The organism is Rhodococcus sp. SG20037 (assembly GCF_031763325.1).
Lineage (GTDB): Bacteria > Actinomycetota > Actinomycetes > Mycobacteriales > Mycobacteriaceae > Rhodococcus_F > Rhodococcus_F qingshengii.
Window position 1 is genome coordinate 6,075,897 of record NZ_CP134497.1, and the last position, 115,343, is coordinate 6,191,239.

Annotated in this window: 106 protein-coding genes and 2 pseudogenes (2 of these 108 cut by a window edge); 60 read left to right on the top strand and 48 right to left on the bottom strand. The window is 62.2% G+C overall.

Annotated features, from left to right (window positions below; all coding sequences use genetic code 11):
- Positions 1 to 619: the 5' portion of an MFS transporter gene (locus RHP72_RS28090; RefSeq protein ID WP_372510007.1), read on the bottom strand. The gene continues 752 nt to the left of window position 1, outside the view; only the first 619 of its 1,371 coding nucleotides appear in the window; its start codon is at positions 617 to 619; its stop codon lies beyond the left edge, outside the window.
- Positions 620 to 1,368: 749 nt separating this feature from the next.
- Between RHP72_RS28090 and RHP72_RS28095 the strand changes: the two genes are divergently transcribed.
- From RHP72_RS28095 to RHP72_RS28145, 11 genes are all read left to right on the top strand, one after another.
- Positions 1,369 to 2,172, top strand: coding sequence for an SDR family NAD(P)-dependent oxidoreductase (locus RHP72_RS28095; RefSeq protein WP_209448100.1), 804 nt, complete (start codon positions 1,369 to 1,371; stop codon positions 2,170 to 2,172).
- 42 nt (positions 2,173 to 2,214) lie between these two features.
- Complete coding sequence (locus RHP72_RS28100) at positions 2,215 to 3,372, top strand: acyl-CoA dehydrogenase family protein (protein ID WP_003943151.1); 1,158 nt, start codon at positions 2,215 to 2,217, stop codon at positions 3,370 to 3,372.
- Between the two features lie 30 nt (positions 3,373 to 3,402).
- Positions 3,403 to 4,566, top strand: a complete 1,164-nt coding sequence (locus RHP72_RS28105; RefSeq protein ID WP_256082918.1) for an acetyl-CoA C-acyltransferase — start codon at positions 3,403 to 3,405, stop codon at positions 4,564 to 4,566.
- A gap of 65 nt (positions 4,567 to 4,631) precedes the next feature.
- Positions 4,632 to 5,822, top strand: coding sequence for a lipid-transfer protein (locus RHP72_RS28110; RefSeq protein WP_003943007.1), 1,191 nt, complete (start codon positions 4,632 to 4,634; stop codon positions 5,820 to 5,822).
- A 68-nt stretch (positions 5,823 to 5,890) separates the two neighbouring features.
- Positions 5,891 to 6,793 (top strand): SDR family NAD(P)-dependent oxidoreductase, encoded by a 903-nt coding sequence (locus RHP72_RS28115; protein ID WP_003943051.1) that lies wholly within the window; start codon positions 5,891 to 5,893, stop codon positions 6,791 to 6,793.
- Positions 6,790 to 7,212, top strand: coding sequence for a MaoC family dehydratase N-terminal domain-containing protein (locus RHP72_RS28120; protein ID WP_007735631.1), 423 nt, complete (start codon positions 6,790 to 6,792; stop codon positions 7,210 to 7,212). Before RHP72_RS28115 ends, RHP72_RS28120 begins: the two co-directional genes overlap by 4 nt.
- The gene (locus RHP72_RS28125; protein ID WP_003943245.1) at positions 7,209 to 7,625 is read left to right on the top strand and encodes a MaoC/PaaZ C-terminal domain-containing protein; all 417 of its coding nucleotides are present in this window, start codon (positions 7,209 to 7,211) and stop codon (positions 7,623 to 7,625) included. The genes RHP72_RS28120 and RHP72_RS28125 overlap by 4 nt, the downstream gene beginning before the upstream one ends.
- Positions 7,626 to 7,704: 79 nt before the next feature.
- Complete coding sequence (locus RHP72_RS28130) at positions 7,705 to 9,216, top strand: long-chain-fatty-acid--CoA ligase (RefSeq protein WP_003943142.1); 1,512 nt, start codon at positions 7,705 to 7,707, stop codon at positions 9,214 to 9,216.
- Between the two features lie 37 nt (positions 9,217 to 9,253).
- Positions 9,254 to 10,408: an acyl-CoA dehydrogenase family protein gene (locus RHP72_RS28135; RefSeq protein WP_165638491.1), complete on the top strand. Its 1,155-nt coding sequence runs from the start codon at positions 9,254 to 9,256 to the stop codon at positions 10,406 to 10,408.
- An 8-nt stretch (positions 10,409 to 10,416) separates the two neighbouring features.
- Positions 10,417 to 11,328 (top strand): acyl-CoA thioesterase II, encoded by a 912-nt coding sequence (locus tag RHP72_RS28140; RefSeq protein ID WP_003942886.1) that lies wholly within the window; start codon positions 10,417 to 10,419, stop codon positions 11,326 to 11,328.
- A 35-nt stretch (positions 11,329 to 11,363) separates the two neighbouring features.
- Positions 11,364 to 12,998, top strand: a complete 1,635-nt coding sequence (locus RHP72_RS28145) for an AMP-binding protein (protein ID WP_311094105.1) — start codon at positions 11,364 to 11,366, stop codon at positions 12,996 to 12,998.
- A gap of 25 nt (positions 12,999 to 13,023) precedes the next feature.
- On the opposite strand, the gene RHP72_RS28150 is transcribed toward RHP72_RS28145, so the two are convergent.
- Positions 13,024 to 13,920 (bottom strand): SDR family oxidoreductase, encoded by an 897-nt coding sequence (locus tag RHP72_RS28150; protein WP_007735622.1) that lies wholly within the window; start codon positions 13,918 to 13,920, stop codon positions 13,024 to 13,026.
- Between the two features lie 283 nt (positions 13,921 to 14,203).
- Between RHP72_RS28150 and RHP72_RS28155 the strand changes: the two genes are divergently transcribed.
- Positions 14,204 to 15,169, top strand: coding sequence for a hypothetical protein (locus RHP72_RS28155; protein WP_058038454.1), 966 nt, complete (start codon positions 14,204 to 14,206; stop codon positions 15,167 to 15,169).
- Between the two features lie 94 nt (positions 15,170 to 15,263).
- Here the strand turns inward: RHP72_RS28155 and RHP72_RS28160 are convergent, their stop codons facing one another.
- Complete coding sequence (locus tag RHP72_RS28160) at positions 15,264 to 15,872, bottom strand: TetR/AcrR family transcriptional regulator (protein WP_007735618.1); 609 nt, start codon at positions 15,870 to 15,872, stop codon at positions 15,264 to 15,266.
- Positions 15,873 to 15,949: 77 nt separating this feature from the next.
- On the opposite strand from RHP72_RS28160, the gene RHP72_RS28165 reads away from it, so the two are divergent.
- On the top strand, positions 15,950 to 16,633 hold the full coding sequence (locus RHP72_RS28165; RefSeq protein WP_007735616.1) for an SDR family oxidoreductase: 684 nt from the start codon (positions 15,950 to 15,952) through the stop codon (positions 16,631 to 16,633).
- 25 nt (positions 16,634 to 16,658) lie between these two features.
- Here RHP72_RS28165 and RHP72_RS28170 read toward each other — a convergent pair whose 3' ends face one another.
- Positions 16,659 to 17,063: a DUF4259 domain-containing protein gene (locus RHP72_RS28170; RefSeq protein WP_003942974.1), complete on the bottom strand. Its 405-nt coding sequence runs from the start codon at positions 17,061 to 17,063 to the stop codon at positions 16,659 to 16,661.
- Positions 17,064 to 17,172: 109 nt separating this feature from the next.
- Positions 17,173 to 18,258, bottom strand: coding sequence for a PQQ-dependent sugar dehydrogenase (locus RHP72_RS28175; RefSeq protein WP_311094106.1), 1,086 nt, complete (start codon positions 18,256 to 18,258; stop codon positions 17,173 to 17,175).
- A 178-nt stretch (positions 18,259 to 18,436) separates the two neighbouring features.
- On the opposite strand from RHP72_RS28175, the gene RHP72_RS28180 reads away from it, so the two are divergent.
- On the top strand, positions 18,437 to 19,645 hold the full coding sequence (locus tag RHP72_RS28180) for an MFS transporter (RefSeq protein WP_311094107.1): 1,209 nt from the start codon (positions 18,437 to 18,439) through the stop codon (positions 19,643 to 19,645).
- 27 nt (positions 19,646 to 19,672) lie between these two features.
- Here the strand turns inward: RHP72_RS28180 and RHP72_RS28185 are convergent, their stop codons facing one another.
- Positions 19,673 to 20,569, bottom strand: a complete 897-nt coding sequence (locus RHP72_RS28185; protein ID WP_311094108.1) for a helix-turn-helix transcriptional regulator — start codon at positions 20,567 to 20,569, stop codon at positions 19,673 to 19,675.
- Positions 20,570 to 20,703: 134 nt separating this feature from the next.
- Between RHP72_RS28185 and RHP72_RS28190 the strand changes: the two genes are divergently transcribed.
- Together RHP72_RS28190 and RHP72_RS28195 are read left to right on the top strand one after the other, a co-directional pair.
- Positions 20,704 to 21,726 carry a zinc-dependent alcohol dehydrogenase family protein gene (locus tag RHP72_RS28190; protein ID WP_311094109.1) on the top strand — a complete coding sequence of 341 codons (1,023 nt, stop codon included), beginning with the start codon at positions 20,704 to 20,706 and terminating at the stop codon, positions 21,724 to 21,726.
- A 398-nt stretch (positions 21,727 to 22,124) separates the two neighbouring features.
- Positions 22,125 to 23,960, top strand: coding sequence for an acyl-CoA dehydrogenase (locus tag RHP72_RS28195; protein WP_311094110.1), 1,836 nt, complete (start codon positions 22,125 to 22,127; stop codon positions 23,958 to 23,960).
- Positions 23,961 to 24,015: 55 nt separating this feature from the next.
- Here the strand turns inward: RHP72_RS28195 and RHP72_RS28200 are convergent, their stop codons facing one another.
- From RHP72_RS28200 to RHP72_RS28210, 3 genes are read right to left on the bottom strand one after another with little or no spacing between them, the layout of a single operon-like run.
- Positions 24,016 to 24,711 carry a hypothetical protein gene (locus tag RHP72_RS28200; RefSeq protein WP_311094111.1) on the bottom strand — a complete coding sequence of 232 codons (696 nt, stop codon included), beginning with the start codon at positions 24,709 to 24,711 and terminating at the stop codon, positions 24,016 to 24,018.
- Positions 24,708 to 25,736 (bottom strand): nitronate monooxygenase, encoded by a 1,029-nt coding sequence (locus RHP72_RS28205; protein ID WP_311094112.1) that lies wholly within the window; start codon positions 25,734 to 25,736, stop codon positions 24,708 to 24,710. Before RHP72_RS28205 ends, RHP72_RS28200 begins: the two co-directional genes overlap by 4 nt.
- A 45-nt stretch (positions 25,737 to 25,781) precedes the next feature.
- Positions 25,782 to 26,984: a YbfB/YjiJ family MFS transporter gene (locus RHP72_RS28210; RefSeq protein WP_311094113.1), complete on the bottom strand. Its 1,203-nt coding sequence runs from the start codon at positions 26,982 to 26,984 to the stop codon at positions 25,782 to 25,784.
- A gap of 95 nt (positions 26,985 to 27,079) precedes the next feature.
- Between RHP72_RS28210 and RHP72_RS28215 the strand changes: the two genes are divergently transcribed.
- From RHP72_RS28215 to RHP72_RS28225, 3 genes are all read left to right on the top strand, one after another.
- A complete protein-coding gene (locus tag RHP72_RS28215) occupies positions 27,080 to 28,000 on the top strand; it encodes a LysR family transcriptional regulator (protein WP_311094114.1) in 921 nt (306 codons plus the stop codon).
- Positions 27,997 to 28,683 (top strand): hypothetical protein, encoded by a 687-nt coding sequence (locus RHP72_RS28220; protein WP_311094115.1) that lies wholly within the window; start codon positions 27,997 to 27,999, stop codon positions 28,681 to 28,683. The genes RHP72_RS28215 and RHP72_RS28220 overlap by 4 nt, the downstream gene beginning before the upstream one ends.
- Positions 28,684 to 28,779: 96 nt before the next feature.
- Positions 28,780 to 29,217, top strand: a complete 438-nt coding sequence (locus RHP72_RS28225) for an SRPBCC family protein (RefSeq protein WP_007735601.1) — start codon at positions 28,780 to 28,782, stop codon at positions 29,215 to 29,217.
- A 19-nt stretch (positions 29,218 to 29,236) separates the two neighbouring features.
- On the opposite strand, the gene RHP72_RS28230 is transcribed toward RHP72_RS28225, so the two are convergent.
- Complete coding sequence (locus RHP72_RS28230) at positions 29,237 to 29,704, bottom strand: hypothetical protein (protein WP_065456480.1); 468 nt, start codon at positions 29,702 to 29,704, stop codon at positions 29,237 to 29,239.
- Between the two features lie 115 nt (positions 29,705 to 29,819).
- Entirely contained in the window at positions 29,820 to 30,446 is a 627-nt protein-coding gene (locus RHP72_RS28235; RefSeq protein WP_311094116.1) for a class I SAM-dependent methyltransferase, read from the bottom strand.
- Between the two features lie 108 nt (positions 30,447 to 30,554).
- Here RHP72_RS28235 and RHP72_RS28240 point away from each other — a divergent pair, with 108 nt between their 5' ends.
- The gene (locus tag RHP72_RS28240; protein ID WP_080712776.1) at positions 30,555 to 30,800 is read left to right on the top strand and encodes a DUF3253 domain-containing protein; all 246 of its coding nucleotides are present in this window, start codon (positions 30,555 to 30,557) and stop codon (positions 30,798 to 30,800) included.
- A gap of 42 nt (positions 30,801 to 30,842) precedes the next feature.
- Here RHP72_RS28240 and RHP72_RS28245 read toward each other — a convergent pair whose 3' ends face one another.
- From RHP72_RS28245 to RHP72_RS28280, 8 genes are all read right to left on the bottom strand, one after another.
- Complete coding sequence (locus RHP72_RS28245) at positions 30,843 to 31,754, bottom strand: NmrA family NAD(P)-binding protein (protein WP_257216725.1); 912 nt, start codon at positions 31,752 to 31,754, stop codon at positions 30,843 to 30,845.
- Between the two features lie 10 nt (positions 31,755 to 31,764).
- Positions 31,765 to 32,265, bottom strand: a complete 501-nt coding sequence (locus tag RHP72_RS28250; protein WP_054825308.1) for a hypothetical protein — start codon at positions 32,263 to 32,265, stop codon at positions 31,765 to 31,767.
- Positions 32,266 to 32,386: 121 nt separating this feature from the next.
- A complete protein-coding gene (locus tag RHP72_RS28255) occupies positions 32,387 to 32,905 on the bottom strand; it encodes a MarR family winged helix-turn-helix transcriptional regulator (RefSeq protein ID WP_075834868.1) in 519 nt (172 codons plus the stop codon).
- Positions 32,906 to 33,103: 198 nt separating this feature from the next.
- A complete protein-coding gene (locus RHP72_RS28260; protein ID WP_311094117.1) occupies positions 33,104 to 35,029 on the bottom strand; it encodes a hypothetical protein in 1,926 nt (641 codons plus the stop codon).
- Positions 35,026 to 36,243, bottom strand: a complete 1,218-nt coding sequence (locus tag RHP72_RS28265; protein ID WP_116057654.1) for a VWA domain-containing protein — start codon at positions 36,241 to 36,243, stop codon at positions 35,026 to 35,028. The genes RHP72_RS28260 and RHP72_RS28265 overlap by 4 nt, the downstream gene beginning before the upstream one ends.
- Entirely contained in the window at positions 36,240 to 38,492 is a 2,253-nt protein-coding gene (locus tag RHP72_RS28270) for a DUF5682 family protein (RefSeq protein ID WP_143542534.1), read from the bottom strand. The genes RHP72_RS28265 and RHP72_RS28270 overlap by 4 nt, the downstream gene beginning before the upstream one ends.
- Positions 38,447 to 39,535, bottom strand: a complete 1,089-nt coding sequence (locus RHP72_RS28275) for an AAA family ATPase (protein WP_003943024.1) — start codon at positions 39,533 to 39,535, stop codon at positions 38,447 to 38,449. Before RHP72_RS28275 ends, RHP72_RS28270 begins: the two co-directional genes overlap by 46 nt.
- The gene (locus RHP72_RS28280; protein ID WP_193604686.1) at positions 39,532 to 42,870 is read right to left on the bottom strand and encodes a DUF4132 domain-containing protein; all 3,339 of its coding nucleotides are present in this window, start codon (positions 42,868 to 42,870) and stop codon (positions 39,532 to 39,534) included. Before RHP72_RS28280 ends, RHP72_RS28275 begins: the two co-directional genes overlap by 4 nt.
- Before the next feature lie 323 nt (positions 42,871 to 43,193).
- Between RHP72_RS28280 and RHP72_RS28285 the strand changes: the two genes are divergently transcribed.
- On the top strand, positions 43,194 to 43,610 hold the full coding sequence (locus tag RHP72_RS28285; protein WP_116057652.1) for a VOC family protein: 417 nt from the start codon (positions 43,194 to 43,196) through the stop codon (positions 43,608 to 43,610).
- 1 nt (position 43,611) lies between these two features.
- Here the strand turns inward: RHP72_RS28285 and RHP72_RS28290 are convergent, their stop codons facing one another.
- Positions 43,612 to 45,075: an amidase gene (locus tag RHP72_RS28290; RefSeq protein WP_311094118.1), complete on the bottom strand. Its 1,464-nt coding sequence runs from the start codon at positions 45,073 to 45,075 to the stop codon at positions 43,612 to 43,614.
- A gap of 39 nt (positions 45,076 to 45,114) precedes the next feature.
- Complete coding sequence (locus RHP72_RS28295) at positions 45,115 to 46,341, bottom strand: MFS transporter (RefSeq protein ID WP_116057650.1); 1,227 nt, start codon at positions 46,339 to 46,341, stop codon at positions 45,115 to 45,117.
- A 119-nt stretch (positions 46,342 to 46,460) separates the two neighbouring features.
- Between RHP72_RS28295 and RHP72_RS28300 the strand changes: the two genes are divergently transcribed.
- Both RHP72_RS28300 and RHP72_RS28305 read left to right on the top strand, forming a co-directional pair.
- Complete coding sequence (locus tag RHP72_RS28300; protein ID WP_054188344.1) at positions 46,461 to 47,360, top strand: LysR family transcriptional regulator; 900 nt, start codon at positions 46,461 to 46,463, stop codon at positions 47,358 to 47,360.
- Between the two features lie 67 nt (positions 47,361 to 47,427).
- Positions 47,428 to 47,916, top strand: coding sequence for a hypothetical protein (locus RHP72_RS28305; RefSeq protein WP_311094119.1), 489 nt, complete (start codon positions 47,428 to 47,430; stop codon positions 47,914 to 47,916).
- A 63-nt stretch (positions 47,917 to 47,979) separates the two neighbouring features.
- Here RHP72_RS28305 and RHP72_RS28310 read toward each other — a convergent pair whose 3' ends face one another.
- The 3 genes from RHP72_RS28310 to RHP72_RS28320 form a co-directional block, all read right to left on the bottom strand.
- On the bottom strand, positions 47,980 to 48,840 hold the full coding sequence (locus tag RHP72_RS28310; protein ID WP_021346076.1) for a chlorophyllase/cutinase-like alpha/beta fold protein: 861 nt from the start codon (positions 48,838 to 48,840) through the stop codon (positions 47,980 to 47,982).
- 186 nt (positions 48,841 to 49,026) lie between these two features.
- The gene (locus RHP72_RS28315; RefSeq protein ID WP_054188345.1) at positions 49,027 to 49,953 is read right to left on the bottom strand and encodes a LysR family transcriptional regulator; all 927 of its coding nucleotides are present in this window, start codon (positions 49,951 to 49,953) and stop codon (positions 49,027 to 49,029) included.
- On the bottom strand, positions 49,950 to 50,840 hold the full coding sequence (locus RHP72_RS28320; RefSeq protein WP_311094120.1) for a LysR family transcriptional regulator: 891 nt from the start codon (positions 50,838 to 50,840) through the stop codon (positions 49,950 to 49,952). The genes RHP72_RS28315 and RHP72_RS28320 overlap by 4 nt, the downstream gene beginning before the upstream one ends.
- Positions 50,841 to 51,074: 234 nt before the next feature.
- On the opposite strand from RHP72_RS28320, the gene RHP72_RS28325 reads away from it, so the two are divergent.
- The 6 genes from RHP72_RS28325 (at position 51,075) to RHP72_RS28350 (ending at position 57,095) form a co-directional block, all read left to right on the top strand.
- Entirely contained in the window at positions 51,075 to 51,947 is an 873-nt protein-coding gene (locus RHP72_RS28325) for an ABC transporter permease (RefSeq protein ID WP_311094121.1), read from the top strand.
- Positions 51,948 to 51,958: 11 nt separating this feature from the next.
- Positions 51,959 to 52,732 carry an ABC transporter ATP-binding protein gene (locus tag RHP72_RS28330; RefSeq protein WP_244993200.1) on the top strand — a complete coding sequence of 258 codons (774 nt, stop codon included), beginning with the start codon at positions 51,959 to 51,961 and terminating at the stop codon, positions 52,730 to 52,732.
- Positions 52,733 to 52,792: 60 nt separating this feature from the next.
- Positions 52,793 to 53,749, top strand: a complete 957-nt coding sequence (locus tag RHP72_RS28335; RefSeq protein WP_311094122.1) for an ABC transporter substrate-binding protein — start codon at positions 52,793 to 52,795, stop codon at positions 53,747 to 53,749.
- A gap of 51 nt (positions 53,750 to 53,800) precedes the next feature.
- A complete protein-coding gene (locus RHP72_RS28340; RefSeq protein ID WP_064074388.1) occupies positions 53,801 to 54,898 on the top strand; it encodes a hypothetical protein in 1,098 nt (365 codons plus the stop codon).
- On the top strand, positions 54,895 to 56,031 hold the full coding sequence (locus RHP72_RS28345; protein WP_311094123.1) for a CoA transferase: 1,137 nt from the start codon (positions 54,895 to 54,897) through the stop codon (positions 56,029 to 56,031). Before RHP72_RS28340 ends, RHP72_RS28345 begins: the two co-directional genes overlap by 4 nt.
- An 80-nt stretch (positions 56,032 to 56,111) precedes the next feature.
- A complete protein-coding gene (locus RHP72_RS28350; RefSeq protein WP_311094124.1) occupies positions 56,112 to 57,095 on the top strand; it encodes a nitronate monooxygenase family protein in 984 nt (327 codons plus the stop codon).
- 1,003 nt (positions 57,096 to 58,098) lie between these two features.
- On the opposite strand, the gene RHP72_RS28355 is transcribed toward RHP72_RS28350, so the two are convergent.
- Positions 58,099 to 58,791 carry a type 1 glutamine amidotransferase domain-containing protein gene (locus RHP72_RS28355; RefSeq protein ID WP_081558664.1) on the bottom strand — a complete coding sequence of 231 codons (693 nt, stop codon included), beginning with the start codon at positions 58,789 to 58,791 and terminating at the stop codon, positions 58,099 to 58,101.
- Between the two features lie 35 nt (positions 58,792 to 58,826).
- Positions 58,827 to 59,402: a TetR/AcrR family transcriptional regulator gene (locus RHP72_RS28360; protein WP_058039359.1), complete on the bottom strand. Its 576-nt coding sequence runs from the start codon at positions 59,400 to 59,402 to the stop codon at positions 58,827 to 58,829.
- Between the two features lie 61 nt (positions 59,403 to 59,463).
- Between RHP72_RS28360 and RHP72_RS28365 the strand changes: the two genes are divergently transcribed.
- From RHP72_RS28365 to RHP72_RS28410, 10 genes and pseudogenes are all read left to right on the top strand, one after another.
- Positions 59,464 to 60,756, top strand: coding sequence for an NADH:flavin oxidoreductase/NADH oxidase family protein (locus tag RHP72_RS28365; protein WP_058039358.1), 1,293 nt, complete (start codon positions 59,464 to 59,466; stop codon positions 60,754 to 60,756).
- A 125-nt stretch (positions 60,757 to 60,881) separates the two neighbouring features.
- Positions 60,882 to 61,793, top strand: coding sequence for an acetoacetate decarboxylase family protein (locus tag RHP72_RS28370; protein ID WP_063316908.1), 912 nt, complete (start codon positions 60,882 to 60,884; stop codon positions 61,791 to 61,793).
- A gap of 38 nt (positions 61,794 to 61,831) precedes the next feature.
- Entirely contained in the window at positions 61,832 to 63,424 is a 1,593-nt protein-coding gene (locus tag RHP72_RS28375; RefSeq protein ID WP_063316909.1) for a succinic semialdehyde dehydrogenase, read from the top strand.
- Positions 63,425 to 63,494: 70 nt separating this feature from the next.
- Positions 63,495 to 64,466: an NAD(P)H-quinone oxidoreductase gene (locus tag RHP72_RS28380; RefSeq protein ID WP_311094909.1), complete on the top strand. Its 972-nt coding sequence runs from the start codon at positions 63,495 to 63,497 to the stop codon at positions 64,464 to 64,466.
- A 97-nt stretch (positions 64,467 to 64,563) separates the two neighbouring features.
- Entirely contained in the window at positions 64,564 to 65,001 is a 438-nt protein-coding gene (locus tag RHP72_RS28385; protein WP_165639734.1) for a nitroreductase/quinone reductase family protein, read from the top strand.
- Positions 64,998 to 65,849: an alpha/beta fold hydrolase gene (locus RHP72_RS28390; RefSeq protein ID WP_311094125.1), complete on the top strand. Its 852-nt coding sequence runs from the start codon at positions 64,998 to 65,000 to the stop codon at positions 65,847 to 65,849. Before RHP72_RS28385 ends, RHP72_RS28390 begins: the two co-directional genes overlap by 4 nt.
- Positions 65,819 to 65,923: pseudogene (locus RHP72_RS28395) on the top strand (thioredoxin reductase); the annotation flags it as partial. The gene RHP72_RS28390 and the pseudogene RHP72_RS28395, both read left to right, overlap by 31 nt.
- Before the next feature lie 13 nt (positions 65,924 to 65,936).
- Positions 65,937 to 66,377: a DUF1931 family protein gene (locus RHP72_RS28400; protein ID WP_024487875.1), complete on the top strand. Its 441-nt coding sequence runs from the start codon at positions 65,937 to 65,939 to the stop codon at positions 66,375 to 66,377.
- A gap of 1,254 nt (positions 66,378 to 67,631) precedes the next feature.
- Positions 67,632 to 68,093 (top strand): Hsp20/alpha crystallin family protein, encoded by a 462-nt coding sequence (locus tag RHP72_RS28405; protein ID WP_047272442.1) that lies wholly within the window; start codon positions 67,632 to 67,634, stop codon positions 68,091 to 68,093.
- A 164-nt stretch (positions 68,094 to 68,257) separates the two neighbouring features.
- On the top strand, positions 68,258 to 68,608 hold the full coding sequence (locus tag RHP72_RS28410; RefSeq protein WP_039973505.1) for a hypothetical protein: 351 nt from the start codon (positions 68,258 to 68,260) through the stop codon (positions 68,606 to 68,608).
- A gap of 98 nt (positions 68,609 to 68,706) precedes the next feature.
- Here RHP72_RS28410 and dnaB read toward each other — a convergent pair whose 3' ends face one another.
- The 5 genes from dnaB to rpsF form a co-directional block, all read right to left on the bottom strand.
- Positions 68,707 to 71,364 (bottom strand): replicative DNA helicase, encoded by a 2,658-nt coding sequence (dnaB, locus tag RHP72_RS28415; protein ID WP_311094126.1) that lies wholly within the window; start codon positions 71,362 to 71,364, stop codon positions 68,707 to 68,709.
- A 508-nt stretch (positions 71,365 to 71,872) separates the two neighbouring features.
- Entirely contained in the window at positions 71,873 to 72,328 is a 456-nt protein-coding gene (gene rplI / locus RHP72_RS28420) for a 50S ribosomal protein L9 (RefSeq protein WP_007735531.1), read from the bottom strand.
- Positions 72,329 to 72,346: 18 nt separating this feature from the next.
- Complete coding sequence (gene rpsR / locus RHP72_RS28425) at positions 72,347 to 72,589, bottom strand: 30S ribosomal protein S18 (RefSeq protein ID WP_003941245.1); 243 nt, start codon at positions 72,587 to 72,589, stop codon at positions 72,347 to 72,349.
- Between the two features lie 39 nt (positions 72,590 to 72,628).
- On the bottom strand, positions 72,629 to 73,153 hold the full coding sequence (locus RHP72_RS28430) for a single-stranded DNA-binding protein (protein ID WP_003941248.1): 525 nt from the start codon (positions 73,151 to 73,153) through the stop codon (positions 72,629 to 72,631).
- A 64-nt stretch (positions 73,154 to 73,217) separates the two neighbouring features.
- Positions 73,218 to 73,505, bottom strand: a complete 288-nt coding sequence (gene rpsF / locus RHP72_RS28435; RefSeq protein ID WP_003941237.1) for a 30S ribosomal protein S6 — start codon at positions 73,503 to 73,505, stop codon at positions 73,218 to 73,220.
- A gap of 210 nt (positions 73,506 to 73,715) precedes the next feature.
- On the opposite strand from rpsF, the gene RHP72_RS28440 reads away from it, so the two are divergent.
- The 3 genes from RHP72_RS28440 to RHP72_RS28450 are packed head-to-tail and all read left to right on the top strand — an operon-like array spanning position 73,716 to position 76,480.
- The gene (locus tag RHP72_RS28440; RefSeq protein WP_193594740.1) at positions 73,716 to 75,071 is read left to right on the top strand and encodes a glycosyltransferase family 87 protein; all 1,356 of its coding nucleotides are present in this window, start codon (positions 73,716 to 73,718) and stop codon (positions 75,069 to 75,071) included.
- Positions 75,071 to 75,655 carry a GNAT family protein gene (locus RHP72_RS28445; RefSeq protein WP_311094127.1) on the top strand — a complete coding sequence of 195 codons (585 nt, stop codon included), beginning with the start codon at positions 75,071 to 75,073 and terminating at the stop codon, positions 75,653 to 75,655. Before RHP72_RS28440 ends, RHP72_RS28445 begins: the two co-directional genes overlap by 1 nt.
- Positions 75,656 to 75,700: 45 nt before the next feature.
- On the top strand, positions 75,701 to 76,480 hold the full coding sequence (locus RHP72_RS28450) for a DUF4190 domain-containing protein (RefSeq protein WP_311094128.1): 780 nt from the start codon (positions 75,701 to 75,703) through the stop codon (positions 76,478 to 76,480).
- 6 nt (positions 76,481 to 76,486) lie between these two features.
- Here RHP72_RS28450 and RHP72_RS28455 read toward each other — a convergent pair whose 3' ends face one another.
- Positions 76,487 to 80,329 (bottom strand): helix-turn-helix domain-containing protein, encoded by a 3,843-nt coding sequence (locus RHP72_RS28455; RefSeq protein WP_311094129.1) that lies wholly within the window; start codon positions 80,327 to 80,329, stop codon positions 76,487 to 76,489.
- A 186-nt stretch (positions 80,330 to 80,515) separates the two neighbouring features.
- On the opposite strand from RHP72_RS28455, the gene RHP72_RS28460 reads away from it, so the two are divergent.
- Positions 80,516 to 80,815 (top strand): LuxR C-terminal-related transcriptional regulator, encoded by a 300-nt coding sequence (locus tag RHP72_RS28460; RefSeq protein WP_003941253.1) that lies wholly within the window; start codon positions 80,516 to 80,518, stop codon positions 80,813 to 80,815.
- A gap of 2 nt (positions 80,816 to 80,817) precedes the next feature.
- Here the strand turns inward: RHP72_RS28460 and RHP72_RS28465 are convergent, their stop codons facing one another.
- The 3 genes from RHP72_RS28465 to RHP72_RS28475 all read right to left on the bottom strand — a co-directional run bounded on the left by RHP72_RS28465 (position 80,818) and on the right by RHP72_RS28475 (position 85,564).
- Positions 80,818 to 82,395 (bottom strand): glycosyltransferase 87 family protein, encoded by a 1,578-nt coding sequence (locus RHP72_RS28465; RefSeq protein ID WP_311094130.1) that lies wholly within the window; start codon positions 82,393 to 82,395, stop codon positions 80,818 to 80,820.
- A 39-nt stretch (positions 82,396 to 82,434) separates the two neighbouring features.
- A complete protein-coding gene (locus RHP72_RS28470) occupies positions 82,435 to 84,582 on the bottom strand; it encodes a transglycosylase domain-containing protein (protein ID WP_007735524.1) in 2,148 nt (715 codons plus the stop codon).
- Between the two features lie 562 nt (positions 84,583 to 85,144).
- Entirely contained in the window at positions 85,145 to 85,564 is a 420-nt protein-coding gene (locus RHP72_RS28475; protein WP_042448217.1) for a DUF5318 family protein, read from the bottom strand.
- A 107-nt stretch (positions 85,565 to 85,671) separates the two neighbouring features.
- Here RHP72_RS28475 and RHP72_RS28480 point away from each other — a divergent pair, with 107 nt between their 5' ends.
- The 3 genes from RHP72_RS28480 to RHP72_RS28490 are packed head-to-tail and all read left to right on the top strand — an operon-like array spanning position 85,672 to position 88,090.
- A complete protein-coding gene (locus tag RHP72_RS28480; protein ID WP_073513422.1) occupies positions 85,672 to 86,436 on the top strand; it encodes a DUF1707 domain-containing protein in 765 nt (254 codons plus the stop codon).
- A 30-nt stretch (positions 86,437 to 86,466) separates the two neighbouring features.
- Positions 86,467 to 87,279, top strand: a complete 813-nt coding sequence (locus RHP72_RS28485; protein ID WP_073513423.1) for a DUF1707 domain-containing protein — start codon at positions 86,467 to 86,469, stop codon at positions 87,277 to 87,279.
- Positions 87,280 to 87,289: 10 nt separating this feature from the next.
- Positions 87,290 to 88,090: a DUF1707 domain-containing protein gene (locus tag RHP72_RS28490; RefSeq protein ID WP_020971371.1), complete on the top strand. Its 801-nt coding sequence runs from the start codon at positions 87,290 to 87,292 to the stop codon at positions 88,088 to 88,090.
- Here the strand turns inward: RHP72_RS28490 and RHP72_RS28495 are convergent.
- Both RHP72_RS28495 and RHP72_RS28500 read right to left on the bottom strand, forming a co-directional pair.
- The gene (locus RHP72_RS28495; protein ID WP_073513424.1) at positions 88,072 to 89,256 is read right to left on the bottom strand and encodes a M20 family metallopeptidase; all 1,185 of its coding nucleotides are present in this window, start codon (positions 89,254 to 89,256) and stop codon (positions 88,072 to 88,074) included. The genes RHP72_RS28490 and RHP72_RS28495 overlap by 19 nt on opposite strands.
- Positions 89,253 to 89,840 carry a VOC family protein gene (locus tag RHP72_RS28500; protein WP_073513425.1) on the bottom strand — a complete coding sequence of 196 codons (588 nt, stop codon included), beginning with the start codon at positions 89,838 to 89,840 and terminating at the stop codon, positions 89,253 to 89,255. Before RHP72_RS28500 ends, RHP72_RS28495 begins: the two co-directional genes overlap by 4 nt.
- A gap of 35 nt (positions 89,841 to 89,875) precedes the next feature.
- Here RHP72_RS28500 and RHP72_RS28505 point away from each other — a divergent pair, with 35 nt between their 5' ends.
- On the top strand, positions 89,876 to 90,730 hold the full coding sequence (locus tag RHP72_RS28505; protein ID WP_020971374.1) for a MerR family transcriptional regulator: 855 nt from the start codon (positions 89,876 to 89,878) through the stop codon (positions 90,728 to 90,730).
- Between the two features lie 21 nt (positions 90,731 to 90,751).
- Here RHP72_RS28505 and RHP72_RS28510 read toward each other — a convergent pair whose 3' ends face one another.
- From RHP72_RS28510 to RHP72_RS28530, 5 genes are read right to left on the bottom strand one after another with little or no spacing between them, the layout of a single operon-like run.
- Positions 90,752 to 91,561, bottom strand: coding sequence for a cyclase family protein (locus tag RHP72_RS28510; RefSeq protein WP_081377613.1), 810 nt, complete (start codon positions 91,559 to 91,561; stop codon positions 90,752 to 90,754).
- Complete coding sequence (locus RHP72_RS28515) at positions 91,558 to 92,139, bottom strand: flavin reductase family protein (RefSeq protein ID WP_020971376.1); 582 nt, start codon at positions 92,137 to 92,139, stop codon at positions 91,558 to 91,560. Before RHP72_RS28515 ends, RHP72_RS28510 begins: the two co-directional genes overlap by 4 nt.
- Positions 92,139 to 93,629 (bottom strand): 4-hydroxyphenylacetate 3-hydroxylase N-terminal domain-containing protein, encoded by a 1,491-nt coding sequence (locus tag RHP72_RS28520; protein WP_311094131.1) that lies wholly within the window; start codon positions 93,627 to 93,629, stop codon positions 92,139 to 92,141. The genes RHP72_RS28515 and RHP72_RS28520 overlap by 1 nt, the downstream gene beginning before the upstream one ends.
- Before the next feature lie 17 nt (positions 93,630 to 93,646).
- On the bottom strand, positions 93,647 to 94,099 hold the full coding sequence (locus RHP72_RS28525) for a RidA family protein (protein WP_020971378.1): 453 nt from the start codon (positions 94,097 to 94,099) through the stop codon (positions 93,647 to 93,649).
- A 25-nt stretch (positions 94,100 to 94,124) separates the two neighbouring features.
- Positions 94,125 to 95,519 (bottom strand): cytosine permease, encoded by a 1,395-nt coding sequence (locus RHP72_RS28530; RefSeq protein ID WP_020971379.1) that lies wholly within the window; start codon positions 95,517 to 95,519, stop codon positions 94,125 to 94,127.
- A 173-nt stretch (positions 95,520 to 95,692) separates the two neighbouring features.
- Between RHP72_RS28530 and RHP72_RS28535 the strand changes: the two genes are divergently transcribed.
- The 4 genes from RHP72_RS28535 (at position 95,693) to RHP72_RS28550 (ending at position 100,095) form a co-directional block, all read left to right on the top strand.
- On the top strand, positions 95,693 to 97,084 hold the full coding sequence (locus RHP72_RS28535; RefSeq protein WP_218604687.1) for an L-serine ammonia-lyase: 1,392 nt from the start codon (positions 95,693 to 95,695) through the stop codon (positions 97,082 to 97,084).
- A gap of 149 nt (positions 97,085 to 97,233) precedes the next feature.
- A complete protein-coding gene (locus tag RHP72_RS28540) occupies positions 97,234 to 97,797 on the top strand; it encodes a PadR family transcriptional regulator (RefSeq protein ID WP_311094132.1) in 564 nt (187 codons plus the stop codon).
- Positions 97,790 to 98,893 (top strand): inositol-3-phosphate synthase, encoded by a 1,104-nt coding sequence (locus RHP72_RS28545; protein ID WP_003945979.1) that lies wholly within the window; start codon positions 97,790 to 97,792, stop codon positions 98,891 to 98,893. The genes RHP72_RS28540 and RHP72_RS28545 overlap by 8 nt, the downstream gene beginning before the upstream one ends.
- A 143-nt stretch (positions 98,894 to 99,036) precedes the next feature.
- Positions 99,037 to 100,095 carry an isopenicillin N synthase family oxygenase gene (locus tag RHP72_RS28550; RefSeq protein ID WP_232329954.1) on the top strand — a complete coding sequence of 353 codons (1,059 nt, stop codon included), beginning with the start codon at positions 99,037 to 99,039 and terminating at the stop codon, positions 100,093 to 100,095.
- 7 nt (positions 100,096 to 100,102) lie between these two features.
- Here RHP72_RS28550 and RHP72_RS28555 read toward each other — a convergent pair whose 3' ends face one another.
- Together RHP72_RS28555 and RHP72_RS28560 are read right to left on the bottom strand one after the other, a co-directional pair.
- Positions 100,103 to 102,220 carry an FAD-dependent oxidoreductase gene (locus RHP72_RS28555; protein ID WP_058039348.1) on the bottom strand — a complete coding sequence of 706 codons (2,118 nt, stop codon included), beginning with the start codon at positions 102,218 to 102,220 and terminating at the stop codon, positions 100,103 to 100,105.
- A 59-nt stretch (positions 102,221 to 102,279) separates the two neighbouring features.
- Complete coding sequence (locus tag RHP72_RS28560) at positions 102,280 to 103,665, bottom strand: PLP-dependent aminotransferase family protein (RefSeq protein WP_007735514.1); 1,386 nt, start codon at positions 103,663 to 103,665, stop codon at positions 102,280 to 102,282.
- A gap of 97 nt (positions 103,666 to 103,762) precedes the next feature.
- Between RHP72_RS28560 and RHP72_RS28565 the strand changes: the two genes are divergently transcribed.
- A complete protein-coding gene (locus RHP72_RS28565; RefSeq protein ID WP_007735513.1) occupies positions 103,763 to 104,470 on the top strand; it encodes a pyridoxamine 5'-phosphate oxidase family protein in 708 nt (235 codons plus the stop codon).
- A 65-nt stretch (positions 104,471 to 104,535) separates the two neighbouring features.
- On the opposite strand, the pseudogene RHP72_RS28570 reads toward RHP72_RS28565, so the two are convergent.
- The 4 genes and pseudogenes from RHP72_RS28570 to RHP72_RS28585 form a co-directional block, all read right to left on the bottom strand.
- Positions 104,536 to 105,773: pseudogene (locus tag RHP72_RS28570) on the bottom strand (DUF222 domain-containing protein).
- Positions 105,774 to 105,831: 58 nt separating this feature from the next.
- Positions 105,832 to 106,647: a slipin family protein gene (locus tag RHP72_RS28575; RefSeq protein WP_003946040.1), complete on the bottom strand. Its 816-nt coding sequence runs from the start codon at positions 106,645 to 106,647 to the stop codon at positions 105,832 to 105,834.
- Entirely contained in the window at positions 106,644 to 107,114 is a 471-nt protein-coding gene (locus RHP72_RS28580) for an NfeD family protein (RefSeq protein WP_007735511.1), read from the bottom strand. The genes RHP72_RS28575 and RHP72_RS28580 overlap by 4 nt, the downstream gene beginning before the upstream one ends.
- A 118-nt stretch (positions 107,115 to 107,232) precedes the next feature.
- Positions 107,233 to 107,982, bottom strand: a complete 750-nt coding sequence (locus RHP72_RS28585; RefSeq protein WP_030537941.1) for an IclR family transcriptional regulator — start codon at positions 107,980 to 107,982, stop codon at positions 107,233 to 107,235.
- Positions 107,983 to 108,229: 247 nt separating this feature from the next.
- Between RHP72_RS28585 and RHP72_RS28590 the strand changes: the two genes are divergently transcribed.
- The 8 genes in view from RHP72_RS28590 to RHP72_RS28625 are tightly spaced (at most 41 nt apart) and all read left to right on the top strand, a layout consistent with a single transcriptional unit that may run on beyond the window.
- Positions 108,230 to 109,282: an NrtA/SsuA/CpmA family ABC transporter substrate-binding protein gene (locus RHP72_RS28590; protein ID WP_058039347.1), complete on the top strand. Its 1,053-nt coding sequence runs from the start codon at positions 108,230 to 108,232 to the stop codon at positions 109,280 to 109,282.
- Positions 109,283 to 109,286: 4 nt separating this feature from the next.
- Positions 109,287 to 110,144, top strand: a complete 858-nt coding sequence (locus tag RHP72_RS28595; protein WP_058039346.1) for an ABC transporter permease — start codon at positions 109,287 to 109,289, stop codon at positions 110,142 to 110,144.
- On the top strand, positions 110,141 to 110,983 hold the full coding sequence (locus RHP72_RS28600; RefSeq protein WP_081558895.1) for an ABC transporter ATP-binding protein: 843 nt from the start codon (positions 110,141 to 110,143) through the stop codon (positions 110,981 to 110,983). Before RHP72_RS28595 ends, RHP72_RS28600 begins: the two co-directional genes overlap by 4 nt.
- Entirely contained in the window at positions 110,967 to 112,007 is a 1,041-nt protein-coding gene (locus tag RHP72_RS28605; RefSeq protein WP_007735503.1) for an ABC transporter substrate-binding protein, read from the top strand. The genes RHP72_RS28600 and RHP72_RS28605 overlap by 17 nt, the downstream gene beginning before the upstream one ends.
- A complete protein-coding gene (locus RHP72_RS28610; protein ID WP_058039345.1) occupies positions 112,004 to 113,113 on the top strand; it encodes an LLM class flavin-dependent oxidoreductase in 1,110 nt (369 codons plus the stop codon). Before RHP72_RS28605 ends, RHP72_RS28610 begins: the two co-directional genes overlap by 4 nt.
- The gene (locus RHP72_RS28615; protein WP_007735501.1) at positions 113,110 to 114,264 is read left to right on the top strand and encodes an LLM class flavin-dependent oxidoreductase; all 1,155 of its coding nucleotides are present in this window, start codon (positions 113,110 to 113,112) and stop codon (positions 114,262 to 114,264) included. The genes RHP72_RS28610 and RHP72_RS28615 overlap by 4 nt, the downstream gene beginning before the upstream one ends.
- Positions 114,261 to 114,968, top strand: coding sequence for a class II aldolase/adducin family protein (locus RHP72_RS28620; protein ID WP_234552206.1), 708 nt, complete (start codon positions 114,261 to 114,263; stop codon positions 114,966 to 114,968). Before RHP72_RS28615 ends, RHP72_RS28620 begins: the two co-directional genes overlap by 4 nt.
- 41 nt (positions 114,969 to 115,009) lie before the next feature.
- A protein-coding gene (locus RHP72_RS28625) for an ABC transporter substrate-binding protein (RefSeq protein WP_003946000.1) crosses the window boundary here: on the top strand, positions 115,010 to 115,343 show its 5' portion. The gene runs 608 nt beyond the window's last position; only the first 334 of its 942 coding nucleotides appear in the window; it begins with the start codon at positions 115,010 to 115,012; the stop codon falls past the right edge of the window.

Sequence of the window (115,343 nt, forward strand, 5' to 3'; positions counted from 1 at the left end):
ACCACAACACGCCGAGCACCGCCATGCAAACCACGGCCGCACGCCACCCCCACGTGACCGTCACGAAGGCAAGCGCGGGAGCCACGGCAATCTTCGCCAGCGAGGCCGACCCGGCGAGAAGCGCACCTGGAAGTCCACGTTTCGCCGGCGGATGCCAGGAGAACGCGGCGGTGTGCGTCAGGGGCCCGCTCGGCCCCTCAGCCAAACCCAACAGCATCCGACTGACCACCAGCACAGCAAAACTCGCCGTGATGACCATCGGGAGCATTGCCGCCGACCAGAGCAAGGCCAACACCGCCAGCGCCCATCTCAGTGTCGTTATTCGGGCAATCGCTCCGGAAAAGAAACCGCCGATCGTGAAGGTGAGGAAGAACAAGCTACCCACGAGACCGATCTGGGATGCTGTCAACCCCAACTCCTTGGACAACGGTTGGGCAATGATGCCCAAAACCGCTTTGTCGCCCCAGTTGATGACGGTCAGGAAGACCAGCAGCGAGGTCAAACCCCAAGCACGGCGACGTGATTCGGGCGGTGCGGGCACTGCTGTCCCCGAAGATGCTTGTTGGTGTGTTGCCACTTGACGAGGCGTTGCCTTGGGTGTGGTCCGGGGTGTTGTCACTGTCGGATCCTTCGAGGAGACGGTTTGATCAACGGGCACTGCCAACGCAGTGCAGGGGCAGACTTGTCGCTTGGTTTGGTGACACTTCGAGTTCACATCGATGTTTGGAATCGAGATCCATCACGCTCTTCTTCCGCAGAGAAGACACGTCAGTTGGCCATTCCTTGAGAGAAAACCACCGAATAGCACTGCCAGATAAGCAGAAACAGACAGTTCGATGCCCGCCTCCCTCAGGTCGAAATTTTCCGTTCAGCCATCCGTGCGCGGGCATTTCTCATGCAATGTCGCTTCAGGGAATTACTTGGGATTCACTTTGAGCTATTTTCCCTACTGTGTCAAGGGTCACTTCGAACTACCGACGACACTGGTGACCTTGCCGAAAGGCCAGTTCCCTCGAAACCCAACCGCACGATGCCCCAACACGTGCGGTGACAATCGACAGCTTCCGGCACCCCAGAGTGTCCGTCACTCGCCACCTACGCCCCATCCTGCCAAGGTTGCACGCAACTGTGAACGCATTGGAATAGCGCTTGACCAGCTGTGACAGCGAAGATGCTTGACATACATACTTTTAAGGCCTAAAAGTGAATCATCAGTAATTGCGAATGAAGCTCCCGGAGCCACGACGCCTCGGGATATCGCAGCGCCGGAGCAACCACCGGCCTGGACTACCGCCAATTACGTTTCGCTACAACACTCTTCACTCGAAAGGGAACACCGTGGGAAATGGGATCGCGGGAACTGGGACCGTGGGTAACCTGGAGGGAAAGGTCGCTCTCGTATCCGGGTCGGGACGTGGGATCGGTCGAGAAATCGCACTCAAATTCGCCCGCGAGGGTGCAGCGGTGACAATCAACGACTTGGATCCCGAAGCTGCTGCACAGACCGAGCACGACATCAAGGCGGCCGGCGGGCAAGCAGTCAGCGTAGTGGGTTCAGTGTCCGAGGACGGTTTCGCGGAGCGATTCGTCAGCACTGCGGTCGAGACCTTCGGTGGTATGGACATCATCGTCAACAACGCCGGATATACCTGGGATTCGGTGATTCAGAAGATGACCGACGAGCAGTGGGACACCATCGTGGACGTGAATCTCAAAGCGCCGTTCCGCATCCTGCGTGCGGCGCAACCTTTCATCAAAGCCAACCCGACCGAATACCACCGCAAGGTGGTGAACGTGTCGTCGGTGTCGGGGTACTACGGGAACGCCGGCCAATCCAACTACGCCGCCGCCAAAGCCGGACTGATCGGACTGACCAAGACTCTTGCCAAGGAATGGGGTCGGTACAGGGTCAACGTCAACGCAGTGGCCTTCGGACTGATCATCACGAGAATGACCGAGGTGTCCGCGGACGCGAACGCGACGTTGACGATCGACGGCCGCGAGATTCGCGTCGGCGTCAACCCTGATCGCTTGGCCGTCGCGTCGAAGATGATCCCATTCGGCCGAGGCGGCAATCCGGTGGAAGCCGCGGGGGCGGTGTACCTGCTGTGCACTCCCGAATCGGACTACATCAACAGCCAGTGCCTCGTCGTCGACGCCGGACGCGTCTGACCCAAAACACGTCATCTCACCACAAATCTTCAGGAGCGCATCATGAAACGTACCGTCTATGCCCCCGAGCACGAGGCATTCCGCGAGACCATCCGGACCTTCATCGCCAAGCAGGTGACGCCGAACTACCCGGAGTGGGAGAACGCGAATCAGGTACCGCGTGAGTTGTTCAACCAGCTTGCAGAACTCGGCGCGACGAGTTTCGACATCCCCGAGGAGTTCGGTGGCGCCGGGCCCACCAGCTTCAAATTCCAAGCTGTCATCCAAGAGGAAACAGCTCGTGCAGCAGTAAGTTTCGGACACTACGGAGTGAGCATCGGCATCGTGCTGCCGTACCTGCTGCGCCTTGCCGACGACGAGCAGAAGCAGCGGTGGCTTCCAGGCGTGGCGAGCGGCGAGACCATGCTCTGCATCGCCATGACCGAGCCGGGAACCGGATCGGATCTGGCAGGCATCAAGACCACGGCGCGCCTGTCCGAAGACGGCACCCACTACATCCTCAACGGTGCCAAGACCTTCATCACCGGTGCCCGCAACTCGGAACTCTGCGTCGTAGCCGCTCGAACCTCCGCGCCGTCCGAGGAGGACCGACGCTTCGGACTCAGCCTCCTGGTAGTTCCCACCGACAGTGTCGGCTTCAATTTCGGACGCAAGCTCGACAAGATCGGTATGAAGTCTTCCGACACCAACGAACTCTCGTTCACCGATGTTCGAGTTCCGGTCGAGAATCTCCTCGGCGAGCAGGACAAGGGATTCTCCTACCTCGGCCAAAACCTCCCCCGCGAACGACTTTCCATCGGTGTCGGCCAGACCGCATGTGCGGCCGCGGCGATCGAGTTCGCGTCGGAGTACGTCCGCCAGCGTCAAGTCTTCGGTAAACCTGTTGCATCCTTCCAGAACACCAAGTTCGTTCTTGCCGAATGTGCTACCGAAGTCGCTGCCGCGCAGGCACTGGCGGACAAGGGACTCGATCTCGACGACTCCGGAGAACTCACCGCCGCCGATGCTGCACGCATCAAGCTGTTCTGCACCGAGATGGCAGGCCGCGTGATCGACAAGTGCCTACAACTGCACGGCGGCTACGGGTACATCCTCGAATATCCGATCGCTCGCCTGTACGCCGACACGAGAGTCTCGCGCATTTACGGCGGTACCAGCGAAGTCATGAAGACCATCATCGCCAAGGACATCGGTCTCTGATCTCCAACCGACTCGGACACAGGAGCTTTCATGCGTGATGCAGTCATTGTCGATGCGGTACGGACACCGATCGGCAAACGTGGTGGCGGGTTGTCCACCACGCATGCAGTCAATCTGTCAGCGCACGTTCTGCGCACGCTGGCAGAGCGAACCGGGCTGGACCCCGCAATCGTCGACGACGTGATCTGGGGTTGCGTCGGAACCCTCGGCATGCAGGCCGGCTGTATCGCCCGGTCGGCAGTACTCGGTGCAGGATGGCCCGAACATGTCCCTGGCGTGACAGTCGACCGTCAATGCGGCTCTTCGCAGCAGGCCGTACACCAGGCGGCAGCGGGCGTGATCTCGGGCCAGTACGACGTCGCAGTCGCGGGCGGAGTCGAGATGATGAGCGTCATCCCGCTCGGCGCGGCTGCGCGTGCCGGCGACTACGGGCCGATGCACGGTCCACTAGTGCTGGGGCGCTACGACATCGAGCGATTCAACCAAGGACTCGGCGCTCAGATGATCGCCGACGAGTACGGCATCAGTCGCGCCGACATGGATCGACACGGCCTCGACTCGCATGCCCGAGCTGCTGCCGCTGTCGACGCCGGCCGTTTCGCCGGCCAGATCGCTCCGGTCGCGGTCACCGACGCCGAAGGCGCCACCCGGATCATCGAGGCGGACGAAGGTATCCGTCGCGGCGGGACCATGGAACGCCTCGCCGAGCTGCCGGCAGCGTTCGAGGGAACCGAGATCACGGCGGGAAACGCTTCCCAGGTTTCCGACGGGTCCGCCGCGCTCCTCGTGACGACCAGTGACGTTGCGCGTGAACACGGTTGGACACCGATCGCCCGCATTCACACTGCGGTCGTGACCGGTACCGATCCGGTGAGCATCCTCAAGGGCCCGATCCCGGCAACGGCGTTGGCGCTGAAGAAGTCCGGGTTGACGCTCTCCGACATCGGCACGTTCGAGATCAACGAAGCATTCGCCGCCGTGTCGCTGGCCTGGTTGCGCGAGACCGGAGCCGACTATTCGCTGATGAACCCCAACGGCGGCGCCATGGCCATCGGGCATCCCGTGGGAGGCTCCGGCGCGCGGTTGATGACCACGATGGTGCACCACATGCGTGACGAGGGAATCCGTTACGGCTTGCAGTCGATGTGTGAGGGCGGCGGCATGGCCAATGCCACCATCCTCGAGTTGCTCTGAATGCGCCTCACACACAACGAATCAACCACCAATCCACGAAGACCAGTAATCACAAGGGAGCACCGATGAGTCGCAAAGTACTAGTCGCCGGGGTCGGAATGATCCCGTTCACGAAGCCAGGGCGCAGCGAGCACTACTACGAGATGGGCGCGAAGGCCATTGTCAACGCACTCGCGGACGCCGGAATCGGATTCGACAAGATCGGGCAGGCCTACGCCGGCTACGTGTACGGGGATTCGACGAGTGGCCAACGCGCCATCTACGGCGCGGGTATGACCGGAATTCCGGTTGTCAACGTCAACAACAACTGCGCGAGTGGCTCGTCCGCGCTGTGGTTGGCCAGACAAGCCGTCGAGTCGGGCGTCGTCGAATGCGCACTCGCCGTTGGCTTCGAGCAGATGCAGCCTGGCGCTTTGGTCAACCACTGGGGAGACCGCCCGGCTCCGATGGAGCGACACGCGGAAGTCCTCGACCGCACCTACGGCATCGACCCCGCCAACCCGTCCATGGCGATGCAGTACTTCGGTGCCGCTGCGCAGGAGTACTCCAAGCGGTACGGGGTCTCGCCGGATCTGTTCGCGAAGATCTCGGTCAAATCCCGCAAGCACGCTGCCAACAACCCGTACGCGGTTTTCCGTGAGCCGGTCACCGAGCAGGAAGTGCTCGAATCAAAGGCACTGTACGGCGGGCTGACTCGTTTGCAGGCCTGCCCGCCCACCTGCGGAGCCGGCGCCGCCATCGTATGCAGCGAAGATTTCGCGCGCGCCCACGGCCTCACACCGGGCGTGGCGATCGCAGCTCAAGAGTTGGTCACCGACTTTCCCAGCGTCTTCACCGACGACGACGTCTTCAAAGTGGTCGGTGCGGACATCACTCGAGTTGCTTCGCAACGGATTTACGAAAAGGCCGGAGTGGATCCACGCGACATCCAGGTCGTGGAATTGCACGACTGCTTCTCGGTCAACGAGGTGCTCTCCTACGAGGCCCTCGGATTGGTCGACGAAGGGTGCTCCGAGAAGTTCATCCTCGACGGCGACAACACCTACGGCGGCCGGATTGTAGTGAACCCCAGCGGTGGTCTGCTGTCCAAGGGGCATCCGCTCGGCGCCACCGGCTTGGCGCAGTGTGCGGAACTGGTGTGGCAGTTGCGCGGCACCGCCGACGCACGACAGGTCGACGGAGCAAAGCTTGCACTGCAGCACAATCTCGGTCTCGGCGGCGCCGGCGTCATCACGCTCTACGAAAAGGTTGCTTAGCAACCACTTCCGCCAACACGTCAACACCGCCGCGCCGTAGCTCGGCGCGAAGAACGAAAGGAAACATCATGGGACAACTCGACGGACGCGTTGCCATCGTCACCGGGGCCGGCGCAGGCCTCGGTCGCGAACACGCATTACTCATGGCAGCCGAAGGCGCCAGCATCGTGGTCAACGACCTGCGCGGAGCACAGCAGGTGGCAGACGAAATCGTCGCTGCCGGCGGCTCGGCCATCGCGGTAGAGGGCTCGATCGCGGAAATGGCCGTCGGTGAGAAGCTAACCGACGCAGCAGTATCCACCTTCGGAAACTTGCACTCGGTGGTCAACAACGCCGGTATCATCCGCGACGCGATGCTGTGGAACATGACCGAGGAAGAGTTCGACTCGGTCATCGCTGTACACCTCAAGGGAACCTTCTCTGCTACCCGCGCCGCCGTGAGATATTGGCGCGACCAGTCGAAGGCAGGCGTGCAGGAGACACGCAACCTGGTCAACACCAGTTCCGGATCCGGACTGCACGGCAACTACGGGCAGTGGAATTACTCCGCCGCCAAGGCCGGTCTGGCCATCCAGGCAGTCAACGCCGCTCGCGAATTCGAGCGATTCGGCGTCAAGGCCAATGCCATCGCTCCCGTGGCGCGCACCGAACCTGTCAAAGCCACGCCCGGCATCAAGGATTTGGTCGGTGAGCCCGTCGACGAGTCAGTCTTCGATCGCTACAACCCCGCCAACTGCTCGTCACTCGTGGCCTACCTGTCGAGCGCCGAGTGCGCGTTCAACGGACAGGTTTTTGCCGTCTACGGCGGCTACGTGGGTCTCTACGGCGGCTACTCGATCGCCGACGAAATTCGTGAGGACCGGCAGCTCGACATCGGAGAACTGACAAAGCTTCTCGGCGACGACGCCTTCCTCAAGTCGGTCGAGACCCGGCGCGCCGGCATCCCGAAGATCGAAGGAGAAACCAAGTGAGTTACACGTTTCCGCTCGACTACAGCAAGGTCCAGGAATTCGTCCGGGCCGTGAAGGCAAACCCAGAACAGCATGCCGGCGAGGATGCGGTGATCCCGCCGACCATGCTCACCAGCGGCCGAATGATCTGGGAGCCCGCAGACCAATCCGGTTTCGCCAAGCTCGGATTCGACCGTCGTCGCATCCTCCACGGTGAGGAGGAATACATCTTCCACGGCCCACTTCCACGAGCCGGCCAGAAGCTGACCGCCGAGACAACTGTCGGTGACCGCTTCGAAAAGCCCGGAAAGCGCGGTGGTGTGATGACCTTCGCGAAGATGATCACCGAGTTCCGAGACGAGTCCGGAGAACTGATCGCGACGCAGAACAGCACGATCATCGAGACCGCCACAACGGGCGGCAAGGAGGAGGGGAAATGACGACCACGACCGAAACCGTCGTAGCCGGACAACAGGCCGAGAGCAAGACCTTCCCTCCACTGACTCGCACCGACTTCGTCAAGTATCAGGGTGCCTCGGGTGATTTCCATCCGTTGCACCACGACGACACGTTCGCCCGTGAGACCGGCTTCCCGTCCGTGTTCTCCGTCGGCATGCTTCAGGCAGGCATGCTGGCCAGCTACGTCACCGACTGGCTGGGTGTCGAGAACCTGCGTCGGTTCAAGATTCGATTCGCCGACAAGGTCTGGCCCGGTGACGAACTCACCTGCTCTGCTGTCGTCGTCGACACCTACGAGGCCGAGGACGGTCGACGTGCTCGTGTCGAACTTGTCTGCGCTCGTCAGAACGGCGTCAAGGCCCTCGTCGGAGACGCGGAATTCCTGATCGATTAACTCGAGGTCGGGGTGTCGATTCGTCGGCATCTCGACTATCCGCCGTCAGCACCACCCGACTCGAGGAGCACGCCAGCCCATGCATCTGACCCACCTTCTGCACAGGGCGGTTCAACAACAGCCGCACCGACCCTTGACCGTCTGCGAGCATCGCGAGCGCAATGCCCCACAGATCGCGAAGCGAGTCGCCAGACTCGCCGGAGCCCTGCGAGAGCGTGGCGTGGGTCCGGGCGACCGGGTCAGCATCCTGGCGTTCAACTCCGACCGTTACTTCGAGTCGTTGATGGCGACGTGGTGGATCGGCGCTGTCGTCAATCTCGTAAACCGTCACGGTTCCGTCCGTGAAGTCACCGACGCGGTCACCGGAGTCGGCAGCGCTTTTGTACTCGTCGACGAGGAATGCCGGCTACTGGTGACCGGACTCGACGCCACTGTCACGCTCGTCTACATGGGCGACGAGCCGGCTCCCGCCGGAATGGCTGGTTTCGAAGACCTGATCGTCGAAGGCCCCGAGGTCGAGGACGTGCGTGCCGGCGGCGACACCTTGGCCGCGCTGATCTACACCGGCGGAACCACCGGCACTCCCAAAGCCGTCATGCACTCTCATCGCAGTCTCTCCACCGCCCTGCTCGGCGGTACCGGCTTTGCCCGGTCCTGCGAGATCGGTGGCATAACTCTGGTGATGGCTCCTCTGTTCCACATTGCCGCATTGCTCGGCATGATGGCCCAGACCGTGGTCGGCGGCACAGTCGTGTTCGCCAACCGCTTCGACGCCGGCGACGTGCTCGGCCTGATCGCGGGCCGTCGGGTCACCACGATGACTGCGATCCCGAGCATGTTGCAGATGCTCTACAACCATCCGGCCTTTTCGGACACGGACGTCACCAGCGTCAAATCGATTGTGTACGGAGCCGCCCCGATGCCCGCGGCCATCCTGGAACGCGCGATGTCGCGCTTCCCCAACGCGAACTTCGTCCAGGGGTACGGCATGACGGAGACCGCGGTCATCGTCTCCCTGCTCGGATCGGATCACCGGGCCGGTGGTCCTCGCCTGCGCTCGGCGGGCCGTGCAAGCCTGCACGCCGAAATCATCATCGTCGACCGGGAAGGCAACGAGGTGCCACGGGGCACTGTCGGAGAGATCGTCACCCGCGGCGAGCACATCATGCTCGGATACTGGAATCGTCCGGAGGAGACCGCCGAAGCGCTACGCGGGGGCTGGCTGCACACCGGAGACCTCGCGTACATGGACGATGAGGGCTACATCTTCATCGTCGATCGCGCCAAGGACATGATCATCACCGGCGGCGAGAACGTCTATTCGGCCGAGGTGGAGGACGCCGTCGCCAACCACCCCGCTGTGTTGCGCTGCGCCGTCATCGGCCTGCCCGACGCTCAGTGGGGCGAGCGCGTGCATGCAGTGGTGGTCCTCAACCCACAACTGCATGCCACCGCCGAAGAAATTCGCGAGCACGTCAAAACCCAAATCGCAGGGTACAAAGCACCGCGCACGGTTGCCTTCGTCGAAGCACTGACGACCACGGCCACCGGTAAGACCGACAAACGTTCACTGCGCAGCCTCTACACCTAGCCAACCCCGCGTCGTCCGCGGAACAAGGAGACTTCCCATGAAGCGCACAATCTTCGACGATCAGCACGATGCCTTTCGCGAGGTGTTCCGGGGTTTTCTACACAGGGAGGTCGTCCCTGAGTTCGCGAAGTGGGAGGAACAGGGTTACGCGCCACGCGAGTTCTACCGCAAGCTCGGAGAATTGGGAGTCATGGGCTTCGACATCCCGGAGGAATACGGCGGCGCGGGGGCGACGAGCTACCGCTATCTGATGATCATCGGAGAGGAAGCCGCGCTGGCCGGTGTCTCATTGGGTAACTACCACGCGAGCGCCGGAATCGTTCTGCCCTACTTGCTCACTCTCGCAAACGAGGATCAGAAGAAGCGCTGGCTGCCCGCCTGTGCGAGTGGGCAGGCCGTGCTTGCCGTGGCGATGACCGAGCCGGGGACGGGTTCGGATCTGGCCGCCATTCGCACCACCGCGAAGCTCTCCGACGACGGAGAAAGCTACATCCTCAACGGCGCAAAGACCTTTATCACCAACGCCTCTCAGGCGACACACATGGTCGTGGTCGCCCGTACCGGCGACCCAGGTGAGAATCGCAGAGGCGGGCTCTCGCTGTTTGTCGTCGACACCGAATCCACCGGCTTCGAAGTTGGTCGCCGATTGGACAAGATCGGTTTGAAATTCAGCGATACCTGCGAGGTCTCGTTCACCAACGTCCGGGTACCGGTCACCGATGTACTCGGCGAGGAAGGAGCGGCCTTCAGCTACCTCGGACAGAACCTGCCCCGCGAACGCCTCGCCATGGCGGCCGGAGGGTGCGCCACCGCAGCCGCTGCCATCGCCCACGCGGTTTCCTACACCAGCGACCGACGAGTCTTCGGAAAACCGGTCGCAGACTTCCAGAACACCAAATTCGTTCTTGCCGAATGCGCTACGGATCTCGCCGCAGGTCAGACAATGGTCGATCACGCCGTCGCACTCGAAGACGCCGGCGAATTGAGTGCCGTCGACGCTGCGATCTGCAAGCTCTTCTGTACCGAGATGGCAGGCCGCGTGATCGACAAGTGTCTACAACTGCACGGCGGCTACGGGTACATCCTCGAATACCCGATCGCACGGTTGTACGCGGACACGAGGGTGTCGCGAATCTACGGCGGCACCAGCGAAGTCATGAAAACGATCATCGCGAAATCCCTGAGCCGATAGGAGCCCCGATGGACGAACTGTTGCAGCTCACTCACGCAGGCACTGCATACGGCGGGGCACCCGAATTTCGCGGAACCTGCTGTGCCGGTGGCCCAGATCGCGCCTACGGCGGCCATGTCGTCGCGCAGGCCCTGCTCGCTGCGCACCGCACCGTCGACCCTGTACGGTACGTGAACTCGCTTCACGCGTACTTCCTGTCCATGGGCCGACCGGGCGCCGAGGTGCAGTACCGAGTGCGAATCCTCCGAGACGGTGGCACCTATGCACTACGAGAGGTGACCGCCTTCCAGGGCGGCAATGCGCTGCTCTCACTGACCGCATCCTTCAAGAAGGAGGAACTCGGACCCGATCGCCATATTGCGATGCCCCACGTTCCCACACCGGAATCAATTCCGGCACAGAGCGAATCCGTTGATCGATTCTGGTCGGGCATCACGTCCTCGGCCATTCGCCAGGCAGTGCAGGTGCGCCCGATCAGCGGAGATTCGGCCGACGACGACGCTGCCGACCACGGCGGTGGCAGGGACCGCCGCATGTGGATTCGCATCGCAGGTGAAGTATCGAGCGATCACGGGATGCACGCCGCCGCACTTGCGTTCTGCTCGGACCTCACGCTGGCGCGAACCGCCGCCCTCGGTCATCTCGATCTGATCGGCGGGGGAAGTCCATCCCAGAAGCTCTTTCTCACTTCACTCGATCACGCCGTGTGGTTCCACCGCCCTTGCCGAACCGACGAATGGTTGCTGTTCGTTCAACGCAGCCCTACGTCGGGGGACGGACGGGGTCTGTCCAGTGGCGAATTCTGGACCCGCACAGGGGTTTTGGTTGCCACTGTCACTCAGGAAGTTCTCATTCGCGAAAAGCACGCTCCCACTTTCGACACGCGGCCGAAGCTCGCCGCGACCATGCAGGCAGGTTAACTACGTCAGGAGTAGATGTGCACGGAATGCCCTTCATGCCAGTATCTCTCGAGTATCCCGACGTTGCGTTCGACGCTGTTCTCGCCGGTTCGGCACGCGCCTACGGAGATCGTATTGCCCTACGGGACGGCGACCAGGCTCTCACTTTCATCGAACTCCACGATCACGCGCTCCGCATAGCGCAAGGACTGTCCGACAGGGGCATTCGACCTGGCGATCGTGTAGTTCTCCTGATGCCCAATTCCCTGTGGTACCCGGTCGCCTACTTCGGAATTCTGTGTGCCGGCGCCGTGGCATGCCCGGTCAACCACACTCAGCCGACGGAAACACTGCGAGAATTGTTGGCAGAGTTCTCGCCTCGTGCCGCGGTGGTTCACCCGTCCAGTGTGGCGGCATTCCGTGCGGCACAGAACTCGGGGCTCGAATTCACCGTCGTCGCTCCCCCGACCGCGGCGGCCCCGGCGAACTGCCCGTCGCAAGACAGCGCAATCAGTGACGTCGATCTCTCTCATCTTCTCGAGTCGCCGGCCCTCACCCGAAAACTGGCGAGTTCACAAGGCGTCGCACATCTTCAGCTCACCGGCGGCACCACAGGCCGCTCGAAGGGCGTTCAGGTTCTGCACCGCAATCTGGTGGCCAGCACGATACAGACCACAGCGTGGCGTAGCTCGTCTCTTCCGGAAATCGACGAAGCCGGTGGCATTCGGATGGTTCCGGTACCCACTGCTGTACACGAGAATTCGGAGCGAATGGGCGAGGGCGTCATTGCCGTCGTCGCACCGTATTTTCACGGACTGGCTCTCGTCGGACAGTGCAATCACGTACTTGCCGGTACCACCACCCTCGTACTCGGCAGGTTCGATCCTCACGAGTACCTCGCAACCATCGAGCGCCACAAGATCGACAGACTGATCGGCGCACCGGCGTTCTACCACCTACTCCTCGAGGCCTCGACCAAATCGACTCACGATTTGAGTTCGGTGCGTTCGGTGTTCTCAGGTGCTGCACCCATCGACACGACCACGTTGCGTCGCATGGGCGAGACATTCTCGAACGCGAAGGTCATCGAGGGTTACGGACTCAGCGAGGCGACAACCATTCTCACCAATCAACTCAACAACCCAGATGCGCGATCACCGATCGGCAGCGTAGGCTTACCGGTCTTCGACACGCGAATATCATTGCGAGACATGGAAACCGAAGAGGAAGTCACAGCCGGTGAAGTGGGCGAGATCTGGGCGAGTGGACCGCAAGTCACCGCCGGGCACTTCGCCGCACCCGAACTGACCGCGCTCCAATTTCGTGACGGTTGGCTCAAGACCGGCGACTTGGGCAGATTCGACAGCGATGGAAATCTGTATGTCGTCGGCAGGAGCAAAGACATGATCATCTACAAGGGGTACAACGTATATCCGGTTCAGCTCGAGGAGGTGCTGTGCTCCCACCCCGGCGTCGCGCAGAGTGCGGTGATCGGCAGGCCCAATGACGAAGTCGGGCAGATCCCGGTGGCCTTCGTCGTAAGATCGCCGGGCGCGGCCAGGGTTTCGGCATCCGAACTCGTGGAATACGTGAGTGAGAAGGTGGCTCCCTACCAGCGCATCCATGCAGTCGAGTTCATCGAGGCGCTACCTTTGACTCCAACGGGAAAGGTGCAGAAGTCGCGGCTCTAGTTCCACCCGGTTGCGGCCAGGGTAGTCAGGTGAGCGGTTTTCCACCCGTCACGCCGATGACTTCCCCAGTGGTGTAACTGGATTCGCCAGAGGCGAGAAATACATAGGCGGGAGCAAGCTCGGCCGGCTGACCTGCCCGCCCGAGCGGAACGTCGTCCCCGAACGTCTCGAACTTCTCCTTGGGCATCGTCGCCGGAATCAGTGGCGTCCAAATCGGTCCAGGTGCAACGGCATTGACCCTGATTCCCTTTCGTGCGACATCGGCGGCCAGCCCCTTGGTGAAGTCGATGATGCCCGCCTTTGTCGTGGCGTAATCGAGCAGCTCGGGCGACGGGGACGCACCTTGGATGGACGAGGTATTCACGATCGTCGATCCGGGCTCCATCTGCGCGATCGCTGCTTTGGAGAGCCAAAATAGTGCGTAGAGGTTGGTTTTCATCACACGGTCGAATTGTTCGGTGGTGATATCGGCGATGCCGCCCATCTGCACCATCTGAAACGCGGCGTTGTTCACCAAGATGTCGAGTCCGCCGAGTTCACGCACCGCGGTTTCGACCAAAGCAGAACAGTGTTCCTCGCTTCGGAGATCTCCCGGCACCGAGACGGCTTTGCGACCTGCCTCCTCGACCCAGCGAGCGGTTTCCCGAGCGTCCTGTTCTTCCTCGTCGAGATAACTCAGGACAACGTCCGCGCCTTCTCTGGCAAATGCAATCGCGACCGCACGTCCGATGCCCGAATCTGCTCCGGTGACAATCGCACGCCTTCCTTCGAGTCGACCGCTTCCTCGATAGGTGTTTTCACCGTGGTCGGGAGGAGAAATCATGTCTGCGGTGAGACCGGGGTGTGCGATCTCCGCCTGCCGCTCACGCACAGGAGCGGGGAACCGCGTGGTCGGGTCCTGCATTGCGTACTGGTCCGGCATATCGATACTCCTCAGGTGACGCAGTTTCTCGTGGGCTTCTGGATGGATGCACCGCACATGCCTCCTTCCCGCCGAATAGAAATCGAAACCTCGGGGTGGCCGGGATCTCACTCGTCCTGGCGCCGACGATCTCGGTGCGTCGACCCCACTTGTTCGTTGTGGTTACTACGCGGTAGGTCGGGGTAGCCCGCGTAGCGGCGGTGGCTCCGCGACCCGCGGAGCACTCGTCGAGCAGAAGCTGAACATCACGTAAAGCACGCACCGACGAAGGGACGACCCCGATATGAGCAACTCCGAAACCACGTCCGCCTTGATCACCCAGTTACGCATCCTCCTCGGTCTGACGCACACCGAGATCCAGGTCGCCGAAACGCGCGTCGCACAGGCCAGAACCGAGGCTGTTCGACGCGAATTGACGGAAAACGCAGAGAACGGCCGTGAAAGGGCGAGTTCCATAGAGTCCACTGTTCGCGATCTGGGGGGCGTGCCGGAATTGATCGGTCCGTTCATCGGACGCGCGACAGCCGGAGTGAAAGCGATGGTCGAACAGGCTCAGCCCTTCGACGAAGCGGTATTGGGAGACCTTGCGCTCGAACATCAACTCCTCGACCGCTCCCGCTACCTCAAGGCCCTGGCCACTGCCGGCGGCGATCAGACCGTCGCGGTGTTGGCCGACCGCCTCATCGCTGCACACTCCGCGACCGTGGACTGGCTCACGACTGTCTTGGCCGAAGAGGCGCTCGGTGGACCGGCAGCTTTGCGCCGCACACCGATGCAAGCTGCCACCGGCGCGGCGATACGGCTGGTCAACGTTCCGGTCTCCTGGTCCACCCGCAGTCTCGACCGTGCCATCGACGCTGTTCGCACCTCACCGCCGGTACTGGGTGAGCTGATCAGCTGGGGCGCATATGCCGGTGACGTGACTGTGAAAACACTCTCGGCCAGTAGGGATGCGGCCATCGCCACGGCTGAGAAGGTCACTCGCCGAGAAGGTGCTGACGGTGCCGCCGACGTCTTCCGTTCGGTACGGAAGTCGAGTGGGCTACTCGACCCCACTGAACTTCCCATCGAAGACTTCGACGAACTCAACGTCACCCAAGCCGTCTCCGCCGTGAAGGAACTGACCGACGCCGCACAGGTGCGGGACATCGTTGCGTACGAGGAAGCGCACAAGAACCGACACGGCGTCGTATCCGCTGCCCAGGCAAGACTCGCAGCGATCGCCCAGGAAGTCGTCGGAATCAACTAGAGCGTTCAATCGACATATCGAGAGTCCGACTCTCGGAACCGCGAGCACTGGACCTCGTGAAAGCGGGATTCGCGGCCAGGGGCACCCGAGACCGTCAAGAAGATGACAGCGGCTCTCGAAGCCCTCTGATCAGTTCGACGCGCGCGGAATCGAGAATTTCCTCGGAGAGCGGGGAACCCTTGGTAGCTCGCGAAAGAACCAGTGCACCGAGCATGGTGGAGAGCCGGAGGAGACCGACAGCTTCGTCGTCGGCAAGAGCTGCGGCAAAATCCCCCACTCCCTCCGTGTAAACCCGACGGGCCTCGCTGTCTGCAGGCTCGCGCGCCATGTCGGCGGCGAGCGCAGCAGCGGGGCATCCGTCTGCCGGGTTGTCGCGATGCGCCACCGAGAGATAGGTATCGATCAAAGCTTTTCGGGCGGAGTCACGTTGCCCTGCATGCTCTTCGAGTCCCGCAGAATGCAGCTGAGCCAGTTCCTTGAAGGCGTGGGTGGTCGCTTCGTCGATGAGAGCGTCCTTGGACGCGAACTGCTTGTAGAAGCCACCGTGGGTCAGCCCCGACGCCTTCATCAGGTCGGCGACGCTGAGGTGAGTGCCCTTCTCTCGGAACAGTCGGGCTGCGGTTTCCACGACGCGCCGACGGTTCTCTTCCGCTTGTTGCTGCGATACGCGGCCCATCACAACGCCTTCCAGTTTGGATTTCACTTGACATCTATCCTAGCCGACACTTAGATTTGATTCATAATCTAAACGTCACGAGCAATCACAACACTGGGAGAATCATGGACCTGAACAAGACGGTTGCGGTCGTCACAGGAGCCAATCGCGGGCTCGGACGCCATCTGGCTGCGGGACTCGTCGAGCGCGGCGCAAAGGTGTACGCGGCTGCGCGCAATCCGGAAACTGTCGATCTACCCGGCGTCATCCCCCTGAGGTTGGACGTGACGGACGCCGAATCGATAACCGCCGCCGCGCAAATCGCATCGGATGTGACCTTGCTGGTCAACAACGCAGGTATCTCTACCTCGGCGCCCTTGATCGGGGGCGACATCGATGACATTCGACGAGAGATGGACGTCAACTTCTACGGCCCGCTCGCCGTGACCCGGGCGTTTGCTCCCGTCATCGAAAACAACGACGGCGGAACAATACTCAACGTTCTGTCGGTGCTGTCCTGGTTCCATCCAGCCGCGCTCGGGTCTTACGCGTCGTCGAAGGCAGCGGCCTGGGCGATGACCGACGCCGTTCGAGAAGAACTTGCGCCGCGCAAAATCTCCGTATCGGCACTGCATGTCGCATACATGGATACCGACATGGCCGCTGGCGTACCCGCCGAACAGAAGATCGATCCTGCCGACGTCGCCGCGCAAGCACTGGACGGTATCGAAAGCGGGCTCGCCGAGATCCTCGCTGACGACACCACCCGGTACGTCAAGGGGAGTCTGTCCTCGTCGAACTCCGAGTAAGCAAGGGACTGCAGACGAGTGACGCTTACCCCACCGTTTTGAGGCTGGCCAATCTGCTCAGGATCGGTGCCCGCCAAGCTGCGAGGTCTTCCGGACCGTTCTCTTCCCACAACTCGTACAACTCCGAAGTGTCGCTGTCGGAAACTGCACGCTCGAGTGCGGAGAGGACCCAACTCTTCTGCTCCGGGCTCAAGGTGCTGACGTACCCGGCGGCGTCAATTCCATCCAGCTGCACAGGCTTCGGCGCAACGCCGTGCGCAACCGCAAGAATCTCGGCGACGGCGATTGCTGTTTGAGCATCATCGGCATCGAGATAACCGCCATCGGGGTGGCTAGCGTAATCGTCGATGTCGTAGTCACCCGCCTGTACTGCGCTGAGCAGGTCGCCCGCTACGTCGTTGTCGAAAGGTCCTGAACCCCAAGTCCCCATGCTGTCTCTCCGATCCGTACCCGGCGCACCCGTCGTAAAGATATTAGTGAATCACAGGCTTCGGCCAGGACCCTCGGGCTGGAAGTACTGCGTTCGCCGGAAATCGACATCAGCGCAACGGCACGCGAAGGATGCGGTCATCACCGGGGTTGGGGTCGCCACGACCGTCGGTGTTGTTCGTCAGTATCCACAGCGACCCGTCCGGTGCGACTACAACATCACGGAGGCGCCCGTATTCGTCGACGAATTGCTCGTCGGCGGTCGCGGGATCGGTCAAGGGCACCGTGCGGAGTCGCTCACCACGAAGATTGGCGATGTAGATCGTGCCGTCGTGGATGGCGATTCCGCTGGGACTGGCATCGTCAGGTGACCATTGTTGGAGCGGGTCGATGAATCCGTCTTCACCCGCAATCCCTTCGACCTCGGGCCACCCGGAGTTTCCGCCTGCTTCGATCTTGTTGAGCTCGTCCCAGGTGTCCTGCCCGAACTCGCTGGCGTACATCGTGCCGTCCTCGGTCCAGGCAATGCCCTGGGAGTTGCGGTGGCCGTAGCTGTAGACAAACGAGTTCGGAAATGGATTATCTAGCGGCACATCGCCATCCGGAGTCATTCGAAGGATTTTCCCGGACATCGAGTCGAGGTCCTGAGCTCTGTCTCGACTACCGGCATCACCGACGGTCACGTACAGCATCCCGTCCGGGCCGAACGCGATGCGACCACCGTTGTGGTAGTTGGCCGAAGCGAGCCCGTCGAGAATCGTCTCGGCCGGCCCGAGCGCGAATTCCCCCGGAGCACCGATGATGTCGAAGCGTTCGATCCGGTTCTCCCCGTTCGCGGTGAAGTACGCGTACAGGCGGTTTTCACGTACTGCGATCCCTAGTAAACCGCCCTCACCCCTGGGGCTGACGCCGTCGACGACTCCCACCTCGCGGCTGTTTCCGCCGGCGTCGAGTTCGAGGATTCGCGCGCTGTCGCGCTCACTGACTAGTGGTGTATCGCCGTGGAATGCGATCGACCAGGGCGCGTCCAAGCCGTCGGCGACGGTCTCGGGTTCACCGAAGGCCGCGGCGGGCGCCGATCGTGTTGTCGTGCTTGCCTGTGGACCGGGCCCCTCAGCGTCCTCGGTACTGCAAGCAGTCATCAAGGCCGAGACAAGCACGGCGGCGCCGAGCCCCCGGATCTGTCGTCGTGTCATGGGCGCGCCTCCCGGGTTCAGGCAGTCTTTGCGCCGACGGTAGCGCGCAATCGGCCACACCGGGAGTCCCTTCGAGTACCCCCAACGACCGGGACTCCCTCGCAGGCGACGGGCGTGATGCCCTGGACGGGTGCGCCACGACATGCGCGTCGTCAACAGAAAGAGAACTGACCACCTCATGATTTCCGCCCCGACCGTCGAAGAAACCGGCCGCCTGCCGCTCGTGATCTACGTGCTGGCCGTCGGAGTTTTCTTGATGGGCACAACCGAATTCGTCGTCGCCGGCATTCTTCCCGAGATTGCGGGTGACCTCGGGACGTCGATCGCGAACGTCGGCTTGATGATCACCGTCTTCGCGATCGGGATGATCGTCGGCACGCCGGCGATGGCGATCTTGACACTCAGGGTTCCCCAACGCGCGACCTTGAGCTCGGCTCTGATTGTTTTCGCGATCGGACACGTCATCGTCGCGCTCTCGTCCAACTTCGGACTCATTCTCGGCGCCCGCTTCCTCACAGCCGTGGCGACGGGCGCATTCTGGGCAGTCGCCGCAGTGGTCGGAGCAAAAGCGGCCGGCCCGGCGTCTTCCTCGCGCGCGCTCGGCATCGTCTTGGGCGGAGGCATGCTCGCGAACGTCATCGGTGTTCCGCTCGGCGCTCTGGCCGGTCAGAGCATCGGGTGGCGTGGTCCTTTCTGGGCCCTCGCCGCCCTCGCACTCGTTGCCGCGGCCGTCGTCCACCGATTGGTACCCGCCGACACCGACTCCGGTGCGGTGCCGTCCTGGCGAGCGGAGATCGCGAGCCTACGGGACGGACGCATCTGGCTCGTTCTGTTCGGTTGCGCCGTCGTGTGCGGGTCGTCGCTGGCGGCGTACAGCTTCATCTCTCCGCTGTTGACCGAGAACACGGGACTTGCTGCGTCGGCAGTGCCGCTAGTGCTTGTCGGCTACGGACTCGGTGCGTTCGTCGGCTCCAATCTCGGCGGTCGACTCGGTGCGAAGCATCAGTACGGCGTCTTGTTCGTCTCGGCAGCGATGACGTTTCTCGTACTCGGGGCGCTCTGCCTCTTCTCGCAGAACGTGATCGTGACGGTGATTCTCGTAGTCATGCTGGGACTATTCGGCATGTCGACCAATCCCATCCTGATCGGGATGGCTGTGCGTTATGCCGATCAGGCGCCGACGATGGCTTCTGCCCTCAGCACCTCGTCATTCAATCTGGGCACGGCGGTCGGCTCCTGGATCGCCGGGTTCGCGTTCGCCTCGAGTCTCGGTGCCACTGGGCCGGTGTTGGTAGGCACCGGCGTTGCCGCTCTCTACTTTCTGCCGCTGATGATCCTGTTGCGCAATGAACGCACGAAGCGCACCGCCGTCGAAGTCGTCAACTGACGACCCGATCAACCGTCGCGCAGTTCGTCAGCCGTCCGTCAGCGACCGCTCCGACACGTGAGGCGCAGAGTCCGCATCCTCACTGGCTGCCAACGAGGCGAGTAGCTGCATCCGTTCCGCGGACGGCGATCCCGGCTCCGCGGTGTAGATCGTGAGTGTCAACCCTGGCTCGGCGGCCATCTCCAAACCTTCGAAGGCAAGCGTCAGCTCGCCCACGGCGGAGTGGTGAAAAGTCTTGAATCCGGTGCCGTGATGGCGGACGTCGTGCGCGCCCCACCGACGCCGGAATTCCTCACTCCGAGTGCTGAGTTCACCGATCAGATCGTGCAATTCCTTGTTGTGAGGATCTCGCCCAGCCTCGGTTCGCAGAATCGAGACGGTCACCTCGGCAAACTCGTTCCAGTCCGGATAAAACTCGAAAGCCTTATCGTCGAGGAACGTGAAGCGCGCGATGTTCGGGGGCTGCCCCGGCATGTCGTACAGGTCCTTGTAAAACGCACGCGCGAGTGGGTTGACAGCAAGAAGATCCATGCGACCGTTCCGCACGAAAGCGGGTCCCGCGGTGACTGCATCGAGCGCCCACTGCAGGCTCTGATGGGGCTTCCAGCCCTTCGCATTTCGCCGACGCGGGGGCCTGGCTACCGGGCTTGCCGCGTGCGCGAGATCAAAAAGGTGGGCGCGCTCGGCGTCGTCGAGTCGTAAGGCCTTCGCGATACTGTCGAGTACACCCGGCGATGCGCCGCTGATCGCTCCGCGCTCGAGCCTCGTGTAGTACTCGACGCTCACGCCGGCGAGGGTTGCCACTTCACTTCGACGTAGACCGTCCACGCGGCGGTTCGATCCGGCCGGAAGTCCAACTTGTTCAGGCGTGACTCGGGCGCGCCGCGAGGTCAGGAATTCGCGTACTTGCGCTCGATCGTCCATGCCATCGAGCGTAAGTCAGTGACCGGTAGCGAGGGAGTCCCTCGCAGTACCACTATCGCGCGGGACTCCCGCGCGCCGCCAAATCGTGATCAGGTTGAAGTGACACGAGAAAACCGATGGTGAGGAGCCACGTCATGCGCGCTGTCGTCATGCATGCCCCCGGCGACGTCCGGGTCGAAGAGATCGAAGCGCCGGTGATCGTCGAACCGACCGACGCGATCATTCGCGTTACAGCCACCTGCGTCTGCGGTTCCGACCTCTGGCCGTACCGCGGCATCGAAGAGCTGAATGGCCCGACGCCGATGGCGCACGAATACGTGGGCGTCGTCGAACAGGTCGGCCCCGACGTCAACGACATCGAAGTTGGGGACTTCGTCGTGGGCTCGTTCGTCGCGTCGGACAACACCTGCGAAATCTGCGAGGCCGGCTTTCAGTCTCGCTGTATCCACCAGGTCATGATGGGCTCGGTCGGCACCCAATCCGAATACGCTCGCATCCCGCTCGCGGACGGCACCCTCGTCCCTGTCCACGGAGAGCCGACCGAGCGGCAGGCCCGCAGCCTCCTTGCAGCCTACGACGTACTCGGCACCGGTTGGTTCGCCGCTGTAGCTGCGGAAGCCGGACCTGGCAAAACGGTCGCCGTCGTCGGCGACGGCGCAGTCGGGCTTTTGGCGATCCTCGCTGCCAGACAACTCGGCGCCGAGCGGATCATTGCCATGTCACGTCACGCCGACCGGCAGGCACTCGCCACACAATTCGGCGCCACCGACATCGTCGAAGAGCGGGGCGACGCGGGCATCGCGAAGATCAAGGAACTCACCGGCGGCTACGGCGCCCACTCGACCGTCGAAGCCGTAGGTACCCAAGAATCGATGATGCAGGCTATCGGAGCTACCCGCCCCGGCGGACATGTCGGCTACGTCGGGGTATCCCACGGCGTCGAACTCGACGGCATGAACCTGTTCTTCGCGACGGTGAGCCTGCTCGGCGGTCCCGCGCCGGTCAGGCGATTCCTACCCGAACTGATCGAGCTCATCATGACCGACCAGATCGACCCAGGCATCGTCTTCGACCTCACTCTCCCGTTGGAGGACGCCGCCGCAGGCTACCGGGCGATGGACGAGCGGCGCGCCACCAAAGTGCTACTCACCCTCTGACCGATACCAAAGGCTCACGAGACAGAACTGGGCTCTACACGCCGGTCGAGGAACGTCTCGGCTACCAACGAGAGGCGCTCTTGGTCTACCGATCAGCATGTTCACTGATCACACCGAATGCGTATGACGCCGAAGGTGAGGACGGGCACTTCGATTGGTGCGCAGCTGCTTTGACCCAAGAGGATGCTTCGCGACTGATATGCGCCCCCCACCAGCGGAAACCGATTGTACGAGTGAATGTTTCAATGAGAGCGACTCGGCGCTACTTTGTAGCAACGGCACTCGTCTCTACCTACGGTTGCGTACTGAATTCCTTGTGGGGCAGGCTTTCTTGTGTACTGCTGACGAGCCGTATCTGCTGACGAATCGTATTGCTGACGAACCAAGGTCGGAGAACAATGGGTCACTACAAAAGCAACGTGCGTGATATCGAGTTCAATCTGTTCGAGGTACTCGGGATCGGCGAACTGCTGGATGCCGGCGCTTACGGGGACCTCGACACCGACACCGTGCGCAACATTCTTGCGGAAGTATCGAGGCTGGCAGAAGGCCCGGTCGCCGCGTCCTTCGCCGACGCGGATCGAAACCCTGTCGAATTCGACGCACCCAATCACGCCGTCGTGGTCCCGGAACCTCTGCGCAAGACGGTCGAGGCGGTGAACGAGGCCGGTTGGTCGCGACTCGGTCTACCGGAAGGCATGGGTGGCGTTCCTGCTCCCGCGCCATTGGTCTGGGCGATCGGCGAAATGTTGGTCGCGGCAAACGGATCCGCAAGCTTTTTCAACATGGGTCCACTGATGGCGAGCGTGCTCTACACCATCGGAAACGAACAGCAAAAACACTGGGCCAAAGAAGGATTCGAGCGCGGATGGGCCGGAACGATGGTGCTCACCGAACCAGACGCGGGATCCGATGTAGGCGCAGGCCGAACAAAAGCAATCGCGCAGGACGACGGCACGTGGCACATCGAGGGCGTCAAGCGATTCATCTCGGGCGGCGATGTCGGAGACACGGCCGAGAACCTCTTCCACTTGGTACTTGCCCGGCCCGAGGGCGCCGGTCCAGGAACCAAAGGTTTGAGCCTGTTCTACGTTCCGAAGTCCCATTTCGACTCGGAGACACTTGAACTGGGAGAGCGCAACGGCGTGTACGTCACCGGCGTCGAGCACAAGATGGGTCTCAAGTCTTCCCCAACTTGCGAGCTCACCTTCGGAGCGACGGACGTTCCTGCCGTCGGCTGGCTCGTGGGTGATGTCCACAACGGTATCGCCCAGATGTTCCAGGTCATCGAGAACGCTCGAATGATGGTGGGCACCAAGGCTACCGGAACACTGTCCACCGGCTATCTCAACGCCCTCGAGTATGCGAAAGAACGAATTCAAGGTGCAGACCTTACCGAGCTGACAAACAAGACCGCACCCCGTGTGGCCATTACGCATCACCCCGACGTCCGACGCAGCCTGGCGATGCAGAAGGCCTACGCCGAAGGCCTCCGAGCGGTCTACCTCTACACCGCTGCACACCAGAATGCCGATGTCGCCGAGTTGGTTTCGGGGGCGGATGCCGAACTGGCGGCGCGGGTCAACGATCTGCTGCTGCCGATCGTCAAGGGCGTCGGTTCCGAAAAGGCCTACGAACTGCTCACCGAGAGCCTGCAGACCCTGGGCGGCTCCGGTTATCTTCAGGACTACCCCATCGAGCAGTACATCCGCGATGCCAAGATCGACACCCTGTACGAGGGCACCACGGCAATCCAGGCGCAGGACTTCTTCTTTCGGAAGATCGCACGCGACCGCGGCGTTGCACTCGCTCACGTAGCCGGTCGCATACGAGAGTTCATCGACAGTGAGGCCGGGAACGGTCGACTCAAGGCCGAGCGAGTCCTACTCGAGACCGCCTTGACCGACGTGCAGGAGATGGCCGGGACGCTCACCGGGTATCTGATGGCTTCCCAGGACCAACCCTCCGAGTTGTACAAGATAGGCCTCGGCTCGGTGCGCTTTCTGTACGCGGTAGGCGACCTGCTCATCGGATGGCGCCTGTTGGTGCAAGCGGAAGTCGCGTTGGCAGCCTTGGACCGTGACGCGTCGGCAAAGGACCGGTCGTTCTATCGGGGCAAGGTGGTGATCGCGTCGTACTTCGCCAAGAACATCCTGCCTATCCTCGCGTCGACCAAAGAAATCCTGGGTTCCCTCGACAACGAGATCATGGAACTCGAGGAAGACGCATTCTGACAACGTGCCACGCGCGGTATGGGTGGTGCGCAACTCGGAATGCTTGCTGCGTGATTCAAACGTGGTCGTGAACCGGCGACGGAATCTTGTTGGAACGGTAAGAGTCTGCGCTCCGGTTCGGCCGCCAGAGACGCCAGTGTTTCGCGGACAACCGGAACGGGAGATGGTCTTGTAGGTGACGAGCACCGGACGACAACCGTTCGTCTGCTGGCAGGTTGAGCCACAGGGACAGTGAGGATGCCGCGTTCCCAAGGGTTGCGCGTATGCCTGACTCGCCGAGAGTCCGGCCGTATCCGTCGACGGCAAAGCGGCCGAACGCGTCGGGCGTGATGTCGGGATACGGCGCATGGGTGTCCGGGTCGATCAGGCGTACGGGCGCACTGTAGGTCAGTGCCGCCAAAGAACGTCCGTGGGTTGTGACCGCATCGGAACCAACGAGGGCATCGAGCGCTTCGTTGACAGAACCAGGTGGGACGTTCCATTCGGTATGGGTTTGCGCTTTGTAGCGGGGCCCACCGAGGATCCCAGTGGTAAGCTCTGTCAATTGCGCGGTCGGCGCGGGTGGCCCGCCCTGGCGGATCTCTAATGTCCACGACGGCAACGACACTGGTTCGATGCAGGCTTCCAGAAATGTCTGCAGGCGTTGAAATGCCACGTCGGGGCGCTTGACTCGAAGCGAGTGTGCACCACTGGGCAGCCCGTCGTATGTCACTACCTCGGGCAATGTGATGTCCGGTGTCCGCGCCGTCACAGGTTAGCCAATCGCGAAAGCACTACCCCGGCTGGTTCCTCCGTCGCGTGGCGATAGCCAGTACCGGCCCACAGGTGCATTCGCTCGGGATCTGCCTGCGCAACAGCGGCTTTGCGCATCGGGTTGGTCAGGTGATGGATGGCCGGGTACCCGATGGGCGCTTGTGCGTCGTAGCGATCGATGAACTCGTTCCGAAGCGCCCGTGCAGGACGTCCCGTGAAAGCTCTTGTGACGACCGTGTTCCCGCGGGACGTGTCGGCCAGAGCTGCCTTGTGCGGAGCCGAGGCACCACTCTCCTCGGTGCGCAGCAGTACGGTACCGACCACTGCCGCGTCCGCTCCGGCACGTAAGGCAGCAGCGACGTCGGCGGAGGTCGCCAGTCCACCGGCCGCCAATAGCGGAACCGACGTGCGGTGACGGATTTGTGCGATCAATTCGGTGATCGGTGTTTCTGCCGGAACCTGCAGGGGAGTGAGCGTTCCGGAGTGGCCGCCGGCAGCCGACGATTGCACCACAAGCAGATCGGCACCGGCGTCGACGGCAAGGAGCGCCTCTGCCTCCGAAGTCACAGTGAGGACGACAAGTGAACCGGCAGCGCGCAGCGCCTTGATGACGCCGGGTGTGGGAAAGCCGAAGGTGAAGCTGACCACCGGAACCGGGCTGGCCAGGAGCAGATCGATCTTGTCCTCGAAGTAGTCGTCGTCTTCGACCGGCTCACCGTCAGCCAGTGTGATGCCGTAGCGATCCGCCTCGACCTGGATCGCCCTGGCATAGGCACGGTAGGCATCGACGTCGACAGGCACCGGGTTGGGCGCAAAAACGTTGACACCGAACGACACTCCCTCGGCGCGCACGGCGTCGATCTGGTCGGACAGAGCCTGAGGCGTCTTGTACCCGGCGGCGAGGAATCCGAGACCGCCTGCGCGAGAGGCAGCAGCAACAAGTGCCGGTGTGGAAGCGCCGCCGGCCATGGGGGCTGCGATGACAGGGACCTTCAGGTCGAGATCGGTTGTGAGTGCGCTCATTCGAACATCTCCAGTCCTACGTCGGGTAGTGCTCCGGCGGTTTCGTCATCTGACATCAAAAACTACCTCCTCAGTCGAGGTGGCCGTCCGAGGGTCCGCATCGAGATCGGAAGGGAATCGGAACCGCAAAACCGCGGCGGCCACTGCTGCGCCCAGAACGACGGCCGCACCCAACAGCAGAGCGTCGCGATACCCGTCTCGCAGCAACGGAGTGACAACGAGTGGGCCGAGAATCTGACCGACGCTGTATCCAGCGGTCAGCAACGCCACGGCGCGTGGGAACTGCAGGTGCGCGCCGATTGCCAACACAATTGACCCGATACCAAGGAAGGTGACACCGAACAGGAAAGCTGAAATCAGTGCGGGGCCGACGCCTCCGATCACAGCAGGAAGCGCTATGCCCACCGCCTGAATCAACAGGGCAACGAGAAGCAGAGTCGGCCTCGACCAACGCAGGCTGAGCCAAGCCCACAGGGCGCATGAGGGAAATGCGGCCAGACCGACCACTATCCAAGCGCCGCTGCCGACCCATTCTGGAGCGGCGAGATCGATTGCGGCAACAAGGAACGTGCCCGCGATGATGTAGCCGATGCCTTCCAGGAAATAGCTGATGAACAAGGCAGTGAACCCGCGTTGGGAACTGGGAGTTCCCGGCGCGTCCGGTGTGATGACCGGACGCGGTTCCGGCGTCAATCCCCAGGCTGCGACCGCACACACCACTGCAAGGGCCGCAGATGCCAGCCAGGCAGTACCCCAGGAACCGATGAAGCGGACGACGAACACGAGGACCCCGGACAGGGCGATACCCAGCCCAACTCCGCCGAATCCCCATCCGGCCAGGAATTGGGACTGCCCCCGAAGGTGCGCGTGCAAAGCGCTGACGGCGATCATGAAGACGAGGGCACTGGCAATGCCTGCGATGAGCCGCAGGGCGAACCAGATGGATCCGTCGTGGGTAGTGGGCATGAGCGCCAAAGTCGCGATGAGGACCACCAACGACGTACGCATCACCGCTGCCGAGCGCACCACGCCGGGAATGAGGATTCCCGCGAGCGCGCCGATCAGGTACCCGACGTAGTTGGCCGTCGCCAGGGTGGCGCCGAGCGAGGCGGACAGACCGGCCTGCGTGTGCATCAACGGCAGAATCGGTGTGTACACGAATCGACCGATTCCCATGCTCGCCGCCAGCGCAGCGGCAGCTTGGACAGCGTGCGCTCGCGGGTCGACACCGTTGTGGACTGTGGTCATGGTCTTATCGTGTGCCCCGGCCGCACCGGACCGCCACGACCGCTTTCCTCCTGACTGATAGGCACAACCTCCCACCGCACGTAGCATGAAGGATCGTGGAGCTGCGTCAGCTGAGATACTTCGAGGTCGTCGCCGAGGAACTGCACTTCGGCCGAGCCGCGGCACGACTACTGATAGCCGGGCCGTCATTGTCGCAGCAGATCATGGCACTCGAGCGCGATCTCGGCGTCAAGCTGTTCGTCCGCGACCGCCGTTCCGTCGCTCTGACGCCAGCCGGCGCGGCGCTGCTCCCCGATGTCCGTGCGCTACTCGAGAATGCCGAGAATCTGCGGCGCCGCGCGGAGCGTCTGTCCGGAGCAGAGCCCGTCCGGATCGGCTACGTCAATTGGCTCCCCACGGATCTGATCGCGAGCACTTCAGGGGTCGCGCAACTGCACGTCGACGCCTGGGTGGTGCCATCACACGCACAGGCCGCGCGGGTGGCAGACGGCAGCCTCGATCTGGCGATCGCCTGGGTACGTAAATACGATGTCGCCCAAAACGGTTTGAACGCCAGACTGCTCGGTGCGGATCGGCTCTACGCCGTCTCCACCGGAGAGGACACCACACCGGTGCGGGCACGCGACGTCGTCGTGCTCGTCGACGACGACACCACCTCCTGGTATTCGTGGAACGTCTTCGCCGAAGAATTCGCTCGCGATACCGGCGCACAGATCATGCGCATCAACGACGGTGGTATCACCGGCCCGGCATTCTTCGATCACGTCCGTGCCGTCGGCCGTCCGGTCGTCAACTCGCCCAAAGGGCAGACCATCACGCTGCCGAGCGATCTCACGGCACGCCCGATGATCGACCCGGCGGCAATCTGGACGTGGTCACTCCTGTGTCGTGAGAACGAAACGCGCCCTGCCGTTCTCGCGGCCGTCGACGCTCTCACCCGCGGCGTCACTGATCTCGGAATCCACGAGGACGGGAGATGGCTACCCATGGACGATCCTTACCGGAGGACTCGATGACACGACGCGCTATTCGAGTTTTCTGGGGACGACGGCCGGAATCGGTGCAGGCCGTGGCCTCCCGGTGGCGTCGGACGTTGGAGCAAGTCGAATTCCTGTTGCCCGAGGTGGTCGGCGGGTCGTGGCAACAGATCCATTCCGCTGGACCTGCTACTGCCGTGACCGTCGACCAGTTGGCACACGTGCTCGAGATCGCGCAGGCCGCCGAAGACTGGTCGGATCGTCTGGGAATCGGGTTGAGGCTCGCATCCGGCGGAGGGCCCGAATGGGGGCTCGAACTCTCAGGGTTGGCCGGCGGCGAACCGGAAATCGTCCTACAGTCGATGATTCTCGCTGTCAGCGCGCCGGACGCCGCCGAAGTTCCTGAGACAGAACTACTTCGGATGCTCGCCGCGGTGTGGGAACCGGACTTCGGAGATGTCACCGACGACGACATCCTCGACGCTCTCGAAGACGAGTCCGACTATCGCGTCGGTGATCCCGTGATCGGCCGAGTCGGCTACCTCTCGTCCGCTCGCGCTGACGCGATCCCGGGTGACCTCGCAGCAGGCGTTGCCGCGTTACCGGGCGGCGTGTTGCTACAGATCGGGGCCGTCGATGGGGTCGTTCGGGCGTACGAGCGCCTGCGCGAGACCGGCGCACTCGATCCGCTTCCGCGTCCACTGGACCGCGCAGTCCTCTGAAGACGGTTACCGTTTGTCGAGTTTGGGTAGCCCGGGCGTCGGAACGAACTCTCACCGCGGCACTACCGCCGAAAAATGAACCGAAAGGCCCACCGCATGGTTGACGTCACCCGCAAATTCACCGCCGAGGTACCGATCGAAAAGGCTGCGGCGTTTCTCCGCGACTTCGCCAATGCGCCGACGTGGGATCCGGGCACCGAGAGCTGCACGCAGATCTCCGACGGTCCTGTCGGCGTCGGAACCCAATGGCACAACGTGTCGAAGCTGTTCGGCGTCACCACGGAACTGACGTACACGCTGGTGACCGACGAGCTGAATCACGTTGTTCTCGAAGGAAAGAACAAGACTGCCACCAGTACCGACGACATCACCTTGACTTCGGTGGGTCCGAACTCGACCGAGATCGAATATCACGCGAACGTCGAGTTCAACGGTGCCGCCAAGATTGCGTCGCCTCTCCTGAAGGCGGGATTCGAAGCCAAAGTGGCACCGGAGACGGTGAAGAAGATGACGGAAGCGCTCGAAGCGCTCTGACAAGTCCGTCAGGTTCTTGTCACTGTGTGTTGCCGCCGCTCGCGCCACCGTTGCGAGCTTCGATGGCATCGATGGACTTCGTGAACGACTTTCCCAGCACTTGGGTGCCGACGAGTCCGAGTACCGACGCCAGGAGCTTTCCCTTGAGGTTCTTGCCGTCCCGGACCACGACGGCGTCGACATCGGTCAGGCCCGTCGGCTGCCGGGTCAGCGTGTAGGTATGGCTCGACGCCCCGCCCCACAGGTTGGAGTCGGTGGTTGTCATCACGACGCGGTGCGGGTCGGTCCAGTCGTAGTGCAGACGCTCCCAGATACCACTGGAGCCCTCGGTGACATCAGCATCGTGGGGTCCTTGTTTGTGCACTTTCAGGTAGCTGTCCGCACTGCGGCCGAAGATTTCCTCACGGCCCGGGCCGAAGTCGGTCAGGCCGGCAAGGACCTGTTCGGGCGTCGCAGTGGTCGTCTTGTGAAGATGGATCGTAGTCATGGCGCCTTCTTTCAACTGTGGATGATCCGGTGCTGAAAAAGCCGGGAAGTGACTCATCCAGCACACCACTCACACGAAATGAATGAAAGAGAATTGCTCGCCCTGTCTCGATCCGCTATTCGACGCCGCGCCGGCTGGCAGTGATTGCGCCGTGCGGCCTGTAGCCGCTCCCCGTCCGGGTATGGGTCTCGATCACGTCGAAACCCGCTGTGACCAGCACCTCGGCAAGTTCGGTCACCGGCCATCGATAACCAGTCGTCGCGGCGTGATCAAAAGGCTCTACCGTTGTGCCTTCGAAGAAGCCCACCAGCAACCCACCACCTGGGCGGATCACGCGCGCGAATTCAGCGAGCGGTGCCTCGATATCTTGCGGGTGATGGTGAATGAGCGAGTACCAGGACAGCACGCCGCCCAGTGAATTCGTTTTCGCGTCCAATGCCTCGAAGCCCCCGACCTCGAACGAGAGATCGGGGTATCGGGTGCGGGCTCGTTCGACGAACTCGGGCACTAGATCGATCCCGCTCACAGCCAGCCCGCTCTGGGCCAGGAAGTCTGTCCACTGCCCCGGCCCGCACCCGGCGTCGAGTACGGGGCCGGTCAAAGTGGCGGCCCAGCTGGTCACCAGGTCCCGATCAGATACGTGCGTCGAATCCATCGAGCCGAAGAGGTCCGTGTACTCCTGGGATCTGGCCGAATACGACTTTCGGACTACGTCGCGGCGCGTTGCACTCGCATTCTCCACGCCGTCAATAATTATCGATGTGCACCATTCCTTCGCCACAACTCGCCGAACCGAAGGTTCATACTCTGTTGAAGGCCTACGGTCACGACCGGAAACTGAGGTCATACGGTGGAAGAGAAAGAACTGGCGGCGAAGATCCGCGAACTACTCAATGCCCGATCGGCCGAGTCGAGCATCTGCCCCTCCGACGTGGCCCGCGCAGCAGCACCCGACAATTGGCGTCCGCTGATGGAACCCGTCCGAGAGGCTGCCCGCCACATGGTGGCCCACGGCGAAGTGCAGATCACCCAAGGCGGCGAAGTCGTCGACCCGGAATCCGTACGAGGTCCGATCAGGATTCGGTGGGCTCGTTGATCAACCGCGTGACTTCTGGCGGCACTGCTCTCGCAGCCTGAATCAGCGGAAACGGTCCAGATGCTCACGCAGGAACGCATCCAGGCTTCGTGGCTCACGCCCCAGGACACGTGCCACCGTGTCGGTGGGTGACTCCGGGCGCGAGACGGCAAGTTGCTGGATCTCCAGAATGTGCTCGGCCAGCCACGGAGGCATGTGGGCATGATCGACGAGGTTTTGCCGAAGTTCGTGCGGTGGCAGGTCGATATATTGGACGGGGCGATCGAGCATGCGGGTCAGAGAATCGGCGATGCCGCCGTAGCCGACTGCCTCGCTGCCCGTCAGGACGTAGGTACCGCCGGCGAGGTCGGCGCGTGTGAGCACGGCCGCGGCGACGTCACCGATGTCTCGGCAGTCGATCCAGTTGCACGGCGCGTCCCGCATCGCGCCCAGAATCACCCCTTGCGCAGCCACCGCCGGAGCCAGGAGCAACAGATTCTGCATGAACGCATAAGGGCGGAGCAGAGTGTGGCGGATCCCGGATGCACGCAGGTGTTCGCCGACGGCGTGGTGGCCGCGGGAGAGAGCGATGGGGGAGTCGGCCGCGGCGGCGGGGTCGGAGATCTTGACGATGTGTTCGACGCCGCTCTCGGCGGCTATGTCTATCACACGCGTTTCGAGCTCGACCTGTTCGAGGCCGTTGGCCATGGCGAGGAAAAGTTGTTCGGCCCCTTCGAAAGCCGTGCGCAGCGAAGTTGAGTCTGCGGCATCGGCCGGCACTACTTCGACCAAACCGTCGGCCAAGTCGCCGAGGTGGGCGCGCAGCCTGTCCGGGTCGCGGGACAGCGCTCGGCTCGGCACACCCGAGGATGCGAGACTGTGTAGCAACGCGCCGCCTGTGGTTCCGGACGCTCCCATGATGACGATCATCGTGTTCCTTTCGGTCTTCCCCAGGAAGCCGGGGATCTTTGACATGTGTTGTCGGTCAGGGATTCTGACGGCGCCATCGCCAGCTCACGATGACGGCAGCGACCGCGGCAGATATCGGCAGATCGAGTTGCAGACGAGCAAGCCAAGCGGCATCGACGATGCTCGTGTGTGCTGGTAGCCAACGGGAGGCGAACCACCCGACGAGACCAGCAATCACAGCGGCTCCGACGGCAAGAATTGCCGCCACCATGACGCGAGGCAGTGTCGTGGTCCACGGTCGTGACCCTGCGCGGCGCTGCAACCAGGAGCCGATCAGCAACGCCACCACTGCCGACGTGCCCGCAATGGACGTAAATGCCGCCATCGTGAGGCCCGATTGGCCGGATGCGACTCCGCCCGCACCCGCCATCAGCGCAGGGGCAAGGTAGGCGACCAGCACCTCTCTCCACAGGATGAAAGTTCGTGCGCCGCGACGATCGGCAACCGGGTCGAGTCGATTGGAATCGGTTATCTCCCTTTCGTTTTCGCGACGGATCGGTGGGGTGAGTCCGGACATGAAGGAGACCAACTTTCCGATTATAATTAGGTGACTAACTATTTGGGTATGAAAAGAGAAGTCTCTGTCGAGAATTGACGACGATTCGAATCGCTACGCGAATACTTGGAATCCCAGCCGACTACTCCGCAGTCAGCGCACCGATACCGCGAACGACCCGCGAGAGCAGATCCAGAAAGACCGCTCGCTCGTCGACAGTGAGCTCGTCGACCATTTCCTCGAGACGAGCAAAGTGCTCGGGCGCCATGTCACGTAACCGCTGAGCGCCACGAGCAGTCAGGACGACCACCGCACCACGCCCGTCCTCCTCGGACGGACGTCGAGCGACCAAACCCTCCTGCTCGAGCCCATCGACCAAGCCGGTGACCGTGGCCCGCGAGACGCCGAGATCAGCGGCCAGACGTGAGGGAGATTTCTCCCCGTCGTGGTCTTCCAGATCCGCAAGCAGTCGGTAACGGCCGGTCGACAGCCCATACCTCGCGAAGTGAACCTCAGTCGCTCGACCGAGTCGCGCGCCCGCCGAGATCAGCCGCACCGCAACCAGCACCGCCTGCGGATCGGACCCGAGGCCGTAGTGCTCCAACTGCCGCCGCGCCTGATCCAACGTGGGTGAGTCGTGATCGGTTCCGTCCACTGCCATGCAACTAATATGGCACCTAACTACATTCTGGTCAACCCTCCACCAGAGCTAGTGTCAACGCTGCCGAAGCCGTGCGCGAGTTGCAACAGGTCCAGATCGGCATGACTGCGAGCCAGAACCTGTATACCCATTGGCAGCCCGTCAGAATTGAAGCCTGCAGGCAGGCTGATCACTGGAAGGGTCGCAAAGCCGGGTGTCTCAACGTGATTCGATGGCCGTGACGATCCGGATCACAGCATGAACCCACGCATCTGCCGACGTCTCCAGCTCACCGAACGAAATCGCATCGGCTACGCACTCCAAGGCTCGCGCCGTTGAATCCATACCGACCATGACTACCCCTGCTGCACAACGACGAAGCGCAGAAATAGTAGGCTCAGCCGCATTTCTCAGCCCGCGGTGAGCGATGTCCGCGAGTACGGATAGAGCTCCCTCCAGCGCACTGTCGATGGCGTCCACACCGCCCGTCGTGACTGCGCGAGTCATCGTCGCACCGCCGAGGCCTTCTTCGAGATCGGGAACGATGACGCCGAGGTCGCATGCAATAGCGAATGGTGTCATCCACAACGCACCGGCTCGGACAGTCAGCCGACCGCTCACGGCCCTCGGCCGGGCCGACGTTGCCCGGACCATCGCGTCGATTGCACCGGGCGCATGCGCTCGATGTACGACGCTCACCTGCGCCAGGTTGCCACGCCCATCTCCGACCCGCATTGTCCACATCTGTTCTGCAGGAGCGTAATCGGTGCTGATTACAGAATCTATTCGCATCACACCGACGCCATCGGTAGTCAGCCGGGCTCGGGCAAACGGCGGCGGGCGCTCGATGAACCGGCGATGCATCTCGGCGTAATCGTCCACCACGTCAATCGATTTTTCCCACGCGTCGACGCCGAGAGGGAGAATGGAAGTCCGCCCGATCCCTTTACGCCCGAGGCGGATTCTGTGGTTGGCACGGCGAACCGCTGATTCTGTGAGCACTGTCGATGAAGCCAAAGCGGCGACCGTCGAACCGGAAATTCGGCGAGTCGAGATCGCATACCCGGAGAGTGCCTCGTCGGATTCACTCGACCAATCGTGACTCATGAGAAAGACTGCATCCGAATCTGGTTCGGCGAAGTAGATATCGGCGGTAGTCGAATCGCCAGTCGCCGTCACCCTCGCGCCGAGGCTGATCAGACGTGAACGACGCAGCGGAGTTTCACCGGGAGTCTCGGTCCCTAGTGCTGTCCCGGCAAGCGATGAATCGACCGATTCACCGAGTTCGACCCTCGCATGAATCTCGGCGATGATCATCGCCACTCGTGTGCGACTGTGCCCGGCATGCCGCATCGAATAGGCCTCGATCTGGTCGGTCAGTTCTATGCACGCATCGGCCAACCAGATTGCGGAACCTGCCTCAATGGTGCGGGTGTCTCTGACGGCAGTGGCGTGTTGCACCGCCGTTGTGGTGGACAGACCGTCCACGAGGATCGTCCGCGCCAAGGCCCTTGCCAGAGCACTTCGATCAGCATCTCGCACGACTGAACTCCGACCCACGTGCACATGGTCGGTTCCGGATTCGTCCGCCGCCCGAACCGCCCACACGGCAAGTGCTATCGCTTCTGCCGTCGTGTGCGCAGATGCCGAAGAATGGGCGTGACTCAGTTCATGTGGGACCAAGAACCGGACCGTGCAATGCGGGAGTTCGACTCGCACAACAGGATCTGTACCTCGAGCTCGATGCACTGTTGCCTGGTAGCCCTCCCGCCTGGTCCGATTCGCCCGTGCCAGTACCGCCGCTCCGAGAAATGCCTCCAGCGCCTCGTCATCGAATTCCCCTGGTGTCCAGTCTATGTGATCGAAGCTCGACCCGTGATTCGCCCGATAAACGAGAACGAGACCGACACGGTGCCGGCACACCGAGCTTGCGCCACACGTGCACGACGCTTCCGAGAATGGAACGCCGGCAGGAAGACTGGTTTCGACACCGTCGCCGTACCTGACGAGGATCCGTTCGCTCGTCACCAAGAGTTCAGGCGTTTCCTCGGCGAACATACGCGCGGCTCGCTTGACGAGCCCGCGATTGGCGACCAGCGCAAGCGCATCGTCGGTGAGCGCAGCCAGATCAGGCCGGGACGTCATCGAATACAACCGGCCACGAATTCGGCCAGCCCTCCGGGAGTCATCGCACCGACGTGCACACCCAGTCGCGTCAAGCGACGGGCAATTTCACGGTCGTAATCAGGGTCACCAGCATCGTCGAGCGCAGCAAGCGCCAGGACACGCACACCATTGTCCGTGAGACCGGCAACGCTCCGGACGAACCGATCCGGTGCACTTTCGTACAGATCGGAGATGATGACAACAATCGTTCGTTGCGGCGTATCCACAAGTTGCGCGGCATAATCGACGGCCTTTGCACCGTCATTCCCGCCTCCCAATTGGACGCTCATCAAGAGCTCGACCGGGTCGAGAACCTCGGACGTGAGATCGACGACATTGGTGTCGTATGCAATGAGGTGAGTCCTCAATCCGGGGACATTCCAGAAACATGCAGCGGTGATCGCCGAGTGGATGACAGAGTCGATCATCGATCCGGACTGGTCGACCAACAGAATCAACGTCCACGTATCCGTGTGCCGACGAGTTCGCGAAGTGAACAAAGGCTTTTCGATAGCAATCTTGCGTGTTTGCGGTGACCAATGCTGCAGATTGGCGCGAACCGTTGCCTCGAAGTCGAAATTGCGCGAATTACGAAACGCTGTTCTGTGTCGGCTACGTTTGCCGTGGAAGGTCCTGCGGACGTCCACCGAGAGCCTCTCGATCAACTCGCGTACGACATTGTCGACAGCCTTTTTTGCCATCGCCAGAACTCGGGGATCCATCAGGTGTTTGGTACGCAGCACTGCTCGAAGCAGAGTCACGCTGGGCTCGATACGCTGCAACGCTTCCAAATCTGTCACCACTTCGGTGATTTCGTATTTCTCCACGGCGTCGCGTTCGAGTCGATGAACTGTCTCGCGAGGAAAAAGACGGTGGATGTCGTCGAGCCAGTCCACGGCCGTCACCGTCGTTTCGCCGAGCCCATTGGGGCGATACCGCCCATCCTTGCGACTCGGCGGAACCGCACCCGGGGAACCGGGCGTATCTCCGCCACCCGGGTTGTCTCCAGTCGTTACGGAGTCGGTCCCCTGCAGTCGGGAAGTTCCAGCGCGAACGCCCTGCGCGCTGCGAGCCGGGTCACGGGCGTACAGCCACTCCAACGCGTCGTCGCGTTCAGCCGCATCGCCCGTTGGATCACCGAGTACTCCGGCCGACGCATCACCCAGAATCAGCCGCCATCGTTCGATGTTCATCGCATACCGATCTGGGCAAGCGCGTCGTCCACCCGGGCGTCGAGCTGCCTTCCGACATCCAGGGAGTTCACGACTGCAGCCTCTGGTGTCGACGTTGTCAGGCGGCGCGCGATGATGTCGCGTTCATGGGGAGGGAAGAATTCGAAGGACTGCCGTAGCGCGGGAAGTGCTGTCAGGAACTCGTGTTCGGACAGTCTGCTCACGATTTCATCGACGGCGGTCAACACTGTGTCGCTGGATTCCGCGTCCAGAAAACGCTCACGTGCTACTCCGAACAGTCCGCACAACCAATCACCGAGGTGTTCTGCAGGAATCGATCGAACGGCGTCGACTGCTGCATCGGGGGGAATTCGATCCCAGGACGTTCCCAGGGCCGATCCCCTGATGTCGACCGCGGCACCATTGTCACGTGCCAGAGCGGTCAGTTCGTCGGCCGGATCAGTCGAGAGGATCTCCGTCGCATACTCCATCGCATCGGATAACGCTGCGAGAGCTGATATCCGGGGGAGATCAGCGCCACCGGTCGTGGCCCGAACTCGGTGCGCCAACGCAACGACCTGCGAGGACGCCGAATCAATTATCGCCCCGAGCAGTGTGGACCCTCGGCTCCCGAAGAGTGAGTCGTGCCGCCACAGGTCCAGAGCGGCTCGAAGCAGCAGGCCTGTGCCCCCGAGATCTCCTACGCCCTTCAATGATTCGGATGCGATCGACTCGGTTCGGTCAGCCACCGAGTCGAGTCCACAAAGAACTGCATCGAACAGAATGTGTGCAAGACGCTCGACATCAGCCGCAGCCGAAGTCAGCGAAGATTCCAGGGTGGCCCCAGCTGCCTCTACCAGAGTATGGCCTTTGGCTGCAGCCTCGACCAGCGCCGGGAGGCGGTCTGCGGAGTCGACAATCATCCACCGTTCTGTCGACACCACTGCAGAACCACTGCCTGGACCTGCAGTTCGCTCGAATCCTGGCACTCCCAGCACACGCAACTGATGTAGTGCACGACTACGCTGACGACTACGCTCGTCGGCCAAGTCGAGTGCAACAGGGCCGGGCAAGAGGTCGAACTCCTCGAGGAGCATATCGACGTGACAAACCAATCCCGGTACCGGTGAATCAGGGTGCAGCGTGCCCCGCCGATCACCTCGCATCGTGCGCATACAGGCCGAGATGACGGGGTCGGGTTCGGGCCCCAGAGGTTCCCCTGCGAGTGTCCAAGGCAGCGGCGACGCCAACGCCTCACCCACCAATGTACTTGCTGCAGCATCTAATACATCTCGTCGCGTCGGCAGCGCGTGACCACGGATAGCGGCGAGTCCGAGGATCTGCGTACGGAATCCGATGAAATCCGTTGTCGAGACGCGTTGATTCCGGGATCGCAAATCACGGACGATCGCCGCGGCTGCAACCTCCCCGGCCGATGTCGTTTTCTGCCAGAGCTTCTCGTACCACCATGGGGATTCCAGGTCGAGACGACTGTAGGAATAGGGGACCAGGTAACTGCCGATGTCGACATCAGGGCCCGCGGTCGGAACGGCGGGCCAGAATCCGTCGGTCGGTCTACCGCGAGCCAGTTCGGACATGATCGCCGGCCGATGACGCCCGCCGCAGACGACAACGACCGCACCGCTTCCGGGGCGCTCTCGAGCGGCCCGTATCCACGATGCCATGTACTGTTCGCGCTCGGACACTGTGGCGTCACCTACCCGGATCGCATCGAAGTAGTCGTCGAGGACGGCAGTCAATTCCTCGACAGTGAGCGTATCGGCGCGCGACTCGACGACGTGATCCCACATCGCGTCGACCGTGTCCAGTCCCAGTCCGGCCGCCAATACTGTTGCAGCCACACTGTACTCGTCCGGCGGCCCGTCGAAAGCGGGGTGCCAGGCGGGAAGATCGATCAACCGAACCTCCGCCGACACCTTGGAGGCCGACCGAAGGGCGATCCATTCTGGAGACCAATCGGTGAAGGCAGCCCATGTCACGCGCGTGTGCGCTCCTCGTCGCACGTGGGAGTACAGCGCGATCGGCAACTTGTGATCGAGTCTCAGTTCATCGATTCGATCGGTGAAGTCTGCGGGTCCCTCGATCAAGACATGCGTCGGCTGCAGGCGTTCAATGGTCTCCGCCACGATCCGAGCACACGCAGGGCTGTGGTGCCGAATCCCGATCACCACGACGTCGCGACCAGCGTCCACCACAGCGACGCTCACGGTCCGGTCAGACGTGCGTGCGCCCGGCGTAGCTCTTGCCATGCCGCACTCGTCCGCTGCGACCCTACTTTCTCGACGTAGCGGCGCAACCGGGCAGCATCCTCACTGTTGTCTTTCGTCGCCGTACCGGCCAGGGACTCGGCGAGGTCGGTGACGGTACCGGCGTCTCCTCGCAAGAACCACCCACGAATACCGGTGGCATGCGCAAGGGACACCGCTTCAGCCGTGCTCATCACCGATGACAGTCGCTCGACCGGCGATCCGTTCGCGGTGAATCCTGTACGTAGGTCACGAAACAGCGTGACCAACAACTCGGACACTGCCGGATCTTGTTCTGCAGCTACACCGGAAGCACGCAGCAAGGCCGCCGATTCTGTTCGCACGAGTTCGACTTCGGTGTCGAAATCGGCGATCGGGTGCACGGTCTCGAAGTTGAAGCGCCGTTTGAGTGCGGCGCTCATCTCGTTGACGCCACGGTCGCGGGTGTTTGCGGTGGCGATCACATTGAAACCCTCACGGGCATAGACCATTGCGTCGTCTCCGGAAAGTTCCGGGACTGCCAGCACCCGTTCGGACAGCAACGACAACAGAGTGTCCTGCACTTCGAGCGGACACCGCGTGACCTCCTCGAACCGCACGACGCGTCCCTCGGCCATTCCACGCATCATCGGCGCTGGAACCATCGATCGAGTCGAGGGGCCTTCCGCGACGAGCAGTGCATAGTTCCACGAATACCGGATCTGATCCTCGGTCGTGGCGGCACCGCCCTGGATCGTGAGGGTCGAATCCCCGCTCACGGCAGCGGCGATGAGCTCTGACAGTAGCGATTTGGCAGTACCAGGTTCTCCGACCAGCATCAATCCACGTGTCGTCGCCAAGGTGACGAGTGAGCGTTCGACGAGCGATGCGTTGCCTACGTATTTCGGCGCTATTCCCAGCTCGACGTCGCCCATGACGAACGTCCGCGCCGACGTGAGGGTTAGACGCCACCCCGGTGGTCGCGGCCCAGTGTCTTCTTCGGCCAAACGCGCAAGTTCCTCGGCAAACCGCTCCTCAGCCGGTGGGCGCTGGACTCGTGAAGTCACGAGGCGAACCCTGCCAAGTCTGCGATGAGTTCGGAGACCGTCGCACGATCGACATCGTTCAAAGTCCCCCCACGGAGTTCCACCGAAACGAGCTTCTGATCGGGGTACCCGTTGTAAGGGTCTCCCGTCCCCATCCCGGGCTCCAACCCCAACAGAACAGACACGTCATCGCTGAGCTGGTACAGCAGGCCTTGTCCCCAGGAAGCTGGGTTCTCCCACACCGGTTCCCATCCTCTGTACGTCAACCGCAGTGCCTGACTGGGGCTGGCGGTTACTCCGGTGAATCGACTCAGTCCACTCCCGTCGACGTCATCGGGTAGCGGATCGTGGACAGCACGACCCAACTGTGGGAAAGGCTGCAAGATTTCGTAGTCGGCGAACACGTCGGACCACGCGCCCACCGTATCGGGTATGTGCGCGGGGTGTACTAGCCCGATACGGCCCTCAGGTAGCTCGACGGTCTGGTCGTCGATGTCGGCCAAGGTACTGTCCTCCGCGACCCGGAACACGACTGTAGGCAGACCGCTGTCATCGAACGATGCCCACAGCAGTCGCCGTGCAACGTGAATCAGCAGCGGATGGCCGAGCACGAAGTCGTCGAATTCTGTCCTAGTCCAGCGGCGCCCGGTAACCATCGAACGGTTCAGGCGTTTGATCTGCTCGGCAGCAACAGCTTTCGTTTCTCGCTTAAGCTCGGTGAATCGCTTCTTCGCACTCTCGGCGAGAACAACGTCGTCATTTCTGGTGGGTTTGGGCAGTCCTGACGTCTTCTTACCTCCTCCGTCGAGCACATAAGGCACGAGAGCCTCCGTGAAACCAACGGTGAACATCCGCGTCCCGTAGTCGAAGTTCATAGTGCCGTCCGGCGTCAGATCGAGATCAGGAACGATCCGGTCGGCCAGCTGTTCTCGATCGAGCCCGAGACTGTCGGCCAACTCTGCGACGCGTTGTGCCGCTCCGTTCTTCAACGACTTGAACTTCATTTTTCGGGAGATGTGATCGAGTTCTGTCAACGCGCGGGCTGACCCATGTGCAGCCAGTGCATCGAGACCGAGTTGTGCTCGTGCTGCACCATTCTCACCTGGCCACCGTCTGACGAGGGGTGCCAATCTTGCCACTGTCGAATCGTCGCCGAGCCAACCCAGCGCAAGAATCACCCAGTTGTCCTTCGACGGAGCGCCGGCACCCCACCATCGTTCGAATAGTTCCCACGCGGCCTCGGCGAGCGACGATCGGTCACAATACGCAGTTACTACATCGAGTCCGGCGTAAGGAGCGTCCGCGGTTCCGATTGCGCACATCGTCAGGATCGTCGACACCGCCGACGTCGGCAGTGCGGCCGATCGATTCTCGTTCAGAATCAGCGGAAGTGAAGAGACATCCACCCAAACCGGAGTTTTCGGTATCCGCTTGGGCAACATCTCGAGCGGGTCGAGATCGACAATGCCGGCGACTACCTGCCCGGCTTCGGGGCCGTACCGGTTCGCTCCGTCGACCACTGTCTCGCGTGAGGTTGTTCTGGCGAGCGCACGCAGGGCGGCGGCAGCATGATCACGTTGAGCACCTGCCGGACCCACTGCGTCTGGAACGAGTAGTGCCACTGCATCTTCAGCGTGTCGAACCAGCCACGCCATCGCAGGTTTGCGGAGATTCTTCCTGGTGGCGAACATCGTCGCATGCACGCGCGCGACATCGATATCGACATATGGCATCAAGTATGGCGCCGCGGCACCTGGATGAGCGCGCGTGAAGCGAAGCATCAGCGGCAGCGCATCGAGTTCGTAGCGAGCGACAACCCGAAGTGGATCCTTGAGCGAGGTTCCGGGCCAGTCCGTCAGGAACGGGCGCGCGATTTCGTCTGGGGCCAGTAGAAAAATCACCCAGGTGTTCCAGTCATGGGTGGAACGCGGTGATACATCCTGCACATACTGTTTGTAATTTTCCCACGTGGTGTAGGAGTAGTCGCTCGGAGTGTTCTTGATTTGTTCGAGTTCACCTGGAAGCCAGACTATTCGGCTGATTTCAGGAGCAACGAGATCACCGATCACCGCGACGTCGAGCGCTTTCTTTCTGTTCGACCACGGCGGCGCGACGAGAATGGGCGGAAGATCCGTGGCCTCGGGCGTCGGCGTCGACAATTCGGCGATCCTTCGCCGTGCAGGCTCGGGAAGTGTAGGCGACAGCTCGGCGGCGATGTCGGGATTCGCCCGCACGTGACGGTCCAACAGGTCGATATCCTTCTCTGCCAATATCTTCAATGCTCGACGTGGGTAATGTTGCATTGCGTGTAGGACCGCGGGCAACGCACTCTTCACGTGGCGACGTTCAACCAGAGCAGTGAACGCTTCGTCGGTGGGTATCGCCGAGAGCGCCCAGAGGATTCGGAGCAGTGTCGCCTCGTCCCTCATGTGTCCGTACTGGTTTGGTTTGTCGAACGCATCGACCAACAGTCCGGTAAGACCTGCACCTATGCCGTCAACTACTGCGGCAATCATCGCCTCGTCCTCGAGCCAACTGCGCATTGCGTGTGAGTCGGTCACCCGTTCGAGCTGCTGTACCGTGTTCGACGAAACCGTCAGCTGAGTGTTCCAGTGATACCACCGAGCGCGCATTCCCATGATGAGTTCTTCCGACCACCCTTCCTCGGTCGGAAAGATGAACGACGCCGTCAAACGGCGGGTGCTGTTGGTGCGCATCGACGACGCCACCTCTCGGGCTGCGGCGTAGTCCTCGTCAGAGGCTGTCGCCAACAGGCCGCGCATACGGTCGAGCATGTGCTCTCGGACCACTTGCGCATCAGGTTCGTCCGTCCGCCCGAGCTGCTCGCGCAGTACATACTCAGGCATCTTGTATCCCGCAGCTGGCGACTCACCGCCGATGTTCGCCACTACAATTACCGCGTCGGGTCCCAGCTCTGACACAGGCACCGAAACATGAACGAACCGCAGGTCGGCCCATTCCAAGAGTGCTTCGACCGCGAAGACCAACCCGTGCCGTGCCACCAACCCGTCCACGAGAACTGTCGATTGTTGCCGGTCATTATCTGCGTAGCGGCCGAGTATGCAGTACAAAGCAGCTGCACCGACAGCGGAGATCTCACCGGCTTGATACTTCCGGGCGGCGAGGGTGAGCTCGTCAGGATCAGGATCATTGACCAAATACGCCGAACTGAATTCGCGAAACTGGTCGTCGCAGTCGAATTGTCGATCGAGTTCGGCACCGGCTGCGGGATCGACAGGTGCCACGTCGGCGGCAAAACCGCCGCGCCGGGGGTACTTCATCGGCAACCATGACGCGGGCGGCACGGCAGTAGATTCGGTCGTGGTGTGGTTCACGCGTCTCCTCGAGATCCCGGCCCGGTCGGCGGGCGTAGCCAGAATGATAGCGATCCGAACGATCGGCTTGTTCGACATTCCCGAACGCGGCCCCCGACAGCGGTTGCGGTGACGTCCTCCTGCACATTGGCACAGGGCCGAATACGGGATCGACGCTACAAGCGACTGGTCGAGTATCTGCTGCTGCTGACAATCGAGCAGCCGACGGACCGGTGGACTGCCCACGTCGCACGCGGAAATAGCGGCGAGCAGCTTGGTTCCGAAGAATGCCGCAAGCTTCCTCCCTCCCGGCACTCGATTGCCTTGGGCGTTAACATCGACAGATGCTCACTCGCGTCGATCTGACGATGGATTGCACAGACCCCGACCGCTTGGCTACGTTTTGGAAGATAGCCGCTGGATACGTCGATGAGCCACCACCGCAGCCTTTTTCGACTCGCGAGGAGTGGCTTGCCACTTTCGACGACGAAGACGACGGGATGGGCGGAGCTTGGTTGCGCCACCCGCTCGGAGTGGCTCCTCGCCTCTGCCTTCTACAGGTTCCTGAATCCAAGGTGGCCAAGAACCGATTACATCTCGATCTCCGGGTATCCGGAGACGGAACCCCGACTCAGAAGTGGGCGACAATCCTTCGCGAGGTCGAACGGCTACTACGCGCGGGCGCATCAGAATTGGAAAGATTCGAGGGTCACCATGTGATCATGGCCGATCCCGAGGGCAACGAATTCTGCGTGGCGTGATTCACCCGCCTGCCCGAAATTCTCGCGAGAAGGCACGACAATCCGGGTGATTGCCGGGATAAGGCAGGACCTTCTCGAGGGCGAGCCCAATCGCAAAGGCCGTCTGGTCGTCGTACGGTCGCGTAACTATCTGTGTGCCCGTGGGGATTCCGTTCCGAGCGAAACCGGTGGGGATTGTCAGCACCGGGCAGCTACTCAGGATGTTGAAGGTGATGGCCGGTACAGCCTCGAGGTAGAACTCCAATTCTGTTCCAGCCACATTGATTCCGTGCCCCACGTAGTCGTCGCCGGCAAGAAAGCCCTCCGTCGCCACTGCCGGAGTGATCAACGCGTCATAGGTGTCGAACAGGGATCCGATCGACGAATACAGTTCGGCTTCGATCGCGAGTCCGTCGAGGAAAGTCGCGTCACCACGGGTGCGACGTGCCCATCGCGCGAATTCCTTCGCGTACTCCGTGACCTTGTCGGGGTGCGCGGACGCTTCGGCAGAGATCGAAGCACCGAACACGTGGTCGTAGTGAATGGCGGCCGCGCGCATGACGGCAGTGCGGGACAGGTCGACTTCGATGATCTCCGCGCGTGCGCCCAGAGCGGTGAGGGTGTCCACCAACTTCGCCGTGTTCTCGGCGACGTCCGAATCAACCGGCCAGTCACCTAATGCGGGGATCACGGCAATACGCATTCCCGCGCACGAACGCGTTGCGAAGGTAGGTAACTGCGATGCCGGTACATTCGAGGCAATGTCAGTGGAGGTCGGTCCCGCGATGACCGACTGCATTGTGAGGCAATCACTTACGGTGCGCGCCATCGGACCGCAGTGGCAGTAGCGATCGAGATTGAAGGGCGGATCAACGGGGACACGGCCATGCGGTGGCTTGAACCCGACAATTCCGTTGAGTGACGACGGAGTTCGGATCGATCCTGCAACATCGGAACCGGTAGCCAAGTGCGTCATACCGGTGGCAAGTGCGACTGCCGATCCACCGGAAGACCCACCGGAGGAGTATTTCGTGTTCCACGGATTGCGAGTGACGCCCCACAACTCGGACTGTGTGAACGCGGCCGAGGAGAATTCGGGTGCCGTCGATCGCGCGTGGACGATGGCACCGGCGTCGACGATCCGCTGCACGAAAGTCGAAGTGTGGGTGGCGATCATGTCCGCATAGACCTTGGACCCTTGAGTCCACGGTTGGCCTTGTACCGGTTCATCCTCTTTCACCACAACGGGAACACCGGCGAGCGGAAGGCTGACATCCGAACCGCGGGTGTAGTGGCGTTCCGCTGACTTCGCTTGTGCCCGAGCAGTATCGAAGAAAGTGTGTCCCACTGCATTCAAGGTCGGGTTGAGCGCCTCGATACGTTCGATGGTGGACTCGAGCACCTCCACCGGAGACAGCGATTTGTCCCGGTAGCGTTCGAGCATCTCGGTCACATCCATGAAGGTTGAAACGGGTGTCTGGCGCATATCTGTGGTCCTGCCTCTATGAAGGTTTTGTGTAGGCGGCTAGGTTGTCAGTTCATGCTTTGCCACGACGGGATTGCGGAATGTGGCGAGCAGCATTGCGAGAGTGGCGATTCCCGCGGCTGTCCAGAAGACCGTTTCGGAACCGGAGTGGTCATGAATGCGTCCACCCGCGAACGCACCGAGGGCGATGCTTGCATTGAAGACTGCAACCCACAGAGCAGAAGCGGCCTCGCGGTGAACGGGAGCTGCTTGTGCAATCCATGTTTGAGTACTCACCGATGCACCACCGTAGAAGAGGCCCCAAGCCGCCATGAGCAGAGCAGCTGCGATCAAGGTGGTAGCCGAGATCGGAAACAGGGCGAGTGTGACCGCTATTCCCACGCTGAGGCTGACGACCACCGCCTTCGGGGACTTTGCAGCGGACGGCCCGGCGATGAAGTTGCCGACGACACCGAATGCACCGTAGATCAGGAGCATTGTGCCGACCTGCGAAGCGTTCAACCCCGCGAAGAACTCCAGCCCCGGGCGCACATAGGTGTACGCCGCGAAATGAGCGGTGACGATGAGCGCGGTAATCGCGAATCCGACCCGGACTCCTGGGTTCCGAAAGGCCGCCACGAGACTCCCGAGCGACAAGGCCCGATCAGCTGGCATCGTGGGTAGGACAGCGATCATGGCGATCGCGATCAGCGTCGCCGCGCAGCTGAGAGTCCAGAATGCCACGCTCCACCCGGCCGCTGCTCCGATATACGTCCCCGCGGGGACACCGAGAACTGAGGCGACCGCGATTCCGCTGAAGATGATCGTGGTCGCCAACCCGACGGATCTGGTCTCCACCAACCTGGGAGCCAGGCTTGCGGCGAGCGCCCAGACTCCACCCATGCTCACGCCTAGAAGGACGCGAGCCACAGCGAGGACAACGAAGCTCGGAGCAAGGGCCGTGAGGGCGTTCGCCGCTGCGACTAACAGCATCAAGACGATGAGCGTCGACCGACGATCGAAGCGCCGGGTCACGATGGGCACAAACGGGGCAGTGGCCGCTGCCACCAATCCGGTAATGGCCAGTGAGAGCCCGATGGTCCCTTCGCTTTCCACCAGGTCAGCACCGATCGGGGTGAGTAGCCCGACCGGCATCATCTCTGCCGCGACAACGATGAAGGTGGACGCTGCGATCAGCGCGACCGCAGCCCAGTGGTTCTCAATGGTGTGTGCGTGGGTTGAGGACGTGGACGCAGGGCTGTTCTGTGCAGATGCGGAGTGGGGCATGTAACCAGAGAAGCTCCTGCACGCCGATGGATCAACGGCGAATCGCTCATCCAACCATTAGCTCAATTCATCGATGAGCCATGATGGAGTGGTCGAATGAGTCCAGGGTCGGAGTGAAAATGTCGGAGCCCCCGATGCGTGAGATCGAGTGCTTCCTCGTTCTCGCTGAAGAACTGCACTTCGGTCGCACCGGCGAGCGGCTGTTCATCTCCCAGAGCCGAGTGAGTCAGCTGATCAGCGCATTGGAGCGTCGTATCGGCACACGCCTGGTAGCGCGGACCAGTCGCCGCGTTCACCTGACTGAATTCGGCGCCGAATTTCTTGCGTCGTTGGCTCCCGCCCATCGGGCGCTCGTCGGAGTAATCGAGGACGCTCAATCGAGAGCACGCAACACGCCGACGCCGTTTCGGGTGGGTTTCCAAGGAGCAATTTACGATTCGATCGCGGCTGCTGTCTCTCGTTTCGAAATACAACATCCGCAAACATGCGTGACCATCAAAGAATTACCCCTGGGTGATCCGTTCAGTGATGTACTCGCCGGGCGAATCGATGCGGCAGTGGCCCTTCTCCCCGTAGATGAGCCGGAACTGACAACCGGGCTCGTCTTTTCTCGACAGCCCCAGACCCTCGCCGTCTCAGTCCATCACCCGTTCAGCGAACTGGGCGTGATCGACGCCGAGCAGTTGGCGCAGATCTGCCTGGTACCCATCACCGGCCCCGCCCCCGACTATTGGCAGCGTGTGAATTCCCCGAGCACGACGCCGGGCGGAGCCACGATTCCCACGCAGGGTGGGGCGAGCACCGTTCAGGAAGGCCTGTCGCAGGTCGCATTCAGTCAGGTCGGCCTCATCCTCTGCGCTGCGACCGCTGCATACAGCCAGCGCTCGGACATCACATTCGTACCGATCAACGGATTACCCGAATCTGCTTTGGGTCTCGTGTGGCGTACCGATCTCGAAAGCCCACGACTTCGCGCTTTCGCGAAAGCGATCGAGGAAGCGCACACCTGTCCCTCCTGACGTCGATCAGTAAGTCGCGGAAGGAGTCCGGGGCATTGAGATGCATCGTGTGTGAGATGATCGCGCCATGTCTGCGATCACCGACTACTTCACCGCGCGCACGGATGAGCATGCCACCTCTGCCCTCGCGGGACTCGTCGACTTGGAACCAGAGGTGATGGAGGCGAACGCAGCTTCTCGCCCGCGGGTCCAGTTGGCTGCGAGTGGGACTCCAGTTCTGCAGGCGAAAGGCGTCGATCCAGTTGTCGCGCTCGGCCGACTGGAAGCAGCCCTCACCGCTCGCCCCTACGACGAAGTTGCAAAAGGTCGACGCTGCGGGAAACTCGTCGCGATGAGCGACGACGGCGACACCCTCGTGCTCACGGTTACCGACGAATTACGCGATGCACTAGCGGAATTGAACGCTGACGGTGTCGCCGCCGCTGCGGCGGCCTGGGCAATCGACGAGACGAGTGAACCGTCGGAGGACTCAGTGCCGTTCCTGACCGCCTTCGCCGAACTAGCGACCAGAGCTGTGGCTCAGGGCGAACGGATGTACGGCTACGTCGTCATCTGAGCTTCGCAACTCCGCCGACCTGATTGGAAGGCTGTTCGTCTTCGACAACTCCGGATCTGACCGTCACCCCGGGATCTGCATGGCCAGATCGTTGCGGTCGAAATCGGAGAACTGCTGGGTGTCAGTGCAGTATCCACAGCTCGCTCCGAAGAACTCGGTGCGAGCGTTCGGATCGTCAAGTAGCCAGTACCGCAGCCACGCCGTGCTCGGCCCGCGCATATCGCCGCCGTTGATCGCCGTACCGAAGTGCGTGGCGCCGCGCAGTTCCAGATACTCGGCAGGCACGTGGTCTGCGTCCTCGTACATCGCCCGCACGATCGCCGGCCAAACGATTGCGTCGGCCTGGCCGGCCAGATAGAGAACCGGCTCGTCGATGAGATCGACATCATTGAGCGGGCCTGGTTGGATCGCGACGGCAGTGTCGACGCGGTCGTCGATCGCCGCGTTGATCGCCGCAGACCCGCCCTGCGAGTGCCCCACCGCACCAATGTGTTCCAGGTCGACTTTGCCGTAGAAGACACTCGACGGGCTGGCCGCTTTGTCCGCGATGAGGTCGATTCCCGACCGCATGGTGATGGCGAAGTTGCTTGCCGGTGTATTGGCGGCGACCACGATGAATCCGTGGCTGGCGTAGTGGCGCAGCAAAGAGGTGTACGCACCGGGGAGCACACCGGTCCCGTTCCCCCAGATCACAACAGGGTGCTTCTCGCCGCGCGCGCCGAGCTGGCGCGGGTAGTACAGAGTGTGCACCAGCCCGATCGAGACGTTCGGCGTGTACGGCCCTGCACTCGCCCAATCGTGCCCGACGCTCGGGATGCCGGGCGCATCGGCAGCCGCTGTTCCGGTTGCGCCCGTGAGTCCTAGCGTCGCGCACAACGCAACCGCCGCTGCAGCATTCACGAAATGTTTCAGAGACTTTCGCATGAAAGTCAACCTTTCGAAGTTGATCCGGAGTGACGTGTATTACATATTCACGGGAAGGCAACCCGTCGGCTTTGTTTCAGGAAACGGACTATCCCAGAAGTGTTGTGTCTGTGGACAAAATCATCGTTCTCGGTGGATGCCCGGGCGACGCGAATACCCAGAGCGCAAGGTCGAGATCGCCTCGGCCTACGGCTTCCGCGCGGATTGCTCGGCACACAGCCGTAGGAAATGTTCGACGATCTGCGTGTTCTGGCCGTCCCTTGCCACGGCTGCGATCTTCCGTGGGGGCAGTTCGAATATCTCGCCCACAGTGCACCCGCGTTCGGATGCTCGCTCGGCACTGGAGAGTTCGAGGATGACAGCACCGATCCCTTCGTACGCGAAATCCGCGAAGGCATCGCGGTGCTGTGACCTCATCACGAATGCGTGGTCGATTCGCGGTTCGATCGACCGCAGATGGCGATAGACATCGGAAGTTTCGAACCGTGGTGCGACAACCAAGCCGATGCGCATGAGATCTTCGCCGATGAATACCCCGTCCACCGGTGACGGGGTACCGGGCGGGCAGACGAGCCGCAACTTGTGGTCCGGAAGGCGCACCGTGCGCGTCCCGGGAACACCGGTGGGCGGCGACTCCATTATTGCCACGTCAGCGGTGCCTGCCATGACCGGGTGAATCGCATCGGCCACGGATGACCCAGGCGGATCCGAGATAGTGATCCTCAGGTTCGGCACCTCCGTGCGCAGCGCTCCGAGCAGTACCGCTGCGGGATCGTCCGCAAGGCTCGCTGTCGTGGCAACACTGAGGCGGGGGACTGCTGGCAGTAAGGACTCGCTGTCGACCACTAATCGGTCGAGCGCGGCCAGCGCTTCGCGTGCTGGATCGATGAGATTCCGTCCGCGCGCCGTCAGCGTCGCGCCGGTCCGGCCTCGATTGAAAAGCCGTCCTCCGACGCGTCTTTCGAGCCGCGCAATTGATTGAGAGACGCTCGATGTTCCCGTGAACTGATTTGCCGCTGCCGCCGTGATACTGCCGTGTTCGACGACGGCAAGGAAGTCTTGTAGCTGCCGCGGATCGATTCGCGGGGTGGCGGACTCTCCGAACTTGCTCATCCGGCGTTCCCCATTCCACCTTCGTCACGTAATCGGCTGGTCGTCTCGATAAACGCTTGTGCCGCAGGCGATGGCGTCGAACCGTGGAACATCCAGATATCACGAGTGAGCGGGGGCCGAGTACGACACAGCACCACACCTTCTCCGACTGTATCGGCGACAGATTCGGGAAGGAAAGCGACGCCGACTCCCGCGCGTACAAGTGGGATCATCGAAGCCACAGAGATAGTCTCCGCAACCACCGCCTCGTCCACAGTGCCTTCGCCCAGGCGTTCCGCCAACAGTCGCCGAGTGACATCGTCACGCGGGCTGGTGATCAATCCGATTCGCAACAGATCCGTCAACGCCGCTGCCCCCTCGCCTTCACTTCGTGCGGCGGGCACCAGCGCAACGATTTGTTGCCGGCCGAGAAGGATACGTTCAACGCCCTCGTCGAACACCTCGTCCACCCCGAGGCCGATATCAGCCTGACCCGAGGCGACCACCGTTCCGATTCCGTCGGTGTCGTTGCTGAGCATCGTCACCGCAACGTTCGGAAACTTTCTTTTGAACGCACCCAAGGCCGTGGCCGCTGGATCACGCGCCAATGTTCGCGGACACACGACCGTCAGCCGACCCCGCTGCACGACGTTCAATGGATGCAAAGCGTGATCCAAATCCCGGTATGCCCGAAGTACTTGGGCCGCCGGACCTGTGAGATCGCGTCCAGCGTCGGTCAGGGTGACTCCCCGCGAGCCACGGCAGACGAGCGTCAGGCCGCACTCTTTCTCCATCCTGGCCAGAGCCTCCGAGATCGTCGGCTGGCTGACCCCCAGTCCGCGAGCCGCAGCGGAAATGCTGCCCCGATCAGCAAGGGCGAGAAAGTATTCCAGATGACGCCGGTCCATTCGGGGTTCCCTTCTCCTGGCAGTCCTCGCGCGCGCCCGATTTTGCGCCCGTCAGACATAGGGAAACCCTATGGCATACCTCTCGAATGTGGCGTAGACGGGAAGAAGAATCCCGTGATCTGCTTCACATATGAACGCAGTGAGCAACAACCCGGGGAGCTTCGACCAGAGGCACCCGTCTGCTTTTGTCGAGCACCTATCGCCGCCTGCGAGCACTACGGAGGAGGCGCCGAAATGACCGAAACCATCACCACAAGTTCGCCATCCGGTGCTACGTCACCCCGTTCCGTGAGGCGGGCGCGCTCTGAGCCGAAGCCCGCTCGACAGCGTCGATCCGGTACGCGACTCATCATCGGGGTACGACTGGCCCAGGTCGCGCTGCTTCTGGTCCTACTCGGAGCGTGGCAGCTCGTCGCATCGCACGGTTGGATCGAGCCAGTTCTGGCCAAAACGCCAGGCGAGGCCTGGAACTACTTCACCGCAGCGGTGCAGTCGGGCGAGATTTCGTCGAACTTGCGTGCCACGATGACTGCCGTCGTGATCGCGTGGATCCTCGCTAGCGCAGTCGGGGTGGCGGTCGGACTCTCTCTCGGACTGCTTCCGACCCTCGAACGCATCATGAGTCCGTTCCTGGATGCGGCGAATGCCATGCCACGTCTTGCGCTGGCGCCTCTGCTTATCGTCATCTTCGGGATCACGATGACGGCGAAGGTCGCTCTCGCGTTCACACTCGTCTTCTTCATCGTCTGCTCGAGTGCACGAGCCGGTGTGAAGTCAGTGGACGACGAATGGCTCCGACTATCCACTGTCCTGAATGCCAGTAAGACACAAGTGTTCTGGCACATCCTCCTCCCCGTCGCAACACCTGGCATTTTTGCCGGTCTTCGGTTGGGGCTGATCTATTCGCTACTTGGCGTTGTCGGTTCGGAACTGATCTCGTCACGGGACGGGCTGGGCCAGCTTGTGTCGATCTACTCGGCCCAGTTCCGGATGGAAGCGGTCTACGCGATCCTCATACTTCTCGCAATCGTCGCAGTCGTCCTCAACCAGGTCATGAACTTCGCCGAGCGCTACCTCCTTCGGTGGCAGCCGCCGGCTCGACGATGACAGGAATCATCATGGATACCAACGTGATTACACCCGCCGTACAACTCGACGGACTGACGATATCCTTCCCCTCACCCGACGGGTCGGCGAAAACTGTGGTCGACAATCTCGACCTCACAATCCCTCGCGGACAGTTCGTCAGCCTGGTCGGCAGGAGTGGTTGCGGAAAGACCACCCTGCTCAACGCGCTCGCTGGATTGGTGGACGCGACGGAAGGCAAAACCGAGGTCCTCGGCACAACACCATTCGACGCTCGCTCCCGGATGGGCTTCATGATGGCCCGAGATGCCCTGTTCCCGTGGCGAACAGCGCGGAAGAACGTCGAGTACGGCCTCGAGTTGAGAGGAGTACCCAAGGCGGAGAGACGAACTCAATCCGCGCGCTGGCTTGCGGCCGTTCAAATGTCCGAGGCGTCACAGCTGTGGACTTGGCAGCTGTCCCAAGGGATGCGCCAGCGTGTCGCGTTGGCCCGGACGTGGGCTCTGGATCCGGACATCTTGTTGATGGACGAGCCGTTTGCCGCCCTCGATGCGCAAACCCGCGTCGAAGTACAGCGCGAATTCCTCGAGCTTTGGCAGTCCGAGGTCGGCCGGACGGTCATCTTCGTAACCCACGACCTCGGCGAAGCCATCTGTCTCTCCGACCGCGTTCTGCTGCTCGGGGCCGGCCGGGTGATCGACGACGTCAGCATTGACATCGAACGCCCCCGCGAACTCGAAACCCTCACCGCCGAACCTCGATACATCGAAATCTTCAACCGGCTGCGTGGTCAGCTCGACCACTGATGTGCCCAGCCAACTCAGCTTGATTTCTGATGCGCCCAGCCATCAAGGAACAGGAATCCCATGAAACTTCGACCTTTTGTCGGCACAGTCATTGCAGCGGCCCTACTGCTTTCCGCGTGTGGAGGGGGAGGGCGTCCGAACGACGGTAGCGTCGCCATCGGGGTCTACCCTGCGAGTGCTTTGTCCCTGCCTGTCTACGTCGCTGTCCAACAAGGAATGTTCGACAAGGAAGGCCTCCACGTCGAGCTCATCGACGGAAAGAACGGGCCCGAACTCATCAGCGGTCTCATCGGCGGCACAACCGATCTCGCGGTCGGTGCACCCGGAACCGTCGTGCCGGCCATAGAGCAAGGGCAGAGTCTGCGGCCACTGTCCCCGTACGGGTCGATCGATCTTGCCATCGCCGTGACGAAAGACAGCGGCATCACCACCATCGAGGATTTGCCCGGCAAGCGGATCGCCATACCGTCACGTGGCGGCGCGGCCGAGCAATTCGTCAATCAGCTTCTCGCAGAGAGAAACATCGACGCCTCCACGGTGCAATTCATCGCAGCGGCACCCACCGCGAGTCAGATACCACTCGCACGAAAGGGCGACATAGATGCCGCCGTTCTCACCGCTGCCAGCCAGGCCGTATTCGATGCTCAAGGAATTCCGATGACGGCGATTACAGAAGTAGACCCGGTGGGCTCTGACGGCGTGAGTTCATACGGCCTGGGCACGGTGCTCGTCACGACAGCCACATTCGCTGAATCCGATGCTGCTGCCCCCGTGTGTGCGGCGCTCGAGGCCGCAGCAGGGTGGATAGCCGATCCTGCGAACGAGCTAGCAGGAGCTCAACTTCTCACCGAGCGAATGAATGTTCCTGCTGACAAAGCCAACCAGGTGTGGGCTTCGCAGAAGAGTCTCTGGCCTGTGCAGATTTCGGCCGACCGATGGACCCAGAACGTCAGATGGGTGAACAACCAGACCTCGGGCAAGTCCGACGCAGACGTTCCTTTCGACCCCCTCTGCTGACCAACGCCCCCATACACAATCCAGTTCGTCTACCACGAAAGAGAAGCAACGATGACACAACTCGCTGACCAGTCAACACAATCCGAGTCCCAGCACGATCGCCGGCAGCTCACCGAGGCTTGGTCTGCAGTCACCGACAGCCTTGCGACATTCGGTTCGACCGCTGCCGCTACCGGATCGCCGCTGGACAGCGCCGAAGGTGTACGGCACGCACTTCGTCTGTTCGGATACCTCGCCGAGATGAACATCGAGCGCCAAGACGTACTCCGGCCTGAACTCTTCACCCTGATGTCACCGATGCGAAAGTTCTGGGGAGACGGCATCGACGTCGACTACTGGACTGCGATGATCGACCCCAACGAGACATACCGTATTCACGGTAACCGTGGCACAGTGCCGTACGTCGCCGTTCTCGCCAATCGTGTCGGCGCGTCTGGGACCGACCGGGTCGCCGACAACATCGTCATCGACGACAAGGTGTGTGACGCGGACGGCAACTTCGAGATCTTCGTCGCACAAGAGCTGGAGGGGCGCAGCGGCATTCGGCTGGATGAGCGCTGCTTCGACGTAGTAGTGCGTGTGTATCACAAGACGCGTAACGCGGAGATCGATCCTGTTCTCCACATCGAGCGCCTCGGTCCGCCGCCTGGTGCACGCCCCGATCTCGACACGGCGTGGCTGACCCAGCGCCTCACGAAACTTGCTCGTGGCATGGACGTGAGCCTTCGACGCAGTCTTCAGCTCATCGAAACACTCAGTCAGTCTCCCAACGAGATTCGCGTGACCTCGGAGCAGCGAGGGTGGGGAGACTTCTACGGCACCAGCTCCAACCAATACGTTGCCGGCTGGTGGTCACTGAAAGACGCTACTGCCGTGGACATTACGTTCACCATCCCGGACTGCACCTACTTCGGAGTGATGCTGTACAACCACTGGTTCGAGTCCTTCGAGTACCGCGACCACACCGTCAATCTCAACGACGCACACTTCGAGCGCAATGACGATGGAACGGTGACGATCCGAATCGGGGGAGCAGAAGGTGACAGAAACCGACTGAACCCCTGCAACCACACCGAAGGAATTCTGTTGGCGCGCTGCCTGGAGCCGGCTGAGGATGTCACTTCGCCTCATGTGGAGATCATTCGATGACCGACGAAGTAGACCTGCCGTTGGCAGGTGTCCGAGTAGTGGAGATCGGTCAACTGATCGCAATACCCAGCGCCGGGCAGCAGTTGTCCGATCTCGGCGCCGAGGTCATCAAGCTCGAGCCTCCAGGTGGTGAACCGGCCCGACAAATCGACGCCGACTACGCGCGCGGCATCTTCTACGGGTACAACCGTGGAAAGCGTTCAATCTGCCTCGACCTCAAAGACTCCGCCGATCTGCAGCGAGCTCGGGATCTGATCGCGTCGAGCGACATCTTGCTGCACAATCTTCGCCCGGGAACCCTCGATCGATTGGGATTCTCCTCTGCCGAACTCCAACGCCTGCGACCGGAAATCATCGCCGTCTCGGTGAGCGGGTACGGGGCGGAAGGCCCGTCCGCCACCCGCGCGGGGCTCGACATCGCTGCGCAAGCAGAGAGCGGACTGATGTCGGTGACGGGTGAGGCGGATAGCCCGCCACAACGTGTGGGCGCACCGGTCATAGATCATGCAACGAGCTACGTTGTCGCTCAAGCGGTACTGGCAGCGCTACTTCGACGTGAGCGCACCGGCAAAGGATCGTCCGTCCGAGTCTCCCTGCTGGACGTCGCAATCCACTTGCAGACCGCCAACTGGATCGAGTGGCAGGTATCCGGAAAGCCCATGAGTCGCAAAGGGAACGGACAACCGAGCGTCGCACCGGCGGCAGACGTCTTTCGTGCCGTCGACGGCGAGCTGGTGATCAGCGGATACCAACCGCAAGCCTGGATTGAACTGTGCAAGGCAATCGACCTGCCGGAGTTGGCCGACGACCCGCGGTTCACCACCAACGCGCTGCGCGTGGAAAACCGTGTTGACCTCGTCGCCACGATCGAGAAGCAGCTGTGCCACCGTAGCGCCGCGGAAGCGGTAGAGCATCTCACTGCGGCCGGAGTGGTTGCCGCAGTTGCGCGTGACTACGACCAGGTAATTTGCGCCGACGATGTGATTGCGAACCGTACCTTCATCCCCGGCACCAACGAACATGGCGAACAGTATTTGACGCCTGCCATGCCCTATCGCGCCGAACCTCCGATGGCACGAACTGAACTTTCACAGGTTCCGGCCTTGAACGAGTGGACAACATCGACGCGCTGAATGCGCCGTTCGGGTCGAAATTGACTTTGCACCAACGTAACTGACAAACAGATAGCCATGCACCATCGAGGAGATGTCCAGTGCTGACCACCGCATTTACCGAGACATTCGGAGTTCGCCACCCAATCGTGCAGGGCGGCATGCAATGGGTGGGGAGAGCAGAACTCGTAGCGGCAGTTGCAAACGCCGGCGCGCTCGGCATGCTCACTGCCCTGACACAGCCGACACCTGACGATCTTGCCCGAGAAATATCCCGAACGCGCGAGCTCACCGATCAACCTTTCGGGGTCAACCTCACAATCCTCCCGACGATCACACCTCCGCCCTACGATGAGTATCGCAACGTGATCATCGACTGCGGAGTGAAAGTCGTCGAGACAGCTGGATCGTCTCCCGCGCCCCATCTGCCGCACTTTCACGGCGCAGGCATCAAGGTTCTCCACAAGTGCACCAGCGTCCGCCACGCGGTCAAAGCCCAGGCCCTCGGTGTCGACGGCATCAGCATCGACGGGTTCGAATGTGCCGGGCATCCAGGGGAAGACGACGTACCGGGTCTCGTCCTCATCGCTGCAGCAGCAGAGCGGATCAGCATTCCCATGATCGCGTCCGGTGGATTTGCCGACGCGCGAGGATTGGTGGCCGCCCTGGCGCTTGGCGCCGACGGCATCAACATGGGCACTCGGTTCATGTGTACCGAGGAGTCCCCGATTCACCACAACATCAAGCAGGCGATAGTCGCTGCCTCGGAGGTCGACACGGAACTGATTTTCAGGTCACTACGCAATACCGCACGGGTAGCACGCAACAGCATCAGCCAAGAAGTTGTCGAAATCCTTTCCAGTGGTGGCAAATTCGAAGACGTTCGACATCTTGTGGCCGGTGCGCGGGGCCGAGCGGTGTTCGACAGCGGCGACCAGGAGGCTGGCATCTGGACGGCTGGCACTGTGCAAGGATTGATTCACGACATCCCCACAGTGGGTGAATTGGTGGAACGTATTGTCGCAGAGTCCGAAGCACTGATTGCCGGACGGCTTACCGGCCTCCTGGATCCTCTCAGCGCCTGACTACGTCCGAACCCACTGGGCGCTACCGTCGGCCAGTTCTTCGCGAATGCCCCTGCCGTTGCGCTCGTCGACCCGCGTGCCGCCGATACCTCGTCCTCGATGCGTCGTGCGGTGACGGGGAGCTCTTCCAGATCGCCTCGCGGCTCGCCATCGCCGCTCGATCGTTTCGGGTGCATCCCGACGATCATTGACGCCAGGACGAGGAAAGGAGGTGTACTCCGAATTGCTTGAGGTCATCAGAGTGACAACCGCAAGGATTTCGATCGGCACCGAGCACGACCTACTCAATGTTGTGTCCATGGTGCTACCAACCCTGTTGTCACCCGCGCCATTGCGATCAACGCACTGTTGCCAGAGTTCCAATAGTTCTTGTGCACATCCAGATTCGGTATGAGTCGGCCAGCACGCGCATAACATCACCGTCGGTCCGAAGTAGCTTCCCCACGCCACGCCGACACTTCTTGGCTTCGACTGAGTACCACCCAGCGTGGTCCGAGAACATGTTGGCCAATCGGGAGGCGACGGTGACCATCGGAAGTGAAAAGATTTCTGTGAACACAACCCTGTTGACAGGGAAAGAGGCGGAGAGCGCCTTCGAACGGTTCGTCGAGTACAACCCTACGTGATCGGTGTACAAGACATGCGCGGCATGAAATCTTTCTGTGTTCGCTCTCGAACGGCGCCAAACCTGATTCCCCGCAACAAGAACAACCCTTTACTCCCGCTCGACCGGTATCGACTGTCCGGACTCAGGGACCGCGGGCGCGTACCTGGGCCCGTTCCCTAGCGGTGGGTCGGGGTTACCACCGAACCACCGACGAAACCGTTGTTATAACTGTCCCAAAGATCCCACAAGGTCTGCAACCCTGTCAGTCAGGGCGATTTGGCAGCGGCGCAACCGAGACCGTGCACGTCGGGCCGGGCAGCTAGTCGTCATCTGCGTTGAGCACACAATCTCGACGTCCCTCTGTTCGGTCCAGGACGGTCGCTATCGACAGCTCCGCTAGGCCTTCAGCAGGAGGTCTGCAATTTTCTCTGCGGTTTCCTTTGCGGATCCTGGGTTCTGGCCGGTGACGAGGTTTCCGTCGACGACTGCGTAGGACACGAAGGGCAGTTTCGCCTTTTCGTACAGTGCGCCACGCGCTTTGGCTTTTTCCTCGGCGTTGTAGGGTACGAGTTTGTCGACGCGGGCGAGTTTTTCCTCGCGCCAGGCGAATCCGGTGAGTTTGCGGCCGGCGATGAGGTAGCTGCCGTCGGACAGTGTGGTGTCGAGAAGTCCGCAGTACCCGTGGCACACCGACGACACGATCCCGCCGCGTTCGAAGATTTCCCGGGTGATGCGTTGCAAACCTTCGCTACCGGGAAAGTCGTACATGACTGCATGCCCGCCGGTGAAGAAGATCGCATCGTAGTCAGCGGAGTCAACCTGTTCGGGGCTGGCGGTGGAGTCGAGTAGCGCCATCCGAGCAGGGTTGGACCGCCATGCCTTTGCGCTCTTGTCGTAGTTCGGGAACTTGAGCGATCGCGGTTCCAAGGGCACCGCTCCGCCCTCGGGGCTGACTAAAGTCTGCTCGAAACCGTGGTCGTCGAAAACCTGCCAGGCATGACTGAGCTCGGACAGCCACAACCCGGTCTTATGAGACGGATCGTCGTAGTGGCCGACGTTGGTGACTACGTTCAAGATTCGCTTGGTCATCGAACTCTTCTCTCGATCGCTTTGGTCAGTGGATCTCACCCTTGTACCGCCAGAATCGCAGCAAAAGCTGCTCGCACCCGATCTGCAGCCTCACCGGCCGTGGCCGTCGACATTTTGCCGTCGAGATGCAGACAAGCCAAACCGTGCGCCAATGCCCATGCCGCCGACGCCAACGCCTCGGAATCCGCATCCGGAAAGACAAGCGTCATCCCCATCTGCATCAACAGATGAATCTCTCCAGCCGCTTGCACGCGCTCGTCGTTACCCGTGTCGCACTCGTTGCCGAACATCAACCGGAAGAGCGCCGGTCGCCGCAGCGCGAACTCGACGTAGGCGACTGCGAATTCGGCAAGATCCGCCGACGTCGACGGTAGCTCGCGGCCGTCTGTCAGGTCCGCCTTCAGATCGCGCAACCCTTGCGCGGCGAGAGCAGATTCGAGCGCTTCACGATCAGCGAAATGTCGGTACGGCGCAGTCGCCGACACACCGACCTCGCGCGCGATCGCGCGCATCGAAAACGGCTCACCTGCCTCGAGCATGCGCATCGCCGACGCCAGCAGCGAGGCCTTCAGATCACCGTGATGGTAGCCACCCTTGACTGATGTTGACACCGTTAACTTTCCTTTCTACGCTCATGTGAGCAATGTAAACATACCGCATTCAGGAGCGCCGATGCCATTCACCGACCCTGCACCCGACAAGTTGGAGACTGACAGCACAGTCTCTCCGGTCTTCGCCCCGTTCACTCTTCCCAGTGGGGCGACACTCCCCAACCGGATGGTCAAGGCAGCCATGGAGGAGAACATGGCCGCAGCTGGACAGCTCCCCGGCAAAGAGCTGTTCGAGCTGTACCACCGCTGGAGCCGAGGAGGGGTGGGAACGATCATCACCGGCAACGTCATGGTTCACGCGGAGGCGCTGACCGGGCCGGCCGGCGTCGTTCTCGACGCACAATCCCCAATCGGGCCGTTCCGCGAATGGGCGGATGCCGCACAGGGCGGAGGTGCGAAAGTGTGGATGCAGATCAATCACCCCGGTCGGCAGATTCAAGCCGACATGCCCGGTGTCGCATGGTCTCCGTCGGCCACTCGCGTCGAACTCGGCAAGAACAGCAAGCGATTTGCGCATCCCCAGGCCATGACCGCACGGCAGATAAACGACACCGTCAACCGTTTCGCAACAGCAGCACGTCGCGCAGAGGAAGCTGGTTTCGACGGCGTGGAAATCCATGCCGCACACGGCTATCTGCTCTCGCAGTTTCTCTCTCCGTTGGTCAATCAGCGCACCGACGAATGGGGCGGCACCCTAGAGAACCGAGCGCGATTGCTTCTCGACATCGTCCGCACAGTGCGCAGGGTTGTCGACCCGACGTTCACGGTTGCCGTCAAACTCAATTCCGCGGATTTCCAGCGCGGAGGATTCGACTCCGACGACGCAGCGCAAGTGATCGCCATGCTCGCACCACTCGGTGTCGACGTCGTCGAACTGTCCGGAGGGAGCTACGAAGCACCGGCCATGACCGGCCAAGGCCCGGACGATCGCACCCTCGCTCGGGAGGCCTACTTTCTGACTCTTGCAGAGGAACTGGCCGAGGCCAGCCCGGTGCCGTTGATGTTGACCGGCGGTGTGGTTCGGCGACCTGTTGCCGAGCAGGTCCTGGCGAGCGGTGTGGATTTGGTCGGCATGGGCAGTGCGTTGGCGATCGATCCCGATCTGCCGAATCGGTGGCGCCTCGATGCCGCAGCCTCCGTCGAATTAGCCCCGGTGACCATCAAGGACAAGGCCATGGCGTCGGCGGCGAGCATGGCTCGCGTGCGACAGCAGCTTCGACGATTAGGCCGAGGCAAGTCCACGCGGCCGACGGCCAGCCCTGTGGTCGCACTATTGAAAGAGCAGCTGCTGCAGCGCCGCGCGCTCCGGCGGTATCGCCGCTGGTTACAGCACCGCACCCCCTCGATCGGGTAATGCGGACAGTTTCCCGTCATTTCGGCGGCGAACCCAGACAGTGTTGACAGTGCTTACATTCACCCTTAGCCTGATGTAAGCAATGTAAACATTGAATGGTCGACAGAACGAACGGAAGCATGAAAATGACGAACACAGCGACAACCGTCAAGGTCGATCTGGGCGGCCGGACCGTCGAAATCCCGAAGGACGGCCTGTTCGACCGCTACCGGATGGATGTGCCGCTCGACAAGGTCGCCGCCGACCCGCGGGTCCCGAGTGTCGACTTCTTCCGCACGCTTCCGAAAACGCAGGTCCAATCGCCGATCGGCACGACAAGGACGCCGAACTTCTACTACGCGATGTCCTCCGCGCGTTTGACCATGGTGGCCCCGAGCAGGGCGATCCGTAAGCGGATCCCAAAGGAGCTGGCGCCGCTGGAAATCGCACCCGGGTTCGGGCTGGTGTCAGTGATGGCGTTCCGCTACGACGTGTGCGACATCGATTTCTACACCGAGGCGGCTGTGGGTGTGGCGGTTCGCCCGGCGCGCCACGGCGGACTTACCACGGCCGCTGCCGATCTGGTTGCCGCCCTCGGTGACGATCACCTGCACTCCTATGTGCTCTCACTTCCGGTCAACACCGACATCGCCCAGGTGCGCGGCCATGACGGGTACGGGTTCCCCAAGTGGGTCACCGATCTCGATGTCGGCATCGACCACGCACGCACCACGGCCCGCATCGCCAACGCGGACGGCGGCGTCGACATCGCCTTCTCCGCCCCCACCCCGGAGCAGAAGACGTTCGAAACGGGCACGAACGTCTCCACCCTCACCTCGTACACGAAGCGAGACGGATCCTGGCACTCGACCCTCAACCAAACCAACGTCCTCGCCAGCGGAACGTCGTTGTTTCCTCGCGGATTCGATCTGACTCTCGGCGAGGGCAGGATGTCCGACGACCTACGCGCACTCCGGCCCATCCGCACGATCAGATTCGATGCCACCACCTCGGCTCAGGCCGCTCTGCACATGCCGGTCCCGGTCTCGGTTCGCTGACACCTCGTATCGACCGAACATTTCAGGAGTACACCGACATGACCGCAACGACCTACACCTCCACAGATCCCCGCGCGGCGCTGCCCGCCACACTGACCACAGGATTACTCGAACGGCTGACAGAACGAGTTACGGCCTCGCCCGGCGCTCCCCGCTCGATCACCACTGCCCCGTACACCGGTTCACCACTCGCAGACTTCCCGGTCTCGGCCCCGGCTGACGTCGACGAAGCATTCGTTCGTGCCCGCCGCGCCCAGGCGAGATGGGCAGCGACTTCCGTAGCGGAGCGTGCCAGCGTGTTACTGCGTTTCCATGATCTGGTCCTGAAGAATCAGAACACCGGGCTCGACCTGATGCAGGCTGAGAACGGCAAGACTCGTCGCGATGCGTACCTCGAGATCGCCGACGCTGCCATCGCCGCCCGCTACTACGGCCGCACCGGACCGAAAGTTCTTGAACCCGAACGTCGCCGGGGGGCTCTGCCCTTTCTCACCCGCACGTCCGAGCTGCACCACCCGAAAGGGGTGGTGGCGATCATCTCGCCATGGAACTATCCACTGTCGATGGCGGCGACGGACGCCATCGCCGCACTGATGGCCGGAAATGCTGTGGTGCAGAAGCCCGACACCCAGACCGCGCTGACCGCCTTGTGGGCCATGGACCTGATGTACCAAGCGGGCCTACCGGCCGATGTGTGGCAGATGGTGATCGGCCGAGGCAGTTCGATCGGGGACCCACTCTTGGCGAACGCGGACTACATCATGTTCACAGGGTCCACGGCGACCGGTCGAGACATCGCCCGCGGCGCGGGCCAGCGGCTGATCGGGGCGTCACTCGAACTGGGCGGCAAGAACGCGATGCTCGTCCTCGACGACGCAGATCTCGATCGGGCAGCCGAAGGGGCCGTGCGCGCTGCGTTCCCGTCGGCAGGACAATTGTGCGTCTCGGTGGAGCGCCTGTATGTCGCCGAGTCCGTACACGACGAGTTCGTTGCCAAGTTCGTTCAGCGAACCTCTGCCTTGACCATCGGAGCCTCCTACGACTACGGGGTCGACGTCGGGAGTCTCACCACCGACAAACAACTGAAGACAGTGTCGGCTCATGTCGACGACGCCGTCGCGAAGGGCGCACGCCTTCTGGCCGGAGGGAAGCCACGTCCAGACCTGGGGCCGCTGTTCTACGAGCCGACCATCCTCGCCGACGTCACACCAGAGATGACGTTGCACACGGACGAGACGTTCGGTCCGGTCGTCTCGATCTACGCCGTCGCCGATGACGACGAGGCAGTTGCACGGGCAAACGACACCGTCTACGGACTCAACAGCAGCGTGTGGGGTCGCGACGCCACCCGCGCCCGCTCAGTCGCTGCCCGATTGCGTTCGGGGACCGTGAACATCAACGACGCCTTCGCCGCGGCGTGGGGCAGCATCGACTCGCCGATGGGCGGAATGGGCGATTCCGGCCTCGGGCGTCGGCACGGTATCGACGGCATCCTCAAATACACCGAAGCCCAAACCATCGCCCACCAGTCGCGATTCGGTTTCTACCCACCAGCGGGAATCCCCTGGAACGCGTGGGCACCCGTGGTGAACGCCGCGCTACGCATCTGGAAAACCATCGGCGCACGCTGACAAACACCGCCTGCCAACCGATTTCGACTACCACCACAGGAGAGGCAAGATGAGCACCGTCACCCCCACCATGCGAGCGATCGTCGTCGACGAGAAGAAGAACCTCGTCGTAGAGGAAGTACCGACCCCAACGCCCGCACCTGGCGAGGTCCTGATTCGCGTTGCCGCCGCCGGTATCAACCGCGGTGACGTGATGCAGCGGCAGGGACTCTATCCGCCACCGCCGGGTATCAGCGACATCATGGGTCTCGAAATCTCCGGCACCGTCGTCGCCCTTGGTCCCGGCGTCGACGGTCCGGCACTGGGCCACGAAGTGTGTGCCCTGATCGCCGGAGGCGGGTACGCAGAATACGCAGTAGTCCCCGCATCTCAGTTACTACCTGTACCCGCAGGCGTGACTCTGATCGATTCCGCTGCTCTGCCCGAGGTGGCGAGCACCGTCTGGTCCACGATCGTCACCGACGCAGGCCTGCAAGCCGGCGATCTGCTTCTCGTCCACGGCGGCGGCAGCGGAATCGGAACCCATGCCATTCAGGTGGCCAAGGCGCTGGGGGCGCGCGTCGCGGTCACCGTCGGATCAGAGGCCAAGGCGCAGCGCTGCCGAGACCTCGGTGCCGACATCGTGCTCAACTACCGAGATCAGGACTTCGCAGCCGAACTGGCGGGCCAGGTAGACGTCATCCTCGACATCATGGGTGGGAGCTACCTCAGCCGCAACATCGATGCCCTCGCTGTCGGAGGTCGGCTGGTGATCATCGGCATGCAGGGAGGCTTCACCGGTGAGGCGAACGTCGGTGCACTCATCGGTAAACGTGCGCGAATCATCGGCCTCAACGTGCGCAACCGCCAGCTGACTGGCCCCGGCTCGAAGGCGGAGATCGTTGCGGCCGTCGCCACTGACGAGTGGCCGTTGATCGAACAAGGGCTTATTCGACCGATCATTTCGGCAAAGCTACCCCTGGCCGATGCAGACGAGGGGCAGGCGTTGCTCGAATCGAAAGACTCGGTGGGAAAAGTCCTTCTCCTGCCGCAGAGTTCGTGACAGATCTCAACCGACTGGAGCGAATGGCCCCTCACAGGGCACCCACCGCGCACGCACACACAGAATCACCCTCACCACCTTCATGAAGGGATGAGAAATGTCGAACACCGACACCGTCAAAGACCTCGGCGCCAAGCTGATGAACGGTGCGCACAAAATCGTGCTCACCGTCAGTGGAGGGCGACTGCTGTCCAAACCCTTCGGAATGCCGGTCGTCGAGCTGCACACGATCGGACGCTCGTCAGGACTCCCGCGGTCGTGTTACCTGACAACCCCTGTCCGAGAAAAGGACTGGATCGTGCTCGTCGCGTCGAAAGGCGGCGACGACCGCGATCCGGACTGGTACAAAAACCTCCAGGCCCACCCCGACGCCGAACTCGTCATGGACGGAGAACGCTTCGCGGTACACACACGCACCGCGTCCACAGAAGAACGAGCCGCACTGTGGCCCAAAGTCGTTGCTGCCTATAAAGGCTACGCAGCCTACCAACGACGAACACAGCGCGAAATACCACTGGTGATCTGCCAACGGTGAGAAACGACCACCACGCAGCACAAGACGAAGGCCCACCTCGTCCGTTGTGCACTCCGATTCGTCACCGCTTGCACAGCTCGAGCGCTCCCCTTGTCCTGATCGCGCCCGCGATGGCAATAGGGTCGCACTTCTACGAACCGCTGGTCGCAGAGTTCGCACGGCACGGGTGGGAGGCCCATGCTATTCGACGACGAGGATCCGAACGCGGCGAGCCCCGCGCCGACCGCAGACACGATTGGTCCTACCAGGACGAAATCGACGACATCGAGGACGCCATTACCTGTGCGCGGAGGGATCATCCCGAGCAGCCAATCCTGTTGCTCGGGCACAGTCTCGGCGGTCAACTCGTCGCCGGACACCAACTGAACCACCCGGCGGTCGAGGCAATGGTCACCGTAGCTGCTGCGCTCCCCCACCATCGAACCTACCGATTCTGCGGGCTACACGTCTTGCTCATGGGCGCAGTAGCCGTCCCGCTGCTCACCACACTGTTCGGCTACGTACCGACACCGGCTTTCGGCGGCCCCGGCGCTCGCACGTTGATGCGGCAATGGGCCCGCACGGTCATCACAGGCAACCCACCGTACAAAGCCGATCGGCCGATCGCGACGCCCGCTCTCGTCATCAGTTTCGCATCGGACGCCATGGCCCCACCACGATCGGTGGACATCTTCGCGGAGAAACTGTTCGAAACACGCGCGGTGACACGATGGCAGTACGAGCACGACGACGTCTTGCCCGGTGCGAGCAACGATCACGTCAGATGGGTCCGGGGAAGTTCACAGGTGGTCGCACGCATCGTTGCCTGGTGGGAGAAGCCACGGGCGACATCCGCCGCGGTTCGGTGAAACGAGTCGCATCCGCCGTCGGTGAAGGAGCGATGGCCGTACGCCAAATCCATGAATACTTCGAAAGGAGCTGACGACATGCCAGTAATGGGCACCGTGAAATTCCAGCGGTTCTTCAGGGCAGCGGCCGGACTGCAGGTCGACCGGAACGATCTCAAGCGCTATACCGATTTCATCGACGACAAGATCTACGACGTGATCCTGATCGGGAAAGCCTCCGCGAAAGCAAACTTGCGCGACGTGATCGAACCGTGGGACCTGCCGATCACCAAGGGATTACAGGAGAGCATCCACCGGTTCGAAAAACTCGACGAGGAGATCGAACTTCAACCGCTGCTCGATCAGCTCACGGCCCGCCCGCCCTTGGACGTGGCCCTCTCAGAGGAGACAGAGCAACGACTGCCGCTGATCGCAGGAGGGTTGAGCGTAGCGCTGGCGCAAACTTTCGCCACGGTCGAACCGGACCGCAAGAACCCCGGCACAGCCCAATGGACAGTCGCCTTCGACATCTTCCACCTACTTCTGTGATTACCACCCGTCCCGGCTGACAGCGCGTCTGAGTTCGAATATGCTGTCCGGCTGCGAAAATACCGGTGCGATTCAGAACTGCCTGTCAGTTGGCGTCGACGACGGAGGATTTCCGGCGAGAGGTGCGGTTTCCGCGCTCGATTCTCGAGCAGCGAGAACTCCAGTGAGGGACTCGATTACAGCCCTCAGATCTTCTGCCGTGAGCGAGTTCGGCTTACACGCCGAACCTCTGACACCGGTAATCCGCGTGGCCAGGCGGCGAGCAGAACTTGTCGATCGGCGATCACTCCTTCGGCTCATCTGAGAACCTTTCGTCTTCACTTTCTCGATCCCCGCATCGGGCGGGCCCTGCGCACTTCTGGGCGCGCACAGCTCAAGGCCCGGCAAGGAGACCAGCGAGGGTGATATGGCCTTGCCTTGACGAACACCCGCCCGATTGTTTGCCCCCTCGAACGGAACGGGTGCCCCCGACCCGACGAAGGTTATTGCGCACTGCTTGTAGACGACAGGGTCGAAAGTCCCAGTTCCATTGTGATGAGCAAGCTTTGACGGTGGCCGAAGTGTTCTCCCTTACAGCCGGTTCGGTGTGTGCACGAACACGGACATCGTTCGCAGCGACTCCGACGAACGAGCACCCGCGATGTTCGATGCCCGATCCACCCGCAAACATCGGGAAAAGACCTATTTTGCAAAAGCATTCGGAACAGACGTCTGCAAACCAAATACCAGGAACGGGCCACCTTTCCAGGCACCGCGGCTACTGCGCCGCTAGCGTGACGACCAAGATGTTCACCTTGCCATGCAAACGGCCATGTCACTTCTTGGCATCGAAGGCGACTGAACATGATTTATACCGATCGCACTGTTTATGGTTGAAGATGTGCGGACGACATGAACGTCGACTTCGCACGGATAGTGGGTCATCGGTGTTGTGTGCTCAATGCCGACGTCGGTCATACGCCCCGACTCGCACACGCAGAGTCGGGGCTCCGGCGGATCCGTTGCTGCACCGCCGCTACTGACGAAGTGCCGTACCGCGCCGCCCGCTTCGAATCGAGGCCGAAGGCGGCCACCGCTTTTGTCGGGACCAGGCAAAGCAGCGATCTTCAGGGACCGGAACACTTCCCCAAAGCTTCTGGCACTCTCGGTTGCAGAGTGCTAATTCGTGTGGTTATCATGTTCTCGCACAGTAAGTTCGGTCAACCGCCACAGTGGCGGTGACCTTTCTTTTCACGACATGGGAGGTGTGTTGCTGTGCTTCGTTTCGATCCTTTCACCGACATCGACGCGATCACCAAGTCCGTACTCGCCGCGGGAACCGGCAACGGACGCAGTCCACGGTTCATGCCGATGGACCTCTACAAGGTCGAGGACCAGTACGTCCTGCACGCCGATCTTCCGGGCGTCGACCCAGGATCAGTGGGCGTCCACATCGACGGCTCGACCCTGACGTTGACCGCGCACCGCACCGCCCTCTCCGAAGAGGGTGTGAGCTGGCTGGCGAGTGAGCGTTTCGCTGGAACATACAAACGGCAGCTGTCCATCAGCGACGACATCGACGCCCAACAGATCGAGGCCTCGTACGACAACGGCGTGTTGACGGTGACGTTGCCGATCGCAGAGAAGGCGAAACCGCGGCGGATCGAGGTCTCCTCCGGACCACCCTCCCGAACCGATAACGCCGGATCGACAACACAGGTGCAGATCGAAGCCTGATCCGCCTGGCCCGAACACCGCTTTGATGGTGGGGTGACTCCCGAGGACACGCGATGGGTTCTCGGGCCTCACCCACCATCGTTTCGATCTCCCACTGCACACCCGTGGCGCACACCGGTACATCCACCACACGAAAGAATCAGCGCGAGAACCCTTTAGCTGCCATGACTGCATCCACTATCCCCCCGCACGAACAATCCGACAACACCGACAACACCGAATCCCGCGCGCACACTCCACCCGATTGGTGGGATCACCACCGTCCGATCACCAGCGATGAATACAGCGACATGGCGTTGATGCTCGGTGCACTCTCGATACTGACGTTCTGGATGTTCGGCCTCGGCATCCTCCTCGGTGCCGCCGCCATCGGAACCGCCCTGGCAGCGCGCCGACCCGACACCCCCGGACGCGATCTGGGCGACAACACCGCCGGCGTGGTCGGGATCCTCACCGGCATTGCCGGAATCGCCTTCGGCGCCGTCTTCCTCACTGCAGCACTACCCCACCTGTAGAAAAACCGAATTTTGCACTAGTGGAATCGAATTGGTGCTTGTAGCAGGATCTCACAAGATCTGAAATCCGTCCCACCTTCAGGCGATGGCGGCAGCCACTATCCCCGGGCCATGTCCACAAACTTGGACAGGTGAAGCTGGTGCGCCACAGTGATTGTCGCGGTCGGGCCGTTACGGTGCTTACCCAGAATCAGGTCGGCTTCACCGCCACGGGGATCGTCTCGCTCGGTCGCGTCGGGTCGGTACAGCAGAATCACCATGTCGGCGTCCTGCTCGAGTGAACCGGACTCACGAAGGTCGGCGACCTGGGGACGCTTGTCGGTTCGCTGCTCGGGACCACGGTTGAGCTGACAGATCGCGACAACCGGAACTTCGAGCTCCTTCGCCAAAAGCTTTAGGCTACGGGAGAATTCGGAGACTTCCTGCTGACGGGACTCGACCTTTTTACCCGAGCTCATCAGCTGGAGGTAGTCGATGACGATCAGGCGAATGTCGTGTTTCTGCTTGAGCCGCCGCGCTTTTGCGCGAATTTCCATCATGGTGAGGTTGGGGGAGTCGTCGATGAAGAGCGGCGCCTCGCTGATCTCACTCATACGACGCGCGAGCTTGGTCCAGTCGTCGTCGGTCATCTTTCCGGAGCGCATGTCGCCGAGCTTGATCTTTGCCTCTGCGGACAGCAGACGCATGACGATCTCGGTTTTGCTCATTTCCAACGAGAACATGACGCTGGCCATGCCGTGCGTGATGGAGCAGGAACGCAGGAAATCCATTCCGAGCGTGGAATTGTGCGTCGGGACCATCGAATGACCGGCCAGGTACATGTGGTCGGCGTTGTCGACCTCGACGCAGCGAACCGGAACACTCGCAATTGGTCGAACATCGACAATGTAGCGCGATCCGCTGCGCGCAGTGCTTTTACTCGCTCGACGCTCCTTGTGCAGCATCGCTTTCCGCGTAAGACCGAACACTTCGTCATCAGTCGAGAAGGTCAAGGTGAATGCAGTCGACGAAGCCTCGGTGCGACCGTTGACTCGCTTTGTGCTCATTTGGCAGCGATAGCCAAGACTGACCACTAATTCCTGGGCATCGCGGACGAGGCGCTCGTTGGTTACCGAAAACTGAACGGAGCCAACGGCAGTCACAGTTCCATCAGTGTCGAGAAGCCCCGCAAGAACCGCACGACGCTGCGCCTCAGACCCACGGAGATACTGGACAGGGATGTGCTTGTTGCCCAGAACACCGACCGTACGTAGGCGTCCTTGAACCGTGCCGTACTCATTGCGGCACTTCTGGCACAGTCGCAGCCCGATCGAAGGTCCACCACAGTGTGAACAGGTTGGCGCAGGTACAGGGTCAGACGTGAAACGTGCTTTGCCGCCGCATGATTGACCGCACGTTCGCACCTGACTGGTGAACGGCACGAAGCTCTTTCCGCACACAACGCAATCGCGCGGAGCGACGGGATCTTCCGGGGCTAATTTAAGGCTGTAGCGCAAATGCGCCGACTTGGACGGAACTGCAACCAGGCCTTCGGCCTCGATCAACATGATGATCTCGGGATCAGCAGTGGTGAATTGTGCGCAGGCAGTAGAACCGTCACCCAGCCAAGCGCCAAGTGTGTAGGGCGGGACAAGGAGATCCTGCGTTGGTAGGTCGAGCGGCTTGGCATTCACGACAGAGTGATTAACGCGGCCATCCGCCGTTGCGCATCGCACCGTCGATGCGATCTCCGCCGTGGTTCGGACCTCGGCGAATGTCTTTTGATTCTTATAGCGGTTGTAACCTGTCTTGGCGTTCTGCGCTGAACGGCGCGAAGCACGCGTCTCCGTCAACCACTGATGCTGCTCGTCGGCCACCAACACTGTTCCATCGGAAAACTCGACCTCGTAGCAAGGACGGTCAACCATCACGTCGGTAGCGGCAACAACCCGCGTCGGCTTGCCGTGGTTGTCGATCAACAGATCGCCGACAGCAACGTCACCCATCGTGGTCCAGCCACTAGGCGTCGCGAGGGGAGTATCGAGGGCAAGCGCCTTGCCCACACCAGGACGGGCCGCGACGATAATCATCTGACCAGCGTGAAGGCCGTTGGTGATCTCGTCGAGATCCTTGAATCCGGTGGGCACACCGAGGGAAATTCCGCCGCGGCTGGCGATGGAGTCGATCTCGTCCATCGTGGGCTGGAGGAGCTCGGTGAGCGGTACGAAGTCCTCGGTGGTTCGACGCTCGGTGACCTCGAAGATCTCGGCCTGCGCGCGGTCGACAACCTCGGCCACGTCCTGACCCTCGGTGCCGGCGTAGCCGTACTGGACGATGCGAGTACCGGCGTCGACCAGACGACGCAGCACGGACTTCTCGGCCACGATCTCGGCATAGAAGGCGGCGTTGGCGGCTGTGGGCACTGTCTGGGTCAGCGTCACCAGGTAGGCAGCACCACCGATACGGCGGAGCTCACCTCGACGGTCGAGCTCGGCGGAGACCGTCACCGGGTCGGCGGGCTCGCCACGGCTGTAGAGGTCCAGGATCACGTCGTAGACGGACTGGTGGGCGGGCCGGTAGAAGTCACCCGGACGCAGTACCTCGAGGACGTCAGCGATGGCGTCCTTGCTCAGCAGCATGCCGCCGAGCACCGACTGCTCGGCAGTCATGTCCTGAGGTGGCTGGCGTCCGAACTCCTGGTCGGGCTCGGCCTCGGGAGGGCCCGGGTAGTCCGGCCCTGAGAAGTCGGAAGGTCCTCGATCATCTACAACAGCCACAAGCGAGACCTTCCCGTAAAACACTCGACGACACTGCCAGAAACCGCAGCGCCCTCATCATTTGTACCTGCCCCCACCGACATCCCCTAGCCGCATTCGGCCGGGCTGTAGATAGACGCCGAGATGACGTTAGGGACTAGTAGGTCCGCATACAAACCGGACTGTGGATAAACCTGTGGATGCTTTGTGGAAACTCCCGCCCCACGGTGTGCACCGCCTGTGGAGCATTTGGGGACTACTTTGCTTAGTAACTACAAAAGACCAGGTAGATGGCTATCCACAATTTCACAAGCCTGTTGATGAAAATAGTTTTTCCACAGTCGGCGCGTCGGCGTGTCGGGCGTGTTGCCTCGCCCGATTCGTCACTGATCACCAAGTCGAACATCACAGTGTGAGAGTTATCCCCAGGTCCGATTCGGGACGCTGCCAGGCGGCACACCGCACCCCGAAACAAAACGTCGGGCCCCACACACCGAAGTGTGCGGGGCCCGACGAGACGAACAGTCGACTATGCGCCGACGACGTTCAGGTTGAACTTGGCAACCACATCGGGGTGCAGGTTCACGACCACGGCGTGCTTGCCCGTGTTCTTGATGTGAGCCTTCGGCAACACGATGGAGCGCTTGTCGACAACCGGTCCACCGGCAGCCTTGATCGCAGCAGCGACGTCAGCGACGGTAACCGAACCGAAGAGCTTGCCCGAGCCACCGGCGGTCTTGACCGTCAGCGTTACGGACTCGAGGCCCTCGATAGCTGCCTTGAGCTCCTTGGCGTGATCCAGGCCGCGCACAGCGCGCGCTTCCTGTGCACGACGGATGCCCTCGACCTGCTTCTCGGCGCCACGGGTGGCGACGATTGCCAGTCCGCGGGGGAGCAGGTAGTTACGGCCGTAGCCGTCCTTGACCTCCACGGTGTCGCCAGGCGCACCGAGGTTGTCCACGTCAGCGGTGAGGATGAGCTTCATGTTCTTTCCTCCCTTTCCTTAGCGAGCCACGGTGGCGTAAGGCAGCAGTGCTACCTCACGTGAGTTCTTGACGGCAATGGCAACGTCGCGCTGGTGCTGGACGCAATTGCCGGTGACACGGCGAGCACGGATCTTTCCGCGATCGCTGACGTACTTACGAAGCAACGTCGTGTCCTTGTAGTTGATCTGCGTGTTCTTCTCTTTGCAGAAGGTGCAGACCTTCTTCTTCATAACCTTGTCGCGCAAGGGCGGCTTCGGCATGTCTTTGCTCTTTTCTGGATGTTCCTGATCAGGTACGGATCAGAAGGGCGGTTCGTCGCTGCCCGCACCACCGAAGGAGCCCGAAGCCTGAGGCGCACTGCCCCAAGGATCGTCTCCACCCGAAGGTGCAGCGCTCGGACGTCCGCCACCCGATCCGCCGGAGGAACCGCCGAAGTTGCCGCCTCCACCGCCGCCACCACGGTTGGCCTTGTTGACCTTTGCCGTGGCGTACTTCAGTGAAGGACCGATTTCATCGACTTCGAGCTCGACGACAGTTCGCTTTTCGCCCTCGCGAGTTTCGTACGAACGCTGCTTGAGCCGGCCGCTCACGATTACTCGTGAACCACGGGTCAAGCTCTCCGCGACGTTCTCGGCTGCTTCGCGCCAGATGTTGCAACGCATGAACAGCGCATCGCCGTCTTTCCATTCATTGGAATTACGGTCGAAGGTGCGGGGCGTGGAAGCAACCGTGAAGTTTGCAACCGCGGCACCCGCCGGGGTGAAACGAAGTTCAGGATCAGCCGTCAGGTTTCCGATGACGGTGATGATGGTGTCGCCAGCCATGTGGTTCCTCCTGCATTGATGTAAGACCGTTGGGCGCGAGAGTAGAGCTCGCTACCGACAGTAATTACTTGTTGTGGCGCAGAACCTTCGTGCGCAGAACCGACTCGTTCAGACCGAGCTGACGATCGAGCTCAGCGACGGTGGCGGGAGTGGCGTTGATGTCGATCACCGCGTAGATACCTTCAGCATGCTTCAGGATCTCGTAGGCGAGACGACGCTTACCCCAGACATCGACCTTGTCGATCGTGCCGCCGTGCTGGCGCACAACATTGAGGAACGTATCCAGTGAAGGAGCGACAGTGCGCTCGTCCAGGCTGGGGTCAAGGATGACCATCAATTCGTAATGACGCATAAGACCTCATCACCTCCTGTGGACTAAGTGAAAACGGCCACGGACTATCCGTGGCAGGAGGGTCGTTGCGTCAGCAACCCTCGTAGGTTACACGAGGGGCCTTGACCAGGGAAATCGTCCCAGCCCTCCGGGAAGACCGCCAGGTCGATGCGCGACGCGTGGCGCAGACGCATCACCCCGCGAGCCACTGCGCCCCCTAGGGTGAGAATCATGCGAACAGACCGCAAGACCCCGGCGTCGATCCTGGCGTTGGTCGTCGGATTGTGCGGGCTGACGATGGCGCTGGGCTATTTCAACAAGGCCAGATGCGGCGGTGCACCGTTCGCGCCCGACGGCCGAAGCCTGAACTTCGACGTCAACAAGAACATCGACGTCTGCTACTCCGACATTCAGTTGCTCTGGCTCGGACGAGGTATCGATCAGCATCTGTTCCCCTTCGTCACCGGAGGGATAACGCCCGAAGGATTCCTGACCGGCGGAACCGTCGAATACCCGGTGCTCAGCGGAATTCTGATGTGGCTGGGCGGTATCGGCTCACACACCGACACCGATTTCCTTCTGCACTCGGCCCTGATCCTGGCTCCTTTCGGACTGCTCACGGCGTGGATGCTCGGCAAGATGAGCGGCGCGTACGCGCTCGTGTGGTCGGCGACTCCGCCCCTGGTTCTGTACGCATTCCACAACTGGGAGCTCCCGGTGGTGGCCACCAGCGTCGGCGCGATCTTCCTGATGACGTTCGAGCGGATCCCGCTGCGAACTCGCGCGGTTCTGGCGGCCGTCATCCTGGCGATCGGTTTCTGTTTGAAGCTGTACCCGGGAATGTTCGTGCTGCCGCTCATGGCCTACGTGCTTCTACGCGGCACCGAAGGCAAGCGCTACGACGTTCGTGGGGCGCTGATGACGGCGGGCGCGGCGATCGTCACCGTCGTCCTCGTCAACCTGCCGTTCGCCCTCATTTCCTACGAAGGCTGGCGCGCGTCGTTCAGCTTCCAGGAGAAGCGAAGCGCGGACATCACCACCAACTCGGTGTGGTTCTGGGGTTTGCGCCCGTTCTACGGTTTCGGAGTTCGCGAGCTCAACGCCGACTACGACGCACTGGTGAGCATCCTGTCTCCGGTGATGATCCTGTTGTCATTCGCGCTCGCGATGTATCTGGGTTGGCGCCGCTACGTCCGCGACGGCTACTTTCCGTGGATTGCAGTCAGTGCCGCGATGCTGTGCGGATTCGTGTTGCTGCACAAGGTCAATTCACCGCAGTACACACTGTGGATCCTGCCTTTCCTCGTACTGTTCAAGATCCGGTGGTTCTGGATCGTCGCCTATCTGATCGCCGACGCAGCGTTGGGTATCGGCATCTTCCGGTACTTCTACCAACTGGACATGAATCTCGATCCGAGCAAGTACGAAGCCGTCGTCCAGGCGAGCGTGTGGGGCCACGTCATCCTGCTCGCCGTGTTCTTCTTCCTGTTCCTGCGAGTCCCGTTGCGGTATCCGCTTGCCGGTGGGACCGATCCGATTGCCAACTCCGACAACAACCTTCCGACTCACTCACGGGAGCACGCCTGATGACTGCATCATGGTTCGAATCACCGACGCTGACCGGTGATCGTGTCCGACTCGAACCCCTGGGCGTCGCGCACACCGACGCTCTGCTCGCTGCTGCCGACGACCCGGCGATCTTTCGTTGGACCGCATCGCCCATCACCGATCGGGAACAGGCACAGAAGTACATCGCTGCAGCAACCGACGACCCTAATCGGATCGCCTTTGCGCAGGTGAACATCGCGACGAACGCCGTGGTCGGCACTACGTCCATGTACCAGATCGACCCGGTAAACCGCAGTCTTGCAATCGGGTACACGTGGTTGTCGCGATCGGTTCAGGGAACCGGGATCAATCCCGAATCGAAGCTGCTCCTGCTTCGTCACGCCTTCGACCAGCTCGAAGCCGTACGCGTCGAGTGGCACACGGACGAGTTCAACGAACAGTCCAGGGCCGCGATCGAAAAGCTCGGCGCTCAGTTCGAGGGCCTGCTGCGCAAGCACCGACGCCGTGTCGACGGCAGCTGGCGTACAACAGCGCTGTTCGCGATGACCGACGACGATTGGCCGACCATCGCACCTCAGCTCGAGACACGTACCCGAAACTAGCGATCACCTGCACTCTTCGGCCAAGTCCATGCCAAGATTCACCTCATGAGCGATCAGGGTGGGTACGGGTACCAGAGCAATCAGAATTGGCAACCGTCTCCGTACGGGCAGCCCGATCCGTACGGCAGGCGGCCGACGAACACACTCGCGGTGCTCGCCCTCGTCTTCGCGTTCCTCATCGCGCCGTTGGGGATCGTCTTCGGTCACATCGCTCGCGGCCAGATCAAACGGACCGGCGAAGAAGGCGACGGACTCGCCCTTGCCGGACTGATCATCGGCTACATCTTCACCGCACTCGGCATCTTGGCCGTGATCGTGTGGATCGCGTTCTTCGGGCTGCTCGCCGCCGCTTTCGGCAACGCCGCCAATGAAGCGAGTTCGCGGAGTCTCACCTATACGACGCCGTACTCGTACTCCACGACCACGACTCGGGCGCCGAATGCACCCACCACAGCGCCGAAAACGACGACGCCCCCACGCGTCACGACCTCGATCGGACCAGCGCCGACCGTCTCGGGCACCAACCGTCAGGGCTTCATCTCCGGCGGCCCCAGCTGCAACTCCACCAATCCTGCCGTCGCCATCGCCGTCACGACCGGATCACGAATCGTCATCTGCGAAACCGGAGTCGGGCGTTACTACTACAAGGGTCAACGGCTGAGCGACGGCGCCACCATCGAACTCGACGATCCGACGCCCACGGGCAACGGATTCACCGTCACCAACAAGGACGTGACGTACAAGCTCACCTCCGCCGGACTGGTGATCACCGGCAGCGGAGGCGAGCTGGGTCGGGAAGCGGCGCTCGAGTTCTGGATGAACTGAAGCGCGTCAGCCGGCACACGGATCCTGGTAGGGAACACCGGGCAGGTACCGCTCCCATTCGGCTTCCGTGATGGGAGATCCTGCGGTGCGGCACAATCGATCAACGACGCCGTCGGGGTCGATTCCCCACAAGCGAACGGTCTTGTCCGACCCGCTACCCGCGATCATGTCACTCTCGCCGGCGAACTGAGCGTCGTTGACGCGACCCGGGTAGGCGGACAGCGTCGCAAATCGTGTTGACCGCGAGGGAGTCTCGATGTCCCAGAGCCAGACGGTTCCGTCGCCGACACCGGCAGCGAGCCGATCACCGGCGCGGTTGAACGAGATCGAATAGATTGCGCCCTCGGGGCCGACGAGACGAGCGAGTTCCTCGGGTGCCGACGGTGTGCGTACGTCCCACACGGCGACACCGTGATCCGCACTTCCGGCGGCCAACAGCGTTCCGTCGGCGCTGAAAGACACTGCTAATGCGTAGCTTTCGAATCCACCCACCGTCGCGGCCACCCGGGGCGACGCTGCGTTCGACACGTCCCACAGATCCACTTCGTTCTTGGCGTTCGCGATCGCCAAGATGTCGGTACCTGGCTGAAAGGCCATCATCTGCGGGTAGGAGCCGACATCGGTCAACGACAACAGTTTCGGAGCCGACGGGTCGGAAACGTCGACCAACGCAATACTGTTGTCGTCCTGCGAGGACACCGCCAGCAGATCTCCGGCGGGATTCAGCGCGACAACCGCCACGATGCCCTTCACATATACCGCAGGCTCGCCGTAGATACGTGGCGACGCCGGATCACTCAGGTCCCAAAGATATGCACCGCCGCCGCCGGTGCCGCTCACAGCCAGGTTCCCGTCTGCCGACACCGCCGACGCACCGCTGAAAGAGTCGGCCCCTTGCGGTTTCAACTCCGGCATCACCGCGGGGCGATCGAGATCCTCGGTGTTCCACGCCAACATCGCGCCACCCCTGGCACCGACGCCGGCCACCAGACGCGAGCCGTCCGCGGCAAAGGGACTGGTGAAGATCGTGTCCCGAGCTCCCGCCCAGACCGGACCCGGAAGAGCCCACACGCGAGTCACACCGTTGAGTCCCCCGGTGACCAGATTGCGGCCGTCATCGCTGTAGTCGACGGTGGTCACCGCCCCACTGTCCGGAAGTGTTTCGATCAATGCCCCGGTTCGGGGGTCCCACACGCGCACGGAGTTGTCGGAACTTCCTGCGGCAAGACGTGTGCCGTCTTTGCCGTAGTTCAGTTCGTTGACGTAGCTGGAAAATCCCGTCAGTGCCTGCAGGGGAGAGGGGCGCGCCGGATCGCTCATGTCCCACCGAACCACCTCCCTGCCAGTGGTTCCCGCCGCGAGCTCACGTCCGTCCGGGCTGAAGGCAACGCCGAGGTAGTGGACGGTGGTGCCGTTGGGCTCGGTCGCGAAGATCGGCGCCGATTCCTCACCCCACTTCGCGACGTCCCACACGCGCAGAGTCGCTTGACGCCCGCCCGCCACGAGGAAACGTCCGTCGGGGCTGAACGTCGCGGTGACAATGCCGTCAGCTGGATGCGGAAGAGCAGGCAAAGCAACGGCATTCGTGGAGGTGTCGATGTTCCATCGCAGGACGTCGGGCGTCGAGGTACCGGCGACCAGCTTGGTTCCGTCTGGGCTGAACTCCATGTCCTGCACTACGCGTTCACCGTCGACGGGAAGTGTTCCACGGACCGGATTCTTCGGGTCCGACACATCCCAGAGTGCAGCGCCGCCGGCACCACCGGTCGCAAGGAGCCGTCCGTCCGGGCTGTAGGCGACGGCAAAGAGGGCCGTGCCCTCCGAGACTCCGAGGAACTCCGCCTGCGGAACGGCTGAGGCAACACCGTCCACCATCGGATAAAGCCTGACCTTCCCGTCCGAACCACCCACCGCCACAACAGTTCCAGCTGGGTTGATCCGGGCCTTCATCGCGCCGGGCGGTCCGATGATGCGAGTAGCCGAATGAACGCCCGACGCATCCAGCAATGCCGAGCGGGCTTCGGTTGTTTCGTTGACCGCAAATGCCGCCAGAGCAAGCTGCGACGCCAGCGACGGATCCCGCTCGCGCATCCTGATCGACTCGGTGGCCACCTGACGCGACATCGCCTCGTCTCGCGCGGTATCTGCTTGGACACGTTGACGATTGGCTCCGATACCGGCGACGGTCGCAACCACCGCCAACACCAGAGCGATCACCGACGCGGCTGCCAACGCAGTCACGAGCCGTCGTAGCACGCGTGTACGTCGGCGATCGGCAAATTCCTGCTGATCACGATGCTCGATGCTCGCGGCGAGGTACTCCCGCTCGGTGGCATTGAGGTCGGCGGCGCGGGTCCGACTCGGTTCCAGTGGGAGCCCGAGTTCGCCCGAACGCAGCCATTCTTCCGTCAGATGAAGACGTGCGGGTCCGAGCAGCGCGCCGGGGTCGCGTCCACTGTCTTCCCACACCTGCGCCGCGTAGGTGAACCTGCGATGCACCGCCAGACCGGCGCGGTCCGAGTCGATCCAATCGCGAAGCCGACTCCACGCGGACAGCAAGACCTCGTGCGAAACCTCGACGGTCTCCTCGTCGACGGTGAGAAGGCGGCGTAAGGCGAACCGGTCGATGACGGTATTCACGTCGTCGACGTCGTCACCGAGGAAGAGTTCGGTGCGCGGTGCCCGCCGACGCGTCTGCGTCACTTCGTCGACGTTGACCAACCGGAGGAAGATCCTGCGCGCCAACTGCTGCTGCCGCTCTGTGAGCTCGCCGTACACTTCCTCCGCGCTTTGCTGGACGGCTCCGGCAATCCCGTCGGTGGCGTAGTAATCCGAGACGGTCAGCGTCTTACGCGTCGACCGTTGCCAGGTCCCCAGCAGTGCGTGCGACAACAATGGCAAAGCTCCGGGGTCGCTGGCCGTGCGCGAGCCGCGTGGTGTCAGCTCGGAGACCAGAACCTGAACCAACTCGCTCTGCACGGTCATCCCGGCCTTGACCGCCGGCTCGACGATCACTTCGCGCAACTGCTCTTCGGTCAGCGGCCCGACCACCATCGGCGAGTCGTCGAGCAGTGGCACCAAAAGCGGTTCCTTCGCCGCGAGCCCGTAGAAGTCGGCACGCATGCCGATGACGACAATGGTGTTCTCACCGAGTTCCGCGAGAGTCTGCAGTATTTCCTCGCGACGATCACCGTCGCACTGCGTCCACAGTTCCTCGAACTGATCGAGCATCAAGACTGTTGGTTCGTCGGAAATCGACGACGGGATTCCTCCCGTACCCGGCTGCCGGATTTCCACCCGCCAGCCGTCGAACCGTGGATCGTCTCCAGCGATCTTGGGGGCGAGCCCGGCCCGCAGCAACGACGACTTACCCGAGCCGGAAGCACCGATCACCATGAACTGACGGCGACGTTCACCCTGTATCGCCGACGCCACCCGTTCCGCCAAATTGGCAGTGAGTTCGTCTCGACCGAAGAACCACTCGGCGTCCTCCTGCCGGAACGACTCGAGACCTCGATACGGAACGGTGGCGTCGCCGCGTCGTCTGGCCGTCAGCTGTCTCACTCGTTGCACCGCACTGATCCAGCGCTCCCGCTCATCCTCGGAATCGACGCCGCAGGCCTCGAGGAGCGCGAAAAACATCGGGGTACTCGCCGGCGTCGGCAGGTGTTGGCCGGCAAACCATCCGCTGACGGTTCCGTGCAAACCACCCGAACGCTCGACGGCTTCGCGGACCGTCAGTCCGGCTGCGTTCCGCAGTGCAGTGAGCGTCTCAGCAAACTGCCCACGCGACTCGATCCGGGCGGGATCGACCTGATTGTGCGTACCGGCTTCCGCCTTCGAGTTCATAGCGACGCACTCTATCGGAGCAGGTAGGGGATTTGTCCGTTGTATGGACTCTGTATCGAGAGAGTTGCACCCGTTCCACTGAGACACCTCGATCGAAATACTCGTCTCAGTCGGACCCCGAGCCAGCAGCCCTTCTGCAAATACGGCAGTCGACGCCCATCCCCTCCGTCGAAAGGCGCTACTCGCATGTCTTCAATCGGCATTTCTCCGAAGATCGAGGCAAACGTGTCCCGAGTCGGCAACCCCAAGCACGGCAAGCACAAGCCGAAGCTGAGCGTCCGCGAGATCGAAGTACTTCTTGCCTGGCTACGTTCGGATTCCAAGTCCGAGGTCGCCGAGACGCTCGGCCTACGCGTCTGCACCGTCAACACACACATCACTCGGATCCGCACGAAGTACAGCGACGTCGGGCGGCCGGCTCCCACGAAGGCAGCATTGTTTGCCCGCGCGGTCCAGGACGGGTACACCACCCTCGACGAGTGGTGACCTCAGACCGTGACGGGTTCCGGTTCCTTCGCCTTGGACGGCTTCAGCCAACCGGGTAGCCAGGCAGGTTGTTTGTCCGGTGCTTGATCGAGAACACCGCCCGCCGGATCGTCGATGAACCCGTACCGCACGAGATCCTCCGACGGCCGGTAGATCTGCCGGAGCACCAGCGCGCACAGAACGAGTACCGCGATGTCCCGGATCACGACGGTTCCGGTGAACCACTGCTCGGGCAGCCCCTTGTTGGACACGCCGAGGTAATACATCATTCGTGGAACCCAGACCAGGGCGTCGATGGTCATCCACGCGAGCAGGAGTCTGCGGTGCGGCAAGGCCAACACGGCCAGCGGCACCAGCCACAGAGAATACTGCGGGCTCCACACCTTGTTCGTGAGCAGGAAGCCCGCCACCAACAGGAAGCACAGCTGCGCAACTCGCGGACGACGCTGCGCCGTCAGAGCGACGTATCCGACACCGATGCAGACGGCCACGAACAAAAGCAGAGAGACGGCGTTGAGATTCGACGGTGACTCACCCTGTGCGAGAGGACCGTCGAGGCCCTTCCACGACGTGAACGACGCGATCACGTTGTAGAGCGAATCCGGATCGGCCCCGCGTTCGGAGTTGAGCCGGAAGAACTCGTACCAACCATGGGGGTACAGCGCGGCAATGGGCAGGTTCACCGCAAGCCATGCCGCGACCGCGCTGAGAGCGGTCACCAGCCAGTCCCTCGTCTTGCCCGCGCGCAGACACAGGACCAAGAGCGGTCCCAGTAGGAGCAGCGGGTAGAGCTTTGCGGCGCCGCCCAGGCCGAGCAGGATTCCCGCGAGCACGGGCCGCTTGCGTGCCCACGCCAACAACCCACCCGCCGCGAACGCCGTCGCCAGAGGATCGAAGTTCGTGAACACGTGCACGATCACCAACGGGGAACACGCGATGAGAGCGCCGTCCCACACTCGTCGTCCGGCCAGAAGGGTGCTCGCCCACACGGTGACCAGCCACGCCAACGCCAACCCGAACGCCACGACGTTGAAATAGAGCGCCACCTGAATCGCGCCCGGCAGCCAGGTGATCGAATCCCACGCCTTCGCGACTTTCATTGCGCCGTACTGGTAGAGCCCCGAGATGACCGGATACTCCATGTACCGCATCTGGATCGAACCGTCGCCGCGTACTTCTTCCCACGACGTCTTGTACGGGAATGCTCCCTGATCGAGGCGCTCGGCTCCGTACAGCGGAACGGTGTCGGAGTAACACATCGCCACGTACTGACGGCTGCCACTCCAGTCGAGGCCGGGCTGCCCGCTCTCGCCGACCGGCGCCTGCTGAATACAGCCCGCCTTGGCGAACCAGCCGAAAGCCAAGAACACCACGGCGAGCAGAAGGATCACTCTCATCGGTGTGAAGAAGCGAGTGCGCCCGATCAGTGCGTGACGACCTACCGGACCGCCGACGGTTCCCGACAGCGCAGACACCATCGCGTCGTTGCGACTGGGAACGTCCCGCCAATCCGCCGAACGAAGATCTTCGGCCAGCGGAGCGGGGGAGGTCGGTTCGGCATCATCAGCATTCGCGGCCACTCCGCGAGGTTACCGTCTTTCGAACCGACCACCCTCCAACTACTGGCCGGGGCTCACACCTGCCGGTTCTTCCTCGGTGGTCTCGCCTGCCCCTGGTACCTGTGGCGTGGTTGTCGTCGGCCGGGAGATGCCCGGAATCGGGATCGTGATGCCCGGCAGAACCTCGACCTGCGTCGTTGTCACCACGGGCGGCGGAGTGGTTTCCGTCGTCGTCGGTGCGGTGGTCGGCGGCGCCGACGTCTTGGGCGGTGCGGGAGCCGTGTACTCCGGAACACCACCGGCTTGACCGTTGATCTTGCCCGGCGTCGGGAACTTCTCGTTGTCGGTGCCCTCGAGGGCGCCGTCCATCGTGTCCTTCCAGATGTCCGAAGGCAGACCTGAGCCGTAGATCATCGCGCCACCGGAATTGGTGATCGCTTCACCGTCGGGAGTTCCGACCCAGACCGCGGTCGAAAGCGACGGCGTGTAGCCGACCATCCACGCGTCCTTGTTGGCTCCGGTGTCACCGAGCTGCGCGGTACCTGTCTTCGACGCCGACAGACGTCCGCCGGCCAGGTTGTGACCGCGCGAGTACGCCGCGATCGGCTGCATCGCAGCCGTCACGTTGTCCGCCACGGCAGCGTCGATGCGGTCTTCACCGGCGGGCGCGCCGCGGTCCAGCAGCACGGTGCCGTCGGCCGCGACGACCTTCTGCACGAAGTGCGGTGCGTGATACGTACCGGACGCGGCGAGTGTCGCGTACGACGACGCCATGTCGAGCACGCGGGCCTGGTACTGGCCGAGCACGATGCCGTTGTTGGGGCCGGAACCGTCGGCCTCGGTGAGCGACGGGCCGACACCCGGGATGTCCTTCGGGATGCCTGCCTTGTGAGCGATGTCCGCGATTTCCTGCGGGCCGTTGCCGTCGAGGCTGAGCATCTGACGGTAGAAGCTGGTGTTCAGCGAACGCTTGAGCGCCTCTGCGATGGTGCAGGTGCCGCAGCTTTCACCTTCGACGTTGCCGATGGAGATGCCGTTGACGGTCAGCGGTGAGCTGTCGTACATCTGCGAGAGCGGGATTCCCTGATCCAGGGCGGCTGCGAGGCCGAACACCTTGAACGAGGAACCGGTCTGAAGTCCGGCATTCGCGAAGTCGTATCCCGCGCCGTCCTCACCGCCGTAGTACGCCTTGACGGCTCCGGTCTTCGGATCGACCGAGACAACTGCGGTACGCAGGTTCTCCGGCTCGCCCTCCATATTGGAACGGGCTGCTTCGACCGCTGCGGCCTGAGCCTGCGGGTCGATGGTCGTGGTGATCTGCAAGCCCTCGGTGTTGAGCAACTGCTCGCTGATTCCAGCGTCGCCGATCTCCTTGAGCACCTGACGCTTGATCAGGCCCTCGGGGCCGGTCGAGCCCTGGCTGCTGTTGTCGACCTGGGCGAGCGGGATGTAAGCGGGGTACTGCATCGGCGTGCGCGCGGCCTGATCCAGCGTGCCTGCAGACACCATGCCGTCGAGCACGTAATCCCAACGGGACTTCGCGCCTGTCGGGTTGGTCTCGGGATCGAGGAGCGACGGAAGCTGGATCGACGACGCCAGGACGGCGCCTTCTTCGATGGACAGCTGGTCGACGGGCTTACCGAAGTAAGCCTTGGATGCTGCGCCGATGCCGTATGCGCCGCGACCGAAGTAAATGGTGTTCAGATACGCGGCGAGGATGTCGTCCTTGGACCACTCGTTGGCCATCTTCGAGGAGATGACGAGTTCCTTCATCTTTCGCGTCAGCGAACGCTCCGAGCCGACAAGCGCCTTCTTGACGTACTGCTGCGTGATGGTCGAGCCACCACCGGCGCTGTCGCGACCGAGGACGTTGTCTCGGGCCGCGCGTGCGAAACCGGAGATCGAGAAGCCCGGGTTCGAGTAGAAATCGCGGTCCTCTGCGGCCAGAACAGCGTTGCGAACGTGCGGCGGTACCTGATCGAGCGAGACCTCGACGCGGTTGCCATCTGGCGGGACGACAGTGCTGATCACCGTGGTGCCGTCGGCGGCAAAGACCGTCGCCACCTGATTGGTCTTGAGGTCACCGGGCTTGGGGACGTCCTGCACGATGTACGCCGCCATGAAGGCAAGGACGGGCAGAACAAGACCGAGCGCCACCAAGACGTAGGCCGAGCGGCGAACTGTGCGCCACTTGGACTTCTTCTTCACGGTGCTCTTTCTTCCCTTCGGGGGTTGTCCGTCGTTGCCACCGCCACCGGAGCCACCTGTCGGTGGCTTCGTCGGTGGAGGTCCGACCGGCGGGCGGGTGCCCGCGTTGCTACGGGTGGTCGCTGCTGCTGCCGCGACGCGCTGGGTCGGTTCGTTCGCCTGAGCGCCTACGGCGCGATCTCGAGGCGGCGGGCCGGCAGGTCGGCCTTGCGGCGGACGACCCTGAGGAGGGGGACCGGCGGGGCGGCCCTGAGGAGGCGGGCCGGCAGGTCGGGCTTGCGGCGGACGCCCCTGGGGCGGGGGTCCCATCGGACGACCTTGCGGCGGACGACCCTGAGGGGGCGGACCCATCGGAGGGCGTCCCTGCGGTGGTGGGCCCATGGGACGTCCCTGCGGCGGACGACCCTGAGGAGGTCCGGCGGGACGGTTGGGACCGACGGGACGGCCACCCGGGTTGTTGCCGCCCGGGTTGTTGTTGCTGGGGGAACTCACGAATCAAATCTCCAGTGGTCACGGACCGATCACGTGCAGACTTCGATCGGGCCCTTCTTCGGGTGTGGCGTTACTCGCTGGCGGTGCGCCGGCTTGGTGGGCGTGCTCGCCGCGGTCGCGGCGGCGCAGGTACTGCGCCGAGCACATAGGACTGCACCAAGTGGTTCCAACTGCAGGTACGGCACACCTCTACAACGTGCACCGTGAACTCCTCTGCTGTTTCCGCAAGCCGAGCGAGCTCGTCCGAGGTTCGGGCTGATCCCGAAACCTGACCGAGCTTGTCGCCGAACACCCAGGACACGAGCGTCAACTGTTCCTTGCGGCAAATGGGGCAGACGACGTCGCTGCCCCGGCCGTGGAACTTCGCGGCTCTGAGTAGGTACGGATCGGCGTCACACACTTGCTTGACGTCGGTCCGACCCGCAGACACTTCGGCCAGCACAGACCGACGCGCGAGCGCGTAGTCCACAACTTGCCGCTGTATCCGCACCTGACCAGCGTACGTGCGTCCGTGCCGCGACGGACGGTTCGGGAGGGTCACGATGAACACATTTCGGGGGCTGGGGGCATGGCGACCAGCCATTACGATCACTTCCTGTGAGTTCTTCCAAGACGCCGGCCACCCGCGCACGCGATACGGACCGTATCGACGCCTGCGCCAGACTCGACGCCGCTTACGCCGAGGGACAGCTGGGCGCCGCCGAATACTTCGATCGCACCGAGCAAGCGCGAACTGCCACGACGGTGGTCGAGTTGGCGTCCTTGATCGGCGATCTACAGGAACCTGCACCTCGCGCACACGTGAAATCTCCCCACGTGACCTTTCGACGAAAAGTGCTCTACCTTTCGCTCGCCGCTGCGGCAGTGGCAGGTGCGATTGCACTGGCTGCCGCCCAACGCGGACCGCTCGAGCCTCCGGCCGACGTGGTCGAACGGTTCGGAGCAAGCACCGAGCCTGCCGATTCTCCGTTTGTCCCCACCGGCATCGATGACGTCTTCGCGTCGTTCGTGACGACGTACGGTTCCGAGCCGGTGCGGGTTGCCACCTTTTACCCCGATCGAGCGGTGGTCGGCCGCGTCGACGGATCAGGGAACTTCCGGAACTTCGATTTCCGCGGCACTCTCACTCCGTCCGACGAACCCGCGTCGGTGCCCGGCAACACGGACATGGACCTCACCAATGTGAACCGCGACGCCTTGGTGTCGGTGATCGCACAGTCCCCCGCCGCACTGGCCGGTACCCGCGTGGACCACATCACCTTGGCCGATTCGGGTGCGCCGGTGATAAGCATCTACGTCGTCGACGACACCGGGGCGTACACGGGCGTGCGCAAGATGACCTTCGACGGCAGGGTGTTCTGACGCACAGGCCTTGAATTTAGGATTCTCGGCATGGCCCAGAAATATCCGCCGAACACCCGCGCCGCAAACCGGGACAGGGAGACAACCGCGGCCGTCGTCGATGCGGCGTTCGGAGACGGACAGTTGAACGCCGCCGAGCATCGCGCTGCCGCGCAGGCGGTGGCGAAAGCGCGCACTCTCGACGAACTGGCCGCCATCGTCGCCGACTTGCAGGGCGCAGCGAATCCGCCGTCCGATCGACGTCGCCCACCAAAACGACCGGTGCCGTGGTTCGCAGCGGCAACGGTGGCGGCAGCGCTGGTCGTCGGCGTCGCGGCTTATTCGCTCACGCACCGAGATCCCGTGATGCCGCCGTCCGCAGTTGCGCCTGCCGTTGTCCCGAACCCGGAGCCCTTGGTCATACCCACACCCTTCATGGCGAGCGCGGAAGGGATCGCCCTCTTACGTGACCGGTTGCGGGAAAAGTTCGGCTCCACCGTCGTCGACGAGATCACCTTCAACAACAGCGCAGCCTATTTCTCCCTCGCTGTTCCCGGTCAACCCAACCGGAAGATCAAGTACTCCTTTCGCGGCGGCTTCACTGCGGACGGCGATCCGGAAAGCCGTAAGATCGACACTGCGACAGTCGATCTCGACGCGATTGATCTCGAAGCCGTACGACGAAACATCGAGGCGATCCAGCGGCACGTCAATGTGCCCGACGCCCAGGTCTACTACATTTCGTACACTGCCGGAGAAGAACCGCTGCTGGATATTTCGGCGAAAAACAGCTTCGGCGAAGGCGGATTCGTCAATACCACCTCCGCTGGCGAACTCGTCCGCGTCTACGCCTTCACCGATTAGGAATCAGATCATGCCGTCGAGTCCCTCCCCGTCTAAACGTGCACGAGATTCCGACCGAGCCGATACCTGTGGGGTGCTGGACAACGCCCTCGCAGACGGGCAGCTACATGCCGGAGAATACGAGTCTCGAACATCAAAAGCAATGTCCGCCAAAACAATTCACGACCTTCAGGTTCTCGTGAATGACCTTCAGATCCCCTCTCGATATCTCGACACCGAGGTGGTCCGGCCCCGCCTGCCTGCGCCACCGAAATCGGTGAAAGCTGCTGCGGCCGTCGTACTTGTCGCCGGTGTCGTCGGGGCGCTGATCGGTTCGGCCACCAACCCGGACACGTCACCGCTCGGGACCGACGCACCGATCCCGAATCTGATGACCGGCCACGGCGTGGCGCAGTTCATCGACGATTACCGGGCCGAATTCGGCGACACCATCGCCGATACCGTCTCGCTCAGTACCGAAAACGCAACCGTAGAACGAGTGGCCCATGATCAGCCCGGCAACTACGTCAGATACATCTACGATGGTGACTTCAAATCCTGGTCGACACCTTCACCCCGAAAAACCGGGACACGAACAATCGACCTGTCGACGGTCGATCTCGAGGTTCTGGCGCGGCTGATCGCCGGCGCTCCGGAAACGCTCCGGGTTCCGGGCGGAGTGGTCGACCAGATCCGTTTCGAATACCCCACCATCGGCCGAGCCAACGAGCCGACTGTCTCTATGTACGTGAGAAACGAGGCCGACGACTCCGGCCACCTGGAGACCACACTGTCGGGCGAGCCATTGAGCGTCTACCCATTTGCGCCTTGATCTGCCAGACGCCCTTGCACCCACGCCACGATCAGATCCCGGGTGGGGGCGAGCACGTCATCGGAAAATGTCGCCCGCGCAGAGTGATTCGACGGTAAGTGGCTTTCGTCGCTGGTACGGGCCCCGACGAGCAGGAAGACACCGGGCACTTCGCGGAGGATCCACGAGAAATCCTCGGAGATTCCGATCGGCTGCTGCAATCGAGTGACCGACGTGCCGACTCCCGCGGCGACCGCATCCAGTCGGTCCAGTTCAATGCCGTTGCTGACTGTCGGCACAGTGTCCTGGGTCAGCACCACTTCAGCCTCGACGCCGTGCGCGTGTGCGACGCCGTCGACGGTACGACGCACGATCGACTGCAGACGCGCATCCGTGTCCTCCGAGAAACTGCGGATCACCCCGGACAGAGAAGCGTTGTCGGGTATGACATTTCGCGCCTCACCGGCGCGTAATGCACCGAACACCACCGCAGCGGGCTCGAACATCGAGACGCCGTGTGACGCCGCGATCCCCACGGCACCAACAGCTTCCGCCGCCGCTGTGAGTGGACTACGCGCCAGGTGAGGGGAGGAGCCGTGGCCGCCACTGCCGGTGATGGTCACATCGACGAGCGTCGAACCCGACAGCACTGCACCCTCGCGTGACGCGAATTCACCGGCGCCGAGCAGATGAGCGAGGACGTGCAACCCCAGTGCGGCCACCGGGCGCGCGCCGGAAACGCCCAGGAGGCCTTCCTCGAGTGCCAGTTTCGCACCGCCGTGGCCTTCTTCTCCCGGCTGGAAGAAGAAGATGACGTCGCCGGTCAGATCGGCTCGCCTCTCCTGGGTTTCCAATGCCGCCGCGAGGACGATCGCCATGTGCGCGTCGTGACCGCACGCGTGCATCGCCCCGTTGCCCGACGCCCAGTCGAGTCCGGTGTCTTCGGCAACAGGGAGAGCGTCCATGTCGGATCGCACCAGGACGGTGGGAACCTGAGACGGGTTCGAGCGATCGACCCTGCCGCCGCGCACCACGGCGGTTACCGACGACATCGCGGTGCCGAGCATCAGTTCGATTCCCGATTCGACGAGTCGGTCCAGCAGGTAGGCCTGGGTCAGCGGGAGGTCGAGGCCCACTTCGGGCATGGCGTGCAGATCGCGACGTACCGCGACGATGTCGATGCTCACAGAGTGCTCCAGATGTCGTTGGTGACGCTCAACTCGTGCCCGTCCGCGTCGTCGAGGGCGAACGAGTGAAGGGCTGCGGGCCCGCGGGTCGTCACCAGTTCAGTGGGTCCGTTGCTCAGACCGCCCGGTTCTTCGGGTCCGCGCAGGTGGATCTCCCGCAGTCGGCGCGGCTCAGATGTCGCGCCGGGAAACGCCTGGCCGCCGGGACGCTCGAGCCGGAAAGGCAGGTCAGGGCGAATGATCGCCTGGTCGCAGCCGACGAGGCGGACGCTGACGCCGGCGCGACTAAGCGGCACGGCGTCGTCGCCGACAGTGCCTGCCACTGCCCACGCCGCCAAGGCCCGGTCGTGTTCAAGTGCGGCAGAGACCAGTCGTCCGAAGGGGTGCTGCGCAGCGGCGACGGGGTCGTTCACAGTCGCCAGTTCCAGGTACGTCTCCCCCATCGGAATGATCAGATTGCTGGTGCCGACTCCGTCGTGGCGGCCACCGCCACGCACCTCGAGACCTGTCACCTGCGACACAATTTGTGCGGCTTTCTTCAAGTCGCCATGTACGAGAACTATATGATCTACGCGCACGTTCACCGTGATCCGTTTCCCCTTTCGTGAGGTCGAGGTCCATGTCTTCAACCAGTTCCCCGAATCGTCCGGACGAGCCGGTGCCGAAGTCTGCAACCGATGCCGCGATCCTCAAGATCGGCCACGTGGCCAGCATCGTCGGCGTGTCTACCGCACGAATTCGGTTGTGGGAGCAAGAACGGCTGATCACCCCTCTTCGCACCGAGTCCGGGCAACGCATGTATTCGATGCAGGACGTCAAACGGCTCGAGAAGATCCGCAAGCTCCTCGAATCCCGCTCCATGACCGTCGTCGGTATCCGTCAGGCGCTTGACGGCGACGTCGAGGACGACGCCCCACCCGCCGAAGACGACATCGGCGCCATAGGCGCCCGAGTCAAGGAGCTTCGACGCCGAAATCGGATGAGCCTGCGTGACCTTTCGCAGGAAATCGCGGTCAGCCCTTCTGCGTTGAGCGCATTCGAGCGTGGACTGAGCAAACCCAGCATCGGACGCATCACACAGATCGCACATGCGCTCGGAACGACCACGCCGGAGCTCCTCGGTATGCCGGCCTCCGAGGATCGGATGATCGTGCGCGCCGACGAGCGCGAAGTCCTTCCCCTCGAAGCCGAAGGCGTTCGAATCGAGAACCTTTACCAGTCGTCGACGGTGTTGCAGTCCCAGATGGTCACCATCGAGCCCGGTTTCGGCAGCGGTGAACCGATGACTCATGCAGGAGAAGAGTTCCTCACCGTTGTCGCCGGCAGCGTGGAGATCGTTCTCGACGGCGTCGAAACCGTGTCTCTCGCCACCGGCGACTCGATGACGTTTCCCAGCACTCGCCCGCACACTTACGCCAATCATGGCACCGTCACCGCCCGCGTAGTGTGGGTGAACACTCCACCGACCTTCTAATTCCTCCAGCCCTGTGCGTGGTTAAGGAGTCTCCGGACTCCCTAACCGCGCACGGGGGATCGCGACGGCCCGAATGGGCGAGCCGGTGCCGCCGACGAGGTGCAGTGGCAGGCCGAAGTAGTCGAAGCGGGTGTTCACCAACTGTCCCAGATTCTGCAAATGCTCGGTGTTCACGATCCCGTACTTCTTGCACACCATGTGTCCGGCGAAGCTGTTGTCGAGACTGTTGTCGATCGCATTGCAGTCGGTGCCGATGTTTACCACACCCTTCTTCGCGAGGTATTCGGCGCCCTCCCAGGAGAATCCGGGATTCTCGTCGATGTACTTGCGTTCGGGGAACCAGCGATCGCCGTAGTCGAACCAGGCCAGTACGATATCGCCGGGCCTGATCTCCTCACCTGCCTCGGCCAGCGCCCGCTCGGCGATCTCGACGTCCTCGATACCCGCCGATCCATGTGTCATCGGTTCGGGGCCTTCGAATTTCACGTGCGATAGATCGAGACAGACGGCCGAACCGTAGTAGTACGCCAACGGGGTGTTGTCGATGGTGGCGCCGTCGGGGTCGTACTCGATGGTCGCGTCGGCGTGGGTGCCGGCGTGCTCGCTGATCACGAGATTGCGCGCGTAGAACCCATCCTTGGTCCCGTACATCGCCTTGAACTGCTCGTGTGTCTGGTTCACCGGAGTGAAGGTGCGCTGATGGCCGAACCACATCGGCATCCCTTCGTACACCGGCCTGGTCAGATCGACTATCGGTTGACGGTTTTCGAGTAGCCGATCACCAAGCAGTGGGCTCTGCTGTCTGGCAGCCGTATCCGGTGTCGTGGTCATACGATCCCTCCTTCTGGGTCTCCCACGGCGAACGAGCCGAAGGTGCGGTCGAAGTACGTCAACGGTCCGGCAGTCTCCGCGTGAGCGCCTGCACGCGCCGAGACCACGTCGGCGACAACGAGGACGTGGTCGACGGCTTCCACCATGAAGACCACTGCGCATTCGATGTTGTACAGGGCCCCGTCGATCGCCGGCAGCGAGAACCGCGGTCCAGGGCTGCACAGTTGTTCTTCGGCAATGAATTTCGGCTTACCAGGCGCAGCGAGATCGGCGGCGAGCGCCATCTTGTCGTCGGAGAGGATTGCGACGCCGAAGCGCTCGCGCTCGGCGATGTAGCGGGCTGTGACATTGGTCTTGTTCACCGACAACGAGATCCGGGCCGGATCAGCCGAGAACGAGGACACCGAACTGAGCGTCAGCCCCCAAGGTCGCCCCTCGACCTCGGTGGTCACCACCACGATACCGCTCGCCAGCTTGCGCATCGAGGCAGCAAAATCCTCGGCGGGCACACATGGGTGGGTGGCGCCGGCTGCTGCACGAAGTGATGCGGTGCGTCTGTCCATCACCGGCGCGCCCATCAGGCGATCCCCACGTAGTCGCGGACTCGCCGAGCGGCTGCGGTGCGATCGGTCTTGGAGTAGACGAGGTTACGGACGAAGGCTGGCGGAGTGGCGTTGACGTTCTCGAACAGTCCGACGCGGCCCGCGTGAGCACCCGCGACCAGGTCCCAGACGAAGTTGAAGAAGGTGTTCTTGTCCCGGGCGGAGACCCCGGTTCCAGGAAAGAACTCTTCCATCCGGGAGCCGAATTCCGGATGATCCCAAACTTTTTCGGGCCAGCGGGCGATGAGCGCCTGCCCGCACAGATCGCGAAGCAGATAGGTGATGCGGGGATAGTTCTCGATCGAGTAGAGACGGCCTGCCGTTGTCAGTTCCGGGTTCGGTACATGCAGGCCACACCATTCCACTGACTCGTGAACGGTGGCGAGCGAATACGCCTTGAGGGTTTGTGCGTAGAGCGTGATGTCGGCGACGGCAGCCTGCACACCGGGAATCTTGTCGGTGCCGAGGATCTCGGTGATCACCTGCGCCACACCGGTGAACATCTCTGCCCGGAAGGCCAGGCGCGTCATCACCGACCACAGCGAATACGCACAGGATTCGTAGTACAGGTCGAGCAATCCCAGGTTGTACTTGCTGAAGACGTACTCACGCGGGATGAACACCTTGTCGAAGATGATCGTCTGATCGAGTTCTTCACCGGCGTGATCGAGCGGGTGATCATTGCGCGGCGTGTTCATCTTCGCCGTCGGCTCGCGCAGGATGAGCGAGAGACCGGGGGAGTTGACCGGGATCGCCGCCCAGATGGCCGCTTCCGGCCCGACTCCACCGCCGAGAGTGGTCGAGAGAGTGAAAAAGTGTGCGAGGGAACCGATGCTACCGGCTACCTTCGCACCTGAGATGACGATTCCGTCGGGTCGGTCTTCGACAATGCGCAACTGCGACGGGCGCTCGTTTCGCGGAATACTCTTGTCGGACTGCGGGTCTGCGATCAGATCTGTGCTGAGCAGGTTGTGATCACCAGATATCTTCACGAAATCGCGTATGTTCTGCGCGAATTCAGGGTTCTCCGCTTCGATCCTGTCGATGGTCGAGAGGAAGCCGAGTGCCATCATTGCGCCGTAGTCGTTGGGACGGCCGTACATGCCCATGGTCTTCTGCGTGATCAGCCGCGTCGCTTCACGTTTGGCCATCAGGTCAGCGCGAGTGCGGGGAATCTGCCATCCGATGGCGCGTCGGCCACCGTCGTCGTCCACGTAGGTGAGAACGTCGCGGGTCTCCGACGCGAACTGGGCATCCTGAATTCCGGCCAGGGTGTTGACGGCACGCAGGTCGGGATGGGTGGTGACATCCTCGACATTCTCACCCTGTGAGGAGATGATGCGGCGGCCGTCGCGCAACGAGGCCTTGTACTGATCACCGGTGAGCAGGTGCCCTCCGGTCTGCGAGAGTTGTTCGGTGACCTTGTCGATGCGCAGTCTCCGGGCGTCGAGCGTGGGGTTGGTCATGATGTTCCTTTCGGTGATCAGCCGCGGATGACCGCGATGGCTTCGGCCTCGATGAGAAAGCCGTCGTACATGAGTCCGGCGACGCGTACGCCGGTACCGGCAGGCCCCTCTTCGGGGAGGAATTCCATCCGAACGCGGGTCATGGTCTCCCAGTTCTCCTGAACCTGGTCTCCCGAGCCGTCGAAGCAGTAGTAGGTATTGAGTTTGACGACGTCGCCCCAGGTGGCACCGGCCTCGGCCAGTACTGTGGTGAGCGACTCGAATACATTGCGGGTCTGCGCCTCGATGTCACCCTCTCCGAGGACGTTTCCGTGTTCGTCCGCCGAGAGTTGGCCGCCGGTGAAGACGAGGTTCCCGATCCGCCATCCCTGTGAGAACGGAGTCTTGATGTGGTGAGTCCAGGTGCTGTTCATCAGACGCTGGCGGTCAGTGCCGTCGCCGACGAGGTCGGCGAGTTCGGTCCCGGTCATGAATATTCCTTTCGGTGTTCAAGTTTCAGGCAGCGGCTGCAGCGAGAGCCGGAGTGCGCTTGGCGGAGAGTCGAACGAGCGCGAGATAGAGAAAGAAGCTGGCCACGGACCCGACGAGCCAGGACACGTCGACCCCGTTCATGGCTGCGGCCACCGGTCCGGTAAAGAAATCGCCTGACATGAAAGGCATTTGGATGACAAATCCGAGGATGTAGGTAGCCAGGGCCGGTATGTTGAAGGCCCCATAGCCGGCATTGACGTCACTGAACGCGGCAATATCGTACTGTCCCTTGGCGATCATGTAATAGTCGACCAGATTGACGATGCTCCAGGGGATGAGCAAGCACATCAGGAAGTGGATGAAGTTGGAGTAGTTGACGAGAAAGTTGTCAGCGAACAGCAGGGCCACCATGAATGCGATGACGGCGGTGCAGGTGGCGACGAGGTTACGCGCGAAAGCTCCTGGTTTCCAGCCTGTTCGGAATGTTTGCATCAACGTCAGCGTGCACAGGGACGGGCCGTAAAGGTTGATCACCGCCGCGTCGATGGCGCCGAGGAAAAGCATGACGAGAACGAAGACGCCAATCGGACCTGGCATGATGTCGAGCAGTTGAGCGACGCTTCCGTCGCCGCCTGCCGCGGTCACGAGGAGCGCACCGAGGGTCATCACCGGAATCGCGCCGACAACGGCGCCGAGATAGGTGTACCAGAACGCCTCGCGCGAAGGAGTCGCCGCAGGCAGGTAGCGAGAATAGTCGGAAACGTAAGGCGCGTAGGCGATCTGCCATGTCGCGGCGATCGACGTCATCCCGAGGAAACCTATCACGCTAAAGCTCGTATCCGCCGATGTCGCGGGCCCTCCACCGGCGGCTTGGAAGGTGAACACGGCGATCAAGATGACGGCAATTCCGAAGAGAACGAGCAAGGCGCGGTTGAGTCGGTGAATGAACTCGTAACCGAAGATGACTGCCACCAGCGTGAGACCAGTAGTCAGCACCAACGCAAGCGAGGGGTTCAATGCGGGTACCAACGCAACAAGTGTGTCTCGGGCAAGCACGATGATAGACGCGAGAAAACCCAGGTACATCAGGATGACGACGACCAACACGAGCAGCGAGCCGTACATACCGAATTGTCCACGTGCCTGAATCATCTGCGGCACACCAAGTTTTGATCCCTGCACCGAGTGCAATGCCATGAAGACCGCACCGATCAGGTTACCGAGGACGATCGCGGCAATTGTCGAGGCGATGTCGAGTCCGTACACAGTCGGACCCAGCACACCCATCACGAGGGTAAGGGGCATGATCTGGACGCCGAACCAGACCGAGAACAGATGGCGGGCAGTACCGGTGCGGCGCTCTTCCGGCACAGGTTGGATCGTGAGGTCCTCGATGAGTGAGGAATCAGTGGTCTTCATTGGCACCTCTGCAGTGCGTGAGTAGTGAGAATCGGAACCGATCGAGTGATGTACGGATAATCTACAACTGTGCAGTAAGAAATATCTACGAAACCGTGGAGAATTTTCTTTGCCGAAACATCCTCGAAACAGGGCAATTTCCCTGTTTAACTCACTTCAGACGGAGAAGATCGATGAAATCTGTGCTAAATACCTCATATTGTGCTGATGGATCTGTGGGCGCACACACGTCCATGTCCGAATTGTTTTCGATAGGCATAGGTCCGTCGAGTTCACATACCGTCGGGCCCATGCGTGCTGCCGCGTCGTTCGTGGCGGGACTACGCAACGCACACCTGCTTGCACGGACTTCGCGCATTCAGGTACGGCTTCGCGGCTCCCTCGGGGCCACCGGAGTCGGCCACGGATCTCCCGACGCAGTCCTCGCGGGCTTACGCGGATGGTCACCGCACGACTGCGATCCCGCTGCCGTCCACGGATTATGGGAACATTCGCGTTCGCTGCACGAAATATCAGTCGACGACCACTCGGTCACCGTCGCTTACGAGGACATCACTCTTGCCCCGTTCGACCCCCACCCAGATCACCCGAATGCGTTGGAGTTCACTGCGATAGCGAACGACGGCACAGTTATCGAGGACCGCACTTTCCTATCCGTCGGCGGCGGTTTCGTAGTGACGGTGGGCCAGACGCAACCATCGCCACCACAGATTCCGTACCCCTACCGCACGTTCGACGACCTTCTTGCACTCAGCGCATCACGGGAAGTGACCGTCGCAGAGATTGCCGCGGCAAACGAGTGGGCGCTCGGCCGAGACCCCCAAGCCGACGCGGTCGAGATCTGGGAAGCCATGCGGGCGTGCATCGGCGCCGGTCGCACGCGGGCAGATGGCACACTCCCGGGAGGTCTTGCCGTTCGCAGACGTGCCCCCGGACTCGCCAGGACTCTGGACAGCCAACCCACGCACGAACTGACCGCAATTTCTCGGATCCAACTCGCAGCATTGGCCGTCAACGAGGAGAACGCATCGGGATTCCGGGTGGTCACCGCGCCGACGAACGGGGCAGCGGGAATCTTGCCCGCAGTTGTGGAGCATTACCTTCGGACGCCAGGTGCCGACATGAATGGCGTCGTCGACATGCTCCTGACCGCGACTGCCATCGGCAGCGTCGTGAAGGCGGGCGCTTCCATCTCCGGGGCGGAGGTCGGCTGCCAGGGCGAAGTGGGTTCGGCGTGCGCGATGGCGGCCGGAGCCTTGTGCGCGGCCCTCGGCGGAACGCCGGCACAGGTGGGAAAGGCAGCGGAGATGGGTCTGGAACATCACCTGGGCCTGACCTGTGATCCGGTGGCCGGACTGGTACAGATCCCGTGCATCGAACGCAATGCGATAGCTGCCGTCACCGCGGTTCAGGCGGCGACACTCACCCTGAACGAGGAGGATCAGCCACACCACGTCTCACTGGACACCGCCATCCGTACCTTGCGCGACGTTGGCGCCGACATGCACGACAAGTACAAGGAAACTTCACGCGGCGGGCTTGCAGTCAATGTCGTCGAGTGCTGAGTTGTCCACCCAGCCCGCGGCCAATCGAGGCCGTCTAGCCGTGACACCTTGGTACACGTATCGGGCCGCAGTGTGGTTTTATATATCGGCGCGATATAGTTGGTTATCGCATCAAGCGGTTAGGTTCAACGACTCGGGAGGTTTGTCAGTTGCTCGAACTCGCAATCCTCGGGCTGCTCCTCGAGTCACCGATGCACGGATACGAGCTGCGTAAGCGGCTCACTGGTCTGCTCGGCGCATTCCGCGCGTTCTCGTACGGATCGCTGTACCCGGCACTGCGGCACATGCAAGCCGACGGATTGATCTCGGAAGACGTCGACACTGCCACCGGCACGCTCAAGCGTCGGGCGCGTCGCGTCTACCAGCTCACTCCGGAAGGTCGGCAACGGTTCACCGAACTGGTCGCCGACACCGGGCCGCAGAACTACACCGACGACGGTTTCGGCGTTCACCTCGCCTTCTTCAGCCGCACCCCCGCAGAAGCGCGGATGCGGATCCTCGAAGGCAGGCGACGCCAGGTCGAGGAGCGCCGTGAGGGGCTCCGCGAGGCCGTCGGTCGGGCCAGCGGATCGCTGGACCGCTATACCCGTCAGCTCCATCAGCTCGGACTCGAATCGAGTGAACGCGAAGTGCGTTGGCTCAACGAATTGATCGCAGCCGAGCAATCGACAACAGGAACATCCCGGAAAGAAGGAGAACCCGACCATGGGTGAGAACAGCACCGCGGTGCGCGTAGCCATTGTGGGCGTGGGTAACTGCGCCTCGTCCCTGGTTCAGGGCGTCCACTACTACAAGGATGCCGACGAGACCCAGACGGTCCCCGGCCTCATGCACGTCAAGTTCGGTAAGTACCACGTCCGCGACGTGCAGTTCGTCGCTGCGTTCGACGTCGACGCCAAGAAGGTCGGCTTCGACCTCTCCGAGGCGATCCTCGCGAGCGAGAACAACACCATCAAGATCGCCGACGTCCCGCCCCTGGACGTTCCCGTTCAGCGTGGCCCGACCCTCGACGGCATCGGCAAGTACTACGCCGAGACCATCGAGCTGTCCGACGCCGAGCCCGTCGACGTCGTCAAGGCACTCAAGGACGCTCAGGTCGACGTCCTCGTCTCCTACCTGCCCGTCGGTTCCGACGACGCTGACAAGTTCTACGCACAGTGCGCGATCGACGCAGGCGTGGCATTCGTCAACGCTCTGCCCGTCTTCATCGCTTCCGACCCGGAGTGGGCTGCCAAGTTCAAGGACGCCGGCGTCCCGATCGTCGGTGACGACATCAAGAGCCAGGTCGGCGCCACCATCACCCACCGCGTGATGGCGAAGCTGTTCGAAGACCGCGGCGTCGTGCTGGACCGCACCTACCAGCTCAACGTCGGTGGAAACATGGACTTCAAAAACATGCTCGAGCGTGATCGCCTGGAGTCCAAGAAGGTTTCCAAGACCCAGGCCGTGACGTCCAACCTGACCGGCGCACTTGCCGGCAAGGTTCACGACCGCAACGTCCACATCGGTCCCTCGGACTACGTGGAGTGGCTCGACGACCGCAAGTGGGCATACGTCCGCCTCGAAGGCCGCGCCTTCGGTGACGCTCCCCTGAACCTGGAGTACAAGCTCGAGGTCTGGGATTCGCCCAACTCTGCCGGCATCATCATCGACGCCGTCCGCGCAGCCAAGATCGCCAAGGACCGCGGCATCGGTGGACCGGTTTACCCGGCTTCCGCTTACCTGATGAAGTCCCCGCCGGTCCAGATGGCCGACGACAAGGCTCGCATCGAGCTCGAAGCGTTCATCATCGGCGCTGACGAAGCTTAATTCGACTCACACTGATTCGGGGTCTTGCGCCAATGGCGCAAGGCCCCGATTCTGTTATCCGCAGGGTGTTTCCGCATCCGCGCGGGTAATCACGCCTGCGGCTGCCGAATTGCCGTGCGGGTCCGGGTGCCGCTCAGCGTGGAATGATGGACATCAGAACCATCACACGGATCGAGGACCCCATGTCGATTACGTCGCTGCCAGTGCTCGATCTGTCGCTTGCGCAGAACCCCGACACCGCCGAGCAGTTCCGCACTCAGCTCCGCGAGGCCACCCACGAGGTCGGATTCTTCTACCTGGTCGGCCACGGAATTCCCGACGAACTGCAGCGCCGCCTCCTCGCCGTCGCCCGCGAGTTCTTCGCGCTGCCGACTGCCGAGAAGCTCGCGATCGAGAACGTCCGCAGCCCGCACTTCCGTGGGTACACCCGGCTCGGCGGCGAACTGACCGAAGGCAAGCAGGACTGGCGCGAGCAGATCGACATCGGGGCCGAACAGCCCGCGGCCGAGCGCACCGACACCTCACCGGCCTGGGAGATCCTGCAGGGCCCCAACCAGTGGCCCGACGCCCTTCCCGAACTTCGCGACGTCATCACCGAGTGGAACGACACGCTCACCTCGATCGCACTGAGCCTCTTACGCGAATGGGCGGTAGCCCTGGGCCAGGATGCGACCATCTTCGACGACGCGTTCGCTCACGATCCGTCGATCCTCATCAAGGTGGTGCGTTACCCGGGCCGCCCGAAAGGTGCCGGCTCCCAGGGCGTCGGCGGGCACAAGGACGCGGGTGTGCTGACTCTGCTCTATGTCGAACCGGGCAAGGGTGGTCTGCAGGTCGAGCACGACGGCGACTGGATCGACGCGCCGCCGATCGACGGGGCGCTGGTGGTCAACATCGGCGAACTGCTCGAGGTCGCTACCGGCGGCTACTTGAAAGCGACTGTGCACCGGGTAGTTTCACCCGAGGGCGACGGTGAGCGTATCTCGGTGCCGTTCTTCTTCAACCCGAACTACGCAGCGCAGATCCCGGAGTTCGACCTACCTCCCGAGCTGGCGGCGCGCGCCACCGGCGTCACCGTGGACGCGAACAACCCGATCCACGATTCCTACGGGGCGAATGCCCTCAAGAGTCGACTACGTGCGCACCCCGATGTCGCGGCCCGCTGGTGGCCGGACATCGTTGCGGCACAAAGCGCTACCTGACGCTGAACTACAGATCCATCGCGACTTTCCACGCCGTGTGCATCGCGCCCTCGATGTAGTCGACGTTCACCGCGTCACCGACCACGTGCACGTCGGAGACGACGCCGATCAGAGAATCGGCCAGTGGCGCCTGCGCCGACACTCCCGAGGCGACGACAACCATGTCGGCCGGAGCGGTCAGTGTCTTTTCACCGGAACGGAATTCGACGTGCTCCTTGGTGATGCGCTGCACCGTTGAATTGCGGTGAATGTTCACACCGACATGCTTGGCGTGGCGCACCGCCGTCCAGCGGCGCGGCATCGCCATCGGAATGCCCAACTGCTGGCCTTCTTCGATCAGCGTCACAGTGCGACCTCGCTCGGCCAGGAACTCCGCAAGCTCGAGTCCGACAAGCGAACCACCGATCACGACAACGTCCTTACCCATGGGCAGGAACTTGCGGGTCACAGCTCGGATCGCCGCGGGGCTCTTGGTGATACCGGACAGCTTGCCCAACTTGGCCATCGTCCGCAGGAACGGCGGTACCTGTGAGACGTCTCCCGCTCCGGTCATCAACGCGCGCAACGAATCACCGGTGTGCACGTGCGGGAGATCACCGCCCGGAACGCTAGGCCGCTCACGAACCGCACCGGTGGCCACGACTACGGCGTCGGGGTTCAGTGCCCGGATCGAAGCAACCGAGGCTTCGGTCTTCAGTCGAACATCGACACCGAGACGCTCGATTTCCACTTTCAACCAGCTGAGCAGACGCCCGTTGTCCGGGGTAGTGAGGCTCGAGAACCACAGGGTGCCGCCGAGGCGATCGGATTTGTCCAACACCGTGACTCGGTGCCCACGTTCAGCGGCCACGCGAGCCGTTTCGAGACCACCGGGGCCCGCTCCGACCACAACAACGTGTTTCGGAGTGCTGGTCCGAACGAAGGGGAGCAGCGCTTCGTTGCCCAGGGCAGGGTTCACCGCGCACAGCGGGGTCTCGTCCCAGAAGTTCTCCTGCACGCAGACGTAGCAATTGATGCAAGGCCGAACCCGCTCGGGTACACCGTCTTTGAGTTTGTTCACCAGCTGTGGATCGGCCAGGAGCTGACGGCCCATTGCGGCGAAGTCCGTGCGACCTTCCGCGATCATCTTCTCGCCGACCTCGGGGAGCATACGTCCGACGGTGATCACGGGGATCGATATCGCCTGCTTGATTCGCGTTGCATTGTCGGTGTAGTAGCCGACCTTGTCGGGCAGTGGTCCGTCGGTGAAGTTGGCAAAAGCATTCAGCGCGGTACCGGTGACATGAATGGCGTCAGCTCCGGCCTCTTCGAACATCTTCGCGGCCGCAGCAGCCTCGTCGACCGTCAGCCCGTCGGTTTCGCCGTACTCTTGACCGGCCAGACGCACGATGACGGCAAGCGCACCACCGACCTCCTCCTTGACCGCCCGAATGACCTCACAAGCGAGGCGAGCACGGTTCTCCATGGAACCTCCGTACTCGTCGCTGCGCTGATTCGTGTACCGACTCAGGAACGCTCCGAGGACGTAGTTGTGGGCACAGTGAATCTCGACGGCGTCGCCGCCCGCCGCCTTCACCCGTCCGGCAGCCTCGGCGAACATGCGGACCAGCCAATCAAGATCTTCCTCGGTTGCCTCGTGGTACGTAGCCCTCTTGCCCTCGTTGATGGCAGCCATCTTGCCCAGTTCTTCGGGCGTGCAATCGGCCATCGCGCTCATGTCACCCGGCGGCTTCGGCGTGGACGGGACCAACTGCGGTCGGCCGTCGAGGGTATCGATGCGCGCCACCTTGCCGTGGTGTGTCATCTGCACACAGAGCTTGCTGCCTGCGTCGTGGACTGCGTCGGCCAACGCCTTGAGACCGGGGATGAACCGGTCTTCCGAAAGCCCCGGTTCCTTGCGGCTGGTGCAGCCCAGCGGATACGCAACAGCGCAGCAACCGGTGATGATCAGACCCGTTCCACCAGCTGCACGCGCCACGAAGTGGTCGATGTCGCCCTTTTCGATTTCCCCGTCTTCACACAGGTTCATGTCCATCGCAGGGAGAACCACGCGATTGGGCACGGTCATCGGGCCGATGGTGCCTGGTGCGAGCAGGTGCGGAAAGGTCTGGCTTCGGATCGTCACGAGCAGACGCTAGAACCGGACCACGCCCATCCGTTGCCGCACTCCCGATCAACGAGACTTCAAGCGCTGTGACGTGCGAGGCACTCGGCTATCACCTCGAGCGCATATTCGAGGTCCGCGGATTCCACTCGCCCGTAGCCGATGACCAATCCGCCGGGGTCTCCGTGCGTTCGGGTGGACTCGACCAGGGTGGGCACTTCGACGCCGTGTTCAAGTGCCTCGCGAGCGACGGTGGCTGCCAGATCCGCGTCGAGCATGAGCGTCGTGTGCATGCCGGCGCCGAGACCCCGCAGTTCACCGAACGATGACAGCGCTTCCTCGACCGCCCGATCACGCTCCCGGTACCTGCGCCGGGCGGTACGCACCGCTCGATCCCATTCGCCGTCACGGAGCAGGGACAGGAGTGCTTGCTGCAGCGGAACCGACGGGAAGTCGCCGATTCGCTGGCGGTGTACTGCTATGCGGTCGACCAGGTCGAGGGGAGCTACCAACCAGCCCAAACGAATTCCGGCGCCGAGCGTCTTTGCAACTGTTCCGAGATACACCACCCGATCAGGAGCCAACTGGGCAAGCGCAGGCAAAGGCGCTACGTCGTAACGGAATTCGGAGTCGTAGTCGTCCTCGAACAGGACGACGTCGCGGACGCGGGCGAACTCGATCAACTGGTTGCGCCGACCTACCGGAAGCAGCCCACCCGTCGGATACTGATGGGACGGTGTCACATACACGCCACGGACGCTCTCCGACGCAGTTTCGAGTTGGTCGACACAGAGACCATGAGCGTCGACGGGCACGTCGAGCAGCGACCATCCACAGGCTGTAGCGGCCGAGGACGCATACCGGTATCCGGGATCTTCCATCGCCAGAACAGCACCACGGGTACGCAGAGCCGACAGGGCGAGGCCGAGACCATGCGTGGCACCTGAGGTGATCAGGATTCTCTCGGGTTCAACCGACATTCCGCGGGCTCTTGCCAGCAATTCCGATAGTGCCGAACGCAATTCGTAGTCACCCGCAGGATCGGGATCCTCGAAAGGTGGCGGTTTGGACCCGACGTCACGCCACGCCCGCCGCCACGCTGCCGATGCACGCGGCGGCGTCCACGGCACGCCCGGCCGGAGCTGCACTCTGGGTGACATCTTGTCGGCGGCCTTCTTCGGTGTAGTCGTGGGAGAGGGCGCGGGAGAGGGCGCCTCGGCAACGAAGGTGCCTGAGCCGTGCACAGCGACAAGCCAACCCTCGGCGATCAACTGCTCATACGCCCGTTCCACGACGCCCCGCGCCACCTCGAGCTCCGCCGCCAGCTTCCGGGAACTGGGTAACCTCAGACCCACTGCCGCCTTACCACTGCGGATATCAGCTCTCAGGTGGTCGGCAATCTGGACCGGGAGCGCCCGCCGATCTGTCCGATCGAGGACCACGGCTACCGCCGAAGGCAGAAACATTCAGAACCCTCCCGGAAGTGGCAAATCGAAGTGGCCTATCGAAGTCTCCACTGATTGGACCATGACTTGAAGCCACTTTGCCACCAGCATTGTCTGCATGACAGATTCCGTTGTCTTTGCTGCCCCTGCTCCTGCCCCCACTGCACCTGTTCCGCTGTCCCCGACAGCACGTACGACGCACAAGCGCGCCCGCCACCACGGCGTCGCAGAACGCGCGGCACTCGTCGACGTCTTGCAGTCCGCGAAGCTGTGCCACATGGGTGTGACCGTCGGCGGAGTTCCCATGGTGTTTCCCACCGCCTACGGGTTCGACCTCGACGGCCCCGACCGCGGCGGATCTATTTATGTTCACGGTTCAGTCGCTTCACGGAGCTTGGCTCCCGACAGCGAAATCTGCATCACCATCACGATCCTCGACGGGCTCGTGTTGGCTCGGTCGGGCTTCCACCACTCGATGAACTACCGCAGCGGCGTCATCATCGGATCACCTCGAGTCGTGACCGACGGCGACGAACGCGTGAAGGCTTTGAATCTGATCGTCGACCAGGTGGTTCCCGGACGTTCCCAACACTTGCGGGATCACACGCGCAAGGAAATGGTGGCAACCATCGTTCTTGCGCTGCCGTTGTACGAGGCTTCCGTCAAGGCTCGCACCGGCGGCCCCGGTGACGATGCCGCCGACATCGGTATCGAAACCGTTTGGGCTGGAGTAGTTCCCGCAGCTACGCACTTCGGTGAACCGATCCCGTCCGAGGATCTCGACTCCGGTGTCGCGCTGCCGGACCATATCTCGACGATGCTCTGACCGCACACGCCGTACACACCGGGGCATGGCTAAGCCCCGGTGTGTACGTATTCAGTTGCGCCCGTTCAGGCTGCTGTGGGTGGGCTGTTCCCGCCGATCGGCTGTTGATACGGGTCGATCGACATCGGTGGATAGAACACTGTCTTCCGATCCGGCTCGATCTCCACCCGCCATTCGGTGTGGTGCAGCGTCCGATGATGATGACCACACAACAAGACCAGATTATCGAGATCCGTTGGGCCACCATCGTTCCAATGAACAATATGGTGGGCATCGCACCACCCCGACGGTGTCCCGCACCCCGGAAACGCACACCCACCATCACGAACCGCCAACGCCCGCCGCTGCGGAACAGTCGCCGTTCTCGCTTCCTTACCGCAGTCGAGCGGAACACCATTCTCATCCAACAAAATTCGCGTCACGGTGCAGTCGCACGCCAACATCCGGGCGGTATCGATACTGATCGGGCCCACCCAATCCGTCCACGCGAACCCCAACTCCTCAGTGGACGGCAGGAGGTCTTTCAGAACTTTAAGGTCCGTCATATCTTTTGCCGACGCGGTCACCGTGATGTGCGGTTTCACCCCGCCCTCGATCGGACCCAACCCCGCCCGCTCGTACCGCCGCAACAACTCGCAGAACCCGTCCGCCCGCCGCAGCGCCGGCGTACGCGTGTCCTTGACACCGTCCTTCTCCGGCGTCGGCGCCGACAGACTCGACAACAACGTGATCAACCGGGCCCCGTTCACCGCATCCAAATCACCCTTCACCGACACACGCCCGTACAAACCTTTCGAGGCATAGAACTCGTTACGCTCCGAATCCTCACCCACCGGAACACCGTCCTCACGCTTGCCGTACTGCTTCTCGATCCGCCGGATCGCCGCCCGCACCGCATCACAATCCGCAATGTTCTTCGACGCCAAACCCAACAGGATCCCGCGAGCTTGTCCACATCCGCCAGGGTCATGTTCTTCGGCGGATGCTGACAAAACGACGCCACCTGACGGGCTTTCAACGCATCAACGTCACCACGATGAAACGCATCGCCCACAACCGGTTCGAGCATCAACAACCGCGCCAAGCCGACCAGCAGGCTGCACTCACCGATCTCCAGATTCGTCGACCCGTGCAACCACTGTGCGATCGCCCGAAAACCCTTCCCGCCGAGAACCTCCCGGGAAAACATCTCCACGATCAGCAACACCATCCGCGACTGCAATTCGTGCCGGGCGCGCACCAGATCCAGGACCTCACTCTTGAGGTCCTCGCTATCCAGTTGCCATGCATCCCGACTGTCCATGCCGAGAGTCTAATCGAACATAGTTTCGAATACAGGGGCGGATAACCGAAACTAGATGCTAATCAACAACTTTCGCATTCCAGGCGAAACGGGCAGGTTCTTGGGTCGCGGGAGTTGCCGCAACTCCGCCACCGATAAAGGGCCGGACAAGATCCAGCGGCAAGGGGAAGACAACGGTGGAGTTGTTCTCGCTACCGATCTCATGAAGTGTCTGCAGATATCGCAACTGCAGGGTGGTCGGATTGCGGCTGATCACCTCGGCCGCCTCGGCGAGCTTGGCCGAAGCCTGAAACTCGGCGTCGGCGTTGATGATCTTGGCTCGCCGCTCTCGTTCGGCCTCTGCTTGCCTGGCGATGGCGCGCTGCATGTTGGCCGGAATCTCGACGTCCTTGATCTCGACGGTCGTGACCTTGACGCCCCACGGTTCGGTCTGCTGGTCGATGACTTTCTGCAGATCCTCGTTGAGGCGTTCACGTTCGGATAGCAGCGAGTCCAGCTCAGCTTTACCGAGGATGGAGCGCAGTGTGGTCTGGGCGATCTGTGAGGTGGCGGCCAGAAAATCCTCGACTTCGACTATCGAACGGTCAGCGTCGACGACCCGAAAGTACGTGACGGCGGTGACCTTCACAGGAACGTTGTCGCGGGTAATCACTTCTTGGACCGGTATCTTCAGCGTGACGGTTCGCAGACTGACCCGCTCCATGCGATCGATCGCCGGCACCAGAATCACCAGACCAGGACCCTTCAAGGTGATCAGTCGACCGAGGCGGAACACCACCGCGCGCTCGTACTCGCGCAGAACTCTCACCGACATGCCCACAAGGACTGCAATCAGCACGACAAACACGGACAACACGACAAGCACGGTGGTCATAGCGGCAGCTCCCACGGTTCACGACGGCGCACTTTCAGAGTCAGGCCTCGAACCTGCTCTACGACGACGGATTCGCCCACGGCGGGCACAGAATCGTCGTACCCGAATTCCATTCGAGCACGCCATAATCCGCCGTCGAGCTCGACCTGACCCTGCGCACCGGTCCAACTGCGAACGGTCGCGTCCGAGCCGACAAGAGATTCCGTCCCCGTACGCACGGGAGCGCGGCGCGCGGTAAGCGCTTTTCGACTCGCTACCGCCACCACGCCCAGGCCGACTACCGCGACCCCCGCCGTCACCGGGATCGCGATCAATTGCCCGATACCGTCGGACGTGAAGAGCATCCACACGCCGGCACCGATCATGAGTGCTCCAAGCGCACCGAGCACCCCCGCGGTTGGGGCATGCGCCTCGACCACGATCAACAGGACGCCCAGCAACAGGGCAACGACACCGATCGTCGTCATCACTCGTCTCCACGCTCGCGAGGACGCGGTCACGTCGCGTAGCCATTGTGCGATCGCGCCCTCGACTTCAACGGTAATCACGTTCGGCCGGATCTGCCACAAGCGCTTTCACATCACGTCAGAGAAGGACCTCACCGATCTGTCGTGCAGTCACCTTGGCAAGATCCGCGAGGAACGGAATCCGTTCGTCGATCATCAGCTCGACCGGACCACGAAGCCCGAGAGCGTAACGCACAGTGCCAGATCCATCGATTATCGGAATTCCGATCGTTCGGAAATCCGGGGTCAACTCCTCGTCGTTGAATCCGTATCCTCGCTCACGAGTCAGTTCCAGTTCCCGGCGGATACCGGCGACATCGGTGATCGCACGCTGAGTGGTCGCTTCACGTGGCAGCGCAGCCAGCTCGGAATCGTCGACATCGGACCAAGCCAGAAAGGCTTTCCCCAGTGCGCTCGCATGCAAGGGAAGGCGGACACCCTGCAGCACGTGCCCGTCGGCCTCGCGCCACCGACTGAATCCGAGCAACACCACCTCACTTCCGCTTCGCACTGCCAGGGAAGCGGATGCTCCTGTCGTCGCGGCCAATTGCTCCAAATAGGGCTCGGACAGATAGATCCGATGCTGCCGGTAGGAGACCTGTCCGTAAGCCGCCAGCGCCGCGCCGATGCGATACCGACTGGTTGCGTCGTCCTTCTCGAGAAATCCCGCGTCGACGAGCGACTGCAGCAATCGATGCGTGGTGCTGACCGCAAGCTCTTGTCGCCGCGCAACTTCCGAGACTCCCAGTTCTTCGCCACTGCGAAAACATGTGAGCATGGTCAGGGCACGGGTTACCGTCTGAACTCCCGCGCCGCGTGCGTCCGTCACGAACGATCCTTTCGCTGTGGCCTGATCGACCTGAGAATCGGACGCTAACACGGACCCAGCAGTCCGGCCATCCTTTCCATTAGATGGAAAGGAACCGAACGTGGACCTGCAAAAGCCCAGATGAACAGACTTCCGATGTTGTCAAGATTTCCAATCTCCAGAAAACAAACGGGGGTAAAACGGACAAGCACCCAATAGCGTCATCGTCGTCAGTTCTGACGATTCAACGCCTGAAGGAGCCACATACATGTCCCGCTTCCGCCGACTGCCACGAGCTGCCGCTGCGCTCGCCATGATCCCGCTGGCCGGGTTGGCGGTGGCGTGTGGGTCTTCCGATTCCAACAGCGCCGCAGGCAATTCCAGCGCCGACTTCACGCTCAAAGTTTTCGATCCCGGAAACTCCGGTGCCATCGCCGTCGGCAAGCGTGACGGAACCTACGACGAGGCGCTGGCACCGCTGGGCGCGAAGATCGAATGGGTCAAGACCACACCGGGATTCAGCTCCAACCTCAAACTCTTCAACAGCGGTGAACTCGACATCCAAACCGGCGCATACAGTCCCGTCGTCGGCGCACTGTCCAAGGACGTGGGTGTCCGCATCTTCGCCACGTCCGACCCGTACAACAAGGACCAGGCCGGCATCATCGCCACTCCGGAGTCCGGCATCAAGACCGTCGCAGATCTGGCCGGCAAGCGCATTGCCGTCAACCCTGCAGGCAAGGGCGAGTACATCACGCTCAAGGCTCTGACACAGGCCGGAGTGCCGATCGATTCCGTCGAACGTGTTCCGCTGCAACAGGCTGACGCGGCGTCGGCGTTCTCCACCGGGCAGGTCGACGCGTGGGCATCGTTCCTGATTCCGTATCAGGAGGCCAAGGCCAAGGGCGCGGTCGAGATCGCAACCGAGGCGAGCATCGACTCCGTGGACAGCACCATCATCGCCGGCCGCACCGCAGTACTCGAAGCGCATCCCGAGGTAGTCCAGAAGTTCCTCGAGGTCACCCAGGAACTCACCGCGAAGCAGCAGGCCGACCCGGCAGCATTCGAGAACGTCTTCGAACAGACAGGTCCGCGCGCACTCTCCGGACAGCGACTCGACGACGCGATCACCCTGGGCGGCCAGATCACCAACTTCCGCTACCCGACTGCAGCCGACGCTACCGACCTCGAATCGATCTCCACGTTGTTCGCCGACAACAAGGTGATCCAGCAGCCGATCAAGGGCAGTGACGTGATCTTCGACCTCCAGGGTGCTGTGGCAGGTTCGGCAGCGGCAGCACCCACCACCGAGGGGAAGTGACCCGATGGTGACGCTGACCCGGCCCGCACGAACTGCGTCGCCGTCAGTGGAGCATCCGCAACTCGAAACGCCCCGCTACCGCCGCAATCGCAGCAGGCCCAAGTGGGTCTCGATCCCACTCCGCTTCCTCGTGCCCGCGCTGCTGGTTGCCGGATGGTGGATCGGATCCGCTACCGGACTGATCCGCGAAGAGGTCCTGGCCGGACCTCCGGCGGTGTGGACGGCATTCGCCGAGCTGTACCAGTCGGGTCAGTTGGTCGACTTCGGTCTCGCGTCGCTTCAACGTGCCGCACTCGGTGTTTCGGTCGGTGTGATCGTCGGATTGGTGCTCGGGGTTCTGTCCGGTCTCTCCTCGCTCGGCGAAGAACTGATCGACTCGACCATGCAGATCAACCGCGCGGTTCCGTTCCTCGCGCTCGTTCCGTTGTTCATCGCCTGGTTCGGTATCGACGAAACCTTCAAGGTAGTCCTGATCGCCGTCGCGACCGTCGCCCCCATGTACGCGTACACCTACCTGGGAGTGCGCGGAGTCGATCGCAAGATGGTGGAAGCGGCACAAGGTTTCGGCCTGACGGGTTGGCGACTGGTGTTCGGAGCAATTCTTCCGACCGCCCTCCCCGGTGTTCTGATGGGGCTTCGAATCTGCCTGTCGCTCAGCATCACCGGATTGATCGCCGCCGAGCAGGTCGGCACACGTGAGGGCATCGGATATCTGGTCACCCTGGCGCAGGAATACAACCGCACCGACTACATGGTTCTGTGCATCGTCATGTACGCGGCACTGGGACTCATCTTCGACGCAATCGTCAGACTGATCGAGCGGTACTCCATGCCGTGGCGGAGATTGTCGGTGGCGCGATGACGAATACAACCATCGGCTCGCTGCCATCCACCGAAGCACCTCTGCCGCCGTTGGCAGCCCGTGAGCGGACCGGCACCACCGCGGCCGAGCGACGTGCCGGATCACCGGTAGCGGTCTCGCTCACCGGAGTGCGTAAGTCGTTCGGTGACAAGACTGTTCTAGGTGGTATCGACCTCGAGATCACGCGCGGCGAGTTCGTCGTTCTCCTCGGCCCCAGCGGTACCGGCAAGACAACCCTGCTGCGAGTGCTTTCCGGTTTGGAAGCACCGGACAGCGGTGATGTGCTGGTCCCACGCGACCGCACGGTCGTCTACCAGGAACCGCGATTGATTCCGTCGAAGCGAGTTCTGGCCAATGTCACAGTCGGACAGAAACGGTCACGTCAGGTGACCGACAATGCACGCAACGCACTCGCCGAGGTCAACCTCGCGGACAAGCACCGCGCCTGGCCGGCCACCCTCTCCGGCGGCGAGGCCCAACGCGTCGCATTGGCTCGTGCTCTGGTTCGCGAACCTGAACTATTACTGCTCGACGAACCGTTCGCAGCCCTCGACGCTTTGACCAGGCTCCAAATGCAAGACTTGGTAGGCGATCTGGTCGCCCGCCACCGTCCGGCAGTACTGCTCGTCACGCACGATGTCGACGAAGCCGTACGACTTGCCGACCGTGTGCTCATCCTCGACAAGGGCGGGTTTGCCGTGGATGTCGACATCGACCTGCCACGCCCCCGCGATCGGAACGATCCCGAATCTCTGCGCTACCGAGCGAGTTTCCTGAAGGAACTCGGCGTCGGTCGCACCTTCCCCGACGGACAGGACAGTTATGACATTGATCGCTGATTCCGCAATCGACACACTCTGGTACACCCGCTGCCCCGTTCCCACCGCCAGCGGCCTCGCCAACAGTCTCGGTTGGCTCGACCGGACGGCAAACGAATCCGGAGTGCGTTTCGGCGTACTGCAAGATGCCGGACCGGAATTGGCAGTGCGCCATTTCGATCACCACCTCTCCGGACTCATTCGCGAAGGCGGCAACGTCCCCGCACTGGCCGCGCGTGCCAGTGGTTCTCCGACGAGGCTCATCGGGCTCACCTGGATCGACGAGGCCCAGGCAATCCTGGTGCGCGGAGACTCCGACATCCGAGAAGCCGGTCTTCTGGCAGGCGCTCGGATCGGCATCCCGGCCTGGGCGGCAGATCAGGCCAGGAGCTTTCCCCGTGCCATGGCCCTGCACGGCTTCGCCTCCGCACTTCGACTCGGCGAGTTGAGTTTTGCCGACGTCACTCTCGTCGAGGTTGCGACGACGGCAGCCCCCGAGGTCCGCACCGCCTCGTCCACCCGCAACACGACGTGGGGCGTCGAATCCCTGCTACGCGGCGACGTCGACGCAATCTACGTCAAGGGCGCCCGAGCCCAGGAAGTTGCCCGCGAACACGGTCTCGCGGTGGCCGTCGATCTCGATTCCACTGCTTCCCTGCGTGATCGCGTCAACAACGGCACCCCACGACCGATCACAGTTCACGCCGACCTACTCGAACAACGCCCGGACATCGTCGTGGGTTTCCTCGCCGAGAGCCTGAGAGCGGCGGACTGGGCCGCAGCCAACATCGACGAGGTCCGAGCCGTTCTGCAGACCGAAACACAGTCGGGGCCCGAAGGTGTGGTGGCAGCGTACGGCGAGAACTTCCACACCGGACTGCATTTGAGCCTGTCTGACGAGCGTGTGGACCTGCTCGGGGTGCAGAAACAATTCCTGTATGCGCACGGCTTCCTTGCCGCCGACTTCGACCTGCAGTCCTGGGTGGCGCACGAACCACTGGAACAGGCACGCAACCTTGTTGCGCAGAAGGGCACAGCAGAATGACGGACGTCTACTGGGAGCTGCCCTCGCGCGGTGACGGACGCCGGGCCGTGGCCGCGCTGAACAGTCGCGGCGGCTTCGGGCCACAGCGACCGACTACCGTCGCGACCGATGTTCGCCCCGGAAACTTCGGGCCCTTCGACGAATTGGCACAGATCGTTCTCGCAGCCGAACTGTCGGGCGTCGACGGCGTTGTCGCACCGTACGATCCGAATGGCGAAGAATCCTGGACCGTTGCTGCCGCCGCCCTACGTCAGACGCGTCATTCGCGAGTGGTCGTGGAGTTTCACCCCACTTTCGGCACCCCCGTCTACGCCGCCAAAATGTCGGCGACACTTCAGCGCCTGTCGGCAGGTCGTCTCGAATGGCGAGTGAAGGTAGAGACGGACCCCGAAGACGCCGCTGCTCGCGGCGACGTGGTTCGAGGAGCCGACCGCTACGCGCGCGCCGCGGAGTTCCTGACCGTCGCCCGTGGCGTATGGAACGAGGAGCAGATTCTCCCTGGCGGATTCGGCGGCACGGGTTACGACTTCGACGGCGAATACTACGACGTACTCGGCGGCGGATTCCGAGGCATCTTGTCGGGACTCCGTTTTCCCCGAGTACATCTGACCGGAGACTCACCGGAAGCTCTGGAACTCTCGGCCCACCATGCCGATGTCCATCAGTTCACCCTTGCCGGCGACGAGTTGTCGACACGGATCACCACCCTCGACGACCGAGCATCCGAACTCGGCAGGACCGTCGAGAAGGTCCTGCGCATCCCGATCATCGCGAGGGAAACAGCCGACGAAGCCTGGGCTCGCGTCGAACGGCAACTGAGAGAATCCGATTCCGCGGCACTCGAGATCGATCGTGGCGGCATCCTGTGGTCCGGATTCGACCGCATCGGCTACGAGCACAGTATCGGCCTCGTCGGAAGCTACGAGGAAGTGGCGCAGCGATTGTCGTCGTATCGCGATCTCGGCGTGGACGGTTTCGTCCTGTCCGGTCGGCCACACATCGAAGAGTTGCACCGGGCGGGCGAGCATCTCCTGCACCTGGTCGATCCCGAGGGTCGGATTCGCAAGGAAGAGAAGGCCACCACAGAAGAGAAGGCCACCGCATGAGCATCGATTTCTACTGGCGGATCGGGATGGAAGGCGACCACGCGTCGCTGCGTACTCCGCGTCGCTACAACCGCGGCGATGCCGGTGGATACGGGCCGGGCAACATTGCTCCCGCGATCCGCGGCGGCGAATTGGACGGATACAGCTACATCGACCACATGGCAGCGGTGGCAAAGGCTTCCGAGTCCGCAGGGTTCCTCGGTGGACTGCTGCCGTCTTTCCCGATGACCGAGGATCCGTGGGCGACCGCAGCAGCGTTGGCCGCCGAGACCACCACCTACCGTTTCATGGTTGCGTTCCAACCGGGGTTCCTTCACCCGGTACAGGCAGCGCGGATGTCGGCCAGTCTGCAGCGAGCAACCGGCGGACGTCTGGTTTACAACATCATCAGTGGTGGAGGCGGAGCGCCTCAGCTGTGGTGGGGCGACAAAGTCGACCACGACGATCGCTACACCAGGACGTCCGAATTCCTCGATGTCCTCAAGGGTGTGTGGGACGGCGAACCTTTCGACTTCGACGGTCGCTTCTTCCAAACCCACGGCGCCGCACTGCCAACCGGACTGGCCGGCCAACCGTTTCCCGAGGTGTACTTCTCCGGATCTTCGGCCGCAGCCGTCGCCGCCGCCGGACTGCACTCCGATTACTACCTTTCCTGGCTGGAGCCGTACGCCGATCTGAGAGCCAAGATCGACGGAGTGCGGGAGAACTCAGCCAAACTGGGACGCACGCCGAAATTCGCCGTACGCATCGACGTCGTAGCCCGGCACACCGAAGAAGCCGCGTGGGCCGAGATCGAGAAAGGCTGGGCCTTCGTCGACAAGGGGGCCGCCGACCGTGCAGCCCAGGGTGACTCGGTGGGCGCCGCCCGCATCAAAGGCTGGGTACCCGAACACATCACCGGCTACCGAGATCTGGAAGTGCAACCCAACGTGTGGTGCGGCTTCAGCCTCATCCGCGGCGGACCGGCGTTCGGACTGGTCGGCAGTTACGAGCAGGTCGCCGAAAGACTCGACGAGCTGCGCGAACTGGGCGTCGACGCCTTCATCCTCGCCGGTAACCCGCATCTCGAAGAGGCATACCGCGTCGGCGAAGAAGTTCTTCCCCTCCTGCAGCGCACCCCGATCACACCTTCTGGACTGGAGACTCGATGACCACCACCGAAACTCGACTCGACGCCGATACCACAGCATTCGTCGAAGAGGCGCGTAAAGCAGCGGACAAGGCATTCGACGTCTTCCGCAAGACCGGAACGGTTGCAGCCAACGGGACCGTCAACTTCGTCGAACGCGTGCCCGGCACCGAAATCGCAGTTGCACTGAACGATCCGGGACCGTGGGCGGATGACCCGTCGGTGTCACCGGTTGTCGCCACCTTCGATGGAGAGGTGCTGTCCGGCAACGGATCGGCCGGTTTTGTCACCGGCTACGCATCGGTCTTCCGTCAGCATCCGGAAATCACCAGCGTTGTCCACATCCACACACCGTGGCTCGGCGGTTGGGCACAGACACATCGGACGCTACCCATCCGCTATGCGGCTTCGCAGAGGCTGACGCTCTCCCGAGAGATTCCGCCGCACATCGATCGGTCCCGTTCTGCAGGCGATTTCATTCTCGAGCGTCTCGAACACGATCCCGATCTGGTGGCGATCTTCGAAGCCAACGGCGGGGTCAACGTCATCGGCCGCAGTGGGTTGCTCGACCTCGCGAAGTTCGTCGTCCTCCTCGAGGAAGGCGCCCAGTTCCAGGCGATCGCCGAATCCCTCGGCGGTTCGGTTGAATTCGATCCATCCAACCTCGTCGTGCAGTGGGGCCGTAGCGGACTCGCCGACGAGGCGCGTCGACGCGGCCTCATCTAGCCACCCCCATCACTGATTCAGAACAGGAAACCGTAGATCTCATGACCGTTCGCGTCGGATACTTCCCACACAACAATTCGCTGTTCGTACTGCGCCACACCGGAATCCTCGAACGGCGTCTCCCCGATGTCGAGTGGGTGGACCTGCGTGAGCTTCCCGCCAAGCCTGCAGTGAACCCGGAAAACGCCTTGCCGACCCTGCACTCGGACTGGCTGTTCGAGGAGGGCGGATACGACGTGATCGGAACCGGATTCACGCCGCCCGTCACCGGATTGGCTCAGGGCCGCGATCTCGTCTACATCGGAATCTCCGGCCCACGTGTGGAGAACGGGCGCCTGGTAGTCAAGGCAGAGTCCGAGATCAACACGGTTGAGG

What these genes read in the sequence shown, in the direction of transcription:
- RHP72_RS28100 (WP_003943151.1), top strand. Translation starts at nt 2,215, where the DNA reads ATGAAACGTACCGTCTATGCCCCCGAGCACGAGGCATTCCGCGAGACC.
- RHP72_RS28105 (WP_256082918.1), top strand. Translation starts at nt 3,403, where the DNA reads ATGCGTGATGCAGTCATTGTCGATGCGGTACGGACACCGATCGGCAAA.
- RHP72_RS28110 (WP_003943007.1), top strand. Translation starts at nt 4,632, where the DNA reads ATGAGTCGCAAAGTACTAGTCGCCGGGGTCGGAATGATCCCGTTCACG.
- RHP72_RS28115 (WP_003943051.1), top strand. Translation starts at nt 5,891, where the DNA reads ATGGGACAACTCGACGGACGCGTTGCCATCGTCACCGGGGCCGGCGCA.
- RHP72_RS28125 (WP_003943245.1), top strand. Translation starts at nt 7,209, where the DNA reads ATGACGACCACGACCGAAACCGTCGTAGCCGGACAACAGGCCGAGAGC.
- RHP72_RS28130 (WP_003943142.1), top strand. Translation starts at nt 7,705, where the DNA reads ATGCATCTGACCCACCTTCTGCACAGGGCGGTTCAACAACAGCCGCAC.
- RHP72_RS28135 (WP_165638491.1), top strand. Translation starts at nt 9,254, where the DNA reads ATGAAGCGCACAATCTTCGACGATCAGCACGATGCCTTTCGCGAGGTG.
- RHP72_RS28140 (WP_003942886.1), top strand. Translation starts at nt 10,417, where the DNA reads ATGGACGAACTGTTGCAGCTCACTCACGCAGGCACTGCATACGGCGGG.
- RHP72_RS28145 (WP_311094105.1), top strand. Translation starts at nt 11,364, where the DNA reads ATGCCAGTATCTCTCGAGTATCCCGACGTTGCGTTCGACGCTGTTCTC.
- RHP72_RS28150 (WP_007735622.1), bottom strand. Translation starts at nt 13,920, where the DNA reads ATGCCGGACCAGTACGCAATGCAGGACCCGACCACGCGGTTCCCCGCT.
- RHP72_RS28155 (WP_058038454.1), top strand. Translation starts at nt 14,204, where the DNA reads ATGAGCAACTCCGAAACCACGTCCGCCTTGATCACCCAGTTACGCATC.
- RHP72_RS28165 (WP_007735616.1), top strand. Translation starts at nt 15,950, where the DNA reads ATGGACCTGAACAAGACGGTTGCGGTCGTCACAGGAGCCAATCGCGGG.
- RHP72_RS28170 (WP_003942974.1), bottom strand. Translation starts at nt 17,063, where the DNA reads ATGGGGACTTGGGGTTCAGGACCTTTCGACAACGACGTAGCGGGCGAC.
- RHP72_RS28175 (WP_311094106.1), bottom strand. Translation starts at nt 18,258, where the DNA reads ATGACACGACGACAGATCCGGGGGCTCGGCGCCGCCGTGCTTGTCTCG.
- RHP72_RS28180 (WP_311094107.1), top strand. Translation starts at nt 18,437, where the DNA reads ATGATTTCCGCCCCGACCGTCGAAGAAACCGGCCGCCTGCCGCTCGTG.
- RHP72_RS28185 (WP_311094108.1), bottom strand. Translation starts at nt 20,569, where the DNA reads ATGGACGATCGAGCGCAAGTACGCGAATTCCTGACCTCGCGGCGCGCC.
- RHP72_RS28190 (WP_311094109.1), top strand. Translation starts at nt 20,704, where the DNA reads ATGCGCGCTGTCGTCATGCATGCCCCCGGCGACGTCCGGGTCGAAGAG.
- RHP72_RS28195 (WP_311094110.1), top strand. Translation starts at nt 22,125, where the DNA reads ATGGGTCACTACAAAAGCAACGTGCGTGATATCGAGTTCAATCTGTTC.
- RHP72_RS28205 (WP_311094112.1), bottom strand. Translation starts at nt 25,736, where the DNA reads ATGAGCGCACTCACAACCGATCTCGACCTGAAGGTCCCTGTCATCGCA.
- RHP72_RS28210 (WP_311094113.1), bottom strand. Translation starts at nt 26,984, where the DNA reads ATGACCACAGTCCACAACGGTGTCGACCCGCGAGCGCACGCTGTCCAA.
- RHP72_RS28220 (WP_311094115.1), top strand. Translation starts at nt 27,997, where the DNA reads ATGACACGACGCGCTATTCGAGTTTTCTGGGGACGACGGCCGGAATCG.
- RHP72_RS28225 (WP_007735601.1), top strand. Translation starts at nt 28,780, where the DNA reads ATGGTTGACGTCACCCGCAAATTCACCGCCGAGGTACCGATCGAAAAG.
- RHP72_RS28230 (WP_065456480.1), bottom strand. Translation starts at nt 29,704, where the DNA reads ATGACTACGATCCATCTTCACAAGACGACCACTGCGACGCCCGAACAG.
- RHP72_RS28245 (WP_257216725.1), bottom strand. Translation starts at nt 31,754, where the DNA reads ATGTCAAAGATCCCCGGCTTCCTGGGGAAGACCGAAAGGAACACGATG.
- RHP72_RS28250 (WP_054825308.1), bottom strand. Translation starts at nt 32,265, where the DNA reads ATGTCCGGACTCACCCCACCGATCCGTCGCGAAAACGAAAGGGAGATA.
- RHP72_RS28255 (WP_075834868.1), bottom strand. Translation starts at nt 32,905, where the DNA reads ATGGCAGTGGACGGAACCGATCACGACTCACCCACGTTGGATCAGGCG.
- RHP72_RS28260 (WP_311094117.1), bottom strand. Translation starts at nt 35,029, where the DNA reads ATGACGTCCCGGCCTGATCTGGCTGCGCTCACCGACGATGCGCTTGCG.
- RHP72_RS28265 (WP_116057654.1), bottom strand. Translation starts at nt 36,243, where the DNA reads ATGAACATCGAACGATGGCGGCTGATTCTGGGTGATGCGTCGGCCGGA.
- RHP72_RS28270 (WP_143542534.1), bottom strand. Translation starts at nt 38,492, where the DNA reads ATGGCAAGAGCTACGCCGGGCGCACGCACGTCTGACCGGACCGTGAGC.
- RHP72_RS28285 (WP_116057652.1), top strand. Translation starts at nt 43,194, where the DNA reads ATGCTCACTCGCGTCGATCTGACGATGGATTGCACAGACCCCGACCGC.
- RHP72_RS28290 (WP_311094118.1), bottom strand. Translation starts at nt 45,075, where the DNA reads ATGCGCCAGACACCCGTTTCAACCTTCATGGATGTGACCGAGATGCTC.
- RHP72_RS28295 (WP_116057650.1), bottom strand. Translation starts at nt 46,341, where the DNA reads ATGCCCCACTCCGCATCTGCACAGAACAGCCCTGCGTCCACGTCCTCA.
- RHP72_RS28300 (WP_054188344.1), top strand. Translation starts at nt 46,461, where the DNA reads ATGTCGGAGCCCCCGATGCGTGAGATCGAGTGCTTCCTCGTTCTCGCT.
- RHP72_RS28305 (WP_311094119.1), top strand. Translation starts at nt 47,428, where the DNA reads ATGTCTGCGATCACCGACTACTTCACCGCGCGCACGGATGAGCATGCC.
- RHP72_RS28310 (WP_021346076.1), bottom strand. Translation starts at nt 48,840, where the DNA reads ATGCGAAAGTCTCTGAAACATTTCGTGAATGCTGCAGCGGCGGTTGCG.
- RHP72_RS28315 (WP_054188345.1), bottom strand. Translation starts at nt 49,953, where the DNA reads ATGAGCAAGTTCGGAGAGTCCGCCACCCCGCGAATCGATCCGCGGCAG.
- RHP72_RS28320 (WP_311094120.1), bottom strand. Translation starts at nt 50,840, where the DNA reads ATGGACCGGCGTCATCTGGAATACTTTCTCGCCCTTGCTGATCGGGGC.
- RHP72_RS28325 (WP_311094121.1), top strand. Translation starts at nt 51,075, where the DNA reads ATGACCGAAACCATCACCACAAGTTCGCCATCCGGTGCTACGTCACCC.
- RHP72_RS28330 (WP_244993200.1), top strand. Translation starts at nt 51,959, where the DNA reads ATGGATACCAACGTGATTACACCCGCCGTACAACTCGACGGACTGACG.
- RHP72_RS28335 (WP_311094122.1), top strand. Translation starts at nt 52,793, where the DNA reads ATGAAACTTCGACCTTTTGTCGGCACAGTCATTGCAGCGGCCCTACTG.
- RHP72_RS28340 (WP_064074388.1), top strand. Translation starts at nt 53,801, where the DNA reads ATGACACAACTCGCTGACCAGTCAACACAATCCGAGTCCCAGCACGAT.
- RHP72_RS28345 (WP_311094123.1), top strand. Translation starts at nt 54,895, where the DNA reads ATGACCGACGAAGTAGACCTGCCGTTGGCAGGTGTCCGAGTAGTGGAG.
- RHP72_RS28355 (WP_081558664.1), bottom strand. Translation starts at nt 58,791, where the DNA reads ATGACCAAGCGAATCTTGAACGTAGTCACCAACGTCGGCCACTACGAC.
- RHP72_RS28365 (WP_058039358.1), top strand. Translation starts at nt 59,464, where the DNA reads ATGCCATTCACCGACCCTGCACCCGACAAGTTGGAGACTGACAGCACA.
- RHP72_RS28370 (WP_063316908.1), top strand. Translation starts at nt 60,882, where the DNA reads ATGACGAACACAGCGACAACCGTCAAGGTCGATCTGGGCGGCCGGACC.
- RHP72_RS28375 (WP_063316909.1), top strand. Translation starts at nt 61,832, where the DNA reads ATGACCGCAACGACCTACACCTCCACAGATCCCCGCGCGGCGCTGCCC.
- RHP72_RS28380 (WP_311094909.1), top strand. Translation starts at nt 63,495, where the DNA reads ATGCGAGCGATCGTCGTCGACGAGAAGAAGAACCTCGTCGTAGAGGAA.
- RHP72_RS28385 (WP_165639734.1), top strand. Translation starts at nt 64,564, where the DNA reads ATGTCGAACACCGACACCGTCAAAGACCTCGGCGCCAAGCTGATGAAC.
- RHP72_RS28400 (WP_024487875.1), top strand. Translation starts at nt 65,937, where the DNA reads ATGGGCACCGTGAAATTCCAGCGGTTCTTCAGGGCAGCGGCCGGACTG.
- RHP72_RS28410 (WP_039973505.1), top strand. Translation starts at nt 68,258, where the DNA reads ATGACTGCATCCACTATCCCCCCGCACGAACAATCCGACAACACCGAC.
- rplI (WP_007735531.1), bottom strand. Translation starts at nt 72,328, where the DNA reads ATGAAGCTCATCCTCACCGCTGACGTGGACAACCTCGGTGCGCCTGGC.
- rpsR (WP_003941245.1), bottom strand. Translation starts at nt 72,589, where the DNA reads ATGCCGAAGCCGCCCTTGCGCGACAAGGTTATGAAGAAGAAGGTCTGC.
- RHP72_RS28430 (WP_003941248.1), bottom strand. Translation starts at nt 73,153, where the DNA reads ATGGCTGGCGACACCATCATCACCGTCATCGGAAACCTGACGGCTGAT.
- rpsF (WP_003941237.1), bottom strand. Translation starts at nt 73,505, where the DNA reads ATGCGTCATTACGAATTGATGGTCATCCTTGACCCCAGCCTGGACGAG.
- RHP72_RS28440 (WP_193594740.1), top strand. Translation starts at nt 73,716, where the DNA reads ATGCGAACAGACCGCAAGACCCCGGCGTCGATCCTGGCGTTGGTCGTC.
- RHP72_RS28445 (WP_311094127.1), top strand. Translation starts at nt 75,071, where the DNA reads ATGACTGCATCATGGTTCGAATCACCGACGCTGACCGGTGATCGTGTC.
- RHP72_RS28450 (WP_311094128.1), top strand. Translation starts at nt 75,701, where the DNA reads ATGAGCGATCAGGGTGGGTACGGGTACCAGAGCAATCAGAATTGGCAA.
- RHP72_RS28455 (WP_311094129.1), bottom strand. Translation starts at nt 80,329, where the DNA reads ATGAACTCGAAGGCGGAAGCCGGTACGCACAATCAGGTCGATCCCGCC.
- RHP72_RS28460 (WP_003941253.1), top strand. Translation starts at nt 80,516, where the DNA reads ATGTCTTCAATCGGCATTTCTCCGAAGATCGAGGCAAACGTGTCCCGA.
- RHP72_RS28485 (WP_073513423.1), top strand. Translation starts at nt 86,467, where the DNA reads ATGGCCCAGAAATATCCGCCGAACACCCGCGCCGCAAACCGGGACAGG.
- RHP72_RS28490 (WP_020971371.1), top strand. Translation starts at nt 87,290, where the DNA reads ATGCCGTCGAGTCCCTCCCCGTCTAAACGTGCACGAGATTCCGACCGA.
- RHP72_RS28505 (WP_020971374.1), top strand. Translation starts at nt 89,876, where the DNA reads ATGTCTTCAACCAGTTCCCCGAATCGTCCGGACGAGCCGGTGCCGAAG.
- RHP72_RS28510 (WP_081377613.1), bottom strand. Translation starts at nt 91,561, where the DNA reads ATGACCACGACACCGGATACGGCTGCCAGACAGCAGAGCCCACTGCTT.
- RHP72_RS28515 (WP_020971376.1), bottom strand. Translation starts at nt 92,139, where the DNA reads ATGGGCGCGCCGGTGATGGACAGACGCACCGCATCACTTCGTGCAGCA.
- RHP72_RS28520 (WP_311094131.1), bottom strand. Translation starts at nt 93,629, where the DNA reads ATGACCAACCCCACGCTCGACGCCCGGAGACTGCGCATCGACAAGGTC.
- RHP72_RS28525 (WP_020971378.1), bottom strand. Translation starts at nt 94,099, where the DNA reads ATGACCGGGACCGAACTCGCCGACCTCGTCGGCGACGGCACTGACCGC.
- RHP72_RS28530 (WP_020971379.1), bottom strand. Translation starts at nt 95,519, where the DNA reads ATGAAGACCACTGATTCCTCACTCATCGAGGACCTCACGATCCAACCT.
- RHP72_RS28535 (WP_218604687.1), top strand. Translation starts at nt 95,693, where the DNA reads ATGAAATCTGTGCTAAATACCTCATATTGTGCTGATGGATCTGTGGGC.
- RHP72_RS28545 (WP_003945979.1), top strand. Translation starts at nt 97,790, where the DNA reads ATGGGTGAGAACAGCACCGCGGTGCGCGTAGCCATTGTGGGCGTGGGT.
- RHP72_RS28550 (WP_232329954.1), top strand. Translation starts at nt 99,037, where the DNA reads ATGATGGACATCAGAACCATCACACGGATCGAGGACCCCATGTCGATT.
- RHP72_RS28560 (WP_007735514.1), bottom strand. Translation starts at nt 103,665, where the DNA reads ATGTTTCTGCCTTCGGCGGTAGCCGTGGTCCTCGATCGGACAGATCGG.
- RHP72_RS28565 (WP_007735513.1), top strand. Translation starts at nt 103,763, where the DNA reads ATGACAGATTCCGTTGTCTTTGCTGCCCCTGCTCCTGCCCCCACTGCA.
- RHP72_RS28575 (WP_003946040.1), bottom strand. Translation starts at nt 106,647, where the DNA reads ATGACCACCGTGCTTGTCGTGTTGTCCGTGTTTGTCGTGCTGATTGCA.
- RHP72_RS28580 (WP_007735511.1), bottom strand. Translation starts at nt 107,114, where the DNA reads ATGACGACGATCGGTGTCGTTGCCCTGTTGCTGGGCGTCCTGTTGATC.
- RHP72_RS28590 (WP_058039347.1), top strand. Translation starts at nt 108,230, where the DNA reads ATGTCCCGCTTCCGCCGACTGCCACGAGCTGCCGCTGCGCTCGCCATG.
- RHP72_RS28595 (WP_058039346.1), top strand. Translation starts at nt 109,287, where the DNA reads ATGGTGACGCTGACCCGGCCCGCACGAACTGCGTCGCCGTCAGTGGAG.
- RHP72_RS28600 (WP_081558895.1), top strand. Translation starts at nt 110,141, where the DNA reads ATGACGAATACAACCATCGGCTCGCTGCCATCCACCGAAGCACCTCTG.
- RHP72_RS28605 (WP_007735503.1), top strand. Translation starts at nt 110,967, where the DNA reads ATGACATTGATCGCTGATTCCGCAATCGACACACTCTGGTACACCCGC.
- RHP72_RS28610 (WP_058039345.1), top strand. Translation starts at nt 112,004, where the DNA reads ATGACGGACGTCTACTGGGAGCTGCCCTCGCGCGGTGACGGACGCCGG.
- RHP72_RS28615 (WP_007735501.1), top strand. Translation starts at nt 113,110, where the DNA reads ATGAGCATCGATTTCTACTGGCGGATCGGGATGGAAGGCGACCACGCG.
- RHP72_RS28620 (WP_234552206.1), top strand. Translation starts at nt 114,261, where the DNA reads ATGACCACCACCGAAACTCGACTCGACGCCGATACCACAGCATTCGTC.